At 61.6% G+C, this 112,194-nt stretch carries 108 protein-coding genes, 3 pseudogenes and 2 riboswitches (1 of these 113 only partly in view); of the genes and pseudogenes, 53 read left to right on the top strand and 58 right to left on the bottom strand.

All coding sequences use genetic code 11. From position 1 onward, the window contains the following. The 7 genes from AB4874_RS13755 to AB4874_RS13725 all read left to right on the top strand — a co-directional run. On the top strand, positions 1 to 593 hold the 3' portion of the coding sequence (locus AB4874_RS13755) for a CDP-alcohol phosphatidyltransferase family protein (protein WP_368392408.1). 142 nt of this gene lie to the left of the window's left edge; the window shows 593 of its 735 coding nt (coding positions 143-735); the start codon falls outside the window, past its left edge; the stop codon is at positions 591 to 593. Beyond that, entirely contained in the window at positions 590 to 2,209 is a 1,620-nt protein-coding gene (locus AB4874_RS13750) for a sulfatase-like hydrolase/transferase (protein WP_368392407.1), read from the top strand. The genes AB4874_RS13755 and AB4874_RS13750 overlap by 4 nt, the downstream gene beginning before the upstream one ends. Then, entirely contained in the window at positions 2,206 to 3,066 is an 861-nt protein-coding gene (locus tag AB4874_RS13745) for a lysylphosphatidylglycerol synthase transmembrane domain-containing protein (protein WP_368392406.1), read from the top strand. The genes AB4874_RS13750 and AB4874_RS13745 overlap by 4 nt, the downstream gene beginning before the upstream one ends. A gap of 61 nt (positions 3,067 to 3,127) precedes the next feature. Continuing rightward, entirely contained in the window at positions 3,128 to 4,120 is a 993-nt protein-coding gene (locus tag AB4874_RS13740; RefSeq protein ID WP_368392405.1) for an ABC transporter substrate-binding protein, read from the top strand. Further along, positions 4,110 to 4,904 carry an ABC transporter ATP-binding protein gene (locus tag AB4874_RS13735; RefSeq protein WP_368392404.1) on the top strand — a complete coding sequence of 265 codons (795 nt, stop codon included), beginning with the start codon at positions 4,110 to 4,112 and terminating at the stop codon, positions 4,902 to 4,904. The genes AB4874_RS13740 and AB4874_RS13735 overlap by 11 nt, the downstream gene beginning before the upstream one ends. After that, positions 4,901 to 6,484, top strand: coding sequence for an ABC transporter permease (locus AB4874_RS13730; protein ID WP_368392403.1), 1,584 nt, complete (start codon positions 4,901 to 4,903; stop codon positions 6,482 to 6,484). The genes AB4874_RS13735 and AB4874_RS13730 overlap by 4 nt, the downstream gene beginning before the upstream one ends. Then, positions 6,485 to 7,579, top strand: coding sequence for a glycosyltransferase family 4 protein (locus AB4874_RS13725; protein WP_368392402.1), 1,095 nt, complete (start codon positions 6,485 to 6,487; stop codon positions 7,577 to 7,579). On the opposite strand, the gene AB4874_RS13720 is transcribed toward AB4874_RS13725, so the two are convergent. Continuing rightward, positions 7,580 to 8,044, bottom strand: coding sequence for a 6,7-dimethyl-8-ribityllumazine synthase (locus AB4874_RS13720; protein ID WP_368392401.1), 465 nt, complete (start codon positions 8,042 to 8,044; stop codon positions 7,580 to 7,582). It lies immediately after the preceding gene. A 67-nt stretch (positions 8,045 to 8,111) separates the two neighbouring features. Then, positions 8,112 to 8,240: riboswitch (FMN riboswitch) on the bottom strand. Positions 8,241 to 8,317: 77 nt separating this feature from the next. Next, positions 8,318 to 8,761, bottom strand: coding sequence for a type II 3-dehydroquinate dehydratase (gene aroQ / locus AB4874_RS13715; RefSeq protein ID WP_368392400.1), 444 nt, complete (start codon positions 8,759 to 8,761; stop codon positions 8,318 to 8,320). A 207-nt stretch (positions 8,762 to 8,968) separates the two neighbouring features. Here aroQ and AB4874_RS13710 point away from each other — a divergent pair, with 207 nt between their 5' ends. Next, positions 8,969 to 9,805 (top strand): bifunctional allantoicase/(S)-ureidoglycine aminohydrolase, encoded by an 837-nt coding sequence (locus tag AB4874_RS13710; protein WP_368392399.1) that lies wholly within the window; start codon positions 8,969 to 8,971, stop codon positions 9,803 to 9,805. 6 nt (positions 9,806 to 9,811) lie between these two features. Here AB4874_RS13710 and AB4874_RS13705 read toward each other — a convergent pair whose 3' ends face one another. Beyond that, positions 9,812 to 10,306, bottom strand: a complete 495-nt coding sequence (locus AB4874_RS13705) for an ureidoglycolate lyase (RefSeq protein ID WP_368392398.1) — start codon at positions 10,304 to 10,306, stop codon at positions 9,812 to 9,814. Positions 10,307 to 10,490: 184 nt separating this feature from the next. Here AB4874_RS13705 and ctaA point away from each other — a divergent pair, with 184 nt between their 5' ends. The 3 genes from ctaA (at position 10,491) to trhA (ending at position 13,853) form a co-directional block, all read left to right on the top strand. Then, the gene (gene ctaA / locus AB4874_RS13700; protein ID WP_368392397.1) at positions 10,491 to 11,645 is read left to right on the top strand and encodes a heme A synthase; all 1,155 of its coding nucleotides are present in this window, start codon (positions 10,491 to 10,493) and stop codon (positions 11,643 to 11,645) included. After that, positions 11,642 to 13,111 (top strand): carboxypeptidase M32, encoded by a 1,470-nt coding sequence (locus AB4874_RS13695; protein ID WP_368392396.1) that lies wholly within the window; start codon positions 11,642 to 11,644, stop codon positions 13,109 to 13,111. The genes ctaA and AB4874_RS13695 overlap by 4 nt, the downstream gene beginning before the upstream one ends. Before the next feature lie 91 nt (positions 13,112 to 13,202). Continuing rightward, positions 13,203 to 13,853, top strand: a complete 651-nt coding sequence (gene trhA / locus AB4874_RS13690) for a PAQR family membrane homeostasis protein TrhA (RefSeq protein ID WP_295532386.1) — start codon at positions 13,203 to 13,205, stop codon at positions 13,851 to 13,853. Here trhA and tgt read toward each other — a convergent pair whose 3' ends face one another. The 4 genes from tgt to AB4874_RS13670 form a co-directional block, all read right to left on the bottom strand. Then, positions 13,854 to 14,981: a tRNA guanosine(34) transglycosylase Tgt gene (tgt, locus tag AB4874_RS13685; RefSeq protein ID WP_368392395.1), complete on the bottom strand. Its 1,128-nt coding sequence runs from the start codon at positions 14,979 to 14,981 to the stop codon at positions 13,854 to 13,856. A gap of 63 nt (positions 14,982 to 15,044) precedes the next feature. Further along, positions 15,045 to 15,791: a sulfite exporter TauE/SafE family protein gene (locus AB4874_RS13680; RefSeq protein ID WP_368392394.1), complete on the bottom strand. Its 747-nt coding sequence runs from the start codon at positions 15,789 to 15,791 to the stop codon at positions 15,045 to 15,047. Between the two features lie 33 nt (positions 15,792 to 15,824). Next, entirely contained in the window at positions 15,825 to 16,280 is a 456-nt protein-coding gene (locus AB4874_RS13675; RefSeq protein ID WP_368392393.1) for a DNA polymerase III subunit chi, read from the bottom strand. Between the two features lies 1 nt (position 16,281). Then, positions 16,282 to 17,745: a leucyl aminopeptidase gene (locus AB4874_RS13670; RefSeq protein ID WP_368392392.1), complete on the bottom strand. Its 1,464-nt coding sequence runs from the start codon at positions 17,743 to 17,745 to the stop codon at positions 16,282 to 16,284. A 186-nt stretch (positions 17,746 to 17,931) separates the two neighbouring features. Here AB4874_RS13670 and lptF point away from each other — a divergent pair, with 186 nt between their 5' ends. The 6 genes from lptF to rsmA all read left to right on the top strand — a co-directional run bounded on the left by lptF (position 17,932) and on the right by rsmA (position 25,633). Beyond that, positions 17,932 to 19,065 carry an LPS export ABC transporter permease LptF gene (gene lptF, locus AB4874_RS13665; RefSeq protein WP_368392391.1) on the top strand — a complete coding sequence of 378 codons (1,134 nt, stop codon included), beginning with the start codon at positions 17,932 to 17,934 and terminating at the stop codon, positions 19,063 to 19,065. Then, the gene (gene lptG / locus AB4874_RS13660; protein ID WP_368392390.1) at positions 19,062 to 20,180 is read left to right on the top strand and encodes an LPS export ABC transporter permease LptG; all 1,119 of its coding nucleotides are present in this window, start codon (positions 19,062 to 19,064) and stop codon (positions 20,178 to 20,180) included. The genes lptF and lptG overlap by 4 nt, the downstream gene beginning before the upstream one ends. After that, a complete protein-coding gene (locus AB4874_RS13655) occupies positions 20,180 to 22,399 on the top strand; it encodes an LPS-assembly protein LptD (RefSeq protein WP_368392389.1) in 2,220 nt (739 codons plus the stop codon). Before lptG ends, AB4874_RS13655 begins: the two co-directional genes overlap by 1 nt. A gap of 51 nt (positions 22,400 to 22,450) precedes the next feature. Then, positions 22,451 to 23,683, top strand: coding sequence for a peptidylprolyl isomerase (locus tag AB4874_RS13650; protein ID WP_368392388.1), 1,233 nt, complete (start codon positions 22,451 to 22,453; stop codon positions 23,681 to 23,683). Then, positions 23,680 to 24,678 carry a 4-hydroxythreonine-4-phosphate dehydrogenase PdxA gene (gene pdxA, locus AB4874_RS13645; RefSeq protein WP_368392387.1) on the top strand — a complete coding sequence of 333 codons (999 nt, stop codon included), beginning with the start codon at positions 23,680 to 23,682 and terminating at the stop codon, positions 24,676 to 24,678. Before AB4874_RS13650 ends, pdxA begins: the two co-directional genes overlap by 4 nt. A gap of 109 nt (positions 24,679 to 24,787) precedes the next feature. Beyond that, entirely contained in the window at positions 24,788 to 25,633 is an 846-nt protein-coding gene (rsmA, locus tag AB4874_RS13640) for a 16S rRNA (adenine(1518)-N(6)/adenine(1519)-N(6))-dimethyltransferase RsmA (protein WP_368392386.1), read from the top strand. Positions 25,634 to 25,707: 74 nt separating this feature from the next. On the opposite strand, the gene AB4874_RS13635 is transcribed toward rsmA, so the two are convergent. The 3 genes from AB4874_RS13635 to prfA form a co-directional block, all read right to left on the bottom strand. Further along, entirely contained in the window at positions 25,708 to 26,472 is a 765-nt protein-coding gene (locus AB4874_RS13635; RefSeq protein WP_295532348.1) for a DUF4167 domain-containing protein, read from the bottom strand. 300 nt (positions 26,473 to 26,772) lie between these two features. After that, a complete protein-coding gene (prmC, locus tag AB4874_RS13630) occupies positions 26,773 to 27,630 on the bottom strand; it encodes a peptide chain release factor N(5)-glutamine methyltransferase (RefSeq protein WP_368392385.1) in 858 nt (285 codons plus the stop codon). After that, entirely contained in the window at positions 27,627 to 28,682 is a 1,056-nt protein-coding gene (gene prfA / locus AB4874_RS13625) for a peptide chain release factor 1 (protein ID WP_368392384.1), read from the bottom strand. Before prfA ends, prmC begins: the two co-directional genes overlap by 4 nt. A gap of 309 nt (positions 28,683 to 28,991) precedes the next feature. On the opposite strand from prfA, the gene AB4874_RS13620 reads away from it, so the two are divergent. The 7 genes from AB4874_RS13620 to AB4874_RS13590 all read left to right on the top strand — a co-directional run bounded on the left by AB4874_RS13620 (position 28,992) and on the right by AB4874_RS13590 (position 34,951). Beyond that, positions 28,992 to 29,357, top strand: a complete 366-nt coding sequence (locus tag AB4874_RS13620; protein WP_295532342.1) for an SUF system Fe-S cluster assembly protein — start codon at positions 28,992 to 28,994, stop codon at positions 29,355 to 29,357. Positions 29,358 to 29,509: 152 nt separating this feature from the next. Then, entirely contained in the window at positions 29,510 to 30,580 is a 1,071-nt protein-coding gene (locus AB4874_RS13615) for an alkene reductase (protein WP_368392383.1), read from the top strand. A 114-nt stretch (positions 30,581 to 30,694) separates the two neighbouring features. Further along, the gene (locus AB4874_RS13610; protein WP_368392382.1) at positions 30,695 to 31,300 is read left to right on the top strand and encodes a MarR family transcriptional regulator; all 606 of its coding nucleotides are present in this window, start codon (positions 30,695 to 30,697) and stop codon (positions 31,298 to 31,300) included. Continuing rightward, on the top strand, positions 31,297 to 32,040 hold the full coding sequence (locus tag AB4874_RS13605) for a DUF3307 domain-containing protein (RefSeq protein WP_368392381.1): 744 nt from the start codon (positions 31,297 to 31,299) through the stop codon (positions 32,038 to 32,040). The genes AB4874_RS13610 and AB4874_RS13605 overlap by 4 nt, the downstream gene beginning before the upstream one ends. Before the next feature lie 24 nt (positions 32,041 to 32,064). Further along, entirely contained in the window at positions 32,065 to 32,436 is a 372-nt protein-coding gene (locus tag AB4874_RS13600; protein WP_368392380.1) for a HesB/IscA family protein, read from the top strand. A gap of 79 nt (positions 32,437 to 32,515) precedes the next feature. Then, a complete protein-coding gene (tpiA, locus tag AB4874_RS13595; protein WP_368392379.1) occupies positions 32,516 to 33,259 on the top strand; it encodes a triose-phosphate isomerase in 744 nt (247 codons plus the stop codon). A gap of 372 nt (positions 33,260 to 33,631) precedes the next feature. Beyond that, the gene (locus tag AB4874_RS13590; protein ID WP_295532330.1) at positions 33,632 to 34,951 is read left to right on the top strand and encodes a DEAD/DEAH box helicase; all 1,320 of its coding nucleotides are present in this window, start codon (positions 33,632 to 33,634) and stop codon (positions 34,949 to 34,951) included. Here AB4874_RS13590 and AB4874_RS13585 read toward each other — a convergent pair. From AB4874_RS13585 to AB4874_RS13555, 7 genes are all read right to left on the bottom strand, one after another. Further along, on the bottom strand, positions 34,948 to 35,553 hold the full coding sequence (locus AB4874_RS13585) for a DNA-3-methyladenine glycosylase I (RefSeq protein WP_368392378.1): 606 nt from the start codon (positions 35,551 to 35,553) through the stop codon (positions 34,948 to 34,950). The two genes, AB4874_RS13590 and AB4874_RS13585, sit on opposite strands and share 4 nt — an antisense overlap. A 214-nt stretch (positions 35,554 to 35,767) precedes the next feature. Further along, positions 35,768 to 37,156: a TRAP transporter large permease gene (locus tag AB4874_RS13580; RefSeq protein ID WP_368392377.1), complete on the bottom strand. Its 1,389-nt coding sequence runs from the start codon at positions 37,154 to 37,156 to the stop codon at positions 35,768 to 35,770. Positions 37,157 to 37,160: 4 nt separating this feature from the next. After that, positions 37,161 to 37,841: a TRAP transporter small permease gene (locus tag AB4874_RS13575; protein WP_368392376.1), complete on the bottom strand. Its 681-nt coding sequence runs from the start codon at positions 37,839 to 37,841 to the stop codon at positions 37,161 to 37,163. Positions 37,842 to 37,966: 125 nt separating this feature from the next. Next, entirely contained in the window at positions 37,967 to 38,977 is a 1,011-nt protein-coding gene (locus AB4874_RS13570) for a DctP family TRAP transporter solute-binding subunit (protein WP_295532322.1), read from the bottom strand. Positions 38,978 to 39,815: 838 nt separating this feature from the next. Continuing rightward, a complete protein-coding gene (locus tag AB4874_RS13565) occupies positions 39,816 to 41,045 on the bottom strand; it encodes a sigma-54-dependent transcriptional regulator (RefSeq protein WP_368392375.1) in 1,230 nt (409 codons plus the stop codon). Then, positions 41,042 to 42,700 (bottom strand): ATP-binding protein, encoded by a 1,659-nt coding sequence (locus tag AB4874_RS13560; RefSeq protein WP_368392374.1) that lies wholly within the window; start codon positions 42,698 to 42,700, stop codon positions 41,042 to 41,044. Before AB4874_RS13560 ends, AB4874_RS13565 begins: the two co-directional genes overlap by 4 nt. 78 nt (positions 42,701 to 42,778) lie before the next feature. Continuing rightward, complete coding sequence (locus AB4874_RS13555; RefSeq protein ID WP_368392373.1) at positions 42,779 to 43,219, bottom strand: GNAT family N-acetyltransferase; 441 nt, start codon at positions 43,217 to 43,219, stop codon at positions 42,779 to 42,781. A gap of 110 nt (positions 43,220 to 43,329) precedes the next feature. Between AB4874_RS13555 and AB4874_RS13550 the strand changes: the two genes are divergently transcribed. Together AB4874_RS13550 and AB4874_RS13545 are read left to right on the top strand one after the other, a co-directional pair. Further along, positions 43,330 to 44,508: a cytochrome P450 gene (locus AB4874_RS13550; RefSeq protein ID WP_368392372.1), complete on the top strand. Its 1,179-nt coding sequence runs from the start codon at positions 43,330 to 43,332 to the stop codon at positions 44,506 to 44,508. Positions 44,509 to 44,687: 179 nt separating this feature from the next. Next, on the top strand, positions 44,688 to 45,506 hold the full coding sequence (locus AB4874_RS13545) for a ferredoxin--NADP reductase (protein WP_295532310.1): 819 nt from the start codon (positions 44,688 to 44,690) through the stop codon (positions 45,504 to 45,506). Between the two features lie 33 nt (positions 45,507 to 45,539). Here the strand turns inward: AB4874_RS13545 and AB4874_RS13540 are convergent, their stop codons facing one another. Together AB4874_RS13540 and AB4874_RS13535 are read right to left on the bottom strand one after the other, a co-directional pair. Then, the gene (locus AB4874_RS13540; protein WP_368392371.1) at positions 45,540 to 46,220 is read right to left on the bottom strand and encodes an FAD-binding oxidoreductase; all 681 of its coding nucleotides are present in this window, start codon (positions 46,218 to 46,220) and stop codon (positions 45,540 to 45,542) included. 133 nt (positions 46,221 to 46,353) lie between these two features. Continuing rightward, complete coding sequence (locus AB4874_RS13535) at positions 46,354 to 47,217, bottom strand: hypothetical protein (protein WP_368392370.1); 864 nt, start codon at positions 47,215 to 47,217, stop codon at positions 46,354 to 46,356. Positions 47,218 to 47,436: 219 nt separating this feature from the next. Here AB4874_RS13535 and infC point away from each other — a divergent pair, with 219 nt between their 5' ends. From infC to AB4874_RS13515, 4 genes are all read left to right on the top strand, one after another. Then, on the top strand, positions 47,437 to 48,003 hold the full coding sequence (gene infC, locus AB4874_RS13530) for a translation initiation factor IF-3 (protein WP_438273481.1): 567 nt from the start codon (positions 47,437 to 47,439) through the stop codon (positions 48,001 to 48,003). Positions 48,004 to 49,066: 1,063 nt separating this feature from the next. Continuing rightward, on the top strand, positions 49,067 to 51,382 hold the full coding sequence (locus AB4874_RS13525; RefSeq protein WP_368392369.1) for a glycosyltransferase family 2 protein: 2,316 nt from the start codon (positions 49,067 to 49,069) through the stop codon (positions 51,380 to 51,382). Between the two features lie 184 nt (positions 51,383 to 51,566). After that, positions 51,567 to 52,640, top strand: a complete 1,074-nt coding sequence (locus tag AB4874_RS13520; protein ID WP_368392368.1) for a glycosyltransferase family 2 protein — start codon at positions 51,567 to 51,569, stop codon at positions 52,638 to 52,640. 126 nt (positions 52,641 to 52,766) lie between these two features. Further along, positions 52,767 to 53,729 (top strand): phosphoadenosine phosphosulfate reductase, encoded by a 963-nt coding sequence (locus AB4874_RS13515; protein ID WP_368392367.1) that lies wholly within the window; start codon positions 52,767 to 52,769, stop codon positions 53,727 to 53,729. 9 nt (positions 53,730 to 53,738) lie between these two features. Here AB4874_RS13515 and AB4874_RS13510 read toward each other — a convergent pair whose 3' ends face one another. Together AB4874_RS13510 and AB4874_RS13505 are read right to left on the bottom strand one after the other, a co-directional pair. Further along, complete coding sequence (locus AB4874_RS13510) at positions 53,739 to 54,077, bottom strand: urease accessory protein UreE C-terminal domain-containing protein (protein ID WP_368392366.1); 339 nt, start codon at positions 54,075 to 54,077, stop codon at positions 53,739 to 53,741. Between the two features lie 73 nt (positions 54,078 to 54,150). Then, the gene (locus tag AB4874_RS13505) at positions 54,151 to 54,366 is read right to left on the bottom strand and encodes a hypothetical protein (RefSeq protein WP_295532298.1); all 216 of its coding nucleotides are present in this window, start codon (positions 54,364 to 54,366) and stop codon (positions 54,151 to 54,153) included. A 202-nt stretch (positions 54,367 to 54,568) separates the two neighbouring features. Between AB4874_RS13505 and pyrC the strand changes: the two genes are divergently transcribed. From pyrC to AB4874_RS13490, 3 genes are all read left to right on the top strand, one after another. After that, a complete protein-coding gene (gene pyrC, locus AB4874_RS13500; RefSeq protein ID WP_438273480.1) occupies positions 54,569 to 55,609 on the top strand; it encodes a dihydroorotase in 1,041 nt (346 codons plus the stop codon). 107 nt (positions 55,610 to 55,716) lie between these two features. Next, positions 55,717 to 56,397: an orotate phosphoribosyltransferase gene (locus AB4874_RS13495; protein ID WP_295532295.1), complete on the top strand. Its 681-nt coding sequence runs from the start codon at positions 55,717 to 55,719 to the stop codon at positions 56,395 to 56,397. Between the two features lie 226 nt (positions 56,398 to 56,623). Further along, on the top strand, positions 56,624 to 58,120 hold the full coding sequence (locus tag AB4874_RS13490; RefSeq protein WP_295532293.1) for a replicative DNA helicase: 1,497 nt from the start codon (positions 56,624 to 56,626) through the stop codon (positions 58,118 to 58,120). 14 nt (positions 58,121 to 58,134) lie between these two features. Here the strand turns inward: AB4874_RS13490 and AB4874_RS13485 are convergent, their stop codons facing one another. From AB4874_RS13485 to AB4874_RS13475, 3 genes are read right to left on the bottom strand one after another with little or no spacing between them, the layout of a single operon-like run. Then, a complete protein-coding gene (locus AB4874_RS13485) occupies positions 58,135 to 59,526 on the bottom strand; it encodes a peptidoglycan -binding protein (protein WP_295532291.1) in 1,392 nt (463 codons plus the stop codon). 3 nt (positions 59,527 to 59,529) lie between these two features. Continuing rightward, complete coding sequence (locus tag AB4874_RS13480; protein WP_368392365.1) at positions 59,530 to 60,726, bottom strand: biopolymer transporter ExbB; 1,197 nt, start codon at positions 60,724 to 60,726, stop codon at positions 59,530 to 59,532. Between the two features lie 59 nt (positions 60,727 to 60,785). Continuing rightward, on the bottom strand, positions 60,786 to 61,334 hold the full coding sequence (locus AB4874_RS13475; RefSeq protein ID WP_368392364.1) for a gamma-glutamylcyclotransferase: 549 nt from the start codon (positions 61,332 to 61,334) through the stop codon (positions 60,786 to 60,788). Between the two features lie 51 nt (positions 61,335 to 61,385). Between AB4874_RS13475 and AB4874_RS13470 the strand changes: the two genes are divergently transcribed. Beyond that, positions 61,386 to 62,441, top strand: a complete 1,056-nt coding sequence (locus AB4874_RS13470) for a DUF2125 domain-containing protein (protein WP_368392363.1) — start codon at positions 61,386 to 61,388, stop codon at positions 62,439 to 62,441. 1 nt (position 62,442) lies between these two features. Here the strand turns inward: AB4874_RS13470 and AB4874_RS13465 are convergent, their stop codons facing one another. The 6 genes from AB4874_RS13465 to AB4874_RS13440 form a co-directional block, all read right to left on the bottom strand. Then, the gene (locus AB4874_RS13465) at positions 62,443 to 63,045 is read right to left on the bottom strand and encodes an extensin-like domain-containing protein (protein ID WP_368392362.1); all 603 of its coding nucleotides are present in this window, start codon (positions 63,043 to 63,045) and stop codon (positions 62,443 to 62,445) included. After that, positions 63,042 to 63,965: a prephenate/arogenate dehydrogenase family protein gene (locus AB4874_RS13460; RefSeq protein ID WP_295532281.1), complete on the bottom strand. Its 924-nt coding sequence runs from the start codon at positions 63,963 to 63,965 to the stop codon at positions 63,042 to 63,044. Before AB4874_RS13460 ends, AB4874_RS13465 begins: the two co-directional genes overlap by 4 nt. Next, on the bottom strand, positions 63,962 to 65,062 hold the full coding sequence (hisC, locus tag AB4874_RS13455) for a histidinol-phosphate transaminase (RefSeq protein ID WP_368392361.1): 1,101 nt from the start codon (positions 65,060 to 65,062) through the stop codon (positions 63,962 to 63,964). The genes AB4874_RS13460 and hisC overlap by 4 nt, the downstream gene beginning before the upstream one ends. A gap of 183 nt (positions 65,063 to 65,245) precedes the next feature. Beyond that, a complete protein-coding gene (gene rpsD / locus AB4874_RS13450; protein ID WP_295532277.1) occupies positions 65,246 to 65,866 on the bottom strand; it encodes a 30S ribosomal protein S4 in 621 nt (206 codons plus the stop codon). A gap of 161 nt (positions 65,867 to 66,027) precedes the next feature. Continuing rightward, entirely contained in the window at positions 66,028 to 66,888 is an 861-nt protein-coding gene (locus tag AB4874_RS13445; RefSeq protein WP_368392360.1) for a DMT family transporter, read from the bottom strand. 31 nt (positions 66,889 to 66,919) lie between these two features. Continuing rightward, a complete protein-coding gene (locus AB4874_RS13440) occupies positions 66,920 to 67,246 on the bottom strand; it encodes a hypothetical protein (protein ID WP_368392359.1) in 327 nt (108 codons plus the stop codon). Between the two features lie 504 nt (positions 67,247 to 67,750). On the opposite strand from AB4874_RS13440, the gene AB4874_RS13435 reads away from it, so the two are divergent. Beyond that, positions 67,751 to 67,936, top strand: coding sequence for a hypothetical protein (locus AB4874_RS13435; protein WP_295532271.1), 186 nt, complete (start codon positions 67,751 to 67,753; stop codon positions 67,934 to 67,936). Positions 67,937 to 68,201: 265 nt separating this feature from the next. Here the strand turns inward: AB4874_RS13435 and AB4874_RS13430 are convergent, their stop codons facing one another. Beyond that, on the bottom strand, positions 68,202 to 69,221 hold the full coding sequence (locus tag AB4874_RS13430) for a ribose-phosphate pyrophosphokinase (protein ID WP_295532269.1): 1,020 nt from the start codon (positions 69,219 to 69,221) through the stop codon (positions 68,202 to 68,204). 114 nt (positions 69,222 to 69,335) lie between these two features. Here AB4874_RS13430 and AB4874_RS13425 point away from each other — a divergent pair, with 114 nt between their 5' ends. The 5 genes from AB4874_RS13425 to purF all read left to right on the top strand — a co-directional run bounded on the left by AB4874_RS13425 (position 69,336) and on the right by purF (position 74,376). Further along, the gene (locus AB4874_RS13425) at positions 69,336 to 69,935 is read left to right on the top strand and encodes a 2-hydroxychromene-2-carboxylate isomerase (protein WP_295532267.1); all 600 of its coding nucleotides are present in this window, start codon (positions 69,336 to 69,338) and stop codon (positions 69,933 to 69,935) included. Further along, on the top strand, positions 69,935 to 70,750 hold the full coding sequence (locus AB4874_RS13420; RefSeq protein WP_368392358.1) for an alpha/beta fold hydrolase: 816 nt from the start codon (positions 69,935 to 69,937) through the stop codon (positions 70,748 to 70,750). The genes AB4874_RS13425 and AB4874_RS13420 overlap by 1 nt, the downstream gene beginning before the upstream one ends. A gap of 38 nt (positions 70,751 to 70,788) precedes the next feature. Further along, a complete protein-coding gene (gene radA / locus AB4874_RS13415; protein ID WP_295532263.1) occupies positions 70,789 to 72,153 on the top strand; it encodes a DNA repair protein RadA in 1,365 nt (454 codons plus the stop codon). Positions 72,154 to 72,175: 22 nt separating this feature from the next. After that, complete coding sequence (locus AB4874_RS13410) at positions 72,176 to 72,790, top strand: CvpA family protein (protein WP_295532261.1); 615 nt, start codon at positions 72,176 to 72,178, stop codon at positions 72,788 to 72,790. Positions 72,791 to 72,897: 107 nt separating this feature from the next. Further along, positions 72,898 to 74,376 carry an amidophosphoribosyltransferase gene (gene purF, locus AB4874_RS13405; RefSeq protein WP_295532259.1) on the top strand — a complete coding sequence of 493 codons (1,479 nt, stop codon included), beginning with the start codon at positions 72,898 to 72,900 and terminating at the stop codon, positions 74,374 to 74,376. Positions 74,377 to 74,525: 149 nt separating this feature from the next. Here the strand turns inward: purF and AB4874_RS13400 are convergent, their stop codons facing one another. From AB4874_RS13400 to AB4874_RS13390, 3 genes are read right to left on the bottom strand one after another with little or no spacing between them, the layout of a single operon-like run. After that, positions 74,526 to 74,924, bottom strand: coding sequence for an MliC family protein (locus AB4874_RS13400; protein ID WP_368392357.1), 399 nt, complete (start codon positions 74,922 to 74,924; stop codon positions 74,526 to 74,528). Then, positions 74,921 to 75,298, bottom strand: a complete 378-nt coding sequence (locus AB4874_RS13395; RefSeq protein WP_295532256.1) for a cell division protein ZapA — start codon at positions 75,296 to 75,298, stop codon at positions 74,921 to 74,923. The genes AB4874_RS13400 and AB4874_RS13395 overlap by 4 nt, the downstream gene beginning before the upstream one ends. Continuing rightward, positions 75,291 to 75,917, bottom strand: coding sequence for a hypothetical protein (locus tag AB4874_RS13390; RefSeq protein WP_368392356.1), 627 nt, complete (start codon positions 75,915 to 75,917; stop codon positions 75,291 to 75,293). Before AB4874_RS13390 ends, AB4874_RS13395 begins: the two co-directional genes overlap by 8 nt. A 196-nt stretch (positions 75,918 to 76,113) precedes the next feature. Between AB4874_RS13390 and tkt the strand changes: the two genes are divergently transcribed. The 3 genes from tkt to AB4874_RS13375 are packed head-to-tail and all read left to right on the top strand — an operon-like array spanning position 76,114 to position 79,933. Then, complete coding sequence (gene tkt / locus AB4874_RS13385) at positions 76,114 to 78,132, top strand: transketolase (protein ID WP_295532252.1); 2,019 nt, start codon at positions 76,114 to 76,116, stop codon at positions 78,130 to 78,132. Between the two features lie 41 nt (positions 78,133 to 78,173). Continuing rightward, a complete protein-coding gene (locus tag AB4874_RS13380; RefSeq protein WP_295532250.1) occupies positions 78,174 to 79,064 on the top strand; it encodes a DMT family transporter in 891 nt (296 codons plus the stop codon). Next, positions 79,061 to 79,933 (top strand): lysophospholipid acyltransferase family protein, encoded by an 873-nt coding sequence (locus tag AB4874_RS13375; RefSeq protein ID WP_368392355.1) that lies wholly within the window; start codon positions 79,061 to 79,063, stop codon positions 79,931 to 79,933. Before AB4874_RS13380 ends, AB4874_RS13375 begins: the two co-directional genes overlap by 4 nt. A 9-nt stretch (positions 79,934 to 79,942) precedes the next feature. Here the strand turns inward: AB4874_RS13375 and AB4874_RS13370 are convergent, their stop codons facing one another. Further along, complete coding sequence (locus AB4874_RS13370; protein ID WP_368392354.1) at positions 79,943 to 80,845, bottom strand: DUF1223 domain-containing protein; 903 nt, start codon at positions 80,843 to 80,845, stop codon at positions 79,943 to 79,945. A 275-nt stretch (positions 80,846 to 81,120) separates the two neighbouring features. On the opposite strand from AB4874_RS13370, the gene acnA reads away from it, so the two are divergent. Then, positions 81,121 to 83,868 (top strand): aconitate hydratase AcnA, encoded by a 2,748-nt coding sequence (acnA, locus tag AB4874_RS13365; RefSeq protein WP_368392353.1) that lies wholly within the window; start codon positions 81,121 to 81,123, stop codon positions 83,866 to 83,868. A 51-nt stretch (positions 83,869 to 83,919) separates the two neighbouring features. Here the strand turns inward: acnA and AB4874_RS13360 are convergent, their stop codons facing one another. Together AB4874_RS13360 and AB4874_RS13355 are read right to left on the bottom strand one after the other, a co-directional pair. Continuing rightward, entirely contained in the window at positions 83,920 to 84,699 is a 780-nt protein-coding gene (locus AB4874_RS13360; protein WP_368392352.1) for a hypothetical protein, read from the bottom strand. A gap of 72 nt (positions 84,700 to 84,771) precedes the next feature. Further along, positions 84,772 to 85,572, bottom strand: a complete 801-nt coding sequence (locus AB4874_RS13355) for a heme-dependent oxidative N-demethylase family protein (RefSeq protein WP_368392351.1) — start codon at positions 85,570 to 85,572, stop codon at positions 84,772 to 84,774. 114 nt (positions 85,573 to 85,686) lie between these two features. Here AB4874_RS13355 and AB4874_RS13350 point away from each other — a divergent pair, with 114 nt between their 5' ends. Continuing rightward, entirely contained in the window at positions 85,687 to 86,001 is a 315-nt protein-coding gene (locus AB4874_RS13350; RefSeq protein WP_368392350.1) for a TM2 domain-containing protein, read from the top strand. Here AB4874_RS13350 and AB4874_RS13345 read toward each other — a convergent pair. From AB4874_RS13345 to AB4874_RS13330, 4 genes are all read right to left on the bottom strand, one after another. Beyond that, positions 85,998 to 86,756 (bottom strand): DUF6969 family protein, encoded by a 759-nt coding sequence (locus AB4874_RS13345; protein WP_368392349.1) that lies wholly within the window; start codon positions 86,754 to 86,756, stop codon positions 85,998 to 86,000. The genes AB4874_RS13350 and AB4874_RS13345 overlap by 4 nt on opposite strands. Before the next feature lie 86 nt (positions 86,757 to 86,842). Next, complete coding sequence (locus AB4874_RS13340; protein ID WP_368392348.1) at positions 86,843 to 87,592, bottom strand: protein tyrosine phosphatase family protein; 750 nt, start codon at positions 87,590 to 87,592, stop codon at positions 86,843 to 86,845. A gap of 46 nt (positions 87,593 to 87,638) precedes the next feature. Then, entirely contained in the window at positions 87,639 to 88,283 is a 645-nt protein-coding gene (locus AB4874_RS13335; RefSeq protein WP_368392347.1) for a DUF6691 family protein, read from the bottom strand. After that, positions 88,280 to 88,795 (bottom strand): YeeE/YedE thiosulfate transporter family protein, encoded by a 516-nt coding sequence (locus AB4874_RS13330; RefSeq protein WP_368392346.1) that lies wholly within the window; start codon positions 88,793 to 88,795, stop codon positions 88,280 to 88,282. The genes AB4874_RS13335 and AB4874_RS13330 overlap by 4 nt, the downstream gene beginning before the upstream one ends. A gap of 221 nt (positions 88,796 to 89,016) precedes the next feature. Here AB4874_RS13330 and AB4874_RS13325 point away from each other — a divergent pair, with 221 nt between their 5' ends. Together AB4874_RS13325 and AB4874_RS13320 are read left to right on the top strand one after the other, a co-directional pair. Next, on the top strand, positions 89,017 to 90,396 hold the full coding sequence (locus AB4874_RS13325) for a DUF1800 domain-containing protein (protein ID WP_368392345.1): 1,380 nt from the start codon (positions 89,017 to 89,019) through the stop codon (positions 90,394 to 90,396). 13 nt (positions 90,397 to 90,409) lie between these two features. Continuing rightward, positions 90,410 to 91,627 carry a DUF1501 domain-containing protein gene (locus AB4874_RS13320; protein WP_368392344.1) on the top strand — a complete coding sequence of 406 codons (1,218 nt, stop codon included), beginning with the start codon at positions 90,410 to 90,412 and terminating at the stop codon, positions 91,625 to 91,627. 303 nt (positions 91,628 to 91,930) lie between these two features. On the opposite strand, the gene AB4874_RS13315 is transcribed toward AB4874_RS13320, so the two are convergent. The 13 genes and pseudogenes from AB4874_RS13315 to AB4874_RS13255 form a co-directional block, all read right to left on the bottom strand. Beyond that, complete coding sequence (locus tag AB4874_RS13315) at positions 91,931 to 92,224, bottom strand: hypothetical protein (protein WP_368392343.1); 294 nt, start codon at positions 92,222 to 92,224, stop codon at positions 91,931 to 91,933. Between the two features lie 163 nt (positions 92,225 to 92,387). Beyond that, positions 92,388 to 94,001 (bottom strand): FMN-binding glutamate synthase family protein, encoded by a 1,614-nt coding sequence (locus AB4874_RS13310; protein ID WP_368392342.1) that lies wholly within the window; start codon positions 93,999 to 94,001, stop codon positions 92,388 to 92,390. Between the two features lie 288 nt (positions 94,002 to 94,289). Then, complete coding sequence (locus AB4874_RS13305) at positions 94,290 to 95,036, bottom strand: ABC transporter ATP-binding protein (RefSeq protein ID WP_368392433.1); 747 nt, start codon at positions 95,034 to 95,036, stop codon at positions 94,290 to 94,292. Continuing rightward, entirely contained in the window at positions 95,036 to 96,019 is a 984-nt protein-coding gene (locus AB4874_RS13300) for a FecCD family ABC transporter permease (RefSeq protein WP_368392341.1), read from the bottom strand. The genes AB4874_RS13305 and AB4874_RS13300 overlap by 1 nt, the downstream gene beginning before the upstream one ends. Beyond that, the gene (locus AB4874_RS13295; RefSeq protein WP_368392340.1) at positions 96,016 to 96,837 is read right to left on the bottom strand and encodes an ABC transporter substrate-binding protein; all 822 of its coding nucleotides are present in this window, start codon (positions 96,835 to 96,837) and stop codon (positions 96,016 to 96,018) included. The genes AB4874_RS13300 and AB4874_RS13295 overlap by 4 nt, the downstream gene beginning before the upstream one ends. A gap of 28 nt (positions 96,838 to 96,865) precedes the next feature. After that, on the bottom strand, positions 96,866 to 98,680 hold the full coding sequence (locus AB4874_RS13290) for a TonB-dependent receptor plug domain-containing protein (protein ID WP_368392339.1): 1,815 nt from the start codon (positions 98,678 to 98,680) through the stop codon (positions 96,866 to 96,868). Between the two features lie 137 nt (positions 98,681 to 98,817). Further along, positions 98,818 to 99,017, bottom strand: a riboswitch (cobalamin riboswitch). Between the two features lie 32 nt (positions 99,018 to 99,049). Further along, positions 99,050 to 100,093: a DUF475 domain-containing protein gene (locus tag AB4874_RS13285; RefSeq protein ID WP_368392338.1), complete on the bottom strand. Its 1,044-nt coding sequence runs from the start codon at positions 100,091 to 100,093 to the stop codon at positions 99,050 to 99,052. Positions 100,094 to 100,196: 103 nt separating this feature from the next. After that, on the bottom strand, positions 100,197 to 100,640 hold the full coding sequence (locus AB4874_RS13280) for a DUF1499 domain-containing protein (protein WP_295532213.1): 444 nt from the start codon (positions 100,638 to 100,640) through the stop codon (positions 100,197 to 100,199). Beyond that, the gene (gene speB, locus AB4874_RS13275; RefSeq protein WP_368392337.1) at positions 100,637 to 101,608 is read right to left on the bottom strand and encodes an agmatinase; all 972 of its coding nucleotides are present in this window, start codon (positions 101,606 to 101,608) and stop codon (positions 100,637 to 100,639) included. The genes AB4874_RS13280 and speB overlap by 4 nt, the downstream gene beginning before the upstream one ends. A 363-nt stretch (positions 101,609 to 101,971) precedes the next feature. Continuing rightward, positions 101,972 to 102,985, bottom strand: coding sequence for an SLAC1 anion channel family protein (locus tag AB4874_RS13270; protein ID WP_368392336.1), 1,014 nt, complete (start codon positions 102,983 to 102,985; stop codon positions 101,972 to 101,974). Then, positions 102,982 to 103,131, bottom strand: a pseudogene (locus AB4874_RS13265) (DUF5368 family protein); the annotation flags it as partial. The pseudogene AB4874_RS13265 and the gene AB4874_RS13270, both read right to left, overlap by 4 nt. Positions 103,132 to 103,226: 95 nt before the next feature. Beyond that, complete coding sequence (locus AB4874_RS13260) at positions 103,227 to 103,373, bottom strand: hypothetical protein (RefSeq protein ID WP_368392335.1); 147 nt, start codon at positions 103,371 to 103,373, stop codon at positions 103,227 to 103,229. After that, positions 103,358 to 103,588 carry a hypothetical protein gene (locus AB4874_RS13255; RefSeq protein WP_368392334.1) on the bottom strand — a complete coding sequence of 77 codons (231 nt, stop codon included), beginning with the start codon at positions 103,586 to 103,588 and terminating at the stop codon, positions 103,358 to 103,360. The genes AB4874_RS13260 and AB4874_RS13255 overlap by 16 nt, the downstream gene beginning before the upstream one ends. A 98-nt stretch (positions 103,589 to 103,686) precedes the next feature. On the opposite strand from AB4874_RS13255, the gene AB4874_RS13250 reads away from it, so the two are divergent. From AB4874_RS13250 to AB4874_RS13240, 3 genes are all read left to right on the top strand, one after another. Further along, positions 103,687 to 104,175 carry an RrF2 family transcriptional regulator gene (locus AB4874_RS13250; RefSeq protein WP_295532203.1) on the top strand — a complete coding sequence of 163 codons (489 nt, stop codon included), beginning with the start codon at positions 103,687 to 103,689 and terminating at the stop codon, positions 104,173 to 104,175. Positions 104,176 to 104,401: 226 nt separating this feature from the next. Continuing rightward, entirely contained in the window at positions 104,402 to 104,536 is a 135-nt protein-coding gene (locus AB4874_RS13245; protein ID WP_368392333.1) for a hypothetical protein, read from the top strand. 150 nt (positions 104,537 to 104,686) lie between these two features. Then, positions 104,687 to 105,034, top strand: coding sequence for a TfoX/Sxy family DNA transformation protein (locus tag AB4874_RS13240; RefSeq protein ID WP_295532199.1), 348 nt, complete (start codon positions 104,687 to 104,689; stop codon positions 105,032 to 105,034). On the opposite strand, the gene ndk is transcribed toward AB4874_RS13240, so the two are convergent. Then, positions 105,035 to 105,457 carry a nucleoside-diphosphate kinase gene (gene ndk / locus AB4874_RS13235; protein WP_368392332.1) on the bottom strand — a complete coding sequence of 141 codons (423 nt, stop codon included), beginning with the start codon at positions 105,455 to 105,457 and terminating at the stop codon, positions 105,035 to 105,037. 232 nt (positions 105,458 to 105,689) lie between these two features. Here ndk and AB4874_RS13230 point away from each other — a divergent pair, with 232 nt between their 5' ends. Together AB4874_RS13230 and AB4874_RS13225 are read left to right on the top strand one after the other, a co-directional pair. After that, positions 105,690 to 107,579 (top strand): ABC-F family ATP-binding cassette domain-containing protein, encoded by a 1,890-nt coding sequence (locus tag AB4874_RS13230; protein WP_368392331.1) that lies wholly within the window; start codon positions 105,690 to 105,692, stop codon positions 107,577 to 107,579. 173 nt (positions 107,580 to 107,752) lie between these two features. After that, entirely contained in the window at positions 107,753 to 108,751 is a 999-nt protein-coding gene (locus AB4874_RS13225) for a Fe(3+) ABC transporter substrate-binding protein (protein WP_368392330.1), read from the top strand. Between the two features lie 6 nt (positions 108,752 to 108,757). On the opposite strand, the gene AB4874_RS13220 is transcribed toward AB4874_RS13225, so the two are convergent. Next, the gene (locus AB4874_RS13220) at positions 108,758 to 109,534 is read right to left on the bottom strand and encodes a hypothetical protein (RefSeq protein WP_368392329.1); all 777 of its coding nucleotides are present in this window, start codon (positions 109,532 to 109,534) and stop codon (positions 108,758 to 108,760) included. A gap of 137 nt (positions 109,535 to 109,671) precedes the next feature. On the opposite strand from AB4874_RS13220, the gene AB4874_RS13215 reads away from it, so the two are divergent. Beyond that, positions 109,672 to 110,607, top strand: a complete 936-nt coding sequence (locus tag AB4874_RS13215) for a nucleoside hydrolase (protein WP_368392328.1) — start codon at positions 109,672 to 109,674, stop codon at positions 110,605 to 110,607. 66 nt (positions 110,608 to 110,673) lie between these two features. Here AB4874_RS13215 and AB4874_RS13210 read toward each other — a convergent pair. Next, a pseudogene (locus tag AB4874_RS13210) lies at positions 110,674 to 110,895 on the bottom strand (IS481 family transposase); the annotation flags it as partial. A gap of 49 nt (positions 110,896 to 110,944) precedes the next feature. After that, positions 110,945 to 111,960, bottom strand: a pseudogene (locus tag AB4874_RS20080) (IS110 family transposase). Positions 111,961 to 112,194 lie beyond the last annotated feature (234 nt).

Below are 112,194 nucleotides of genomic sequence, written 5' to 3'. Positions count from 1 at the left end.
CGGTGACCGCCCTCGCCGCCGCCCTGATGCGTCGGCGCTATGCCCATCCGCGTCTTGGCCTGTGCAACACGGTGACGCTGACGCGCGCGGCGCTGGCCTGCGCGCTGGTGGCACCTCTGGCGGGGGGCGGTTTTGCGACCACACACAGTGCGATCGACGCGCGCTGGCTGAGTGTGATCATCGCGACAGTCGCGCTTGCGATGGATGGGCTGGATGGCTGGTTGGCGCGGCGCAGCGGGCTGTCTTCGGCGTTTGGCGCGCGCTTTGACATGGAGGTAGACGCCGCCCTTGGGCTGATCCTGTCGCTGCTGGTGGTGGCCTCTGGCACGGTTGGGATCTGGGTGCTTGCATTGGGCACCATGCGCTACGCCTATGTTTTGGCCGGGCTTTTCCTGCCCTGGCTAAACGCCCCCCTCCCCGAGCGGTTTCGCCGCAAGGCGCTCTGCGTGGTGCAGATCGGCGCGTTGATCGTGCTCTTGATCCCCGGCCTTGGCGCGCTGGGCGCAACCCTGATTGCAACAAGCGCCACGCTGGCCCTTGCGGGATCTTTTGGCGCTGACATCCTTTGGCTGGCGCGGAGACGGCGGACATGAGCATCGCGCGTCGCGCCGCCTGTCTGCTCGGGGCCGCCTTGATCCTTGATCTCATGCTGGTCTTGCCAAACCAATCGCGCGGCTTGGTTGTGGCAACGGCGTTGCGCCTGCCGCTGGAACTGCCGGTGATCTTGCTGGTTTTGGCTGCGCTGTCCCGGGACGCGCGGATCAGCCACGTCCTCCTCGTGGTTTTGGTGGCTGTATTGGCGGCGTTGGTCGCGCTGAAACTGGCTGATATCGGCACGTTCACAGCCTTCGCCCGCCCCTTCAACCCGGCGGTCGATCTGTTCATGATTGAGGCAGGCACCCGATTTGGCATCAGCACGATCGGTCTGCCTTTGGTGATTTTGACCGCTCTGGGCGGCGCGCTGGCGCTGGCGGGGCTGATCTGGACGCTGTGGTGGGCCAGCGGGCAATGGCTTGGCCTTGCGAGCGGGCCCGTTGCGCGCAGCCTGACGGGAGTGGCCGCAGCTTTGGGCGTGCTGATGATTGGCGCGCAGCAAAGCAATTCTCTGCCGCTACGCCTGCCGTGGTATGCGGGCACGACCCATCTTGCCAGCGCGCATCTGCGCAGCTTCACCCAGACCTTGGCCGATCTCAAACGCTTTCGCGCAGCCGCCGCAAGCGATCCCTTCGCCGGGTCGGCAGGGCTGTTTGACCGCCTGCAAGGACGCGATGTGCTAATCGTGTTTATCGAAAGCTACGGGCGCGCGAGCTTCGACAACCCGCTTTATGCGCCCACCCATGTCGCGACACTTGAAAACGCCGCGCCCAAGCTGGCGCAGGCGGGGCTGGCGATGCGCTCTGGCTGGCTGACCTCGCCCACCGAGGGCGGGCAAAGCTGGCTGGCCCATTCCACCTTGGAATCCGGCCTGACGATTTCGGACCAAACCCGCTATCGCGCGCTACTGGCCAGCCCCCGCCGCACGCTTTTTGATCTTGCCGCCGCCTCAGGGCTGCGCACCGCCGCCGTGATGCCGGGCATCACGCTAAGCTGGCCCGAAGGCCCGATTCAGGGCTTTCAAACCATCCTTGAAGCGGCGGATCTGGGCTATCAGGGCCAGCCGTTCAATTTCGTCACCATGCCCGATCAATATACGCTGTCGGCCTTTGATCGGCTGGTGGCGCGCGACCCGCACGCGGGGCCGCTATTTGCACAGATCGTGCTGCTGTCCTCGCACGCGCCTTGGGTGCCAGTGCCCGAAATGATCGCTTGGGATCAGGTCGGTGACGGGCGCGTCTTTGATCGCTGGGCCCTGTCGGGCGATCCGCCAAAAGTGGTCTGGCGAGACCGCGACCGGGTGCGCGATCAATACCGCCAAGCGATCGATTATTCGCTACAGGCGATCTTGTCTTACGCCGGACGGCACGCCAACAAGCCGCCATTAATGGTGGTTCTGGGCGATCATCAGCCCACCCCTTTCGTGGCCCAGATCGACAGCAAAGACGTGCCCGTGCATCTGATCGGCCCGCCCGATCTGATTGCGGATTTCGACGCTTGGGGTTGGACGCCGGGGCTGGTGCCCGATGCGCAAACCCCGGTCTGGCCGATGCGCGATTTCCGCGACCGGTTTATCAATGCGCTCACCAGTTTGCCGATCAAGGTGGCGCAATGATCGGGCGCGCCCTGCGCGTGGGGGCTGCGCTGGTGCTGCTGGCACTGGCCTGGCATTTCGCCAATGGGGACGCAGCGCTAGAGCGCTTGGCGCAGGCCGATTGGCGCTGGCTGGGCGCGGCGGTGTTGGCGGTGAACCTGCAAACGGTGCTCTCGGCGCTGCGCTGGCGTTTGACTGCCAAAGCGTTGGGACAGCGGATTGATCGGGTGCAGGCGGTGGGCGAATATTACCTCGCCCAATTGGTCAATCAAACCGTGCCGGGCGGTGTCTTGGGCGATGCAGGCCGCGCCGTGCGCGCGCGCCATTCGGCCGATCTGTTGCGATCTGGCCAAGCCGTGGTGATTGAACGGCTGGCGGGGCAATTCGCGCTGGCGGCGGTATTGCTGCCTGCGCTGGCGCTGTCGGGACATGGGCTGTGGGCGCTGGGGCTTTTGGCACTGGGCCTTGGGCTGGTGGCGGGGACGCGCGCGCTGCCAAGGTTGCGTGCCTTGCTCACGCCCCTGCGCCGCGCCCTTGCGGGGCGGGATGTGCGCGGTCGACAAATCGCGCTTGGCTTTGCCATCGTGGTCGCGAATTTAGCGAGCTTTGCCTTTTGCGCCTATGCCAGCGGCACCGCGCTGCCGCTGGCGGCGATCCTCACCTTGGTGCCGCTTATTTTATCGGCGATGTTGGTGCCCCTCAGCATCGCGGGCTGGGGCTGGCGCGAAGGGGCTGCGGCGGCACTGTTTCCCCTCGCCGGAGCCACCCCCGAGGCCGGTCTCGCCGCCAGCGCGGCGTTTGGCGCGGTCTTGCTGCTGTCCTCTGTGCCGGGCCTGTTCTGGCTGGCATGGCAACACCAAAGGATACGCACCGCTTAAGCCCGAGACGTTGTCGCACAGCACCGTCACCTTATATCGAAACGCAAAGACAGGAAACGACATGACACATCATAGCTTTTCACGGCGCGGATTTCTGGCAGCAGGCGCGGGCAGCGTTTTGGCCGCCACGATGGGCGCACGCCCGGCCCTTGCAGCGACCGACGTCGCCTTGCAACTGTCCTGGCTGCCCTCGGTGCAGTTTGGCGGCAGTTATATCGCGCAATCGCGCGGCTATTGGCGCGATCTGGGTCTGAATGTCGCGCTTAACCCCGGCGGACCAAACGCCCCGGTAGAGCCCCCCGTTGTGGCAGGCAGCGCCTTGATGGGCATTTCGGCCGCTGATTATACCGCCGCCGCTGTGGCCCAAGGCGCGCCCTTTCGCATCATTGCCGTCGCGATGCAGAAAAACCCCTTCGCCATCGCCTCGCTGCCCGCCAAGCCGGTTAATGTGCCCAAGGATCTTGAGGGCAAGAAGATCGGCATGGCGCTGGCCAATACGCCTGTTTTGAAGGCGCTGTGCAGCCTCAACGATGTCGATTTTGACGCGATCGAGATCGTTCCGACGCAATATGACGCTGCCCCCTTGCTGGCCGGTCAGGTCGATTGCCTGCTGTGCTGGGAGACCGATCTGCCTGTGGCGATGATCATACGCGGGCTCAAACCTATCACGATGCTGATGGCCGATTACGGTTATGCGGTGCAATCGCAAACCTATATCGCGACCGACGATAGCATTGCCAACCGACGCGCCGATCTGATTGCATTGCTGCGCGGCGAAATCCACGGCTGGAACGACTACCTTGCCGATCCCGCCGCCGCCGCCGCGCTGACGGTGAAAATGTTCCCCGATGCGGGCCTTGATCTGAAGACGCAAGAGCTGCAAGCCGCGCGCCAAGTGCCGCTGATGTTTTCACCGGTGACCGAGGCTCATGGCTTTGGCTGGTTCACCGATGACAGCATCGCCGCCAATATCAAGACCTTGGCGCTGCTGGGTCAGGATGTCAGCCCCGATCTTTGGGACCGCTCGCTGCTTGAAGAGATCCATGCCAGCTGAGCCCCCGCCCCCGATCCAGTGTCGCGATCTGTCGCGTAGCTTTGGTCACGGGCCGGCGCGCGTGGACGCGCTTGAGCCGTTCGATCTGAACTTTGCGGCCGGTCAGACCACCGCGATTGTCGGCCCCTCGGGCTGTGGCAAATCCACGTTGCTGCGCCTGATCGCGGGGCTAGATACGCCGAGCACCGGCTCGGTGCGGATCGGTGGCGAAACCCCGTTGCAGATGCGCCAACGGGCCGCCCTGTCGGTGGCGTTTCAGGATGCGGCCTTGTTGCCATGGCGCAGCGTGCGCGGCAATATCGCGCTGGCGCGCAAGCTGGCGCATTTACCCCCCGATCCGGGCGGCGTGGATCGGCTGATCGCGATGGTCGGTCTGGCCGGATTCGAAGAGCGCCGCCCCGCTGATCTCTCGGGCGGGATGCGCCAACGCGCCGCGATTGCGCGCTGTCTGGCGACCGATCCGCGCCTGTTGCTGCTGGATGAACCCTTTGGCGCGGTCGATGAGTTGACGCGCGCGCGCCTGAACCGCGAGTTGCCCGCGCTGTGGCAGGGACATGGCGTCACAACCTTGCTGGTGACCCATTCGGTCTCTGAGGCCGTGTTGCTGTCGGACCGCGTCATCGTGCTGTCGCCGCGCCCGGCGCGGGTCGTGGCCGATATCGCGATTGATCTTGCGCGCCCGCGAAATCCGGGCGCTGAGGCGGATGCGCTGATCGCCGCTGTGACCGAGGCGCTTGCCCAAAGCGCTCCGCCACGCCCCGAACCATGCGTGAGCGCGCGATGACAATCGCGCTGCATCCGTTGCGCCAACGCAGCAGCGATCGGCTTTGGTTGGTGCTGAGCGTGCTTGTCGCGCTGCTCATCTGGGAGCTGTTGGCGCGCGCCTTTGCCCATACCTACCTGATCGCGAGCCCGGTCGAGATTGCGCGCTATCTTTGGGCCAATGCCGGGCTGGTTGCGCGTGCGGCGGGTATCACGGGGCTTACGGCTGCGATTGGGTTTGTGTTGGGCAATGCGGTTGCGATTGCGCTGGCTGCACTGGCGGTGCTGGTGCCGGGTCTAGCACGGATGATCTCGGCGCTCGCCTTGGTGGTGTTTTGTCTGCCGCTGGTGGCGACCGGACCGATCTTGCGCGTCCTTTGGGGGCCCGGTCTGGGGCCGCAAATCACGCTCGCGGCGCTGGCGGTGTATTTCACCACCTTTTTGCCGCTGATGGTGGGGCTACGCGCGGCCCCGCCCAGCTGGTTTGATCTGGTGCGCAGCTATGGGCGCGGACGGCTGACCGCCCTGATTGAGGTGCGCGCCATGGCCTCGCTGCCCTATCTGTTTGCGGGGCTGCAAATCGCGGCCCCCGCCGCAATCCTTGGCGCGATGTTCGGCGAGTTCACCGGCGCCGAGCGCGGCATGGGCGTGCTGACATTGCGCGCGATGCGCAGCCTTGATGTTGCGGGCACCTGGGCACTGGCGAGCACGGCGGCGGCGATTTCGATGCTGGCTTATGCGGGGTTGGTGCGGTTGGGACAAGCGCTCAACACCGGGCCGCCACCGCTGATCCTTGCGCCGCTTCTTGAAGGTGGACGGCGCAAGGGATGGCGCGTGCTGGCGCATCCGATCCTTGTCGTTCTTGTCCTGATCGCGCTTTGGTGGCTGTCGATGGAGAGCGCCGGGCTCAGCCAATTTTTCGCCAAGCGCCCCGGCGATGTCTGGGCCTTTCTGATCACCGCCCCCGAGGCCACTGCCCATCGCGCCACGCTTGGCTCGGCGTTGCTGGAAACGCTTGTGTTGGCGCTGCCGGGCTATCTTTTGGGCTTGGCGCTGGGGGTCGGGCTGGCGATGGCGATGGTACTGGCACCGCGACTGGCGCGCGCCGTGATGCCCATCGCGATCGCCCTGCGCGCCATTCCGATCGTGATCACCGCGCCGCTGATTGTTATCGCCCTTGGGCGCGGCGCAACAGGCACCATTACAATCGTCGCCCTGATGATCTTTTTCCCCAGCCTGATCGCATGTTATCAAGGGCTTGCGCGCACGCCGCGCCAAGTGCTGGAGCTGTTTGACAGCTACGCCGCCAGCCCATTGCGGCGCATGGCCAGCGCGCAATTCCCCGCCATGCTCCCTGCCTTTTTCGCCGCTGCGCGCATGGCCGTGCCCGCCGCAATTCTGGCCGCGACAACGGCAGAATGGCTGGCGACAGGGCGCGGGATTGGCGGCTTGATGGCGCTTACCGCCTCGACCTCGGGCTACGGAATGCTGTGGAGCGCGGTGGTCGTGCTGGCGGGCGTTGCGGTGGCGGGCTATGTCGGCATTGCGCAGATCGAACGCGCGGTGCTGCGCATTTATGGTGCCGAGCAACTGACGCGCTAAATGACCAAACTGGAGCCTGACATGCCCCCTGCCGCCTTTGCCATTCCCGGTGACATCGCGCAACTGACGGGCGGTTTTTTGTATGAGCGCCACCTTCTGGAGGCGCTGCGCCGTTCCGGGCGCGCGGTGACCCATGTGCAACTGCCCGCCGGGTTTCCCGATGCCAGCGCGGAGGAAGCCGCCGAAGCGCGGGGAACTCTGACCGCCCTGCCCGCGCAGACACCGGTGATTTTGGACGGGTTGGTGTTTGGCTCGATCGAGCCCACGACGCTGAAAGCGATGCGCGCGCCGATCATAGCGATGCTGCATCATCCTTTGGGGCTGGAAACAGGTCTGTCTGCCGCACGCGCGCGTCATTTGCTGGCGCGCGAGGCCGAAAACCTCACTCTCGCCGCCCATGTCGTCGTGCCGAGCCCGCATACCGCGCAGATCCTGCAAACCGAGTTTGGTGTGGACCCCTCGCGCATCTCCATCGCCTTGCCGGGATTTGAACGCCCTGCTGCAATCGCGACACCGCGCCGCCGCCCGCCACTGATCTTGTCGGTCGGGCTGCTGGCCGCGCGCAAGGGTCATGACGTGCTGTTGCAAGCGCTGGCGCAGATCACCGATTTGGACTGGCAGGCCGAGATCGTGGGCAAGGCGCATGACCCCGCGATTGCATCAGCCCTATCTGCGCAACGCGACGCGCTGGGTCTGGACGAGCGCGTGCGGTTTAGCGGAGTTTTGGCGCGCCCCGATCTGGATCAGCGCTATCGCGCGGCACATATGTTCGCGCTCGCCACGCGATATGAGGGCTATGGCATGGTGTTTGGCGAGGCGATGCTGCATGGACTGCCCATCGTCACCTGTCACACCGGCGCGGTTCCCGACACGGTGCCCGAAGGTGCGGGATTGCTGGTGCCAACGGATACTCCCGAAGCCTTCGCACAAGCGCTGCGCAGCGTGCTGAGTGACCCGGCCCAACATCGCGCGATGTCACACGCATCCGCAGCCGCCGGGGCGCGCTTGCCCACATGGGACGACACCGCTGCGGTGATGGGGCGCGTGTTGGATACGGTGGGCGCCGAGCATGAAGATAGACGCCCAAGCCATTGATCAGGCAACCGAAACGGCAGGCTCGGCTACAGTCGTGATTTGACACAGCTGCAAACCCGCCTGCGCCGCTTCGCGCCCCTTTTCCACGAAATGCGCGTGAAAGAAGGCATGGTGTTGCCCCGTTGGTTGGTAGTGATGCGGCGTGAGCGAAACCGACAGCACCGGCACCTCGGTTTTCAACTGCACCTCCATCAAGCCAGTCACCACGGCTTGGGCGACAAATTCATGGCGATAGATGCCGCCATCCACCACCAGCGCCGCCGCAATAATCGCATCATATTTGCCCGAGCGCGCCAGTGTTTGCGCCAGCAGCGGCATCTCGAACGCGCCAGGCACATCAAAGACGTCCACCTCTGCCTTTGGTGCCGTCTCGGCCAGGGTTTCGGTGAATCCGACAAGCGTTTGATCCACGATATCACCATGCCAACGGGCCTTGATGAATGCGAATTTTGGGGATTTTGTCATAGCTCCAGATCCTTTCCAACATGACAAGATCCCAGAGCGTGAGAAACGCCCGGCCAAGGCCATTCGCTCTCGTTCTCTACCATCCGGACTATACCGTCGGCCCCGGAATTCCACCGGATCTGCTGACCCATCCACCGGATGGCGCTCGCGGGCTTTTACCGCCGGTCGGGAATTGCACCCCGCCCTGAGAACGCCTTTGCGATACCCAAGGCGCGCTGTGCTGTCAAATGTGATTGGGGGAAACGCGGGGACAGGCCAAGGCTGCCACCGGTGTCAGACGCCTTTGAGCAGCGAGATCACGCGCCGGGTCGCGAGCGCATAGCCCTCGATCCCAAAACCCACGAGCACCCCATCAGCGCGCAGGCTGACATAAGAGTGATGGCGAAACGCCTCGCGCTTGTGCACGTTGGAGATATGGCACTCAAACACCGGGCCCTCAAAGGTGTTGAGCGCATCCAAAATCGCCACCGAGGTATGCGTGTACGCGCCCGGATTGATCACGATGGCGCAGGCGTTTTCGCGCGCGGCGTGGATCTGATCGACGATCTCGCCCTCGTGGTTGGACTGAAACAGCGCAATCTCAAAGCCAGCAGGCGCGGCCACGTCGGTGCAGATACGCGTGACATCCGCAAGCGTGTCCGAGCCGTAAATCTCGGGCTCGCGCTTGCCCAGCAGGTTCAAATTCGGCCCGTTGAGCACATAGATGGTCTTTGACATAAGGCTTCTCCGCTTGCGCCGCGCCCCAAGGATCAGGCGCGCCTTGCCCACGTCTTTACCCTAACCCAAGGATAAACACAGCAAAAGATGGATCAGCGCGGCGATGGGCGTGAAACTCTGTCGTGGCGCGGGCGCGTGATTTATGATTGGAATTGGGCAATCAACAGGCGTGCCAAGGCCTGCGCAAACGCAACTCAAAGGCGGATCATGAGTAAAAATTCCTATTACGCGCCGACGGGCGGGCTGCCGCCGCAGACGCAAATTTCGACCGATCGCGCGATGTTCACGCAGGCCTATGCGGTCATTCCCAAAGGCACGTTCAGCGATATTGTCACCAGTTTTCTGCCGTTCTGGGAAGCGACGCGGTTCTGGGTTCTCTCGCGCCCTCTTTCGGGGTTTGCCGAGACCTTCTCGCAATACATTGCCGAAGTGCAGCCGAGTGGTGGCTCGGATCGGCCTGAAACCGATGCGTCTGCCGAGGCAGTGCTGTTTGTCGTCTCGGGCGAGATCACGCTGACCATCGCAGGCAAGCCGCATGTGATGGGTCCGGGGGGCTATGCCTACTTGCCGCCGGGGTGTGAATGGACCTTGCACAACCGCGCCAGCGAACCCGGGCGCTTCCACTGGATCCGCAAGGCCTATGAGGTCGTCGAGGGGTTGGATGTGCCCGAGGCTTTCGTGACCAATGAAAACGACGTGCCCCCGACCCCGATGCCGGGAACCGAGGGTGCATGGGCCACCTCGCGCTTTGTCGATATGGCCGATATGCGCCATGACATGCATGTCACCATCGTCACCTTGCAGCCGGGTGCCGTGATCCCGTTTGCGGAAACCCATGTGATGGAGCATGGGCTTTATGTGCTTGAGGGCAAAGGGGTTTATCGGCTTAATCAGGATTGGGTCGAGGTCGAAGCAGGCGATTACATGTGGCTGCGCGCGTTCTGCCCGCAGGCGTGTTATGCGGGCGGACCGGGACCGTTTCGCTATCTGCTTTATAAGGACGTGAACCGGCATATGCGCTTTTCGGGCGGGTTTGCGCGCTAGGGTCCCTTAGTCGGGAACGGTTTCAATCACATAAGGGGTGGCCAGCCAGTGTTCCTCAAGGTTGGCCCCCGCCCCGATCCGGTCGATCACGGCGTAAAGCCCCGGAGCCTCAAACGGCGCGAGCACGCCATGCCAAACGCCGCGATGCAGGTTCACGGCTTGCCCCGGCTGCGTCAGGAAGGCCCTGATATTGCTGGGCGCGCCGTCCTTGTCCTCGGCCACGATCACCAGAAACCGGGTTTGTGTCATCGGGATAAACGCCTGACTGCCCGCGGGGTGACGTTCAAGCATATCGACGACATAGGGCAGATGGCGGGCCTTGGCGTCAAACAGGCTGATCCCGGCGTGCCCGTCTGAGAAATCGAGGCTCGCACGGTCGTGATAGCGCCCGCACATCCCGGCATTGATGATCTTGTCGGGCGCGCCGCTGATCTCGATCACGTCACCAAACAGCGCGAAATCTTTGCTATTCAAAGGACTTACATCAAGAAGTTGAGGCATTTCGAGTATCCTTTTTGTCGCCCTTTGATGAAGTGTCAGTCTGATCGGAGCGTTCCGCCGTCTTGGTTTCACACGCATCCCATGATCGTGCAAGCGCGCCAAACTTGCCAGTAGCCCGCCTGCCCCTTGCCCCTGCGGCGGGTGCGGCCTAATTTGCGCCCAAACGACAAGCCCGGAGACCCCCATGAGCCAGAAACGCAGCATTTTCGAGGAGGTCGGCGCGCAAGATGCCTCGACACGCAGCGAACCCAAGGGCGGGATGATCGACGCCAAACCCAAGGGTGCGCGCCGCGCGATCCGCGTCTGGCTGTTCATCATGTTCGCGCTGGTGGTAGCGATGATCGGCGTGGGCGGGGCGACGCGGCTGACCGATAGCGGGCTGTCGATCACGCAATGGAAGCCGATCTCGGGGGCGATCCCGCCGATGCATCTGGCCGATTGGCAGGCGGAATTCACCAATTACAAGCAAAGCCCACAGTTCCAATACATGAACCCCGATATGACCCTGTCGCAGTTCAAGGGCATTTTCTGGTGGGAATGGGGGCATCGTCAGCTTGGGCGGATCATTGGCCTCGTCTGGTTTGCCGGCTTCATGTTCTTCTGGCTGACCAAGAAAATCCCGCAAGGCTGGTGGGGGCGGCTGTTCAGTCTTGGGATATTGGGCGGTATGCAGGGTGCGATTGGCTGGTGGATGGTGTCGTCGGGGCTGGTCGGACGGATGACCTCGGTGGCGTCCTATCGGCTGGCGACGCATCTGGGGCTCGCTTTTATTATCCTTGGCCTGATCGCGTGGTTCGCCTTCCAGCTAGGGCGACCCCAAGCGCAACTGCTTCAAGCGCGCCGCCTCGCCGAGCCGCGTTTGACGGGTCTGGGAACGGTGCTGATCGTATTTGTCTTCGTGCAGATCATCCTTGGCGCGCTGACCGCAGGGATCGACGCCGGGCTGGCCTTTCCGACATGGCCCTCGATGAATGGCGAGTTCCTGCCCTCAGAAAGCTTTGACTACACGCCGCTTTGGACGAATTTTTTCGAAAACCCCGCGCTGGTGCAATTCAACCACCGCATAATGGGCTATCTGGTGGTTCTGCTGGGCCTGTTCGCGGCATGGCGCGCGCGCAGCTCGGCCCACCGCACCACGCGTCAGGCATTTGCGCTGATGGCAGCGATGATCGTGTTCCAGATGGTGTTGGGGATATCCACAGCGCTGGAACTGGTGCACTATTGGTGGCTGGGGCTGATCCATCAATTGGGCGCCGTTGTTACTTGGGTGCTGGTGATCCGCGCACGTCATAACGCGCGCTTCCCCCTCATCCGATCCATTCGGGAGGGACGAGCATGAGCGCGTTTGACGAACTCGCCGCGCATCAGCGCGAAACCGAGGCGCTAGGCAATATTTCGGGGCTTTTGGGCTGGGACCAAGAGGTGATGATGCCGCGCGGTGCGAGCGATCAGCGCGCCGAGGAAATGGCCGCGATTGAGAGCGTGCTGCACGCCCGGCGCACCGATCCGCGTATCGAGGACTGGCTGGTGCGCGCTGAGGCGACGGATGCAGCCCAATCCCGCATGCTTGATCTGATCGCGCGCAGTTACAATCGTTCGACCCGTATTCCTGCGCGGCTGGCGACGGAACTGGCGCGCCTCACCTCGCTGAGCCAAGGGATCTGGGCGCAAGCGCGCGCGGATGAAGATGCCAGCGCCTTCCTGCCCACGCTCGACGAGGTCGTGCGGCTAAAACGCGAAGAAGCGGCCTGTGTATCAGACGGCGATCTGTATGACGCGCTACTGGATGATTACGAACCCGGTGCAAGCGCCAAAGAACTGGGCGCGATGTTTGACCGGATGCGCGCCCCGCTGGTGGCATTGCGCGATCGGGTGCTCGGCTCTGAGGTCTCACCACAGCCGCTGAACATGGTCTTCCCCGAAAACGCCCAGCTTCGCTTGGCGCGCATTTGCGCCAGCGCTTTTGGCTATGACTGGACGCGCGGGCGGCTTGATATGTCGGTGCATCCGTTCTCATCTGGCGGAGGCGATGACGCGCGCATCACCACACGAATTTCCGAAAGCGAGCCCTTCGGCAATATCTACTCCACGATCCACGAAACCGGCCACGCCACCTATGAACAGGCGATCGACCCTGCCTATCGCTTCACCCCGCTTGGGCATGGCGTGTCGATGGGCGTGCATGAAAGCCAGTCGCGCATTTGCGAAAACCAGTTGGGCCGCTCGAGCCCGTTCACCGGCTGGCTGTATACCCGCATGATTGAGGCGTTTGGCGATCTGGGTCTGGCGGGTCCCGAGGCGTTCCATGCGCTCGTGAACCGCGTGGAGATGGGTTTCATCCGCACCGAAAGCGATGAGCTGAACTACAACCTGCATATCATGCTGCGCTTCGATCTTGAGCGCGACCTGATCGCGGGCAAATTGGAAGTCGCCGATCTCGAAGAGGCGTGGAATACCCGCTTCAAGCACGATTTTGGCGTGAGCGTCGCCAAGCCTTCGCAAGGGTTTTTGCAAGATGTGCATTGGTCGCTGGGTCTGTTTGGCTATTTTCCGACCTATGCGTTGGGCAATGTCTATGCGGGCTGTCTCAATCAGGCAATGCGCGCCGCGGTGCCCGATCTCGACGCCGGGTTGGCCAAGGGCGATGCCAGCGCGGCCAAAGGGTGGCTGGATCAGAACCTGCGCCAATTCGGCGGGTTGCGCCCGCCGCGTGACACCATCGAGCACGCCTGCGGTTTTGCGCCCAATGAAAAACCCCTGCTCGACTATCTGAGCCAGAAATTCGCAGCCATCTATCGGCTTTGAATTTAACCGCGAAAGGGACGCGACCCAGCGTCACACTAGGGAAACGCGGTGATCGTTGTTAAATTGGTGGCTCAGGCGATAAGGAGCTAGCATGACCCGTCACCAACTCGATCACTCTGCACAAGAACATATCGCCGACGGGGTCGTGCATGTTCTGGGCGTCGCTTTTGCCGTGGCCGGGGTCAGCGCGTTGATCGTCTGGGCGTCGCTCAGCATTCCGACAGGGCGCATCTGGCCTTTGACGGTCTACAGCCTTGGTCTGATCGCTTCCTTCTCGCTCTCGGCTGCGTATAATCTGACGCTACACGCGCCGACCCGTCGGATCTTGCGCCGGCTGGATCACGCCGCGATTTATCTGTTGATTGCCGCGACTTACACGCCGATGGCCTTGATCGGAATGGGTGGAATTTCGGGCTGGATGCTGACCGGGGCAGTTTGGCTTTTGGCCACGATTGGCATGGTGATGAAGCTGGGCTTCTTTCACCGCTCCGAGCGCTCGGGTTTTATCCTGTATCTCGCGATGGGCTGGCTGGGTGTGCTGGCGGCTTGGCCCCTGTTCAGCGCGCTATCGGTGACCGCGCTGGTGCTGGTAGTGATCGGCGGGCTGACCTACACGCTGGGCACGATATTTTATCAAATCGACCGCATCCCGTTTTCGCGCGCGATCTGGCACAGCCATGTGCTGGCCGCCGCGGCCACCCATTACGCGGCAGTGATCGTAATCACCAGCGGCGCGGTCTGATTACAGCGGATCGATATCGCCAGCCGCGCGCTGAGCGTGGAAATCCGCCACAAACGCAGCCAGTGTCCCTGCCGCAATCGCGTCTCGCAAACCCTGCATAAGCTCTTGATAGTAATGCAGGTTATGCCAGGTCAGCAGCATGCCAGAGATCATCTCTTGCGAGCGAAACACATGGTGCAGATAGGCGCGTGAATAATTCGAACAGGCCGGACAGGTGCATGCCTCGTCCAAGGGGCGCGGGTCATCGGCGTGACGGGCATTCTTGATATTTACCTGCCCATGACGCGTCCAAGCCTGCCCGGTGCGCCCCGAGCGTGAGGGCAGCACACAATCCATCATGTCGATGCCGCGCTCCACCGCCCCCACGATGTCATCGGGCTTACCCACGCCCATCAGGTAGCGCGGTTTATCGGCGGGCAGCATGGCGGGCGCGTAATCGAGCACGCCAAACATCGCCTCTTGTCCCTCACCCACGGCCAGACCGCCGACCGCATAGCCCTCAAAGCCAATTTCCGTGAGTTTCTGGGCACTTTCAGCACGAAGTTCACGTGTCACGCCACCTTGCTGAATGCCAAAAAGCGCATATCCCGGCCGATCGCCAAACGCCTCACGGCTGCGCAGCGCCCATCGCATCGACAGCCGCATCGACTTGGCGACCTCGTCATCCGTGGCGGGCAGAGCGGGGCATTCATCAAACGCCATCACGATATCCGAGCCCAGCAATTTCTGGATTTCCATGCTGCGCTCGGGCGTCAGCATATGTTTCGAGCCATCGATATGCGAAGCGAACTGTACCCCCTCCTCGGTCAGCTTGCGCAAGGACGCGAGGCTCATCACCTGAAAGCCGCCCGAATCCGTCAGGATCGGCTTGTTCCAGTTCATAAATTTATGCAGCCCGCCGAGGCGCGCGATCCGTTCAGCGGTGGGGCGCAGCATCAGGTGATAGGTGTTGCCCAGCAGAATGTCGGCCCCCGTTGCGGCCACCGATTCCGGCATCATCGCCTTGACCGTCGCCGCCGTGCCCACGGGCATAAATGCGGGCGTGCGAATCTCGCCACGCGGCGTGGAAATCACGCCGGTGCGCGCAGCCCCGTCGGTGGCGTTAAGGGTGAAGCTGAATTTCGACATCTGGGCGCTCCTGCGGATCAGGGCGCGGGTGTAACGCGGATGGCGGCGGATGGGAAGACGGGCTCAGGCCAGCAAGCGCCAGAAGAAAACCGCGCTCATCGTGAATCCCACCAGCGCAATCAGCGCGCGCACGACCGAGCGGGGCAGCTTGCGCGCAATCGGCGCACCGGCATAGCCCCCCACCGTCGAGGCCAGCATCATCGCGACCGCATAATGCCATTGCACCAAACCGCCCGCCGCAAACACGGCCACCGAAATCGCTGACAGCGCAAAGGAGAGCCCGTTTTTTAGCCCATTCATCTCGTGCAGATCGACCATCCCCCACAGCGCGAACAGCGCCAGCAGAACGATCCCCAGCCCGCCATTGAAATAGCCGCCATAGATGCTGACCAGCAGCAGCCCGACCGAGCCAAACGGCGTCACCGCCCGACTTTTGCGCGCCGCCCAGCCCCGAATCTGATCGCCAAACAGAAAGGCCAGCGTGGCGGCCAGCAGCAGGAAGGGCACGACCAGCGAAAACGCTTTGTTGGACGAGACCAGCAACAAGAGCGAGCCGATCAACCCGCCCGCGAATGTCACCGCCAGCAGCTTGAGCATCCGCGTCTTGTCAAAGCGCGCCAGCTCGGCGCGAAAGCCAAGGGCACCGCCAAGATAGCCGGGAAACACCGCCACGGCGCTTGTGGCATTCGCCATCACCGGCGGCAGGCCGATAAAAACCAGCGCGGGGAAGGTCAGAAACGTGCCGCCCCCGGCAATCGTGTTAAGAACGCCTGCGCAAAAGGCCGCGATCACGATCAGAAAAATATCCATGTCTTCTCCCCCGCGCCCGGTTCGCGCGCCTGCTCAGCTTTCGGCCTTCTTCTCCCAGCGCCCCGACTCTTCGCTCCAATACGCGGCCTTTGCGCCCGCCCCGGTCAAGGCGCGCCATTGCCCGCGCGCCACATTCAGCGCCTGCGCGTCATTGCCGTCAAACAGGATCCAGACACGTTTATGGGTCTCGGTATCGGCGGCGCTGACCTCGGCCCCATCCAGCGCCATCAGCGCATCGCGCGCATCTCCCGCAGGAAAGGTGGTCAGCAAAAGCGGCTGTAACCCGTCATGCGGCCCGCCCGCCTTACCATGGGGCAAAAAGCTGGCTTCTCCCATCTGCCAAAGCCGCAGATCAAGCTGGTCGAGCCGCGCAAGATCACGCCCGCGCAGCTCGATCTTCCAGCCCTGTTCGATCGCGCGGGCGGCGAGATTGCTCACCACCTGCTCAGGCGCCGAATACGTCAGATGATAGAAATTGACCTGCCCCATCCTAGCCTTCGAATTTGTCGCGGATCAGCCGATCCAGCGTCATCACACCCCAACCGGTCGCGCCTTTGGGGGCCAGATCGGTCGCTGCCGGGGGCAGCGCCACGCCCGCGATGTCAATATGGCACCACGGCACCTCATCCTTGACAAACCGCTTGAGGAACGCCGCCGCCGTGATCGAGCCCGCAGGCCGCCCGCCAGTGTTTTTCACATCGGCCAGTCGAGATTTGATCAGCTTGTCATAGGCGGGTTGCAGCGGCAGGTGCCAAGCACCTTCGCCCTCGGCATTTGCTGCTTTAAGAATGTCGCCTACGAACTTGTCATCATTGGCAAAAAGACCTGCGTTCTCGTGGCCCAATGCGACAATCACAGCGCCGGTCAGCGTGGCGAGATTGACCATTGCGCAGGGCTTGAAACGCTCTTGCGCATACCACAGCACATCGGCCAGAACGAGACGGCCTTCGGCATCGGTATTGATCACTTCAATCGTGTCGCCCTTCATGGATTTCACGACGTCACCGGGGCGTTGGGCTTTGCCATCGGGCATGTTTTCGACCAGCCCGACGAGGCCCACGACATTGGCCTTGGCCTTGCGCAGCGCCAGCGTTCGCATCACGCCCGACACAACGCCCGCGCCGCCCATATCCATCGTCATCTCTTCCATGCCCGCGCCGGGTTTGAGGCTGATGCCGCCCGTATCAAATACCACGCCCTTGCCCACCAGCGCGAAAGGAGCCTCGTCACCGCCGCCATTCCATTGCATCACGACGACTTTCGAGGGGCTTTCCGAGCCTTGGCCGACACCCAGAAGCGCGCCCATGCCCAGCTCTTTCAGCTGCTCTTCCTCAAGGATCTCGACCTGCAGGCCCAGCTCGTGCATCGCGGCGAGGCGCGCGGCGAAGTCGTCTGTCGTCAGGATATTGGCGGGTTCATTGACCAGATCGCGGGTGAAAAACACGCCCTCGGCCAAGGCGGCATGGGGCGCGGCCTGTGCGGCGAGTTCCTCGGGGTTTGTCGACATGACGGTGACAGGTCCGAAAGCGCTATTTCCCGAGGTGTGATAGTTGAACTGATAGGCGCGCAGTGCCAGACCAAAGGCGACATCGGCGGCCCGGTTCACCCCTTCGGTCAGCACAATCGCGCCACGCTCGCCCAGCTTGGCCCCCACGGCCCCGCCCGCTTTGCGCGCCTGCGCCTGATCGGCGCGCCGCTCGAGACGCAGAATTTGCACCGCCTCGGCTGCCAGCCCCACCGGATAGCCCAAATCCATCGACTCGCCCGCCCCCAGCTTGGCGAAGCTGTCAGATTCCACCGCACGGCGCAGCGCGCCCTTCATTGCGCGATCCAGCTTGCGCCCGGTCGGGCCCAGCTTGCCTTCTTCGCCCACGCAAAGCGCGATCCGCCCCGCAAAGGCACTGAGCGTATCAAGGTCGATCTCTTTGAAAGCAATGGCAACGGGTTGGGTCATGAAGGTCTCCGAATTTCGCCCGCGCGCGGCGCCTAGGCGCACCATGCTACAGGCGGGGGGTGGCAATGTGATCTTGCGCGACCCTAGACCGACGCCCGGAAAATGAAAAGCGCCCCAACTGGCACCTTTCTTTGACCCGCGCGACAGGCTAGAGAGAGCAAAACCTCCCGGAGGATGGTAGGGCATTTGACGCAACTGGACCGATATCTGTTGTCCAAATTGATGGCGCTGTTCGGGTTCTTTGCACTCGTTCTGGTCTCTGTTTATTGGGTCAACCGGGCTGTGCTGATGTTTGACAGCCTGATTTCGGATGGGCAAACGGCGGTGGTGGTGCTGGAATTCACCGCGCTGACGCTGCCCTACGTGATCCGGATCGTGTTGCCGGTCGCAGCCTTTGCGGCCACGATCTATGCGGTCAATCGGCTGGATCAGGATAGCGAATTGGTGGTGATGCGCGCCACCGGGGCGTCCAATTGGCGCCTTGCACGCCCGGTTGTGGTGTTTGGGCTGATTGCCTCGATCATGATGGCGATCTTGATCAACGTGCTGGTGCCCGCCGCAAAGCAGCGCCTTACCGAGCGCCGTCAGGAAGTCGCGCAAAACGTCACCGCGCAATTTCTGCGCGAGGGCAGTTTTCAGCACCCCGTCAAAGGCGTGACAATCTACATTCGCAAGATTTCGGAACTGGGAGAGTTGGAAGACCTGTTTCTGTCAGATCGACGCGATCCAGCCCGCGCGACAATCTACAGCGCCGACAAGGCACTGATCGTGCGCTCTGACAGTGGGCCGAAACTTGTGATGCTGAACGGTATGGCACAAACGCTCCAGCAGCCCGGCGATCGTTTGGCAATCACCCGATTTGCGAATTTCACCTACGATATCGGGACTTTGTTCAACGTGAGCAGTAATAGCAAACGGTCGCTGGATGAGATCGGGACACTGACGCTGCTGCGAGGGGGCGCGCAACTCGCCGCGCAGAGTGACGCCAGCCCGCAGCAGATTCGTCTTGAGTTGAACCGCCGCATCAGCCAGCCGCTATTGGCCCCCATTGCCGCGCTGATCGGCTTTGCCGCGCTGATGATCGGGACGTTTTCGCGCTTTGGCATGTGGCGCCAGATCACGCTCGCGATCTTTGGCCTGATCGTGGTGCAAGCGCTGCAAAACGGCGTCGAAAGCGCGTCATCCTCTGATCCCGGGCTTTGGCCACTGTTATATCTGCCCGCATTGGGGGGCGGACTGATCGCGGTTGCCATGTTGTGGTGGTCCGGCAGGCCTTGGCGAATCCGCGCGACAGCTACTCTGCAAGAGGGTGGCTCATGACCCTGGCGCTGTATCTGGCAAGGCGGTTTTCGCGCGCGTTTCTCATTGTAGGGGCAAGTTTCTGGGGCATTTTGTTCCTGATCGATATTGTCGAACAGGTGCGTCGTTTTTCTGACGCGCAGATGGGACTTGGACGTTTGGCGCTGATTTCGGCGCTCCATACCCCGGCCACGATGTATAATATTCTGCCCCTGATCGTGATGCTTTCAGCGGTCGCATTGTTCATCGGCTTGGCGCGCTCATCGGAACTGGTGGTGATCCGGGCGTCAGGGCGTTCGGCGTTGCGGATGTTGGCCGCGCCGCTGATTGTCGCAATACTGCTTGGGGTGGCCGCCCTGTTCATCGGCAATCCTTTGGTCAGCGCGACAACGAAGCGCTATGAAACAATGGTGGAGCATTATCAGGCCAAAGAGGGCGAGGCCGTCTCGATCGGGCGTGAAGGCGTCTGGATGCGTCAAAGCGCAGGGCTCAGCAACGATGGCAAGGCGCTTGCGCAGGCGGTGATTCACGCCACGCGTGCCAATGCGAATGCAACGACGCTGTTCAATGTCACCTTTCTGATCTTTGAATCCCCGCGCGGCCCGGTCCGGCGGATCGACGCTGCCAAGGCCGTGCTGGAACCCGGACATTGGCTGCTGGAAGACGTCAAAGACTGGCCACTGGGCAGTTCGACCAACCCCGAACGCGATGCTACGCGCCAAGCCAGCCTGACCCTGCCCTCGGACCTGACGGTGGAACGCATTCGCGACAGTTTCGGCAAACCCTCGGCTGTGCCGATTTGGCAATTGCCCAGCTTTATCGCCGCCCTTGAAAACGCCGGTTTCTCGGCGCGCCGTCATCAGGTCTGGTTCCAGATGGAACTGGCGCTGCCGCTGATGTTGGTGGGAATGGTGCTGATTGCGGCCAGCTTTACGATGGACCATATTCGCTTTGGCGGGACGGGTGCCAAGGTGCTGATGGCGCTGGCGGCCGGGTTGGGGTTGTTTTTCTTGCGCAATATTGCGCAGGTTCTGGGAGATAACGGGCAGATTCCCGTCACCCTCGCGGCGTGGGCGCCCCCGGTGATCGGACTGATGTTGCCTTTGGCACTGGTGTTGCACCGGGAGGATGGATGATGGGGTCGCGCGATCTGAAAGCGGCGCTGGGGGCGGTGGTGCTGGGCGCGCTGACGCTTGCCAGCCCGGTAGCGGCCCAAACCGCCAGCCCAGAGGCCGCGCTCAGCCCAGCCGATGCAACAGCGATTCCCGCTTCCGATGAGTTAGCCACGCTGCTCGCCGATCGGGTGCAGATCGAGGGTAAAAATCGTCTCATCGCACAGGGCCATGTCGAGATGTATTACCGCTCGAACCGGCTAACGGCGTCGAGCGTGATCTATGATCAAGCGCAGGACAAGCTGGTCATCGAAGGCCCGATCCGACTGGAGCAACCGGGCCAGACGGGCAGCGTGATCCTCGCCTCTCAGGCCGAACTGTCGCCCGATTTGCGCAACGGCATCTTGCTGAGTGCGCGCATGGTGATGGCGCGCGAATTGCAGCTTGCCGCCGCCTCGATCGAACGCAAGAACGGGCGCTACACCGTGCTCAACCGGGTCGTGGCCTCGTCCTGCCGGGTGTGCGTCGCCGATCCCACCCCGATTTGGGAAATTCGCGCCCGCAAGGTTGTGCATGATTCCCAAACCCGTCAGATCGTGTTTTACGACGCGCAGTTTCGTGCAGGCGGCGTGCCTATCGCCTATCTGCCGCGCCTGCCCATGCCCGCCCCGGGCGTCAAACGGATGTCTGGCTTTTTGCGCCCGTCGTTTCGCACCACCTCGGGTCTGGGCGCGGGGATCAAAGTACCGTATTTCTTTGCGCTTGGTCCTTCGCGCGATCTGACGGTAACCCCTTATGTCTCGGCGGCGCGCACGGAAACGCTGGGGTTGCGCTATCGCGAAGCCTATAATTGGGGCACACTGGAACTGAACGGCGCAGTGTCTAAGGATGACATCATCCCGGGCGCGACGCGGGGCTATCTGTTTGGTGATCTAAGCGCACGTCTGCCAGGTGATTTCAAACTCGGCGCTCAGCTGCGCTTGGTGTCAGATGATAGTTATCTGCTCAATTATGGCGTCACCAGCGATGACCGGCTGTGGTCGGGCGTGACATTGGAACGGGTGCGCGCGGGTGAGATGATCACCGCGCGGTTTGGCAACACTCGTTCGATTCGCGATGGGGAAAGCAACTCGACCGAGCCGATGCTGTCAGGCACCGCGCAATGGGTGCGCAGCTTTAGCCCGCAGGCTTTGGGCGGGCTGGCAACGGTGCGCTTTTCCACATTGGCCGCGCGGCGCGCCTCAACGTCCAGCATTGATGGCACCGACGCCGATCTTGTGCCAGATGGCCGCGACATGCTGCGCGGCTCAGTCTCGGCCAATTGGCAACGCAACTGGCTGCTTGGCGGCGGCCTTTTGGGTAAGATTGAGGCACAATATAGCGGCGATCTTATCGAGACCCAGTCCGATCCCGCCTATCCCAAGATGATTTTGCGCGGCCAGCCAACTTTGGCCACCGAACTGCGCTGGCCTTGGGTGAAATCGAGCACCCGCGCGGCATATGTCATTGAACCGATTGCGCAAATCGCCTGGGCCCCGAACACGCTCAAAGCCTCGCCCAATGAAGACAGCCTGTTGCCGGAATTTGACGAGGGCAATCTTTTCTCGCTCACCCGCTACCCCGGAGAGGACGCCCGCGAAACCGGATTGCGCGCCAATCTTGGTGTCAGCTGGACGCGCTATGACGCCTCGGGCTGGTCGCTGGGCGTCACGGCCGGGCGCATTTTCCGCCAGCAGGATCTGGGCGCATTCGCTGGAATCTCGTCGCTGGCGGGGATCCGGTCCGATTGGCTGGTTTCCACCCAACTGAGCACGGCAAATGGGCTGATCTTTTCAAACCGGATGCTCTTTAATGATAATTTTTCGGTGTCGCGCGATGAGCTGCACGTGGCGTGGTCGCGAGAGCGCTATCACGTCACGGCGGGCTATCTTTGGCTGGATGCAAACTCTGACACCACGCTCACCACCGACCTGTCCGAGCTGACATTGGATACCGGCTATGACTGGGGCAACGGCTGGTCAGGCACCTTTGCGACCCGCTATGATCTGACCGCCAAGCAAGCGGCACGCGCGAATCTGGGGCTTCAGTATGTCAACGAATGTGTTTTGGTTGATCTTTCCCTCTCGCGCCGCTTCACTTCCTCTACTAGTGTAACCCCCGAGACGGATTTCGGCCTGTCGGTGCAACTTGTGGGCTTTGGCTCGACGCAAGGCAGCGCAGTGCGCCGCATGTGCGCGCGCTAGATCGCAGACCGAAGGCCGAATACGACGCGAATAAACGGATACAGGCACGCCATGACGATGATGACCCGACTGCTCCCCCTTCTGACCCTTGCGGTGACTCTGGTGTTTGGCGCTCTGCCCGGCTTGGCACAATCGAGCGGCAGTTTTTCCCCTGTTATCACCGTGAACGGCTCTGGCATTACCGCGTATGAAATCAATCAGCGCCTGCGCTTCATGCAGTTGCTGAACGCCGCAGGCACCACGCCCAAAGACGCCGAAGAGGCCTTGATCCAAGACCGGCTGCGGATTTCAGCGTCCCATCAGGTCGGGCTGAAGCTGGATGAGGCAGGGCTTGAAAAGGGCATGGCCGAATTCGCCGGGCGCGCCAATCTGACCAACGAAAAATTCCTTGAGGCCCTAAAGCAAAACGGCGTCGATCCCGCGACCTTCCGCGATTTCGTGCGCGCAGGCATGCTGTGGCGCGAACTGGTGCGAGCGCGCTTCGGCGCCAAGGTATTCATCAACGACGCCGCCATCGACCGCGCGATGATGCAGGAATCGCAAGTGGGAAAAGGCGTAAAAATCCTGATTTCCGAGGCGATCATTCCGGCACCGCCCGGCAATGAGCGCAACGCGATGGGACAAGCCCGGCAGTTGTCAGCAACGAAAGGCGAGGCCGCGTTTGCAGCCCTTGCCCGGAAATACTCAGCCACCGCCTCGCGCAATCGTGGCGGGCGGCTTGACTGGATGCCGATCGAAAACCTGCCCGTGCAGCTGCGCGCAGCTGTCCTTGCGCTCAAGCCGGGCACCGCGACAGCGCCGATCACGCTGAAGGGCGCTGTGGCCGTATTCATGCTGCGCGCCATCGGCGATGGCAGCGCGCCCAGCGGGCCACAATCGCTGAGCTATATGACCTTCAATCTTGGTGCGACGGGCAGCGAACAGGCGGCGAGACTCGCCGGTCGGGTCGCGACCGATGCGCGCCGCTGCAACGAGCTTTACACCATCGCCAAAGGCCTGCCTGCCAGCGCGCTGACCGCTCATGACGGGGTAACACAAGCACAGGTGCCCACCGATATCGGCCTGACACTGGCCCATCTGGATATTGGCGAAACCGAGGTGCTCTCGCGCGGCGGTTCGGACACATTGGTGATGCTGTGCAATCGCGAAAGCGTGCCCGGCAAGGACGAGGTCGCCCCGACGCGCGATCAGGTGCGCGCGCAGTTGGAAAACAACGCGCTCGCCTCCTATGCCGAGGGCTATCTGGCCGATCTTGAGGCCGATGCGGTGATCGTGCGCAAATGAGTGCGCCCGCCCTTGACCGCCCGGTGATCCTGATCTGCGGAGACCCCTCGGGCATCGGCCCCGAACTGGCCGCCCGCGCTTGGGAGCATTTCGGTGCCCGCCTGCCCTTCGTATGGATCGGCGACCCTGCGCATCTGCCGCGCGGCACCAAAATCCGCGAGATCAGCCAGCCAAGCGAGGCGATCACCCATGCCAGCGCTGGCCTGCCGGTGCTGCCTCATCCGTTTCCCGCCGCCGCCGAGCCCGGCAAACCCGACCCGGCCAATGCGCGCGCGGTGATCGATGTGATCGCACGCGGCGTCGATTTGGTGATGCGTGGGCAAGGCTCGGCGCTGACCACCGCCCCGATTCACAAAAAGGCGCTGCATGACGGCGCGGGATTCGCATTTCCCGGCCATACTGAATTCCTCGCCCATCTGGCCGGGGTCGACCGTGTGGTGATGATGCTGGCCTCCTCCAATGCCAACCCGCCGCTGCGTGTGGTGCCCGCGACCATCCACATTGCGCTGGCCGATGTGCCAACAGCCTTTACCCCGCACCTGCTGCGCGAAACGGTGCGCATCACCGCCGAAGGGCTGCGCCGCGATTTCGGGTTTGAATCACCACGCATCGCCGTGGCGGGGCTTAATCCGCATGCCGGTGAAGGCGGTGCGATGGGGCACGAAGAGCTCGACTGGATGATTGACGAAATCGCCAGCCTGCGCGCCGAGGGCTATGCGCTCTCGGGCCCGCTGCCCGCCGATACGCTGTTTCACGCCCGCGCGCGCCAAACCTATGACGCCGCGATCTGCGCCTATCACGATCAAGCCCTGATCCCGATCAAGACGCTCGATTTCGACGGCGGGGTGAATATCACGCTGGGCCTGCCCTTCGTGCGCACCTCGCCCGATCACGGCACCGCCTATGATATCGCAGGGCTCGGGCGCGCCAATCCCGCCTCGCTGATTGCCGCACTGGAAATGGCCGCGCGGATGGGCGCGGCGCGACGGGATTAGGTCGATGCTCTGTCATCTAGCAATACATACTCCCGCCGGAGGCACCTGCCGCCGGGGTCGCACGCTCCGCGGGGAGTATTTCGGGCTAGATGAAATGAGGAGCGTTTAAATGGCCGCGCTTGACGGATTGCCGACGCTGCGCGAGGTGTTGCGCACGCATGACCTGGTGGCCAAGAAAAGCCTGGGGCAGAATTTCCTTCTTGATCTCAATCTGACTGCGAAAATTGCGCGCGCGGCGGGTGATTTGAGCAGCGCGGATGTGCTGGAGATCGGCCCCGGCCCCGGTGGGTTGACGCGCGGGCTTTTGGCGGAAGGCGCGCGCCGGGTTCTGGCGATCGAGAAAGACTCGCGCTGCCTGCCCGCGCTGGCAGAGATCGCAGCCGCCTATCCCGGGCGACTGGAGGTGATCCACGGCGACGCGCTGGCGATCGACCCGCTGGCGCATCTGACGCCACCGATCAAGGTTGCCGCCAACCTGCCCTATAATGTGGGCACCGAATTGTTGGTACGTTGGCTGACCCCTCCCAGTTGGCCGCCGTTCTGGGAAAGCCTGACCTTGATGTTTCAGCGCGAGGTGGCCGAGCGGATCGTGGCCCAGCCCGGTGACAAGCATTACGGACGGCTCGCGATTTTGGCGCAATGGCGCTCGCAAGCACGCATCGTGATGGGCCTGCCGCCCGAGGCCTTCACCCCCGCCCCCAAAGTTCATTCCGCCGTGGTGCATCTGCGCGCCCTGCCCGAGCCGCTGTTTCCCGCCGATCCCGCGACCCTCAGCCGGGTCGTGGCTGCCGGGTTCAATCAGCGGCGCAAGATGCTGCGCGCCTCGCTGAAATCAGTGGCCCCCGATATCGAGGCCAAGCTGGAAGAGGCCGGGATCAAGCCGACCGAGCGCGCCGAGCAGGTCACGATCGAGCAATTTTGCCGCTTGGCCCGGATCGTGAAAGCCGCCAGCTGAACCATCAACGAGGTTGCGCAATGCAAAAGACCCGCGCCAAGGCACGGGTCTTTTTGGTAGGTTTGGCGCAGAGATTACTCTGAGGAGGTTTCGGGCGCGGCCTCGACCGGCGCGGATTTGGGCTGGCGCGGTTTGCGCGGAGCGCGCGGGCGCTTGGGCTTTTCCGCCTTTTCCGTCACCGGTGCGGTCTCACTATGCGCGCGGCTTTCGGGCGTGTCGACCAAAGCCGAAGACGCATCTTCGTCAGGGGCGGGCATGGGCGGCATCATCGCGCTGCCCTCATCGGCCACTGCGCGTTGGCGCCGCCGCGGAGCGTCAGAGCGAGCTGTGTCCGCACGCGGCTGCTCGGTGCGGCCCGATTCCGTCTGAGTAGGCTCTGCCCGGCCAGAATCAGAGCGCGCGGAGTCAGATGCGTTGGGCGTTTGATCGCCATTCGAACTCGCGTTTTGACCGCTATTCTGGTCGTTATTCTGGCCATTACTTTGGCCGTTATCCGATCCGCCAGACTGGCCAGTGTTCTGACCATTATTCTGGCCATCACCGCCTTGGCTTTGTTGACGCTGCTGGTTGCGGGCCTCTTGCTCGCGCGCTTGTTCGCGCTGCGCCTCGCCCAGCATGCGTGTGTAATGCTCGGCATGTTGCAGAAAGTTCTGCTCGGCCACACGGTCATTGGACAGTTGGGCATCGCGCGCCAGCGTCAGATATTTGTCGATGATCTGCTGGGGGGTGCCGCGCACCTTGCCTTCGGGGCCGGAGCTGTCGAAGACCCGGTTGACGACATTGCCCATCGAGCGTTGACGGTTCGACTTGTTGCGCGAACGGGATTTGGAAGATCTCATGGTTTTCTTTTGGCTTGTGGCACCTCAAGGGCGCATTTTCGGGGTCAGGCCCCGAAACGGGGCGCGTGCCGCGCGGGATGGCCGGATCAGGCACAGGCCAGAAAATGCCTGCTATTGATCCGCGACCCGCAGTGTGAAGCTGAGCCGTGCGAGGGGAGATACTCTCCAATCTGCACAAGGTTGCAGTAAACATGGGCCGCGCGCGGTTTCAAGCCTCTAATTGCGCAGATACGGCTATTTATCGGGAATTTGGTGCAATTTATCCATAGATCGGTGAAATTTGGCATGAAAATCTGGCGATCAGGCGCAGCCACAGCTGTCCGTATCGCCCGGTTGCAGCGCTGTAACCACGCGATCGCGCCCGTCAAAATCCTGACGTATCGCGATATCGTGAAAGCCTTGCGCGGCCAGAAGCGCGCCGACTGCGGCCCCTTGGGTTGGCCCGATTTCCAGCAAGATCCGCCCGCCCGCCATCAGCCGCGCCCCGGCCCCGCGCGCGATCGCACGATAAGCGTCCAACCCGTCACCGCCCGGCGTCAGCGCGCCCAGTGGCTCCCAGTCGCGCACATCGGCGCTTAGCCCCGCCATTTCGTCCTGCGCGATATAGGGCGGGTTCGACACGATCAGATCAAAGCGCCCCGGCACGGCAGAAAACCAGTCCGATTCAATCAACGTGGCGCGAGGTGCGACGCCCAGCGTCTGCGCGTTCTCGCGTGCGATCTCAAGCGCGGCTGGCGAGATATCCGTACCGGTTCCACGCGCGAAGGGCATGGATTTGAGCAGCGAAATCAGGATGCAACCGGTGCCCGTGCCCAGATCCAGCAGGCTGACAAAGGGCTGTTCAAGCGCTGTGGCCACCAGCGTTTCGGTTTCCGGGCGCGGGTCGAGCGTATCGCGGGTGACACGAAATTCTTGCCCCCAGAACATCCGTTTGCCAGTGATCTGGGCGACTGGCTGATGCGCGGCGCGCGCTGCAATCGCGGCGTCCAGACGCATCTGCGCGCCCTCGGATAGCGGGTCTTGCAACGCCAAGGTCAGCCGATCGGGGGCGATCCCCAAAGCATGGGCAAGCAAGCGGCGCGCATCGCCCGCAGCGCCCTCGATCCCGGCCTGCGTCAACTGGCGGGTGGCACCAACCAGCGCCTCTTGCGCCTTCACCCCTCCATCTCCGCCAGTTTGGCTGCCTGATCATCGGCGATCAGCGCCGAGATCACCTCGTCCAGCTCGCCCTCCATCACTTGCGCCAGCGCGTAGAGCGTGAGGTTGATGCGGTGATCGCTCAGCCGTCCTTGGGGGAAATTATAGGTGCGGATGCGTTCCGAGCGATCCCCCGAGCCGACCTGCGATTTGCGGCTTTCTGCGCGCTCAGAGGCAGCGCGCTCACGTTCGACCTCAAACAGACGCGCGCGCAGAACGGCCATCGCATTGGCGCGGTTCTGGTGCTGGGATTTCTCGGAAGACGTGACCACGATGCCGGTCGGGATATGGGTGATGCGCACCGCCGAATCCGTCGTGTTGACGTGCTGCCCACCTGCGCCCGAAGCGCGCATCGTGTCGATGCGAATATCGCTGGCGGGGATGTCGATATCGACCTCTTCGGCCTCGGGCAACACGGCCACAGTGGCCGCCGAGGTATGGATACGCCCGCCTGCCTCGGTTTCGGGCACCCGCTGCACCCGGTGCACGCCGGATTCGAACTTGAGCCGCGCGAACACGCCCGCGCCCTCGATGCGCGCGACCGCCTCTTTGACGCCGCCGAGTTCGGTCTGGGTCAGTTCCATCAGCTCAAAGCGCCAGCCATGTTTCTCGGCGTATTTCTGATACATCCGCAGCAGATCACCGGCGAACAACGCCGCCTCTTCGCCCCCTGTTCCGGGGCGAATTTCCAAAATAGCCGGGCGCGCGTCGGCGGCATCTTTGGGCAATAGCGCCAGACGCAAAGCCTGCTCCATCTCGGGGATGCGCGCCTTGAGTTGGGGCAGTTCTTCCTCGGCGAGACCCTTCATTTCGGGATCATCCAGCCAGCCCTCAGCCTCGGCCAGATCGGCGCGCGCGTGTTGCCACGCCTCGATCTGGGCGACGACGGGTTTCAGCTCGGAATATTCGCGGCTGATCTGGGCGATTTTCGCGGGATCAGCGCCACTGGAAAGCTGCGCCTCGAGATATTCGAAGCGTGCAAGGATCTGGACAAGTTTCTCTTCGGGCAACATGCAAGCGGTTTGGCGTGAAGCGCCCCGTTGGTCAAGTGGGCGCGAACGGGGCGCAAAAAACAGGGCCTAGCAAGGTGACGCACGCGCCCTGCCCTGCCAAAGCGGTTTCAGGGAGCGTTTTGCGAGAGAATACGACCATGCGCGCCAGTCTGACCGCCGCAAGCCTTGCGCTTGGGGCACCGTCGCTTGCCACACCCGCGCTGGCGCAAGACCTAGGCTCACGCTTGCGTCATGACGCGCTCCCTTTACCCGGGCCATGCAATCCCTATATAAACAGTCGAGATATCCGCGAACCGCGAGAGAGACCCCATGACCGCCACTCCCGAAAACCCGCTTGAGGGCACGCCGCTGATCAAGCCCTCCAGCACCGATCATCCGCTTTATGAGCAGGTGGTGGATGCCTGTCGCACCGTCTATGACCCGGAAATTCCGGTCAATATCTATGACCTCGGCCTGATCTACACGATTGAAATCAGCCCCGAAAACGACGCCAAGCTGATCATGACGCTGACCGCGCCGGGCTGTCCGGTGGCCGGTGAGATGCCGGGCTGGGTGCAGGATGCGGTGGCCTCGGTCGGGGGCTTGCGCGATGTCGATGTCGAGATGACCTTTGATCCGCAATGGGGCATGGACATGATGTCAGACGAGGCGCGCCTCGAACTGGGCTTTATGTAACCATTCGTGATGCGCTTTATTGAAGGGCGGTGCGGGGCGATCCCGTGCCGCCCTTTGCATTTTTGCACACCCCCCTTGCGCGCCCTTGTCGCCCTGCCCGCGCGCCCCATTTCAGGAACAGGAAACCCTCTCCAATCAAGGATAAAGGCGCAATGACCGATATGCTGTTTACCCCCACAACGCTTGGCCAGATCGAGATCGCCAATCGTTTCGTCATGGCCCCGTTGACGCGCAACCGTGCGCCCGATCTGGTGCCTGTCGATCTGACGGTCGAGTATTACCGCCAGCGCGCCACCGCCGGGCTGATCATCTCCGAGGGCACGCAGATTTCGCCGATGGGTCAGGGCTATGCCTGGACGCCTGGCATCTACAATGACGCGCAGGTCGCGGGCTGGCGCAAAGTCACGGATGCGGTACATGGCGCGGGGTCCAAGATCGTCGCGCAGATCTGGCATGTCGGGCGCATTTCCGTGCCCCAACTGCTGGATGGGCGCGATCCGGTGGCGCCCTCGGCAATCTCGGCCGAGTCGAAAACCTTTGACGGCACTGGCTTTGTCGCAACGACCGTTCCCCACGCGCTGACGCTGGACGAGATCGCGGCGACGGTCGCGGATTATCGCAACGCGGCCGAATGCGCCAAGGCAGCAGGCTTTGACGGCGTCGAGATTCACGCCGCCAACGGCTATCTCATCGACCAGTTTCTGCGCGACACCTCGAACACCCGCACCGACAGCTACGGCGGCTCGATCGAGAACCGCACGCGGTTCCTGCGCGAAGTGGTCGAGACGGTCATCAGCGTCTGGGGGCCGGGCCGTGTGGGCATCCGCTTGTCGCCCTATTCGAACGCGAATAACGTCGGCATTTCCAGCGACACCCCCGAGCTGTTCGCCGCCGTGGTCGATTTCCTCAACACGCAAGATCTGGCCTTTGTGCATCTGATCGAGGGGCAAACGGGCGGTGCGCGCGACTGGCCCGAGGGTGCGATCGAGGCGCTGCGCAATCGCATCACCGCCCCCTATATCGCCAATAACGGCTATAGCCACGAGATGGCCGAGGCCGCGCTGGCCGATGGTGCTGCAGCGGTGGCGTTCGGGCGGCTATTCATCGCCAATCCCGACCTGCCGCAGCGCTTTCAGACGGGCGCGGAGTTGAACCCGCTGGATGGCGATCACCTTTATGGTGGCGGGGCCGAGGGCTACACGGATTATCCCGCGTTGGGCTGATCTCGGGCAGACATGCCGTCACGACGACCAAAATGCAGGCTTTAGGGCCTGCATTTTACTATTCGCAGGCAAAATAGCTTGCATTCAATCAAGTGCAGGCATTATAACCTGCATATGGATCAGATCTGCGTTCTCACCGGCGATCTTGTCGCCTCATCACGCCTCTCAAGCCGCGCGCTGGACGCAGCACTTGAGGCTGTGGCGCAAGCCTGCAGCGATCTGGGCCCTCAAATCGGGGCGACGCGCTTTGCCCGCAACCGCGGCGATGGCTGGCAAATCGCGCTGGACACGCCGCGATTTCAGGCGCGCCTTGCGCTGCTGATCCGGGCGCGATTGCGCGCGGTTGGCCCGGAACTTTCGACCCGGATCGCGATTGCCCAAGGCGCAGGCACCCTCCCCCTCGACACCGATCTGAACGCCGCGCATGGGCCAGTTTTCACTGCCTCGGGGCAGCTATTGGATGCCCTAGAAGGCCCGCGCATCGCCCATGCCGGGGGCGGCGCGCTGGGGGCGGCGCTGCGGCTGTTCGATCACATCTCACAGGGTTGGACACAGGCACAGGCGCGCGCGATGGTACCGATGCTGCGCCTCGATCCGCCCACCCAAACCGCCGCGAGCGCCGAAATCGGCATTACCCGCCAATCGCTGTCACAAGCCTTGCACGGCGCGGGCTATGAAGCGATCCTTGATGCGGTAACCCTGATCGAGGACAGCGCATGATCGAGACCTTTACCGCCCTGATCTGCGCCCATGTGCTGGCCGATTTTGCGTTTCAAAGCAATGAAATGGTCGCAGGTAAAGCGCGTCGTCACATGCCCACACTGGCCGCCCATCTGGCGATTTTACTGGGCTTAAGTACCTTACTGCTGCTGCAACTCTCTGGCGCATTGCTGGCCGCTCTGATCCTTGTCGGGCTAAGCCACTTCCTGATCGACATCGCCAAAACCTTTGCCCCCAAAAGCCGCGCGCTGATGGCGTTTGTTACCGATCAAGGCGCGCATCTGCTGGCCACCGCCGCGATTGCCGCCACCTTCCCCGGCCTGTTTGCCGACGCGTTTTGGGCGGATCAAAGCTGGCTGCCCGGCCTGCTGGCGCTGATCGCAGGGGCGATCGTGACGATCCGTGCGGGCGGCTTTGCCGTGGGGTTACTCATGGCGCGCTTTGACGATAGCGCCCCACCCGAGGGGCTACCCCAAGGCGGCCGCCTGATCGGCCAGCTTGAACGCGGCGTAATCTTCTTGCTGGTGCTGGCCGGACAGCCTGCCGCTATCGGCTTTTTGATCGCGGCGAAATCGATCCTGCGCTTTGAGGCCGTGTCAAAAAACGGCGCGAACCCGAAAAGCGAATATGTCATTATTGGCACGCTGGCCTCGTTTGGCTGGGCCTTGGCGGGCTCTTACGCGACGCTCGCACTGATGAGCCACCTCGCCCCCCTTGGAATCCTACCCCCAGCGAACTAGATTTGAGTCACAAGGAGAGCCCCCATGTTTAACGTCCCCGGACAAGACCCTGTGACCATGACCGACGCCGCTGTGGCCCAAATCGCCAAGCTGATGGCGCGTGAAGACGCGGATGGCTTTCGCATCGGCGTCAAAAAGGGCGGCTGCGCGGGCATGGAATACACGATGGAGGTCGCCGCCGAAGCAGGCCCGATGGATATCGTCGTCGAAAATGGCCCCGCGCGTGTACTGATCGCCCCGATGGCACAGATGTTCATGCTAGGCACCGAGATTGACTATGAAACGGGTTTGCTCGAAAGCGGCTTCAAGTTCCGCAACCCGAATGTCGTCGAGGCCTGCGGCTGCGGTGAATCGATCAAATTCGCCGATATGGACGCAGCAGACGCCAAGGCCTAAGCCTGCGCGTTTTTGCCCTTTGCGCTGCCCTGCGCCCTGCCCTAATCTGCCGGTGTAATCATTCAGGGAGAGAGAGCGCATGCGCACCAAACTGGCCGCTGGCAATTGGAAAATGAACGGGCTTAAGGCGGATCTGGCCGAGGTCGAAACGCTGGTGGCAAACCACCCCGCACCGCTTTGTGATGTGCTGCTCTGCCCGCCCGCAACGCTGATTTCTGCGCTGGCGCAGATTGCGGGGGCAAGCCTCGATGTGGGTGCGCAGGATTGCCACATGAAAGGTTCCGGCGCGCATACTGGGGATATTTCCGCCGCGATGATCGCCGATGCCGGGGGAAGCCACGCGATTGTCGGCCATTCCGAGCGCCGCGCCGATCACCACGAAAGCGACGTGCTGGTGCGCGCCAAGACCGAAGCTGCGATCGAGGGCGGTCTGATCGCTGTTGTCTGCGTCGGCGAAACCGAGGCGCAGCGCGATGCCGGCGAGACGCTGACGATCATTGGCAACCAGCTCAAGGGCTCGCTGCCCGATCATGCCACCGCCACCAATTGCGTCGTGGCCTACGAACCGGTCTGGGCCATCGGCACCGGGCGCACGCCGACGCTGGAACAGATCGCCGAGGTTCATGATTTCATGCGTAACGCTTTGGTCAAACGCTTTGGCGCCGAGGGCGACGGGATACGGCTGCTTTATGGCGGTTCGGTCAAACCCTCGAATGCGACCGAGATTTTCGCCGTCTCCAATGTCGATGGCGCACTTGTCGGCGGCGCATCCCTGAAAGCCGCTGATTTCGGCGCGATCATCGCTGCGCTGGACGCCGCCTGATCCGGCCCCTGCGCGGTATCCGTTTTCACGCGATACCGCGCGGCATCCGTTTTGCGCGATACCGCGCGGGACCGAACTTTGCGCGATACCGCGCGGGACCCGAACTTTGCGCGAGACCGCGCAGGGGCTTGACTTTGCGTTCAAACTCCCCCATTTGACCCTCAATGGTTGCTGCGCTGCCGCGTGAGTAAGCCTGCGCCCCTCCCTTGAGGCGCATCAGCAACCGCCAAACTTCCGTTCCCCATCACGCAGGGTTCTCAAGGCAAACGGCGAAACGCGCCGCGCGCCACCAACCCTGTTGCCCGCCTCCCGCTAGATCGGGACGTGCAGCACATCGCGCGCGCCATTCCGGCACGCGCTAAAGGAATTATTTTGTCCGACTTTGCAACTCTTGGCCTTGCGCCGACCCTGATCGAAGCCCTCACCCGCGCGGGCCTCACCCATCCCACCCCGATCCAGCAGCGCGCGATCCCGCTCGCTCTGTCAGGGCGTGACGTGATGGGTCTGGCCCAGACCGGCACCGGCAAGACGCTGGCCTTTGGCCTGCCGCTGATCGATCAATTGCTGGCCGAACCCGGCAAGCCCGCTCCGAAAACCGTCAAGGCGCTGATCCTTGCCCCCACCCGCGAGCTGGTCAACCAGATCGCAGATCACCTCAAAAAGCTGACTGATGGCTCCAAGGTCAAGGTCGCAACCGTCGTCGGCGGCCAGTCGATCAACCGCCAAATCGGCCTGATGCATCGTGGCAATGACATTCTGGTGGCAACACCGGGCCGTCTGATCGACTTGATGGACCGCCGCGCGGTGGACCTGTCGACCGTGCGCTATCTGGTGCTTGATGAGGCCGACCAGATGCTCGACATGGGCTTTATCCATGCGCTGCGCCGGATCGCGCCGAAACTGGGCACGCCGCGCCAGACCATGCTGTTCTCGGCCACGATGCCCAAGCAGATGGATGAACTCTCGCGCGCCTATCTCACCAACCCCGAGCGCGTGCAGGTCACCCCGCCCGGCAAAGCCGCCGATAAAGTCACCCAATCGGTGCATTACCTCGATGGCAAGTCCGCGAAAGGCGACAAGCTGCGCGATATTCTGTCGGCTGATCTCAAAGCGTTGACGCTGGTGTTTTCGCGCACCAAACATGGCGCGGAAAAGCTGATGAAGGGGCTTGTGGCCGATGGCTATAACGCGGCCTCGATCCATGGCAACAAATCGCAAGGCCAGCGCGATCGCGCTATCAAGGCATTCCGCGACGGCACGATCAACGTGCTGGTGGCCACCGATGTCGCCGCGCGCGGGATCGACATTCCCGGCGTGTCTTACGTGATCAACTTCGATCTGCCCGAAGTGCCCGACGCCTATGTACACCGCATCGGGCGCACCGCGCGTGCGGGTCGTGAAGGTGAGGCAATGTCCTTCTGCACGCCCGAAGATGTGGACCTGCTGGTTCAGATCGAAAAGCTGATGAAGATCGAGATCCCGACCGCCTCTGGCGAGCGTCCCAACGCCGTCAATCGCCCCTCGGTGCGCAACCAGCGCGGCAAATCGGCGGGCAAATCCAGCGGCGGACGTCGTGGCAATGGGGGCAATGGGGGCGGCCAGAAATTCGGCGCACCCAAGGCCAATCACGGCGCTCCTGCCGGCGCACCCGGTCAGGCCAAACGCCGCCGCCCGCGCCGCACCGCCGCCTAAGGGCGAATGAATTCCGCGCGGGCAGCCTCTGCCCGCGCGTGATGACCACAGCCCGGCATATGATCATTGACCATCCCCATCGCCTGCATGAAGGCGTAAACGGTTGTCGGGCCAACGAATTTCCAACCATCCTTGCGCAACGCTTTTGACAGAGCCTCCGAGGCGGGTGTCTTGGCGGGCACGTCACCGGGCGCATGTTCGGGGTGACCGGGCGCGAAAGACCAGATCCATTTGGCAAGCGAACCTTCGCGCGTCACCACCGCTTGCGCGCGCGCCGCGTTGTTGATCACCGCTTCAATCTTGCCACGATGGCGCACGATGCCCGCATCCCCGAGCAGACGCAGAACATCCGCCTCGGTGTAGCGCGCCACTGTGTTGAAATCGAACCCGTCGAAAGCGGCGCGGAAATTCTCGCGCTTGGCGAGGATCGTGCGCCAACTCAGCCCCGCCTGAAACCCTTCCAGACACAGCTTTTCAAATAGGCGGATATCGTCGCTGACAGGATAGCCCCATTCATTGTCATGATAGGCGATATAGGGCTCCCAGCCTTCGCACCAAAAGCAGCGGTTCACCCCGTCAGGTCCGGTAAAAATGCGTGACATACAACCCCCTCTTCCCGCCTGAGCATCCTAACAAGACGCACCCTGCTTGGCCACTCACGCAAGGGGGCGCTGCCCCCGTTTGCCTTCGGCAATCTCCCCCGGGATATTTAGATCAAGAGGAAGAGCAAACCCGTCCGTTATTCCAAATTCTGCAAATATCCCGGGGGGAGTCCGAAGGACGGGGGGCAGCGCCCCCCCCTCCCCGGTTTGAGCGTTATTTCACCACTGTTTCCGGCCCCATCGCCATCGTTGGCAAGAAGGTCGAAATGATCGGCACATAGGTGATCAGGATCAGGAAGACGAACAGCACTGCAAGGAAGGGAGCCGAAGCCTTAACCACCCGCATAATCGGCATCCCCGCCACGCCAGATGTGACGAACAGGTTGAGTCCAACCGGGGGCGTAATCATCCCGATCTCCATATTGACCACCATGATGATGCCCAGATGGATTGGGTCGACTCCCAGTTGGATCGCAATCGGGAAGACCAGCGGAGCGACGATCAGGATCAGGCCCGAGGGTTCCATAAACTGCCCGCCGATCAGCAGGATCACATTCACGATCACGAGGAACATGATCTTGCCCAAGCCTGCGCCCAGCAACGCTTCGGTGATCTTTTGCGGGATCTGCTCGTCGGTGAGTACATGCTTGAGGATCAGCGCATTGGCGATGATGAACATCAGCGTGATCGTCAGCTTGCCCGCCTCAAATAGCGTGTCGCGCGTGCCCTTGTGCCAGATCACCTCGATCAGGGCCTGCGGGCGTTTGAGCAGGCTGATCTTGGTGTCGCCCTGATCGAGCGGCCCCATGTCGCGATAGATGAAATTCGCCACAATCCAGGCATAGACAGCGGCCACGGCGGCGGCCTCGGTCGGGGTAAAGATACCGCCGGTGATGCCTGGGATGCCGTACAGCCCGACCATAATAATCGCGATCAGCATCAGCCCCCAGAAGGCGTCGCGGAAGCTGGCCCAGACCTCGCCCCAGCCCTGCCACTCGCCTTTGGGCAATTTGCGCCGGATCGCGATGAACAGGATCGTGGCCATCAGCATCGTGCCTGCCAGAAGGCCCGGAATGACCCCGGCCAAGAACATCCGACCGACCGACACATCGGTGGCCGAGGCATAGACCACCATCACGATCGAGGGCGGGATCAGGATGCCCAGCGTGCCTGCGTTACAAATCACGCCAGCGGCGAAATCCTTGGAATAGCCGACCTGACGCATCGCGGCGATCACGATCGAGCCGATGGCGACAACCGTCGCGGGGGACGATCCCGAGAGCGCCGCAAACAGCATACAGGCAAACACCCCCGCAATCGCAAGTCCACCGGGCAGATGCCCGACCACTGCGATGGCAAAGCGGATGATGCGTTTGGCCACGCCCCCCGTCGACATAAAGGACGAGGCGAGAATGAAAAACGGGATCGCCAGCAGCGTCGCGTGATTGTCCATCGCATCATATAGCGACTGCGCCACCGAGGCGAGCGATGCATCCGAAAAGATTAGCAAAAACAGCGTCGAGGCCAGACCCAGCGACACCGCAATCGGCACGCCCACCAGCATGAAGCCGATCACCATCAAGAACAGGAATAGGATATCCATGCGCTCAGTCTTCCTTGTTCATATGGGCGACATCGGCGATCTGATCCTCGGCCTCATGGCTGACAATCAAGGCCGTGCGGGAGCCGCGCATAATGCCAATACCCGCTTGGATAAAGCGAAACAGCAGCAGCGCGACACCGAAGGGCAAAATGAAATAGGGCAGGAAACGGGGCAGTTTGTCATAGGTTTCGCCGTCATTGACCCAGCCCTCAAGGAAGGACAAAAACTGCGGGAACGGCACCTGATCGGTCATGTAAAACGCGCGATCACGGGTCTGGATAAAGCCGGTCGGGAACCAGCGCCCACCGGTCTGATTGAGCCCGGCAAACGGGGCCCAGTAATCCCACGCCCCTTTGAGCAACAGGACCGCATATAAAACACACAAAGCCGCCGCCAAAAGCGCCATCGCCTTGCGGGGGCGCAGCGGCAGCATATTGATCACCGCATCTACACCCAGATGCGCCGTGACCTTGACCGCATAAGACATACCCAGCAACACCAGCCAGGCAAACAAGATCAGCGTCACCTCCAACCCCCAGATCAGCGAGGAGTTGAACACATAGCGCAGCACCACGTTGACGAAGGTGATCAGCGTCATCATCCCAAGGATCAGCGCAATCGCGCCCTCTTCGATATGGTGGATCACATAGGACAAACGAGAGCGCGGCTCATAGCGCTGGGTCATGGGGTCACTCCGGTTCTGGTGGGCCCAAAGGCGACAGGCGCGCGCGTGTGTGGGGTCGCGCGCGCCTGAATATCCGGGCAAATCTGTTGGGGTTTGCCCGGAATACTTGGATCAATAAACTTGGATCAATGCTTGGCGTTGATCGCTTGAGCGGCGTCGATGTTTTCCTGACCGACATCGTCGGTGAACTCGGCCCAGACCGGTTTCATCACATCAACCCATTCTTGACGCTGCTCGGGGGTCAATTCGCGAATAACCCCACCTGCATCGAGGATCGCCTGCTTGGATTGCGCTTCGACATCGTTGATCGCGGCGTTGCGTTCTTTGGTGACCCCATGCAAAATCGTTGCAAGCTGGTCGCGCATCGCCGGGTCAAGGCTGTCCCACCAATCGACCGAGGTCACGACCATGTAATCCAGCAGACCGTGGTTGGTTTCAGTGGTGCCGTCCTGCACTTCGTAGAACTTCTGGCCATAGATGTTGGACCAGGTGTTTTCCTGACCATCCACAACGCCGGTTTGCAGCGCGCCATAGACTTCCGAGAACGCCATCGGCTGCGGGCTGGCCCCGAGCGCCTTCATCTGCGCAATCAGCACATCAGAGGGCTGCACGCGGAACTTCAGACCCTTGGCATCGCCGGGCACCAGAAGCGGCTTGTTGGCCGAGAACTGCTTGAGGCCGGAATGCCAGAAATCAAGCCCTTGCAAGCCGCGCTTGACCATCGCGTTCTTCATCTCCTGCCCGGTTTCCGAGTTCTGGAACTCGTCTACGGCAGCCATGTTTTTGAACATGAAGGGCAGATCGAAGATGCGGTATTTCTTGGTGAAGGTCTCGAATTTCGACAGGCTCGGCGCGGCCATCTGCACATCGCCCTGCAACATCGCTTCAAGCACCTGATCGTCGTTATACAGCGTCGAGTTCGGATAGACCTCAACGCAGGCCTTACCGTCCATTTCCGCATTCACCCGCTTGGCAAACAGCGCCGCCGCGATGCCTTTGGGGTGCTTGTCGGTGTTGGTGACATGGCTGAACTTGATGACCATTTCGCCCGGATCGCATTTCGTGGGATCGGCCGAAGCGATCGAAGCCGAAGCCAGCAAAGCGAGCGCCGAAACGGCGGCGGTGAATGTCTTCATGATGTCCTCCCAGACGTGTTTTTTGTCGCGCACCGGTCCTCTCCGGCACTTATGCGCAGCAAAGAGCCACTGGCGCGCGCGATCAACAGTTTCGTGAAGGTGATGTGACGCAGGGATAATTTGATGAAAAATCAGCCTCTTAGATGCAACTCCTCCGAACTCCGCACCAAGCCTTGTGCGAAATTCCGCACAGATCAATGTCTTGGGACGCGAATCTTCGCACACTGCCCTCCGGTGGACGCGCGGAGATGAGATGAAGATCACAGGTCGCAGTGTCGATGTCGTTTAGAGGTATCTGCCTTTGTTTTAATACACTTCGCAAACATCATTATTGCAGATATTGAAAACGGAATTTCTTGCTATGCAATCTTCAATGCAGTTGGCGTCAGAGCGTACAAGGCACATTTTAATTGTGACGTTTGCACTTTGCATGCTCAACTCTGTCATCCACATCTTCCCAGTGTCGCTGAGCGCGATCTTCGGCCTGTATCCAAGCAATTTTAATTCTAGACTTTCTGGCGTGGCTGGAATGGGGTGGATGTCTGCTTTTGCAGATTGCCCTTAATCTTCTTCTCCTCGTCTTTATCTACGGGCGTGAACTATCTCGCTTGATACGAAAGGGACGAAGTGGCCTTTTGCTAAAGCGTTTTGAATACATTGGGTATTTCTGGAGGCGGTATTTTTTCTGCCAGCGCTGAGCATCGCACTCGAGCCAAAAGTTTCTCTGAACAACATTCGCCAAGACAGATCTTCTTGGCGCCGACGCTAAGCGCGTCTCACCCCTTAATCACCCTCTGTCCGCTCCGTTCAAATCATCAAGCTGAACATAAAGCGCCCCCTACCCCCGGTAATCCTCGGGTCGCAGCCCATGCCGGGCGAGCTTGTCGTAAAAGGTCTTGCGCGGGAGTTTGAGGGCGGCGGCGGCCTCGGTGGCGTTGCCACCGGCATGCGCCAAGGCCTCGGCGAGAAGGGATTTCTCGACACTCGCCATCCGTTCGTTTAGGCCCAGCGGTTGCGCCTGTGCGGTCTGCGCGCCCAAACCCATCGCAAAGCGCATCGCCTCGGACATCAGCGCGCGCGAATTGCCCGGCCAGTCGCGCGCCATCAGGGCCGCGCTCAGATCGGGGGGGATTTCGGGGATCGCCAGATTGGCCTGCTCGCAGGCGGTCGCGACATAGTGGCGAAACAAGTCGGGAATGTCTTCGGGGCGCTGCGAGAGCGAGGGCACGCGCAGACGCAACGCCTCAAGGCGCCAATAGAGATCGGGGTGAAAGCGGCCCGCGCGCGCCTGCGCCCCCAGATCGCGATAGGTGCCTGCAATCAGGCGCGTGGCGGGGCGGGTTTCCAGCAGCTCGATCAGCGCGAATTGCGCGGGCTGGGGAAGATCGGCCACCTCATCGAGATACAGCGTGCCGCCCTCGGCCTGCGCGAACCCGGCCTCAAGCGCGCTGGCATCCAGCCCGGCGGCGGCGCGTTTCACAAAGGGGCGGCGCGCGTGAGTGGACAACAGATGGATCACCTCGGCGATCTTGGAATTGCCCGCGCCGGGAGCGCCGGTGATCAGCACCTCCGCCCCCGAGCGTGCGGCGCGGCGCGCACTTTCACGCAGCTCTTCGGCGACGGGCGAATGACCCACCAAGATGCGCGCCGCCGCATCGCCGCGCTTGCCCTCACGCTTGAACAACCGGGTCTCCATGACCCGCGCGCGCAGCTCCAGCGCCTTCTCAACAACGGCCAGCAAGTCTTTGCCTGAACAGGGTTTTTCCAGAAAATCAAAGGCCCCGCCCGCCATCGCACGCACCGCCATTGGCACATCACCCTCGCCCGTCAGCAAGATCACCGGCAGATCGGGATCGGCCTTTTGCACCAGATCGAGCAGCGCAAACCCGTCCTTGCCGGGCATGCGAATATCGGTCACCACCACGCCCTCGAAGGCAGGCCCGATATGGTCCTTGGCCTCGATATAGCTGCTGGCAAGCGTGGGCCGCAGACCGGCCAGTTCCAGCGTCTGGCCCAGCGCCTCGCGCACCGCGCGATCATCATCGACAAACAACACCCGGCGGATCATAGGCTGCCTTCTCTTTGGGGGGCCTCGCGCAGATCGACGCTGAACACCGCCCCACCCGTGGCCGCGTTTTCGCCGCGCAAACTGCCGCCAAACCCTTGCACCAGACCGTAGGAAATCGACAAGCCAAGGCCAAGCCCTTCGGCACTGCCGACTTCTTTGGTGGAATAAAACGGGTCGAAAATGCGCGTCGGATCGGCGATGCCGGGGCCGGTATCGGCGACGGTTAAGCGAATGCGATCCTCAGCGCGCGAGATCGCGATGCTGAGGCGGCGCAGGGGCGCGCCCTCCATCGCATCCAACGCATTCGAAATCAGATTGAGAACCACTTGGCTGAGCCGCACCTCGCCCCCCATCACGATGGCGGGAAAATCGGGGCGCTGCCATTGCACGCTCACCTCGCCCTGTTTGATGCGGGCATCCAGCATTTCCAACGCGCTTTCCACCACCGCCGCAAGACCGACACGGCGCGCAGGTTCGCTTTCTTGACGGGCGAAGGCGCGCAGGTTGCGGATGATGCGCCCCATCCGATGCGCCATGGCGGCGATGCGCCCCAAGGTTTCGCCCGCCTCTTGCGTGCGCCCTCGCTCGAGCAGCAACTCGGCGTTCTCGGCATAAGAACTGATCGCCATCAAGGGCTGGTTCAACTCGTGGCTGATGCCCGCCGACATCTGGCCCAGCGCCGACAGCTTGCCCGCCTGCACCAATTCGGCCTGCGTGCGCCGCAATTCCTCGTTTGCGGCGCTCAATTCGGCGGTGCGCGCGGCGACGCGCATCTCAAGCGCGGCATTGGCCAGCGCGAGGGCGCGCCTGCGCTCCCACAGCGCAAGCAGCACCGCCCCAAGCGCCAAAATCCCTGCCGCCGTCGATAGCGCCGCCAGCCGCGCCGAGCGCAGAACCGGATCCGCCAGCGCCAAGGCATGCCCCGTCATGTCAATCACCGGCAGCGCGCGCGTGACTTCCAGCCCCGGCCCTATAAGCGAGCCATGCCCCGAGATCACCAAGCGCCCCGCCAACTGGCGCGTTACCCAAGGCGCGCGCGGCGCAATCGCACCTGCGGGATAGGATTGCGGATCGGGATGCGTGGCCCGCTCCGAGGTCAGCACCAGATCGGTGCGGTTGGTAAGAAAGCTGACCCCATCACGATCGGTGAACCAGACCGGCACCGGGTTGCCGCGCCCCTCGGCCTCGACATCGCCCGCGCGCAAGCGCAGCCGCACAATCGCAATCACCCCGCCTTCGGGCGCAAAAACCGGCGCGGCAAAGGTAAACAGGCGCTGGCCCGTGGCGGGGTCGACGAAATGATCCGAGCCGGTAGCGCCTTGTACCGCACGCGTCAGCGCCCGCGAGATATCGACATGCGCGGGTGCGTCAGGCGGCCCGGCCAGCACCGCCCCATCGGGCGCGATCAGCCAGATGTCGCGCGCCCCCGCGTGATCGGCCAAGCGCTGCAAGGTCAGGCTGACGGCCTCATCGCGCCACGCGCCCCCCGCGCGCCCCTCTTGGGCAAAGCTTTGCGCCAACGCCACCACATCGGGATGATCGGCGGCCAGCACCGCAACCTCGCGAAATTGCAACAGCGCCGCTACAAGCCGATCCGAGGCGAGACGCAGATCGGATGCGCCTTGCACCTCGATCCGCGCCAGCCCTTCACGCATCGAAATACGCCAGACTGAAAAAGACGCCGTCAAAGTCAGCGCCAGCCAAAGCAGTAGCAGGGTGACGCGCAGCCGCATCTAGAGCGGGAAGGTATAGAGGATGAAATCGGATGCCGGCGCGAAACGGTCATATAGCTTGCGCGCGGTGGCGTTGCCCTCTTGCGTGGCAAGGCGCACCGCTTCAATACCGCCCTTGCGCGCCGCGTCTTGTACATGCTCGATAAACGCGCGCCCGACGCCTTGACCGCGCGCCTCTGGGCTGGCGAACAAATCATGGATGTAGCACAAGCGCTGTCCCTTGAGCGGGCGCAAGATCACCTCCCAATGCACCAGGCCAAGTGCGGTGCCATCAGGCGCACGCGCCAACGCGCCCCGCAGCGCGCTGTGTTCATCGCAAAGCCAGTCCCAGACCGTGTCGAGCGCGGGTTCGGGGGCGCTTTTGTAAAACGTGCAATAGCCGCGAAACAACGGCTCCCAGTCGGCGCGATCGTTGGGCGTGATTTGGGTGATCTGAACCATGATATCCTCCGCTGCGCTTATTGGTGGCGCGGCAGACGCCAAAGTGCAAGCGCGAGGCTTGCAACAGGCGGGCGTCTCGGGCCAATTGGGGCCATGCAACTGGAGCCGATATGCAGACCCTGACCCAATCGCCGCTGGATGCGGAATTCGTGCAAAACCCCTATCCGTTTTATGACCGTGTGCGCGCGGCCGGCCCGTTCGTGCATTGGTCCCATTACAAGATGCCCGTCACGGCGCGCGCGGTTGTTGTGGGCGCGGCGCTGCGCGATCGCCGTTTGGGGCGCGAAATCCCGGCAGAACATGCTCGCCCCACACCGCCCCATCTTGAAGCGTTTTACGCGCTTGAGCGCCATTCGATGCTGGAACTTGAGGCCCCGCACCATACGCGCTTGCGCCGTTTGGTGGTGCGCGCCTTTACCTCAGGGCGGATCGCGGCACTTGCGCCCGATATCACCGCGCTGTGTCATCGCCTGATTGACGACATGCCCGATGGTGGCGGTGATCTGCTGGAGTATTTTGCCAAGCCCCTGCCCGTGATCGTGATCGCGCGGCTGCTTGGCGTGCCCGAAACCGATGCGCCCGATCTGCTGGCGTGGTCCAATGCGATGGTGCAGATGTATCAGGCGCGCCGCAATGACGTGCTAGAGGCCGAGGCCACGCAAGCCGCGCAGGCTTTCACCGACTATCTGAGCGCGCTGATCGAGACACGGCGCAAAGCGCCCGGCGATGATCTGCTATCGGGTCTGATCGCGGTGCAGGAAGACGGCACCCATCTGAGCCGCGATGAGTTGATCGCAACAGTGGTCTTGCTGCTTAATGCCGGGCATGAGGCGACTGTGCATACCATTGGAAATGGCGTGAAAACCCTGCTGGAGCAGCGCGATGCGCCGCTGCTGAGCGAGGATCGCGTCGATGGCACACTGGAAGAAATCCTGCGGTTTGATCCGCCGCTCCATCTGTTCACCCGCTGGGCCTATGAAGATGTCAGCTTTCAGGGTGAGGTGATCAAGGCGGGCACTCAGATCGGGCTGCTGCTGGCCGGGGCCAATCGCGACCCCGACACCTGGGACCGTCCCAACGCGTTCAATCCCACGCGCCCCGTCAAGACCAATTTCTCGTTCGGGGCGGGGACGCATTTCTGTATTGGCGCACCGCTCGCGCGTCTTGAGATGCGCATCGCCCTGCCGATCCTGTTCGCACGCCTGCCCGCGATGCGCTTGGCCCAGCCGCCGCTTTATGGCGATCTGTATCATTTTCACGGGCTGGAGGCGCTGAACCTGCGCTACTGAACGGATTTCCATCCGCAACGCGCGCTTGCGAATACTGTTTCGCGCCAAACGCTTTTCCCTGCGGCATTTCCCCGCTATCACCGGGGTTCTGGCGAGGTTTGCGCCAGATCAAGGAAGACCGAGCGGGAAACCCCGTATCCGGACCCGATAAGTTGTATTGCGATTTTAAATCCTGAGCCATGAACGAGAGTGCCGTGAACGAGATTCCCAAGGTCAAAACCCTGCCCGATGCCCAGACCGTGACCGAGGTCACCCATTGGACCGACCGGCTGTTTTCCTTTCGCGTGAGCCGCCCGCAAAGCCTGCGCTTTCGCTCGGGTGAGTTCGTGATGATCGGGCTGATGGGCGATAATGGCAAACCCTTGCTGCGCGCCTATTCCATCGCCTCGCCCAACTGGGACGAGGAGCTGGAGTTTTATTCGATCAAGGTGCCCGATGGGCCGCTGACCTCAAAGCTGCAACATATCCAGCCGGGGGACGAGGTCATCCTGCGCCCCAAGCCCGTGGGCACGCTGGTGCATGACGCGCTACTGCCGGGCAAGCGGGTGTGGTTTCTGGCCACTGGCACCGGGATTGCGCCCTTTGCCTCGCTGATGCGCGACCCTGAGACTTATGAGAAATTCGACGAGGTGGTGATGATGCATACCTGCCGCACCATCGAAGAGCTGGAATATGGTCGCCAACTGGTTGAGAACCTCGTCAATGACGAGCTGATCGGCGAGATGGTCGAAGGCAAGTTGAAATACTACCCCACCACCACGCGCGAAGAATTCCCCCATATGGGCCGCATCACCACGAACTTGGAGAACGGCAAGGTGTTCAAGGATCTCGGCATCGCGCCGATGGACCCGGCCACCGACCGCGCAATGGTCTGTGGCAGCCTTGCGTTCAACAAGGACGTAATGGCCGTGCTTGAAGGGTTCGGACTGCGCGAAGGCGCCAATTCCGAGCCGCGCGAATATGTGGTCGAAAAGGCATTCGTCGGCGAGGGCATCTAGGTCGGACTCAGGCGGTCGGCCCTTTTCGCGCCCTTAGCTGAAATCCTCGCGAATGATATCTGACTTGGCGATGCCGAAAGAAATCAACATTTCCTCGATATCATCGACCATCGCATCCGGACCGCAGATATAGAACGGCGCGTTGGCGGCGGTTGCGTGATTGCGCAGGAAATGGCGGTCAATCTTTTCGTTTTGCACACCCGGCCCCGGATTGGCCTCATCCGTGACAAGCCAGATCGTTTCCAGCCCCTCCATCGCCTCGAACTCTTTACGCAAGATGATGTCGGCCTCGGTTTTGTTGGAGAAAATCAGGGTCGACCCGCCCAATGTCCCCTCACGCAACAGGCGCGCGCGCAGGATTGCGATGAAGGGCGTGATTCCTGCGCCGCCCGCGATGAACGTGCCGGGGCCAGCATCATGAATAGCGCCCCACGGGTCCGAGATTTGCACCTTTTCGCCCGGCTGCAGCGTCGCGATTTGCGCCGTGACGCTCTCATGGTCAGGATAGCTTTTGATAATGAAATCCAGCGTGTTGCCCTCGCTGCCATTGACGGGCGTGAACGGGCGGGCCTCATCGCGCCAACCCTCGCGCATCAAGCTCAGATCGACCGCCTGACCGGGAGTGCACGACAGGTCTTTCGGGCGCTTGAAACGTAGGTGATGGGTGTCGTGGGTGACGGATGCGCGCGATTGCAAGGTTAGGTCATGTGTCATGGGGCTCTCCTTTGCTGTCATAGGACAACGCGCGCCAAGCCTGACACGTTCCTGCGCGCACCCTCGCTAAAACGGAAAACCCCGCGCAACCTGAATTGCGCGGGGCTTGGTTTCGCAATAGACAGCGGGGGCGTTACATGCCCAAAGCCGAGCGCACCTGATCCAGCACGCCCTTCACCAAAGCGGGATTGTTGCGCGCACTTTCAACGGCGGTTTTGAGCGGCATCTTGGTCGCAGCAGGCAGCGCCGAGTCGTCAATCATCTTCTCGACCATATCGGCGTCAAACCCGTCAACCGTGAGCGCCTTGGCGGCATCCATCACACCGGGCACCGCGCCCTCGCCGGTCGCTGCGGCATTGCTTTGCGCATTGGCGGCGGTGTCATTAGCGGTTTGCGATGCGGTTTCCGCCGCATTGGTCGCAGCCGAGGCCGCATCTGCAGCCGCATTGGCGGCGTTGGTGGCGGCTTCGGCGGCAGATGTGGCAGCACTTGCGGCTCCCTCGGTCACCGAATCATCGGCATTCACCGTCGCTTGCGAGGCCGCGTTGGCGGCGGCATTGGCGGCATCAGTAGCGGCTTGCGCAGCTTGCGTTGCGGCATCGGCTGCCTCACTGGCGGCATCCGTGGCGCTTTGCGTTGCGGCATCAACCGTGGCCTTGGCGGCATCGCTGGCCGCTTGCGAGGCATCGCCCGCAGCCGCAGCCGCCTTATCCGCAGCCGTCTTGGCCGCATCCACTGCCGTTTTTGCCCCGTCAGCCGCCGATTGCGCCGCCTCACTGGTGGCATCAACCGCTGCATTCACGCCATCTTTGGTGGATTGCGCGGCATCGCCAACGGCCTGTTTGGCGCCGTCGATCACTGAGCCGGGCGTTGTTTGCCCGTTCGTCTGCGCCTCTGGCGCGGCGGGGGGCATCGGATTTTGCGAAGTGGTGACAAAAACGGCAACGGCCGCAACGATCACAATGGCCGCAATAGCATAGCCTACATTCTTATTCATGGTGAAATCCCTCTTACTCAACTGACACTAATATTATGCACCTACTTATGTCAGCGCGCTAAGATTGCCAAACGCAACCTCCCAAAACGGGCCGGTTTCCCACCGCTCTGCGCGCGCAAACCCGCCAATCTTGACAACGCGCATCCCTGCAGCCCGGTTCCCAACGCTTTGCGGTTGAAAGCCAAGGCGCGTAGGACTATGTTTTGCGCCTGAAATCATATTGGCTACAGAAGGATTCCCACCATAGCCCGCAGACCGCATAACGCCCCGCCGACCCGCGACACCGGACCCCGTGTCAATGGCCGTATCCGTTCGAACGAAATTCGCCTGATTGGGGCAGAGGGCGAGAATGTCGGCGTTGTGACGCCGCGCGAAGCGATGAGCATGGCCGAAGAGGCCGGTCTCGACTTGGTGGAAATCTCTCCCAATGCCGACCCGCCGGTCTGCAAAATCATGGATTTTGGCAAGTTCAAATATGAACAGCAAAAGCGCGAAGCCGAAGCCCGCAAAAAGCAAAAGATCATCGAGATCAAAGAGGTCAAGTTCCGGCCCGGCACCGATGTGCATGATTACGAAGTGAAAATGCGCAACGTGATCAAGTTCCTCGAAAATGGCGACAAGGTGAAAGTCACCCTGCGCTTCCGGGGCCGCGAGATGGCACACCAGAACCTTGGCCTCGAGCTGCTCAACCGCGTACGCGACGATGTAGGCGAGTTGGGCAAGGTTGAATCGATGCCCCGTCTTGAGGGCCGCCAGATGGTGATGATGATCGGCTCGACGCGCTAAGACCGATCCAGTCTGAAATCGACAAAGCCCTCCCCATTTCGGGAGGGCTTTTTCATGGGCGCAGGCACCTGAGAGTCAGCCGTAAAGAGCCGCGCGATTGATCAAGACGCGATTGTTTTTGGCGAGACGCTCAATTTGCCCAAATCCCTGCGCGAGACATTGAATAGCTTGGAAATCTCATTCAGCGCAGGCTTCGGGATCGCGTCCAGCGCCTGATCTCCCGGACACAGGCTTTCGCTTGGCACGCCGTTGGAAAAGACTACTCCATGGCGCTCTAGCTATGAAGTTGTCAAAGGTGCCGTCAGTTTGCGGCAAATCCAGCGAGACTCTCGTTGATAACACTCCCGTTGAGCAACGAGTCTGCCACCCTCCCCCTGAAACTGCGCGTGTCTCGATCACTGTTTCCACTGATGCGTCAATGACAGAGGGCGGGGCGCACTTGAGACGGTTTTCAAACAATCCGTTAGGACTTCCCCTCGTGCGCCACGCATCACGCATCACCCGGATCAACAGCCTTGAGAAAAATTAAAGCGCCGCGGGAGGGAGACCCGCGGCGCATTTAGGGGAAAGACAAGGGAGAACGTCTATCCTCTGATCGGGTCCAATTGGCCGAAGCCGCGATTGGGAGATCTAGGACCCGATGCACTGATTGATATGGGAGTATCTCTGTGCTGAGATTGATTTATGTCAAAAACCACGCGGATGAAACTGCGACAAACTGTTCCGCGGGTCACGTTTCTGACAGAGTGGAGTGAGCCCTGCGTGAGATTTCCCCAGTTTTCTTGCAAATCCATGGAAACGCGGCGCAATTCTCGCCCAGAGCGCGGCGCAATGTCGCAGCTTCAGCCTCGCGCCACGCGCCTTTGACGCCCGCAAACTTGCGCCGGGCTGGAGTGCCTGTCGCACCCGTCCCGCAAGCTGCGCAGAAATACCTTTATTCTGCCGCCGTCTTGACCGCGGCGCTGCCAAATTCACATAAAACACATGCCCCACACCCAAAGCGCGGGCTTCGCGACAGCACATGCGCATGTTAGGACAGCATAAAGTCGAGCAAGAGGTTTTTATGGGCGAGCACCGCGTGATCCGGCGAAAGATGCACTCACAGGCTGGCATCGGGACTGGCCCTGCGCTGCTGGATACGGTGGGCTGGATGCAAGATGGCACCCCGCAGATGCGCGCCTTTTTCGCCCGCCCCTCAGCCCCCGAGCAGTTCATCGACACGCCAATCGCCGGTGCCGCCCGTCTGATCGAGGCGCGCGGCGTCGCAGGGGCCACGATGACCGTGCTGGCCCCCGACGCCCCCGGCCCCGCCCAGATCGCGCTGCGCGGCGATGATAGCGAACAGGTGCTGATGCCGCTCACCCCCGCCGCGCCCGATTGGGATATTTTTGAGGGGCGCAACTGCCTGTTTGGCCAGCGCCTTGAGGAAAGCGTCGAAACTGTGCTGGATTGGCTAAGCTGGCATCACGATCACCATGGGGCAACGGGGGCGGTGATCTTGAACCGCGCCCCGCCCGATAGCCCTGCTGGCAGCCCCGCTGATTTTGCCAAGACGCTGCAAAAGGGGATGCATCTGCGCGAGTTGGATCTGCCGGTCGTGCTGCTGGAAAGTGACCTGCCGTTGGGCAAGCCCGATCAAGGCCCCGAATCGCACGTCTTTTTGGCTCCCGACGCGCCGGGCAAAGACCGGATGGAGCCGCCCGCCCCCGATCCCTGGCGCGCCCCCTTGGGCGAGGCGCTGGTGTTTGAGATCGTCAAATGGCGCTTTTTTGCCAAGGCGGCGGCGGTGTTGATCCTCGATGTCACCGACCTGCTGCGCCCGCATGATCACACCAGCCCCACCGCGTTTGAGGCCGCGCAGGCCGCCGATAACGGGGTGATCCTGCTGGCGGGTCACCGGATTTATCCTTGGCGCGTGCGTGAGGGCGCGCCCGAGCGTTTCCCCGATCACATCTGCCGCCCCTTCGATGCGCGCCGCGGCATTGCGCGCTGGGGATGCGCGCCAGCCAAAGCGGGTCTCGAAAGCACTTGGCGGCTGCTGCGCGTCAGCTATGCCAAACCCGATCCGGGGCTGATCTACGGCTTCTGGCGCGCGATGGCGATTCGTGTGCCGGGCGTGTCGGCGGCGGAACTGGTGCCCAAGACCTCATTGGTCGAAGATGCCCAGCTGTTGGAGTTATCCAAGCAGGTCTGGGGCCATAAGCCGATCCGCCCGCCCGTGTCCAAAATCAAGGCGGCCCCGAAAAAGGCGCTCCATGCCGGGCGCACCGCAATCATCACCACGATGAAAAACGAAGGGCCGTTCATTCTGGAATGGCTAGCCTATCACCGCGCGATCGGGGTCGATGATTTCCTGATCTACACCAATGATTGCACCGATGGCACCGACACGATGCTGGACCTGCTGGAACGCAAGGGGATCGTGGCGCATCGTGAAAACCCGTTTCGCACGATGGTGGATATGAAGCCCCAGCACGCGGCCCTCGCCGCAGCGGAAAACGAGCCGATGATCCAGAATGCCGGCTGGTCGATCTGCATGGATGTGGATGAGTTCATCGATATCAAGATCGGCGATGGCACCCTGCCCGCGCTGTATAAGGCGATGGGCGAGGCGAATATGATTTCGCTGACATGGCGGCTCTTTGGCAATGATGACGTGCATCATTTCGAGGATCGCTTTATCACCGAACAATTCACCCGCTGCGCCCCCGAAGTCGTGCGCAAGCCCCATCAGGCGTGGGGGTTCAAAACGCTGTTTCGCAATGTCGATCTGTATAAAAAGCTGGGCGTGCATCGCCCCAAGGGGTTGGTCCCCGACCTGTGGGATCAAGTGAAATGGCTCAACGGATCGGGCAAGCCGATGCCGCGCGAGATGTTTCGCAATGGCTGGCGCTCGACGCTGGACACTTACGGCTATGACTGGGTGCAGCTCAATCATTACGCGGTGCGCTCGGCGGAAAGTTTTCTGGTGAAGCGCGACCGCGGCCGGGTGAACCATGTCGATCGGGACCAAGGGCTGAATTACTGGTTTCGCATGAACCACAATGCGCAGCTCGAAACCTCGATCCAGCGCATGCTGCCCGCCGCCAAGGCCGCATTCGACCGGATGATGGCTGACCCCGAAATCGCCGCCGCACATGCCCATAGCGTTGCCTGCCACCGCGCCAAAATAACGGAACTGATGGCGCGCCCCGATCAGGCAGAGTTCTACGCCACGCTCACCTCGCAACGCTTTGAAAAACTCTCAACGCTGCTGACGCATTTCGGCTCTGCGGTGTTCAATGTCGGGCCCCATGTGATCCCGGAGGATCTGCATCTGCGCGACCTCCCGCGCGATTTCTTTTTCACCGTGGATCCGCCCGATGAGGCGGCACACTAAGGACGGCTCTCTGGATCATGCGTGGAACGCTCCGCGGGGAGTATTTAGGGGCTAGATGAAATGTGGATCTTAGGTTTCATCTAGCGCGAAATACTCCCGCCGGAGGCACTCCGAACCAGGCCAAGAACGCGACGGCGCGCCTTTCGCGCTTGCGCGCGCAGATGGGGGCGGGCATCTTGAGCGCATGCGCGCCCTTGCCATCACCTCCGTCAAAAACGAAGCGGCTTTCCTGTTGGAATGGCTGGCCCATCACCGCACTGTCGGGTTTACAGATTTCCTTGTCTTCTCAAATGATTGCTCGGATGGCACGGCCGAGATGCTGGATCGTCTCGCGCAGTTAGGCTGGCTCACGCATCAACCCAATCCCGGCCCTTGGAACGCGGGGCCGCAATGGGATGCGCTCAAAGCCGCTGACCGCCATCCGCTGAAGGCCAGTGCCGATTGGATCGCGGTACTGGATGTTGATGAGTTCGTTACGATCAAGACTGGCGATGGCACGTTGGGCGCACTGATTTCAGCCTGCGCACCGGCCACGGCGATTGCGATGACATGGCGGCTTTTTGGCAATTGCGGCAAGGTCGCGTTTGAGGATGCGCCTATCACCGAGCAATTCACCCGCGCCGCACCTGTTGGTATGCTTTGGCCGTGGCGCGCGTCGATGTTCAAGACCTTGTTTGCCAATGATGGCACCTATGGCAAGTTGGGGGTGCATCGGCCGCGTTCGCCCAATAGCGCGCGGCTGAAATCCGCGCTTTGGGTGGATGGGTCGGGACGCAAATTGCCCCCGCTCTATCAGCGCCAGAAGCTCTTTACGCCGCTGGGGAGCGATCCTTACGCGTTGGTGCAGCTCAATCACTACGCCTTGGGCGCAATGGAAAGCTATATCGTGAAATGTGATCGCGGCCGGGCCAATCGTGAGGCCGGGGCTTTTGATCTGTCCTATTGGGTGGAGCGCAATTTCTGCGACGATCAAGACACCTCTGCGGCGCGCTATGCGGGGGCTGCGGGGGCGTTGCGCGCGGAATTGATGGCCGACCCGGAACTCGCGGCCCTTCATGCGCGTGCGGTCGCCTGGCGCATGGAGAGATTCGCGCAATTGATGCTGGAGGAACCCTATCGCGCAGTTTTCGGGCGGCTGCTCTTAACGCCACCGAGCCGCCCGCTGGCGCCCGACGCGATGCAGCGCATGGTGACATTGGGTCTGCGCGCGAATGATGCCAAGAACGAAACAAAGCTGGCGAAGCAAGAGGATAGCTAGAGGGCACGACAACAATCCGCGACAATTCCCCCTAACTCCCTCATTTGTGCCCGGTTGAGGTAATGTTACATTAACCTAAATACGGTTCTGATCGGAGGACAGGCAAACTTCGATCGGATGCGGCGAATGAACAAGGACGAGCAGTTAACAATGGCGAATCTCAGCGAAAGCGAATGGAGCGCACGGCTCGAAGAAATGGCCGAGGAGACGGGCTATTTTGAACCGCTGGGGGGGGCGCATAGCGTCTTTTTTCATGACGATAGCCCGGTCTTGCTGGTGACGTTTGAAACACGCGCAGGGATTCGCGCCGATGGCGGCGATCAGTTGCCGCGCGGATACCGAATTGCGCGCGGGGCGGGGTTTTCGTCGCTGACGCTGATCTGCGATCATGACAGTTGGTTTCGCGACCCCGCTGTTTATGCCTATTTCGACCGCCTCGTCGATGAGGCGTTCTTCGAAGATTTCGACCGCGTGGTGTTTTACGGCGCGGGCCCGTGCGGCTATGCAGCCGCCGCCTTTTCGGTTGTCGCCCCCGGTGCCACGGTGGTTGCGCTGCAACCCCAAGCCACGCTTGATCCTGCGGTTGCGGGATGGGATGATCGGTTTCGCGAAATGCGGCGCACCTCGTTTACCGATCGTTACGGATTTGCGCCGGAAATGCTGGAAGGGGTCGGGCAGGCATTTATCGTTTATGACCCGCTCCAAAGCCTTGATGCGATGCATGCCGCCCTGTTTGCCCGCCCTTGCGTGTCTTTGATGGCTTGTCGCAACATCGGTGCAAACGTCGAATGGATGCTGCGCGGGATGACCATTCTCGACGACATTCTGATTGCCGCCTGCCACGGAGAGTTGGACCACCAGAAATTCTGGAAACTCTATCGCGCACGGCGCAATCTGGCGCGTTTCTTGCGCCAGATTACCGCGCGGCTCAGCGATCAAAAACGCCCCTATCTTGAGGCATTGGTCTGTCGCAACGTCGCGCGCCGATTGAACGGGCCACGCTTTCGCGCGCGCCTCAGCGTGCTTGAGACCGAACTGGCGGAACAGGGCATCACCCTGCCCGATCCCGCAAAGATCGGCGCGATTTAAGCAAATATCTCAGGCGTTTGAGGCCGGTGGCTCTGATGCCTCTTCGGGATCGTCCGCGACATCAATCTCTGAAATATGGGTGCGCACGCGACGCCGAGCATCTTTCGCGACCTGCGCCAGAACAACCTCATGCGGCACGAAAACCGGCGCTGGCGTGAAAGGTTCGACCACGGCGGCCATGTGGATGCCCAAAGCATCAAGCGCCGCAATCAGGGCCTTGTCCGCGCGCACCAGCAAGCGGTCATTATCAAGCTGGCAGGGCGCGTGGAACTGGCCCACGCAGAGCGCTGCGAGCACAAGATCGCCGCGCAATTCTGTAAGGGTTTCGGGCGTAGGACTTGCGGGCATCGGAGCCTCCGATCACTGAGTGTTCAAACCCAGACTATCGCGCGCCTCTGCCCAATCAAGCAAGCCCAGTTGTTCAGCAGTAAAAACGGTCGCGGAACACATGGCGCACGATCCCCTCGCGGGTGATCCCCATGGCGGCAAGTTCGGCATCTGTTTTCGCTTCGAGACGGGCGACTTCTTCTTGGCGCGACTGACGCTCCATGAAATGCATGAACCCTTCGGCAAAGCCGTGAACCAGCTTGCTGAGAATCGATTGTTCGCCACGTGCATTGGTGGTGATGAAAGCCATTGGAAACCTCCTGAAGTGTTGCTGTGTCAGGTCGTTTCCTCCCTGCGTCCAGAGATAGGTCAGCTTCGCTGTCCAGACCACCGCCAATCCCGCATTGCCGCCATGCACGTGCTGCAGTGCAGCGTAAACACATCCCTAAGAGCGGCGCCTATTGGCGCAGAATCTCTGGATTTGCCAGCGCGCGCGCGATATGGGCTTGATCATGAACACACTCACGATCCCCCGCCCCGACGATTGGCACCTGCATCTGCGCGATGGTGCGATGCTGCATAGCATCGTCGGCGAAAGCGCGCGCGATTTCGCCCGCGCGATCATCATGCCCAATCTTGTGCCCCCGGTGGTCACGAGCGCACAAGCTGCAGCCTATCGCGACCGCATTCTGGCCGCCCTACCAGAGGGGGCCGCGTTTGAGCCGCTGATGACGCTCTATCTGACTGAAGATACCGATCCCGCCGATGTGGCCGCTGCCGCCGCTTCGGGGCTGATCAAGGCGGTGAAACTCTATCCCGCAGGCGCCACGACCAATTCGGATTCGGGCGTGCGCAATTTCGACAAGGTGCGCCCGGTTTTTGAGAAGATGGCCGAGATCGGCTTGCCGCTCTGCACACATGGCGAAGTTACCACGCCAGATGTCGATATTTTTGACCGCGAGTCGGTGTTCATCGACAGCGTTCTGGACCCGATCCGGCGCGCGACGCCCGGTCTGCGTGTCGTGATGGAACATGTGACCACCAAAGACGGCATCGACTATGTCGCCGCACAAGGCGCGGATATGGGCGCCACGATCACCACCCACCACCTGATCATCAACCGCAACCATATCCTCGTGGGTGGGATCAAGCCGCATTACTATTGCCTGCCAGTCGCCAAGCGCGAGCATCACCGCCGCGCCTTGGTCGAGGCCGCGACCTCGGGCAACCCGCATTTCTTTCTGGGCACCGACAGCGCGCCCCATTCCGACCCGGCCAAGGAAAGCGCCTGTGGCTGTGCGGGCTGCTTCACCGCCACCAATACGATGCCGCTTCTGGCGCATATCTTCGAGGCCGAGGGGCGGCTCGACGCGCTGGCCGCCTTTGCCAGCGAAAACGGCCCGCGCTTTTATGGTCTGCCGGTGAACGGGGCCACTCTGAGCCTGCACAAAAGCGAGCACCCCGCAACATGGCCCGCCAAGATCAACACCGGCGCGGGCCCCGTCACCCTGTTCGATCCGGGCTTCCCGGTCTATTGGCATGTAAAGAACTGAGTTTCATCTAGCCTGAAATACTCCCGCCGGAGGCTCCTGTCCGATCTGTGGGACGCTCCGCGGGGAGTATTTGGCGCTAGATGAAACCCACGCAAAAGGACAAAGCGATGATCCCCAGCACCTATCCCGCCCGCGAAGAAATTGCGCGCCTCACGGCCCGGATGCTTCTGGAAATCGAGGCGGTGCATTTCAACGCCGATGAGCCCTTTACGCTCGCCTCCGGCCTGCCCTCGCCGACCTATATCGATTGCCGTAAACTGATTTCGTTTCCGCGCATTCGCTCGACCTTGATGGATTTTCTAACCGTGACGGTGATGCGCGATGCCGGGTTCGAGGCGTTTGACAATATCGCGGGTGGCGAGACCGCGGGCATTCCCTTTGCCGCGATGGTGGCCGAGCGCATGGCGCTGCCGATGACCTATGTACGTAAGAAACCAAAAGGCTACGGGCGCAATGCCCGCATCGAGGGCGCAATGAGCGAAGGCCAGCGCGTGCTGCTGGTCGAGGATTTGACCACTGATGGCGGCTCAAAACTGAGCTTTGTCGATGCGATCCGCGAGACCGGCGCGACGTGCGGGCATACTGCGGTGATCTTCTACTACGGAATCTTCCCCGAAACCGTGCCGAACCTGCGCGAGCATGGCGTCGAGCTGCATCATCTGTGCACCTGGTGGGACGTTCTTGCAGAGGCGCGCGATCAGGGCAGTTTCAGCAAGGACACGCTGGACGAGGTCGAGGCGTTTTTGACCGCGCCGCGTGCTTGGCAGGATGCGCGCAAGGGCGCATAGCGCGCGCGAATTTCTTGTGGATAAAACTGTGGACCGCTTGGGGGTAATTCTCCTGCGAATCTGTGATGGGCGCAGGCTGCCACCAAATGTGGTAGGGCCGAGGACACATGCCGCTTGATCTCGGCCGCAAGACAGACTTCACCCGCAGTTTTCCACATATTTATCCAGATACCCAAAGCGTCCCGCTCTCGTTAGAAGGGCGCAAGAACAACCGGGAGCAGGGCCTATGAACGATCAAACAAACCGACCCGATGAAAGCGCACCCGGCATCGAAGCTGCCCCCGCCCCGCCCCATAATATTGAGGCGGAACAACAGCTTCTGGGCGCGATCCTGACCAATAACGACATTTATGACCGCATCGCCTCGGTGATCAAACCCGAGCACTTCTACGAGCCGGTGCATCAACGCATCTACGAGGTCGCCACCGCCAAGATTCAGAAAAACGCGCTGGCCTCGCCGGTCACGCTGAAAGCCTATCTTGAGGATGACGAGGGTCTCAAAGAGCTGGGCGGACCGGCCTATCTCGCGCGCATCGCGGGGGCGGCGATCTCGGCGCATGCGGCGCGCGATTACGCGGTGATGATCTATGAGATGGCGGTGCGGCGCGGGCTGATCGAGCTGGGCGGTGATATCGCCTCGCGTGCGGCACGCCCCACGATCGACGATGACGACCCGAAAATCCAGATCTCCGAAGCCGAGCAACGTCTTTACACCTTGGCCGAGGAAGGTCAGGCGCAAAAGGGCTGGACCTCGTTCCTGTCAGCCGTAACCGAGGCCGTGCAGTCGGCCAATGCCGCCTATCAGCGCGATGGCGGGTTGGCGGGCGTGTCCACCGGGTTGATTGATCTGGACAAGAAGCTGGGCGGTTTGCACCCCTCGGATTTGTTGATCCTTGCGGGGCGTCCCTCGATGGGTAAGACCTCGCTGGCCACCAATATCGCGTTCAACATCGCCAAAGCCTATAAGCGCGGGCGGAGGTATGACGGGCAGGAAGGTGCGGTCGAAGGCGGCGTCGTGGGCTTCTTCAGTCTCGAAATGAGCGCCGAACAATTGGCGGCGCGGATCTTGTCGGAAGCCTCGGAAGTGCCCTCGGAACGCATCCGGCGCGGCGACATGTCCGAGGGCGAATTCCGCCGCTTCGTCGAGGCCGCCAAGTCGCTCGAAACCTGCCCGCTTTACGTTGATGACACGCCTGCCCTGCCTATCGGTCAGGTGGCCGCGCGCTGTCGTCGCCTCAAGCGCACCTCGGGGCTGGATGTGGTGATCGTGGACTATCTGCAGCTGCTGCGCGGCACCGGACGGGGCGACAACCGTGTGCAGGAAATTGGTGAGATTTCGATGGGTCTCAAAGCCATCGCAAAAGAGCTGCATATCCCGGTGATCGCGCTGTCACAGCTTAGCCGGACGGTCGAAAGCCGCGAGGATAAACGCCCGCAACTCAGTGACTTGCGCGAATCCGGATCGATCGAGCAAGACGCCGATGTGGTGATGTTCGTCTATCGCGACGAGTATTATCACGAACGTCTCAAGCCACAGGAAGACGACCCGAAATTCGCCGAATGGCTGCAAAAAGCCGAACGCGTGCATGGCAAGGCCGAGGTGATCTTGGGCAAGCAGCGCCACGGGCCAATCGGCACGGTGGATCTGTCGTTTGAAAGCCAGTTCACCCGCTTTGGCAACCTCGCGCGGCAATATCAAGGCGATGGCGGCGACGCCTTCTGATTGGCTCGCCTGCCTTAGCGCTCCGTCAGCTTCAATTCGATCCGGCGATTTTGCGCGCGCGCCTCGGGGGTGTCGGCTGTATTGACCGGGTCGAATTGCGCAAATCCGGCGGCGGCGAGGCGCTGGGGCGGAAAGCCAAGACTGTCCACCATATATTTCACCACCGACAGCGCGCGGGCCTGGCTGAGTTCCCAGTTATCCTTGAACTGGCCCGTGCCCGAAAGCGGCGTGTCATCGGTGTGCCCATCAACGCGGATGATCCACGGAATATCGCCGGGAATTTCCGAGCGCAGTTGATCGAGCAGCCCCGTCACCTGCTTGATCTGCGCCTTGCCCGCATCTGACAGCGTGGCTGACCCTGCCGGGAACAGCACTTCGGAAGAGAACACGAACCGATCGCCCTCGACCTTTACGCCCGAGCGGCCCTTGAGCAGCTGCGACAGCTTACCGAAAAACTCCGAACGATAGTTTTGCAGATCCTTCGCCTCGGCCTCGGCCTTTTTGCGCGCGGCCTCTTCCAGATCGGCACGTTTCTTTTGTTCTGACGCGGCGCGAGCAAGAGCTGCGTTCAACTGCTGGCCCAGATTATCCAGTTGCACCTTTGAGGCGGCATCCTTTTGCTGCGCCTCATCGAGCACCGATTGCAGCTGCGCCAATTGCGTGCTCAGTGCCGCAACCTGCTGATTGAGCAGCGCCACTTTTTTGGCGGCATCATCCGAGATCTGCGTCTGTTCCTGCAGCGCCTTTTGCGCGGTCGCCTTTAGCGCGGCCTGTTTCTCGGCCTCGCTAAGCTGCTGATTAAGCTGAGATTCGATGTCTTTCTTTGCGGTTTGTGCGGCGGCCAGAAGGGTCAACGTGTCTTCCGCCTTTTTGCGCGCCTCTTCCAGTTGCAGGGTCATCGCCGCCACCGCATCGCCCGATTGCGTCAGCTTGGTGCGCAGATCGGCGATGGTTTCCTTGCTGAGGCGAATCTCGTCGGCCTTGGCGGTCGCATCGCTTTGCGCAGCGTCGCGTTGCCCGATCAACTGCGCGACGCGGGCCTCGAATTCGGTGATCTTCTGACCCGCAGCGTCAAGGGCGGCCTTGCGATCAGCCAGTTGCGAGGTCAGCGTCGCGATCAGCGAATTTTGCTGATCGGCGGCGTCGCGGGCATCTTCCAACTCGCCCGTCAGGCGCTGCGTGCGCGTCTGTTGCAGCGACAGCGCGCGTGCCAGATTGCTGACCTGTTCATTCAGAGCCACCAGTTCACCCTCTTTGGTGCTCAGGGTGTCGCGCAGAACCGATTGCACGATCATGAAGATCGACAGCACAAACATCAGCACCAACAACAGTGCCGTCATCGCATCGACAAAGCCGGGCCAGATATTACCCGAGAACCGGTTGTTATTGCGCCGCGCCAAGGCCATGGATCAGTCCTCGCGCGGGGGTTTATAGCCCAGAATGGCGCGGGTAAGCCCGGCGAAATCATGGCGCAGCTCGGCCATGCTTTCTTGCCGCCCGGCCGAGATTTCCTCGAGCATGCGCATCATTTGCTGATCAATCGAGCGCAGGCGCATCCGGGTTTCCACCAGCGCTTCGGCCTCGGGCGCGCCTTCGGCAGTGCGCGCAGACAGGTTATCGAGCGCATAGATCAGCCGATCTTGCCCATCCGCCATATGCTGAAGCGAGCGTGCCTGAACCGCGCGGGCGTCAATCTCTCCGCCCATGCGTTCAGACAGGTCGTGCAGGGCGTTGGACAGATGCGCGATACGCGCCTCGGTTTGCACCCGCCCGGCGTCTGATCGCACGAACAGAGTCTGGATTTGCTCCATCTGCTCGGACATGTGATCAAGGATGCCCGCCACCATCGAGCCCTCGCCGTCACCCCCTTCAAGCGCGGTGAAGGACAGCCGCGTGATCGAGGAAATCCATTCCTCCAACTCGCGGTAAAACCGGTTCTGGCCGTGATTGGCGAATAGCTCCAGCAGCCCCACCACCAGCGAGCCCGCAAGGCCCAACAGCGACGAAGAAAACGCCGTGCCCATGCCGCCAAGCTGCGCCTCAAGCCCCTTCATGAGGTTGTCAAACACGCCCATCGCGCTTTCGCCCTCTTTGGGGGCCAATGCGCGAATGGTTTCCACAACGGCAGGCACGGTCGTGGCCAGACCGTAAAACGTGCCCAACAGTCCGAGGAAAATCAGCAATGAGGTGATATAGCGCGTGATGTCGCGCGCCTCGTCGATCCGCGTCGCCACCGATTCCAAGATCGAGCGCCCCGAACTGGATGACACGGCGCGCCGCGCCTCACGCGAACCGAGCAGCGAGGCCAAGGGGGCCAACATCGACGGCGCTGTCACCTCGGGGCGTCCGGGGCGATCCGCGGCAAAACTTTCGATCCAGTTCACCGCCTTGACCAGCTGTACCACCTGCCAGAAACAGGCAAGAATACCAAAGCCAAAGACCGTAACGATCACCCCGTTCAGCCAGGGATTTGCCAAGAAAATCGGGAAAATCCGGGAATAGGCGAAATAGCCCCCCGTCCCGACCAGTATCAACACCAACAGCATCAGCAGAACCTGACGCACGGGTTGTGAAAATTGTGGGTCTATCCGCACTGGCTCGTGCATGCCCTGCCCCTTTGCCTGTTTGGACAAAGACTAGCGATGCGCGCAGTCTTCGCCAAGCGTTAACACGTCAATTCACGCACGCGTGCCGCAAGTGCATCCAGCATCGTGTCGGGAATGCCCAATTCGTGCAAATGTGCCGCAGTATTGAACAAATAGTCGCGATTGGGGCCACGCCCGCCGGTCGATTGCGCAATGATCTGGGCCTGCTCTTCAAGGCTGAGCCCACCGCAATATTGATCGTGGTGCCGGTCGATTACATAGGTCACGGCCCGCACACGCCGCCCATCGGCCAGATCCAGCGCGATGGCTTGCTCGAAATAAGCCGAGGTGACCAATTCGCGCGCACGCAGATAGGCCAGCACGCTATCTTCTTCGCCCGCGCGAACGGCAAACGCGACACCATCACACGCGCCCTCCCCCGCATCGAGCGCCAGCACCAGTCCCGGCGCTTCGGGCGTGCCGCGATGCACAAGCGAGCGCAGACAGAAAGAACGCGCAAAACCCGGAGCGCGGGCCAGCGCGCGTTCGGCAGGTTCAAAGCCAGGGTTCCAGATCAGCGAACCATAGCCAAAGATCCAGGTCGTGTTTGAGTCGGACTGGTTGTTCATCCTCAAGCGCATTACATGGGGAAGAGGATGATTGCAAAGAGGCACTGAGCGATGCGCAAGCTGATCTGGCTGGTAGTGATTTTGACGCTTGGCTATGCTGGCTATTGGTTTGTCGGGGCGCACAAGATCAAGGCGGGCGCGCAAGATATGCTGGCACAGGCCCAGCAAGAGGGTTGGGGAGATGCCAAAGGCGTGTCCTTGGCAGGCTTTCCATCGCGCTTTGATCTGACCTTCCAGCAGCCCCAATTGTTCGGCTCGGATGGCGCTTGGACTTGGTCGGCCCCCTATGCGCAGGTTTTCGCGCTGGGATATGCCCCCAATAAAATCATCGCCTATCTGCCTTCGGATCAGAAAATCGCCCTTGGATCTGAGGCTTACACGCTCAGCCTTGCTGATATGCGCAGCTCTGTGACGGTCGGCTATTCCTCGGCTTTGCCGCTTGAAAACGCGGTCACGGTGATCACAAGCCCGGTGCTGACGCCCCAAATGGGCAGCGCGCCAAGCCTGAGCGCCGATCAGCTACGCTTGGCAGTCTCGCGCGAAGACAAGGCACAGGGCGCGCTGCCCGACCCTAATGACAAGGGCCAGTTGGTGATGCCGGGTGCAACCTATCGGCTGGGGGCCGAGGCGGTAAACCTGATGCTGCCCACCGCTCTGGTCGACAAACTGGCACCAAAATCGGGGCTTGGGGATACGATTGCGCGTCTCCATTTCGACGCGCTGGCGGGGCTGCGCGACCCGATCACAAGGGCTGCCGCCGATCAGGGCTTGCCGGGGCTGATGACATTGGCGCTAAGTGATCTGTCGCTAAGCTGGGGCGGCAATGATCTGTCGGCCTCGGGTAATCTGCGCATTGATGCCAGCGGCTATCCCGAAGGCACGCTGCAAATCCGCTCTGCCACGTGGCGCAAATGGATTTCCATCGCGCAAGGGGTTGGGTTGATTGGGAAAGACGAGGTCAACGTGATCACCGGTGTGGCAACAATGCTGGCGGCGAAAGACCCCCAAGATGCGCTGGAAGTGCCGCTCATTTTCCAGAATGGACAGATGAGCCTCGGGCCGATCCCGCTGGGTGCTGCGCCGCAATTTCCGCAGCAGCAGGGCTGATCTAGCGGCAATAAGCTCCGCTGCGATAGCTGGCCACATCGACATGCAGATGATCCTGATGGAAGCTGTCCGATTTCGGCCCCAGCACGGTGCCAAATGTCCCGCAGGCCGATTTGTGCATCTTGCGAATGATGCGCCGCTTGCCGTGCCAATCATCTTGCACAGTCAGCCGCGTGCCATCCCGCAGCACCACGCCAGACACGTCAATCGCGTTGCCCTTGGAATGCTCGCTCAGCTTGGCCCCTTTGCGCGAATTGCGCGTCCGGCAGGAATACGAGGCCGCGATATTGAGCGTCGCAATGCCCCCGCCGCGCTTGCCCACGGCCGGTTTGATCCCGCGATCCACCCAACGCTTGAAGGCCGCCGCCGCAGTGCAATTGACCCGCGCGGGGGAGGATAGCGCAATGCCGGACACCGCCGTGATCTGCACCGGATCGACGATACCGCAGGCTCCGGGCCCGTCGATCGGGGCAATGCGCGCGCCCTCCAGCCCGGCAATGCCGCATAACGCACCCGAAGACGAATAACCCGCCGGTTCGCGCTCGGCCCTACCGCAAGACACCAGTGCAAGCGCCGCAACTGCGATGATCGCCCCGCGCGTCATCCGTCTTTCTTCGGAGCACGCCCGAAATCAGGTGCATCGGTATCCTGCCCCGCCTCGATGATGCCGCGCCGGATCGCGCGGGTGCGGGTGAAATAGTCATGCAGCATGTCGCCATCCCCCATCCGGATCGCGCGCTGCAGCATGAAAAGTTCCTCGGTAAAGCGGCCCAGCACATCCAGCGTGGCCTCTTTGTTGGTCAGGAACACATCGCGCCACATCACCGGATCCGAGGCCGCGATACGGGTGAAATCGCGAAAGCCAGAGGCGGAGTATTTGATGACTTCTTCGTGGGTTACGCGGCGAAGGTGATCTGCCACACCGACCATCGTATAGGCAATCAGGTGGGGCGTGTGCGACACCACGGACAACACCAGATCATGATGATCGGGGGCCATTTCATCGGTATTGGCGCCCATCGCCTCAACCAGCGATTTGAGCCGGGCAAGTGCCTCGGGGTCCGTGCCTTCAAGCGGCGTGAACAGCCACCAGCGATTGGTGAACAACGTCGCAAAGCCTGCGCGCGGCCCCGATTGCTCGGTGCCCGCCAGCGGGTGACCAGGAATGAAATGCACGCCCTGCGGGACATGCGGGCCGACCGCATCGATCACCGCGCGCTTGACCGAGCCGACATCCGTGAGCGTCGCGCCCGGGGCCAGATGGGGGGCGATTTCCTCGGCAATCGCGCCCATCACGCCAACAGGCACGCACAAAACCACCAGATCGGCCCCATCCACGGCCGCGGCTGCGGTGTCATGCACGCTATCGACAAGGCCGATGTCCAGCGCGGTCTCGCGCGTTTCAGCCGAGCGCGCATGCCCCGAGATGCTGCCCGCAAGCCCGCCCTCGCGCAGCGCACGCGCCATCGACGAAGCGATCAACCCCAGCCCGATCAGCGCGACTTTCTGATAGATCACGCTCATGCGGTTTGGCTCGCGCCGCCAGCCTTGAACACGCCGATCAGATGCGCGACACGGCGGCAGGAGGGCTCATCGCCCACAGTGATGCGCAGGCAATTGGGCAGATTGTAGCCCGCCACGCGGCGCACGATCACGCCTTCGGATTTCAGCCAGTCATCGCAGGCTTCAGCCTCTTGCGTAGAGGCAAAGCGCGCGAGGATGAAGTTCGCCGTGGAAGTGTCTGATGGCACGCCCTTTTCCGCGAGCGCCTCGGCAAGCCAAGCGCGCAGACGGGTGTTGTCATCGCGGCATTTATTGACCCAATCCTGATCGCGAACGGCGGCCTCGGCGGTCTCGAGCTGCGCGGTGGCAAGGTTGAACGGACCGCGAATGCGGTTGAGAATATCGATGATCTCACGCGGGCCATAGCCCCAGCCCACGCGCAACCCGCCCAGACCATAGATCTTGGAAAACGTGCGCGTCATGAAGACGTTGGGCAGGCGCGTGGCCAGCTCTGCCCCGCCGTCATAGCCCTCGACATATTCGGCGTAAGCCCCGTCGATCACCAGCAGCGCCCCTTTGGGCAGACCATTGGCAAGACGTTCCAACTCGGCCAGACCAATCATCGTGCCCGTCGGGTTGTTGGGATTGGCGAGGAACACCAGCTTGGTCTTCTTGGTGCAAGCCGACAGGATCACATCGACATCGGTGGTGCGCTCGCGCTCGGCCACCTGCACGGGGGTGCCGCCCGCCGCTTGCGTGGCGATGCGATACATCAAGAACCCGTGCTCGGTGAAAATCACCTCATCGCGCGGCCCCACGAAGGACTGGCACAGCATGTGGATGATCTCATCGCTGCCCACACCGCAAATAATGCGGTCGGGATCCAGCCGATGGACATCGCCAATGGCGCTGCGCAGCCGCACGTGATCGGTCGAAGGGTAGCGGTGCAGCGTGTGGGCGCATTTGGCAAACGCGTCCTTGGCCTTGTCAGAGGGGCCAAAGGGGTTCTCGTTCGAGCTGAGCTTGATGGCATCGGTGCGCCCTGCGACATGGGCCGCCCCGCCCTGATACAGCTCGATTTCCATGATGCCGGGTTGCGGGCGGATGTGACTCGTCATGACCTGTTCCTCGAAATTCTCCTGATATCTAACGGCGCGCGGCGCGCGCGGCTAGTCACAAGATCACTGAAACGGCACCAAGCGCGAATTGCGCGGCCCCAGCGCAACGCTGTGGCCCGATAAACGAAAAAGGCCGCACCCGAGGGCGCGACCTTTCGCAAAAAACCGGCGAAGACTGGAAAATCAGTTCTTCGCGTAGAATTCGACAACGAGGTTGGGTTCCATCTGAACCGCGTAGGGCACGTCACCCAGCTTGGGCGTGCGCACGAAGGTCGCAACCATCTTGTTGTGATCAACGTCGAGGTAATCGGGCACGTCGCGCTCGGGCGATTGCACGGCTTCGAGAACCAGCGCCATTTGCTTGGATTTCTCGCGCACTTCGATCACGTCGCCCTCTTTCACACGGTAGGAGGGGATGTTCACTTTCTTGCCGTTCACCATGACGTGGCCGTGGTTCACGAACTGACGTGCCGCAAAGACGGTCGGCACGAATTTCGCACGGTAAACCAGCGCGTCGAGGCGACGCTCGAGCAGACCTACCAGGTTCTCACCGGTGTCGCCGCGCACACGCTCGGCTTCGGCATAGATGCGGCGGAATTGTTTCTCGGTCAGATCGCCGTAATAGCCCTTGAGCTTTTGCTTGGCGCGCAGCTGGGTGCCGAAATCGGACAGTTTGCCCTTGCGGCGCTGGCCGTGCTGGCCCGGGCCGTATTCGCGGCGGTTGACCGGCGACTTAGCACGGCCCCAGATGTTTTCGCCCATACGGCGGTCGATTTTATACTTGGCAGACGTGCGTTTGGTCACGGCTGGACTCCTTCTTAGCGTTTCGAAGGGCGTTGTCCTCCTCCGGGGCCTCTCGGCGACCGGCGACAGGTTTCCTCTTGCGAGGTCCACCAACACCAATGAATGACCCGGCAGCGTTGGCTACCGGGATGGCGGGCTTATAGGAGCCCCCCCGAGAGGTGTCAACGCGGTTTTGACCTATTTCCTTGGCGCAGCGACAGCGCGATCCCGCCCAACACCAGCGCCGCCGCGATCCAGAAGCGCAGCGAGGGGGTCTCGGCCAGCAAGACCGCCCCGCCAAGGGCTGCGAGGATGGGCACGGAAAGCTGTGCGATCGCAGCAAGGCTGGAGGGTATTTGCGGCAGCACGCGATACCACAGCGCATAGCCCAGCCCCGAGGTGATCGCCCCCGTGGTCAGCGCGGGTGCCCAGCCCCAGCTTGCGCCCTGCCCCCAATCGCGCGCCAGCCCCAGCCAGATCAGCGCCAGCGGCACCGCCAGCGCAAAGTTCAACGCACTCGCCACCAGCGGATCGCCCGCGCGCCGCCCGTTCAGCGAATACAGCCCCCAACCGACCCCCGCCAGCGCCATCAGTCCGAAGCCCAGCGGATCAAGATGCTGCCCGCCCGCGCTGGGAACCAGCAGCACCGCCAACCCGCCAAAGGCCAGCCCCGCGCCAATCCAACGCCAAAGCGAGATCGGCTCGCGCTGCACCAAGGCCCCCGCAAACATCGTGATCTGCACCATGCCAAACAGCGTTAGCGCCCCGACACCGGCATCAATCAGCCCGCTCGCGATGGAGAATCCGTAGATATAGAGAAACAGCGTGGCCACACCCGCGCCCAAGGCTGCTGGGCGGATACGCATCCCGCGCCAGCCCTTCGCGCCCAACGCCATCACCAGCAACACCAACGCCCCCGATCCCAACCGCACGACAGCGGTGAACGCAGGCCCCCACTCTGCCCCATGCACCGCCATCCGGTTGAGCACCGAATTGGCCGCAAAAGCGATCATCACAAGGGCGGTGAGGGCGAAAAGGCGCATAAGGCTCCTTGTATCGCGACTAGGTGAGGCCCTATTTGCGCCGCGCAATGTAGGGCTGGGCGGTGCAATGCCCCGATCCCCTGAAGCTGTTGTCGTAGCCGAGCGGCATCTGTTGGACCTGCACGTCAATCGTATCCTTGAGCAGCGTAACCGACTCGCTTACGCCGGGGATCGTATTTGCCACGCCGCGCGAACGCCCTTTTACGTTCTTTACCTCCCAACGGAAGGTGATGCGCGCGGGATTGTCAACCACGAGCTTGACGGGGATGCCTTTGCCATAGGTCTGCCAGATCAGCCCGTCGACCGCCTTCGCCTCGCCCGTCTGGGCATTATAGGCGATCTCCAAAGTCTTCGACATGAAGCTCCGGCTATAGCGGTTGGTCAACTTGCATTTGTAAAGGGTCGCGTCAGCTTGTGCGGCCGTAGCGCCCATCATCAAAGTCGCAGCGATCAGTAATCTTCCCAAATACATGATTTATATCTCACAAATTGTTTGATCCGGCGCCAACTCGGCCATGGTGTGAACCGGCGAAATCCGCCTATTCGGGTTAGCGCGCCGGAAAAATCCTGTAAAGAAACGTCAGCGCCAAGGCCGCTCTCGCACCAACACCTTCGCGCGAGCGCGATGCGACTTTGCTGTCCTTCCCCCTCGTCACTGCGGGTCAACTAAGTCCAGGCGCACCGAATTTGCCGCAAGGGCAATCGTGACAAGAAAGGTAAGGGACACAAGACGAGCAAGGTCAAACACAGCTAAGCCTGCAACGGCTGCGCGTTCGCGCGCGGCACAAAATGTAGATGCAACGTATATACATTGCATAACAATTTCTGTTAGCTTGCTCCTATTCAAGAAGGGAACGGCCCGGTGGACAAAAAGGACAAAGCAAAGAAATCGCGCAAGGATGGGCAATTGGTCATCCGGATCGCGACGCACGAACGCGATGCCTTTGTGGCGTTATGTGACACGCTCGACACAAGCGCTGCGCGCGAGTTACGCCGCTACATCCGCCGTTTTCTGAATGAACATGAGACAGACACATCTGATAGCTGAAAGGAGCCTGATCATGGCGAAGAAAGCAAAGATCAAAGACCTCAAGAAAGAAGTGAAACTGCGCAAAACGAAAGTTGAGCGTCAGGAGAAAAAGCTGAAATCGGCCAAGAAAGCGCTGAAGAAAGCTGCCTGAGCCTTTCGCGCTCTGGCTGCGGCCCCGGTCGCGCCATAGCAATAAACAAAGCCCGGATCACCAAGATCCGGGCTTTCGTCATTTCAGAACGGCGTGCCCCCCAGAGGGGTGCGCACATTACCCTGCGAACACTCAGTCGCGGGTATACATGCCCTCATAAATGGGCGTCAGGGTTTCGGTCTCAAACAGTGACGAGACGGACGTGCCCGACCAAGTGTTCAAGATCGCTTGGGCAAACATCGGCGCGGTGGGCACGATGCGGATATTGGGGCAGGCTTTGACGGCCTCGCTCGGCTCAATGGAATCCGTGATCACCAGCGACTTCATCACCGATTTGCTGACCCGTTCAACCGCCGGGCCCGACAGCACGCCATGGGTGATATAGGCGTGGACCTCGGTGGCGCCCGCCTCCATCAGCACTTCGGCGGCCTTGCACAAAGTGCCTGCAGTGTCACAAATATCGTCCACGATGATACATTTCTTACCCGAGACATCACCGATCACCGTCATCCCCGCGATCTCGCCCGCCTTCTCGCGCCGCTTATCCACGATCGACAGCGGTGCCTCGATCCGCTTGGCCAGCTCGCGGGCCCGCGCCACGCCGCCCACGTCGGGCGAGACGACCATCACGTCATCCATCTTGCCCTTGAAGTGATGCAGGATATCCAGCGCGAAGACCGGGCTGGCATACAGGTTGTCCACCGGAATATCGAAGAAGCCCTGAATTTGCGCCGCGTGCAGATCCAGCGTCAGGATGCGGTCGATGCCGGATTCGGTCAGCAGGTTCGCCACCAGCTTGGCCGAGATCGGCGTGCGCGCCTTGGTGCGGCGATCCTGACGGGCATAGCCGAAATAAGGGATTACGGCGGTGATGCGATCGGCCGAGGACCGACGCAGCGCATCCGACATGATCAGCAATTCCATCAGGTTGTCATTGGCCGGGTTCGAGGTCGACTGGATGATGAACATATCCTCGCCGCGCACGTTCTCATACACTTCGACGAAAATCTCGCCATCGTTGAAGCGCTCAACCCGGGTATCGACCAACCCCACCGACATGCCCCGATGCATCGACATCCGCCGCGCTATGGATTGCGCCAGCGGGCGGTTCGAATTTCCGGAAATCAGTTTGGGTTCTGTGACAACAGACATCAGGGCAGGTCCTCAGGGCAGCGCCGGGTCGCCCCGACAGGATTCGGTTGATTGCGCCTGCCTTAGCACCGAGGTAGCGTGGCGGCAATTTCCACCGTCAAGAAAGTGTTATCAATGGCGCGGATCGATTATTTTTTCGGCGTATTCAGCCCCTGGACCTATCTCGCAGGCCAGCGACTCGAGGAAATCGCCACCCGGCACGGGGCGCAGATCGTCTATAAACCGCTGGATCTGATTGCGCTGTTTGCACGCACAGGCGGCACGGCGCCGGCGCAGCGTCCGCAATGCCGGATGGATTATCGCATGCAGGAGCTCAAGCGCTGGTCGGCCAAGCTTGGCATGGCGATGGATTTCACCCCGCCGTTTTTCCCGACCAATCCGGCGCCTGCCTCTTATGCGATCATCGCCGCACAACAGGCCGGCGGGGGCGATCTGGGCGGGCTGTCGCATGCGATTACGCGCGCCTGCTGGGCCGAGGGCAAGGATATCGCGCAGGACGAGGTGATCCGCGAGGCACTTGAGGCCAATGGGTTTTCCGGCGATCTGGTCACTTCGGGGCTGTTTGAGGGCGCGCTGACTTATGAGCGCAACCTGCAAGAGGCCGTGGATCGCGGCGCGTTCGGTGCGCCCTTTTATATCGTGGCCGAAAGCGATGAGCGTTTCTGGGGTCAGGACCGCCTCGAGTTTTTGGACGACCATCTGGGAACGCTGTAATGGTGCGCGACATCCGGCAAGGCGCTGAAATCGCGTGGCAAACCCTTGGTGTTGGCGCGCGGCCCGCGCTGGCGATCCACTGCACCTTGGGCAATTCCAAGCTGTGGGAAGGCGCGCTGACGCCGCTTGCCGCCCAGATCAGTGCCATAACCTTCGATCAGCCCGGCCACGGCCAATCCGCGCCCTGGCGCGGTGATCCGTCCGAACCGGGTGCTTTCCAGACGCTGGTGACGCGCATCGCGGCCAGCTTCATCGAACGCCCCGTCGATCTGATCGGGCACAGCTTCGGCGCCTCGGTGGCCTTGCGCATCGCGGTGGGCGCGCCCGAGGCGGTGCGCTCGCTCACCCTGATTGAACCCGTGCTGTTCGCAGTTCTGCCCGAAAGCGACCCGGAATGGCAGGCGCTGCGCACCAAGCAGAACCATTTCGAGGCGATGATGGCGGCAGGCGATCACGAGGCCGCCGCGCGCGGCTTTATGCGCGACTGGGGCACCGGTCAGCCTTGGGATAGCTATAGCGAGGCACAGCGCGCTCGCTTCATCGCCACGATGCCGATGGTGGAGAATATCAGCCGCGCGAATTTCGAAGATCCGGCGGGCATTGCGCGCGAGGGCGGGATTGAGGCGATCGACGCGCCCGTGATGATCATTCACGGCGATCAATCGCCCCCGACCATGCCGCGTGTGGCCGAGGCAATCGCGGCGCGCCTGTCCGATGTCGGCGTGGCCTGCATTCGCGACGCAGGCCATATGTTGCCCGTCACCCACGCGGCACAATGCGCCGATCTGCTTGCGGCCAATCTGGAACGCTCGTAGCTCTGGACGCGCCTGCCCCCCTCTGACAGAAAGACCCGATGGCCAAATCTGCCCCCTCTTTTCGTTGTGCTGAATGCGGTGCCACCCATGCCAAATGGTCGGGGCGCTGTGAGGCATGCGGCGCGTGGAATTCCATCGTCGAGGAAAGCCCGCTGTCCAAGGTGCCCGGCTCGGGGCTGGGCGGCGCCAAGGGCAAGCTGATCCAGCTTTCCGCGCTCGACACCAAAGAGGCCCCGCCCAAACGCGCCTTGGCTGGCATGCCTGAGCTGGATCGCGTGCTGGGCGGTGGACTGGTTCAGGCCAGCGCCATTCTGGTCGGCGGCGATCCCGGCATCGGGAAATCCACCCTACTGCTGCAAGCCGCCGCAGCTTTTGCCCGCAAGGGACTGAAAACGCTTTATATCTCTGGCGAAGAAGCCGCGAGCCAAGTGCGCATGCGCGCCGCGCGCCTTGGTCTGGCAGATGCGCCGGTGGGCCTGGGGGCCGAAACCTCACTGCGCGATATTCTGACAACGCTTGAAGCCGAGCGCCCCGATCTGGTGGTGATCGACTCAATCCAGACGATGTGGTCAGACCGCGTCGAAAGCGCGCCGGGCTCGGTCAGCCAATTGCGCGCCGCCGCCCATGAATTGGTGAGTTTCGCCAAACGGCGCGGCACCGCCGTGATCCTTGTGGGCCATGTCACCAAGGACGGTCAGATCGCAGGCCCGCGCGTAATCGAGCATATGGTCGACACGGTGTTGTATTTCGAGGGCGAGCGCGGCCACCAGTTTCGCATCCTGCGCGCGGTGAAGAACCGCTTTGGCCCGGCCTCGGAGATCGGCGTATTCGAGATGACCGGCGCGGGTCTGGCCGAGGTCGCCAACCCCTCGGCGCTGTTTCTGTCCGAACGCGGTCAGGCCGCCCCCGGATCGGCCGTGTTCGCAGGCATCGAGGGCACCCGCCCCGTGTTGACCGAAATTCAGGCGCTTGTCGCGCCCTCCTCGCTCGCCTCGCCCCGGCGCACGGTGGTGGGGCTCGATTCGGGGCGAATCTCGACGATTCTGGCGGTGCTGGAATCGCGCTGCGGCATCCCGTTTACCGGGCTTGATGTGTTTCTTAACGTCGCAGGCGGCATGAAAGTCATCGAACCCGCCGCCGATCTGGCCGCCGCCGCCGCGCTTTTGAGTGCCCGAGAAGACACAGCCCTGCCCGCAGATATGGTTATTTTCGGGGAAATCAGCCTCTCTGGTGCGCTTAGACCTGTCGGTCAGGCGGAAAACAGGTTGAAAGAAGCGGCAAAACTTGGTTTTTCACAAGCCATCGCGCCGACGGGGACAAAAGCCGAAGGCACAACCGGGATGTCCATGCGCAAGCTTGGGGATCTCGTGACTTTCACGGGCGAGATGTTCGGCGCGGGTTAGCGCGAGCAGCACAGGAGCGCAAATGGACGGGTTCACCATCGTTGATGCCATCGTGGCGATTGTCATCATTCTCTCGGCGATCCTCGCCTATTCCCGCGGTTTCGTGCGCGAAGGGCTGGCGATTGTCGGCTGGATCGCAGCAGCGGTCATCGCCTATGCCTTTGCCAATCAGGCCCGCCCGCTGGTGCAACAGATCCCGGGGCTCGACAAATTCATCGGCAATAGCTGCGAATTGGGCATGATTGGCGGCTTTGCGGTGGTGTTTGCCGTGGCTTTGGTGGTGTTTTCGATCCTCACGCCGCTGTTTGCCTCGGCGGTGCAACGCTCGGCCCTTGGCGGTCTCGATCAGGGGCTGGGGTTCCTGTTTGGCGTGCTGCGCGGCGTGATCTTGGTCGCCGTCGCCTTTGTCGTTTATGACCGCGTAATGGGCAATGACCCCGTGGCGATGGTCGATAATTCCCGCTCGGCCAAGGTGTTTGCGCGGATGTCAGGGCAGATGGATGAAACCATGCCCAGCGATGCGCCGGGCTGGATCGTGGCGCGCTATGAGGCGCTGGTGGCTACCTGCCCCGCCCCCCAAGGTGACGGCGCTGATCCTGCGCGTATTGATGAATTACCCAGCACTCCGGCGAATTGATGACGCCTGAATGACGGTTTTGATAGCGCGAGGGGTTAACACCTCTCGCGTTTCGCTTTAAACGGGCGACAACGCCCCTTCTTCCTGCGTTCATCGGAGCTGCCCCCATGTCCTGCCCCGCACCCGCTAAAACCCATTTCGCCGATCCCTTTGATGACGACAAGCTGCGTGAAGAATGCGGTGTGTTCGGCGTCGTTGGTGTCTCGGACGCGGCCAATTTCGTCGCCCTCGGCCTGCACGCGCTGCAACATCGCGGCCAAGAGGCAGGCGGCATCGTCGCCCATGACGCGGCCACCGGGTTCAACTCGGCCCATCGTTTCGGCTATGTACGCGACAATTTCACCAAATCGAGCTTGATGGAAACGCTGCCCGGCAATATCGCCATCGGCCATGTGCGCTATTCCACGGCTGGCTCCAAAGGGGCCGTGATCCGCGATATCCAGCCCTTCTTCGGCGAGTTCTCGATGGGCGGCTGTGCGGTGGCCCATAACGGCAATCTCACCAATGCCGACGCGCTACGCCGCGAGTTGATCGAGCGCGGCGCGATCTTTCAGTCCTCCTCGGATAGCGAATGCATCATTCACCTGATGGCGCGCTCGATCCAGCGCAAACATGCCGACCGGATCGCAGATGCGCTGCGCCGGGTTGAGGGCGCGTTCTCTATCGTGGCGATGACGCGCACCAAGCTGATCGGCGTGCGCGACCCGTTGGGCGTGCGCCCGTTGGTGCTGGGGAAGCTGGGCGAGAAGGGATATGTCCTGTCATCCGAAACCTGCGCGCTCGACATCATCGGCGCCGAGTTCGTGCGCGAGATCGAGCCGGGCGAAATGGTCGTCATTCAGGACGGCAAGATCGACAGCTCGCGCCCCTTCGGTCCCTCCACGGGTCGCTTCTGCATCTTCGAGCATGTCTATTTCTCGCGCCCCGATTCCATCATCGGCGGGCGTTCGATCTATGAAACGCGCCACGATATCGGCATTGAACTGGCCCGCGAAGCCCCTGTCGATGCCGATCTGGTTTGCCCGGTCCCCGATAGCGGCACCCCGGCGGCGATCGGTTTCAGCCAAGAAAGCGGCATCCCCTTTGCCCTCGGGATCACGCGCAACCAATATATGGGCCGCACCTTCATCGAGCCGACCGAGCAGATCCGCAACATGGGCGTGCGCCTCAAGCTCAACGTCAACAAGGCTCTGATCAAGGGCAAGCGGGTGATCCTGGTTGATGACTCTGTCGTGCGCGGCACCACCTCGCGCAAAATCAAGGACATGATCCTCGATGCGGGCGCGAAAGAGGTGCATTTCCGTATCGCCTCCCCGCCCACCGCTTGGCCCTGTTTCTACGGCGTCGATACGCCCAATCGCGACAAGCTTCTGGCGGCCCAGATGACCGAAGAAGAAATGCGCGAATGGGTGGGCGTGGATTCGCTAAAATTCATCTCGCTCGACGGGCTTTACCGCGCCGTGGGCGAAGCTGGCGGGCGCAACAACGCTTGCCCGCAATATTGCGACGCCTGCTTCTCGGGCGAGTATCCGGTCACACCTTCGGATCAGATCGAGAAGGGTTTCGAGATGAAGGCCGCCGAGTAAGCCTTTCATCTAGCTGAAAATACTCCCGCCGGAGGCTCTGACGTTTGAGCCTTGCGGCGGGGTCATTTGATCGCGATAGGTTTTGGGCGTTCGCACCTTGCATGACTCCACTGGAGCCCTGCATCCAGGGCGTTGCCCCGGATCGGTGCTCACTCCTCCTGACACCCGCTGAGAAGGCTTTGCGACTCGCCATCCTCGGAAATCCAATCCAGCGTCGCGCTTGAGCCTTTGGTCCACCAGACATAGCCCGCCTCGCCCTCGCCATCCTCGGCGTATTTCGCGCCGTCGGCCGAGCGGATATGGCTCATCACGACCATCCGCCCTTCCAGCATCAACACCACGCGCTGCGGATCGCTATCGTTGAGATAGGCGGCGGGGACACGTGCGCCGCGCTCACAGCTATAGATGCGCGTGATTACGCCATCTGTAGCCGAGGAATTGGTCAATGGGGCCAGCTGCTCGGGTGCAGGCGCGGGCGCGTCGCTGGTGTCTTGCGCAAAAGCCGGTGCGGCCAGCAGCAAGCACAACGCGCAGGCAAACGCCCTCATGCTTGTTCCTCAACGCGATCGGCAAGGGCCTCGGCACGCGCGGCGATCTCGGCCAGTGTCTCGGTCACCTCCGAGGGCACCACGGCCACTTCGACGCGCGCAGGATTGGCCTGCAACTCGTCAATCTTGGCCTGCAATTCGCCCACCTTGTTTTGCGCCTCGCGCAGTTGATCATCAATCCCGGCTGCTTTGTCAGCCAGCATCAACCCGGCCATCAACAGCATCCGCGTCTCGGGCAGCCGCCCGATCTGGCCCAGCAAAACCTGCGCCTCATTGTCCAGCATCGCGGCCGCGGTGCGCAGGAAATGCTCTTCGCCCTGCTGGCAGGCCACCTGAAAATCACGGCCACCGATGGAAACGGTCAAGTCAGGCATCTTGCGACTCCTCTTCAGCCTGCGCGAGGATCGGGGCGAGCCCGTCAAGAATATCGCCCAACTCGTTGAATTCGCTGGCGCGCGCGGCGCGCAGGGCCGTCAACTCGGCCATCAAGGCTTCTTCTGAAAACGCCACGCCCTCATCCATCAGCTTGCGATTGGACGCGATCAGCGCGGTGTTCGCAGCCTTTAACGCAGCCACCTCTTTGAACGCAGCTTCCTGGGCGCGCACGGCGGCTCCGTATTTGCGCTCCATCGCGTTCAGCGTGGTATCCTGTTTTTCCCGGATCGCGCGCACGCGTTCAGAGAGCTGCGCATTGGCCTCGCGCTCAGCATCCAGCGCGGCCTGCATCTGTGCGAGGTCTGAACTGGGCGCCGCATCGGGCACTTGCGGCGCGGCAAGCACCTCTGACTCAGGAGGCGCGGCCTCAGGGAGCGCGGCCTCGGGCGCTGCCGTTTCGGGCGCAGCCATCTGTTCAAACGCCGCTTCTTGCAGGTGCTCTGGCTCGGCCTCTGGCTCGGCCGGCGCAACCCGCTTTTGTGCCAGCACCTCAACCCCGCGCCCGATCCTCTCAAGCGCAAAAGAGATGCGGCGTTCGTATTCGGCAATCTCGCTCATACGCGCCTCCTCATCGGTCTGCTGTCCCGCATTTGTCCCGAATCGCATTCGAGGGCAGGATTTTGCTCAGTTTAACCCTGTTGCATGAGCCAAGCCCACCCTTTTGCCTCAAGCACTTGTGGGCCAAGCTTGATCTTGCCCCGATCCCTGCTATCAGAGGGCCTAAATACCCATCTGTTGCCTGAAAGGAACCGCCATGGAAATCGAAGAGCTGCGCAAGGCCCATCCCGAACATTGGAAACTGGCCTCGGCGATCCGCGCCCTCGCGATGGATGCGGTGCAAGCCGCCAATTCCGGGCATCCCGGCGCGCCGATGGGTCTGGCCGACGTCGCCACCGTGCTGTTCTCCAAGCACCTGAAATTTGACGCATCAGCCCCGAAATGGGCAGATCGTGACCGTTTCGTGCTGTCAGCGGGCCATGCCTCGATGCTGGTCTATGCGCTGTTGCATCTCTCGGGGGATCAGCAAGTCACGCTCGAGCAGATCAAGAATTTCCGCCAGATGGGCGCGCTGACGGCGGGCCACCCGGAAAACTTCCTGCTCGACGCTGTGGAAACCACGACCGGCCCGCTGGGTCAGGGCATTGCGACCGCCGTGGGCATGGCAATCGCCGAGGAATCGCTGCGCGCCCATTGGGGCAAAAAGCTTGTCGATCACCGCACCTGGGTGATCGTGGGCGATGGCTGCTTGATGGAAGGCATTTCCCAAGAAGCGATCGGTCTGGCGGGCATGCAAGAGCTGAACAATCTGATTGTGCTGTGGGACAACAACGACATCACCATCGACGGTCGCGTCTCGATGTCTGACAAGACCGATCAGCGCGCGCGCTTTGCCGCCTCGGGTTGGAGCGTGCTGCATTGCGACGGTCACGATCCGGTCGATATCGACCGTGCGCTGACTGCGGCCAAGAAAGCCAAGGGCCCGGTTCTGGTGGATTGCAAAACCATTATCGGCTTTGGCGCGCCCAATAAATCTGACAGCTACGCGGCGCATGGCTCGCCCCTCGGTGATGAGGAAATCGCGCGCACCAAGGCGATTTACGGTTGGAATCACGGCCCCTTCGAGATCCCCGCCGACATCAAATCGGCTTGGGAAGCGATTGGCAGCCGGGGCGCGACTGAGCGCGCCGAATGGGAAGAGCGTTTTGCGGCACTTTCCGACAACAAACGCGGGGAATTCACCCGCATCATGACCGGCACTGTCTCGAAAAAGCTGGTTGGCGCGATCCGCAATTTCAAGAAAGAGCAAGCCGAGGCCGCCCCCAAGGTCGCCACCCGCAAAGCCAGCGAGATGGTGCTGGGCGTGATCAACCCCGCCTGCCCCGAAACGCTGGGCGGCTCGGCTGATCTGACCGGCTCGAACCTGACGAAATCCAAGGAAATGTCGGTCTTCAACCCGGAGAACCGCAAGGGTCGCTACATCCATTACGGCATTCGTGAGCATGGCATGGCGGCGGCGATGAACGGCATGTTCCTGCATGGCGGCGTGCGCCCCTATGGCGGGACATTCTTCTGCTTTACCGATTACGCGCGCGGAGCGATGCGCCTGTCTGCACTGATGAAAGTGCCCACCGTTTACGTCATGACCCATGACAGCATCGGTCTGGGCGAAGATGGCCCGACCCACCAACCGGTCGAGCATCTCGCGATCTGCCGCGCCACGCCCAACACGCTGACCTTCCGCCCCGCCGATGTGGTGGAAACCGCCGAGGCGTGGGAAATCGCGATGAGCCAAGAGGGCACGCCCTCGATTCTGGCGCTGAGCCGGCAGAACCTGCCCACGCTGCGCACCGAATACAAACCGCAAAACCTGACGGCGAAAGGCGCTTATGTCATCGCCGAGGCCGAGGGCAAGCGTCAGGCGATCCTGATGGCCACCGGCTCCGAGGTGGAAATCGCGATGAAAGCGCGCGAGATCCTGCAAGCTCAGGCGATTGGCACGCGGGTCGTCTCAATGCCCTGCATGGAGCTGTTCGCTGCCCAAGACGAAAGCTATCGCAAGCGCATCTTGCCGCCCAATTCGGTGCGTGTCGCCGTTGAGGCCGCCGTGCGCCAACCTTGGGATCGCTGGCTGCTGGGTGAGCGGGGCCGCGAGGCCAAGGCCGGGTTTGTCGGCATGGATCGCTTTGGCGCCTCTGCCCCGGCGGGTGAGCTGTATGAAAAATTCGGCATCACCCCCGAGGCTGTGGCCGACAAGGTCAAAGCCCTCCTCTGATGGCTCTGCCCACCATCAAGACCGTTTCGAGGGGGCCCGCCGTGGCCCCCTCTTTTCATCCCGACCGACCCGGTCTGGCGGTGGTCTTCATGCTGGGCGCGTTTTCGATGCTCACCCTGATGGATGCTTTCGCCAAGCTGCTGGGCCAGGGCTATCATCCGCTGCTGATCGTCTGGGCGCGTTTTGGGGTGAATGCGCTGGTACTGGGGGCGATTTTCGGGCGCTCGGTGCCGCGCCGGTTGCGCACCCGCCAGCCCGTATTGCAGGCCGGGCGCGCGCTGTTCCAGATGGGCGCGATCGTGTCGTTTTTCTTCGCGCTGCGCTATATCGGCTTGGCGCAGGCCACGGCCCTTGGTGATCTGAACCCGGTGATCGTGACGCTGGGGGCGGCGCTGTTTCTGGGCGAGCGGCTAGGCGTGCATCGCATCTTCGGGATCGCGGCTGCGTTCATTGGCGCGATGATCATCCTGCGTCCCGGCACCGGCATGTTTCACCCGGCAGCCCTACTGGCACTGTTAGCCGCATTCAGCTTTGCAGGCGCCGTTTTGCTCACACGGCAGGTGCGCGGCGATAGTGCGGCGACCTCGCAGCTTTGGTCCTCGTTGGTCGGGCTGGCGCTGTCCTCACTGGCCCTGCCCTTCATCTGGCAACCCATCGCTTGGGGAGATCTGTGGGTTTTCGCAGGCCTCGGGCTGGCGGGCAGCCTTAGCCAATTCCTGCTGATCCGGGCATTTTCGCTAGGCGAGGCGGGCACATTGGCCCCGTTTGGGTATTCGGGGCTGATCTTTGCCTCGTTCTGGGGCTGGCTGATGTTTGACCAACTGCCCGATAGCGCCACGATTCTGGGGGCGCTTGTGATCATCGGCGCGGGGCTTTATGTCTGGTCACGCGAGCGCCGCGCGGCGCGCCTTCCAACAGACAGCCCGCGATGAAAAACGACACGATTTCCCTTTCCGATCGCCTGTCCAACGCCGTTTTCGTGACGGTGATGAAGCTGGTGCAAATGCTGCCCTATGAGCGGCGCATCCCGCTGGCCGGGCGTTTGGTGGCGCGCGCCGCTCCCATGATCGGGTTTACCCGCCGGGTGCGCGAGAATTTGGCGCTGACCTGCCCCGATCTGCCCGAGGCCGAGGTCAAACGCCTTGAACGCGCGGTGCCTGACAATCTGGGCCGGATGCTGGCAGAGATCTATTCGGGCGAGGAATTTCTGGCCCGCGTGCGCGATCTGCCCATCGAAGGCCCCGGCGCCGAGGTCCTTGCGCGCGCCCATGCCGAAGACCGCCCCGTGGTGCTGGCGGTGGGGCATTTTGGCAATTACGACGCTTGGCGCGGCGCGCTTGTGGCGCGTGGCTATCGGGTGGGTGCAATCTACCGCCCGATGAACAATGCCGCCTTTAACGCGCAATATGTCGCTGCGATCTCCGCCATTGCCGAGCCGCTTTTCGCGCGCTCGCGGCGTGGGCTGGCCGAGATGATGAAATATCTGCGCGATGGCGGGATGGTGGCCTTCGGCTTTGATCAGTATTTCAAGCGCGGTGCGGATCTGACCTTTTTCGGCCAGCCCGCGCGCACGCCGCTGTCAGCGGCGGAAATGGCGCTCAAGATGAAAGCCGAGCTGATTCAAGTCTACGCGGTTCGTCAGCCTGACGGGCTGACCTTTCGTATCCTCGTTGACGCGCCTGTGCCCCATAGCGATGCCGAGACGATGACGCAGGCGCTCAACGACGCCCTTGAGGCGCGGGTGCGCGATCATATGGATCAGTGGTTCTGGATACATCGCCGCTGGAAGCAGCGCGGTTAACGGTCTGGCTTACTCAAGGCGACCCGCGGCCAGAATTTTGCCCGGCAGCGGCACGCCCTGCCCCGGCTGGGCCGCTTGCACGATCACCACGCCCGGATCAGTGCCATCCAGATCAACCTTGATCCGGGTCGGCGTCTTGCCGTCCCATTCCGCCACCGCATGCCATTCGGTCACGATGTTGCGGTAATCAATCGTCTGGCCGGCGTTTTCACCGCGCAAGATCGCGATGCGCGCCTCGGGCATGTAGCGCACGATCTGCACCACAGCGGGCGCGCTGAGCGGCGGGTCCGCCGAAAGCAACACCTCATAGTCGCCGTCTGCGCCGCTGATTTTCAAATGAACCGGCTGGCGCACGGCGCTTTGCTGGGCAATCGCAACTTTCAATTCGTCTTTTTGCACGCCAACCAGCGCCGTCGTGCCGCCGACAATCATTTGCGGCGTGTAGACGGTGCGCTCTCGGGCGGCGCGAGCATAGGCTTTTTGGCGCGCAGTGAATTCGGCTTTGCCAAAGGGATCTTTCCAGCCCAGATAATCCCAGTAATCGACATGCAGCGCGAGCGCGATCACGTCGTCACGATCGGCATATGTCTGAAACAGCGCATCTGCGGGCGGGCAAGATGAACAGCCCTGCGAGGTGAACAATTCAACCACGATCGGGTCATGCGCGGGCGTATCGTCGCTAGGCGACACTTGTCCCGCCATTGAGCGCACCAACGCATCCGCAGCGTTGCGCCGCATTCCCGGTGGGGCATCGGGCTTGATGAGCGGCGTCTCGGCAGGCTTGGCTGTGGGCGCGGATTGGGGTGCGCTTGGCGCGCTGTCTTGCGCAAAAACGGTTTCTGGCAGCCAAAAGCTACCCAATGCCAAACCAAGGCAGACCGTCACCGAAGCGCTGATACCTGCGCGTGCCATTGAAACCCTTCCAAACTCTCGTCCTTATATCTAGCGTTGACGACCACACCAGAGCCAATCAAGGTTTTGCGAGAATTCGTTGCGTAACTGTTGCGCAGGGTGGCCCCCCCGCGCGCGGACGAACTTGCAGACCTTGGCACCCTTTGCGGACCAAATTCGCCCTCTTTGTGTGCAACGGTATACAAAAAGTAGCACGCGCCTCTTGAACGCGCGCCCCGCTTGGGGCAAACACTGTCTCAGCGACACCCTTAGGACCCATGAAGGGAGGCCATCTCATGCCCATCGTCACCGGTAAAGACTCTGCCAAGACCCGCCGCGAGCTAAGCGTCGGCTCCAAGACATTCACCTATTATTCGATCCCCGCCGCCACCGAGGCCGGTCTGGGCGAATTCACCAAACTCCCCGCCTCTCTCAAAGTGGTGCTGGAAAACCTGCTGCGCTTTGAGGATGACGGGTTCACCGTCTCGCTTGAAGACATCAAGGCGTTTGGCGAATGGGCCAAGCAAGGCGGCAAGAACCCGCGCGAGATCGCCTATCGCCCGGCGCGTGTTCTGATGCAGGATTTCACCGGCGTTCCCGCCGTTGTGGACCTCGCGGCAATGCGCGACGGCATCAAGGGCCTTGGCGGCGATGCGCAAAAGATCAACCCGCTGGTGCCTGTCGATCTGGTGATCGACCACTCGGTGATGATCGACGAATTCGGCAACCCGCGCGCCTTCCAGATGAACGTGGATCGCGAATACGAGCGCAATATCGAGCGCTACCAGTTCCTCAAATGGGGCCAGACCGCGTTTGAAAACTTCCGCGTGGTACCGCCGGGCACCGGCATCTGCCACCAGGTGAACCTGGAATATCTGGCCCAGACCGTTTGGACTGACAAGGATCAGACCGGCGCTCAGATCGCCTATCCCGATACGCTGGTGGGCACCGATTCCCACACCACCATGGTCAACGGCGCGGCCGTTCTGGGCTGGGGCGTTGGCGGGATCGAGGCCGAGGCCGGGATGCTGGGTCAACCGATCTCGATGCTGATCCCCGAGGTCGTCGGCTTCAAGCTGACGGGCGCGATGGTCGAAGGCACCACCGGCACCGACCTTGTGCTCAAAGTCGTCGAAATGCTGCGCGCCCATGGCGTGGTTGGCAAATTCGTCGAATTCTACGGCGAAGGTCTGGATCATCTGCCGCTGGCACAGCGTGCCACGATCGCCAACATGGCACCGGAATATGGCGCAACTTGCGGCTTCTTCCCGGTTGATGACGAAACCTTGCGCTATCTGGAACAAACCGGTCGCGACAAGGACCGCATCGCGCTGGTCGAAGCCTATGCCAAGGCCAACGGCATGTGGCGTGGGGCCGATTACGCGCCGATCTATTCGTCCACGCTGGAACTCGACATGGGCACGATTGTGCCTGCGATCTCGGGCCCCAAACGCCCGCAAGATTACCTGCCGCTGACCACCGCTTCTGCGGCGTTCGCGAACGTGATCAACGAGTTCCGCGGCAAGGACGACTCGGAGGCGGCACATGACATGGCCGCTGAGGGTCCGATTCCAACCAAAACGATCAAAGCCAAGTCCGCCAAGGTCGCGGGCGAAGATTACGAACTGCACGACGGCTCGGTCGTGATCGCCTCGATCACGTCCTGCACCAACACCTCCAACCCCTATGTGATGATCGCTGCCGGTCTGGTGGCGCGCAAAGCCCGCGCGCTGGGTCTAAACCGCAAGCCTTGGGTGAAAACTTCGCTCGCACCCGGGTCGCAGGTCGTGTCGGAGTATCTTGAGGCCGCAAACCTGCAAGAAGATCTCGACGCGGTGGGCTTTGACCTTGTGGGTTATGGCTGCACCACCTGTATCGGCAACTCCGGCCCGCTTCAGCCCGAGATCTCCACGGCGATCAACGACAATGACCTGATCGCAACCTCGGTTCTGTCGGGCAACCGCAACTTTGAAGGGCGTATCAGCCCCGATGTGCGCGCCAACTACCTCGCTTCGCCCCCCCTTGTGGTGGCCTATGCGCTGGCCGGTGACATGAATATCGACATCACCTCGCAGCCGCTGGCGCAAACCCCCGATGGCAAGGATGTCTATCTCAAGGACATCTGGCCGACCGACAAGGAAATTGCCGATCTGGTCCAAAAGGTCGTCACCCGCGACAAGTTCATCGACAAATACGCCGATGTCTTCAAAGGCGACGAGAAATGGCAGGCCGTGGACGTGTCAGGGGGCGAGACCTATGACTGGCCGCCGACCTCGACCTACATCCAGAACCCGCCCTATTTCCGGGGTATGTCGCCCGAGGCTGGCGTGATCTCGGATGTCAAAGGTGCGGGCATTCTCGCCGTGCTGGGCGATTTCGTGACCACCGACCACATCTCGCCGGCAGGCTCGTTCAAACCCGATACGCCTGCGGGCAAATATCTGGTCGAGCGTCAGGTCGCACCGAAAGACTTCAACTCCTACGGCTCGCGTCGTGGCAACCACGAAGTCATGATGCGCGGCACCTTCGCCAATATCCGCATCAAGAACGAGATGCTCGATGGTGTCGAGGGCGGCTATACCAAGGGCCCCGATGGTAAGCAGACCTCAATCTACGACGCCGCGATGGCCTATGCCGAGCAAGGCAAGCCGCTGGTGATCTTTGGTGGCGAACAGTATGGCGCGGGCTCGTCGCGTGACTGGGCGGCCAAGGGCACCAACCTGCTGGGCGTCAAGGCCGTGATCGCGGAAAGCTTTGAGCGTATCCACCGCTCGAACCTTGTTGGCATGGGCGTGATCCCGTTCGAGTTCACCGACGGCCAGACCCGCAAGGATCTGAACCTGACGGGCGCGGAAGAGGTCACGATCACCGGGCTGGAAGGCGATATCAAACCGCAGTCGATCGTGCCCTGCACCATCACCTACGCGGACGGCTCGACCAAAGAGATCAAGCTGAAAAGCCGGATCGATACCGCAGTCGAGATCGAATACCTGCGCAATGGCGGCGTGCTGCAATATGTGCTGCGCAATCTGGCCAAAGCCTGATTTCAGCGTTGAGAGAATTGGAAAGGCCCCGCATTCGCGGGGCCTTTTTGATTACTCGGCGCGATCACAGATAATGTCTGCCCAATGCCGATTCACCGAGAGTGCGATCGAAACCAACACATACCCCCAGCCGACAAACGGAATCATCCGCAAGGACAGTGCCGCAAGCAGCTTGGAAAAGGCTTTTTTGCCGGCCTTTTCGATGAACATTTCGAGGAAGGTCTTTTCGCCAAACAATGTCAGGAGTTTTTTGCAGCCGTCGAAAAATCGTTCGATATCCTTTTTCTTGACTGCATCGGCCATGTCATCCATCGTCTGCTCGCCGCCGATCGCCTTCAGCACTTCTTCGATTATCTCCGACTCATCAAGAAGCCCAAGAGCGTCCAGGAAAATCTCCCAAGCGGTTCTTGCTGCCGCGGGACAGGTTGTCTTTGATGGGACCTGTTCGATGGGGATCGCCACCACCTGATCTGGACTAGGGATCGGTGCGACACCAGCCAGAAGCATAGCATCATAGAGCGTCTCTTGGCCTTCTATGACGAACGGGCGCAACTCCTCGGCAGGAATCTCGACTGCGGCATCAGCAAGCTGGCGTCGCCCTTGGAAATCGGTGTCCTGCCAAGCCTTTGCGGTTTGCGCGTTGATCGGGAACGAAGCCTCTGCCACATTTGCAGCAAGCGTATCTGCAATGGAGCGCGAGGCGTCGAGGGCGGCTTTGAAACGCTCGAAATCTTGGGCGAATGCAACGCCGGGAAATATCCCTGTGGCCAGTGGGGCGAGCAGGGCCGTGCCCAAGACTTTACGGCGACAAAATACGGAAGATGCAATCATCGGTCAAACTCCGAACAGCCATAAATGAAGTTCTTCGGGTAAGGATGACACAGGATGACCTTACGTCAACAATTAATCCGCCAAGCGGATCGGGAACTCCGCCAGCAATGCAGCCTGCTCCGCGCTCAGCGCTTCGGTGCGCACGATTTGGGTGTGGATCGAAAACACCACCGCGCGGGTTTCGGGCAAGCGCACAAGGCCCTGTCGTTCCACCCGGATGAATTTCGAGGCTGCGCTTCCATGGTCATATTCGTATTCCGAGCGCGGATCGGCGAGAAACGCATCGGAATGAGACGCCGTGCCGCGCATCAGCCCGCGCCCCGGTTGCACCCCATCCATCAGGCGTTGCACCCGCGCACCCAGATCGTCGGTGTAAATCTCGATCGGTTTGTGGATGCGCATCATCGCGCGGCCAAATTTCTCGGTCAGCCGCCAGCCAGAGGGGAAACACAGCACGCCGCCAGTCAGCACATGTTCGCCCTGCCCCGTGCCCTCAGGATCGGCTTGCAGAAGGCACAGATCCTCTTGCACCAGCCGCCCCAGCGTCATCAGCGGCTGCGTTGGATCAAGCGCCACGACGCGCCCATCGGGGCAAATCGCGCGGCCCCCTTGCAGATCAAATCCAAGACTGGGCAGGATGCCCAAGATCATCTGATAGAGCTCGGCGGCGGCGGGTTCGGCATTTGGGGCCAGCGCATGCACTTGATCGGGCGTCTCGGCCAAAAGTCGTTCGCGCAGCGCCATTTGCGCGCCATAGGCGCTGTCGACCTCTAGCCAATTCTCCGGGTCTAACGGCACCACGCCGGGCAGCCGCCGGGTGCGCGCCTCCATCCAGGGCGCAAAGCTGAGCGATGTTTGCAAGATCGGTTCCATCGCGCCAACCTGCCGTGCAATGCGCGCCCTCGCAAGTCGCGTTTTTGCAATTGCGGGCTTGCACCGCGCGTAACACCCCCCATATCGGGATCAGATGATGTAACGAGGCTTAACATGACCCGAGACGACACCCGCGCACTTTATATCGAACAGCGCGTCGCCAATGAAAAGAAATCGGCGCTGGCCGCCTATGCGATCTGGTTCTTCCTGCCGATGCTGGGCGTGCACCGGATGTATCTGGGGCGCGTCGGCTCGGGCGTGATCATGCTGCTGATGACCGGGATTGGCACATTGCTGGCGCCGATCCTGATTGGCTATGTCCCGCTGGCGCTGGTCGGGCTGTGGTGGCTGATCGATGCGCTGCTGATCCCCGGCATGATCAGCCAAAGCATGGCCGAGACCCGCTGGCGCTTGATGCAGGAAAGCTAAAGATCGAGTTCGGCCTCGATCGCCGCGATTTGGGCATGGGTGTCGATGGCCAGCTCAGAGATATTCTGCAAGCCGCGATCTTCAAGCACGGCACTGTCGGGATGGCTGTCGAGCCATGCCTGAATGCGACTGTCGCGCGCCTCTAAAAGCGCCTCGAATTGCGGGCGATAGAGGCTGACCATTGCGCTAAGCCACAGGTTTACAGCCCAGTTCGGATGCGCCAGTTCAATCGCGAAATGGTCCAAGAGACGGATCATGTCAGAGGCACGATAAAACGTCTCGTCGGTCACCCAGCGATTGGTGGTGAAAATCCGCAACGGCGTGCCCTTGGCGTTTACGCTGATCGCACCGATATGGGCAAATCGCGCGCCCGTATCATCTGGCGCATCGGCGGGAATTCTCGCGCCGGGCAAATCCCAAGGCGTAAGGTTCAGGCCCAACGCGTCAGGGCGCACGAACAGATGAAAATGCCCATTTTCGCTGCTGAGCATCTCATCGGCGGCATGGGCGTGATAGAAATACTGACAATGGGTTTCGGGGTCAAAAATGTCGCCCTTGGGATAGCGCTCCCATGTGGTGAAGGTGCCCTGATCGCGCAGCACTTCGGACAGCACGCTCATGCCCGATTTGCGCAGCACGGTTTCGCATTCGATCACTGTCTCGGCGGCGTCATGCATTTCTTCAAGGCGCCCGCGCGGCAGCTTTCTCAGCACGGGCGGTGCGATTTCAGCGCCAGAGCGCACAATTTGACCCATACTAACCCCTCACTCGACTGCAGCCGGTCTTATAAAAGCGGGACCGGCCAACCGACCGGTCCCGTTCATTTCACTACACCACCAGATCAGAGCGGCGGCAAGCCCAGGTCGACACGCACCTGCGCCTCGCGCGAGGTCTTGAGACCGACCTGACGGCCCTCTTCGATTGCGATTTCAGCGGGCACGCCCTTGGAGGCGCGATACAGCGCCCACATCGCGCCGACGCGGTTGGCGCTCTCGCAATGCAACAAGATCGGGTAGTTCGCCGGATCATCCGCAATCTTGGCGAATTCCGCGACCTGATCGGCAGTCGGTGCTTTGGTCGGAACGGCGATATGGATGTAATTCATCCCCGCCGTCTTGACCAAATCGCCTTCGTTGGGCGTGCCCTCATCGGGCTTGAGCAGGCTCACAACGGTTTTGAATCCCATCATCTTGAGCATCGGGATCCCGGTCGGGTCAATAAAACCACCCGTGCCGATATAGGGCGAGGCACGCAGGTAATTCACCACTATATTGGGCATCTCGTTGCCATAGGGGGCCTGCGCGGCCTTGACCGTCGTGTCAAAGGGGCCTTTGGCCATCGGTGCCGCATCGGCGGCTGTTGCGGCTGCCGCACCCGGCGCACAGGGGTTGGCCGCTGCTGCGCCCGGTGCGCAAGGGTTGGCAGGCACTGCCGCCGGGGCGCAAGGATTGACCACTGCGGCGGGCGCACAGGGGTTGGTGGCCTGCGCCGAAGCTGCCATCGGCAGTGCAGCGCTCATCGCCAGCGCCGTCATCGGCACCATTGCTGCGCGCATCAGGCTTTTACGAGTCTTGGTCTTTCTCAGTTTCATCAGTCTTTCCTCCCTCAAAAAATCGTCAAATCACGTTGGCCACAGGTCACGCTTGGCGCGTGGCTGCGGTCATGGTCAGGTCATCGGCCTCGTCATCGGGTGCACAGACCTCCTCAGACGTCAGCGGGCCGCCACGTGCGCGCTCCATCATCGTGCCAAGCCGGAAACCGATCGCGGCCAAAACCACCAGCACCAGCAGAACCACCCATTCGGGCAGGCCGAACAACTGCGGCAAGGTTTGCGCCGCCGGGCCCTGACCGGCCATATAAAAGCCCATCAGCGGCTCATACACCCAAGCGAAAGCCGAAGTGCCAATCACCATGCCCACGGCGAAAACCACCGCGTCGATGCGCCCCGAGGCCACGCCAACCACCGAGGTGCCCGGGCAATAGCCCCCAAGCGCGAACCCGGCCCCGATCAGCAGACCACCCGCAAGGATCGCCCAGAAGAACAGCGTCGGAATAAACACCGCATTGCCCGCCATCAGCCCCATCGAGCGCAGGATATACAGCCCGATTGCCGACACCAGAACGGCAGTGAACATCACCTTGAACACCGAGAAATCCCGCAGCGAAAACTGCGCCGTCAGCTTGCGCGCGCTGCCAAAGCCGGCGGCCTCAAGCGCGTAGCCAAACAGCACACCCGACAGCAAACCTGAGGCCACGCCGCCATCATAAAACGGAATACTCATTGCCAGACCCTCCGCATCAAAAAGGACACGGCAAAGCCTGCCGCGAAAAATCCGATCAGGAACACGAAACCTGCCACGGCAAGCGTGGCACCCCCCGACAGCCCCACACCCGAAGTGCAGCCGCGTGCCAGACGCGCGCCAAAGCCCACCAGCGCGCCCCCGATCAGCGCATACATCAACCTGTTGCCGCTGGACGTCGAAGGCCCGCGCTCCACTTTAACCGAAATGCGCCCGGCCCCTTTGGCGCCCAGAAACGCGCCGATCAGCACGCCCACGACTTCCCAGGTGATCCAGGACATCAGCGGATTGCCCGCCTTCATGAACGGCCCGAAATAGGCGTTCTCTGCGGTCGCGGTCGGGGCGACCCATTCATTGGCTTGCGCTGCGAATCGCGTCACGAAACCAGAAGCTCCCAGCCCGTGGCCGGTAATGATAAAGGTCAGCAAAAGCGCTAAACCCAGCACAATTCCCGCTGAAAGCGGTGACCAAAATGGCTTTGGAGTGTCTCTCATGGCAGTCTCCCTTTCTCCCATGTCGATATATTCAAACATGATGATACAAGAAGATGTGATGCAAGCAACGGATTTACTCGCCGCAGCGCAGCATCTCACCCGACTGGCACATTACTGCGAGACCGCATCGCGCCCGCTAGGCAAGCCCTCGCGGGGGGCGTATCTTGATCCCTCTGGTCCCGGGACAGCGCCCGCGACATCCTCGCGAAAAGGTGACCAAGATGGCCGGGGCGGAAAACATCTCGACAATCGCGGCGATCCACTTTGGCTATGGGCTGTCGCCCGACCAGCCTGCGCCACGCGATGCGCAGGCGCTGCGAAGCCAGCTTGATGAACCTGATAGCGCAGCGGTGCGCTGGCCGCTGCGTGGAACGGAATTTATGCGCCAACAAATGCGCGATATGTATGCGGCGCAGAAGGCCCAGCGTGAGGGCGATCAGACCGCCCAGACCCGGATCAGAGCCACGAGAGATATTCTCAACACACAGGTGCTGAACGGCTTGCGCGCCCAGCTTGCCCGCGCCAGCCTGTCGCCTCAGGGGTTTCGCGAACGGCTGCACTATTTCTGGTGCGATCACTTCACTGTGACCGCAAAGAACACCGTCACTGCCACTGCGCCCGATGCCTTTGCCAAAGAAGCGATTCGCCCCCATCTGACGGGCACATTCGCGCAAATGCTGCGCGCTGCCGTGACCCATCCGGCGATGTTGATGTATCTCGATCAGACCCGCTCGATCGGGCCACAAAGCGCCTTTGCCCAAAAGCGTAAAAAAGTCGGGCTGAATGAAAATCTGGGGCGGGAGGTGTTAGAGTTGCACACTCTGGGCGTCTCGGCCACCTATACGCAAACGGATGTGCGCGAGTTTTCCAAGCTCTTGACCGGACTGGGGTTCAACGCGCAACAGGGCTTTGCCTTTCATCCAAATTGGGCGCAACCGGGGGCCGAACTGGTGCTGGGGCGGCATTATGGCGGTGAAACCCCTGCCAAGCTTAGCGACATTTACGCAGCCCTTGACGATATCGCACTCAGCCCGGCTACGGCACATCATCTGGCCCATAAGCTGGCAGTGCATTTCGTGGCCGATCAGCCCGATCCAGATCTCGTTGCCCATATCGCCTCAGCCTATAGCGCCCATAATAGCGACCTGCGCGCCACCTACGCGGCGATGCTCGAGCACCCCGCTGCGTGGGTGCCGCTTGGGGGCAAAGCACGCCAGCCGTGGGATTTCATCGCCGCCAGCCTGCGCGCCATCAATCCCCCCGCCGCCTTGATTGACAGCCTCGACGACAAAAAGACTCGCTCGCGGTTTTACGCCCCGCTCAGAGCGATGGGGCAACCCAATCACAAGCCCCTTGGTCCGAATGGCTGGGCCGAAGACGCCACCGCGTGGATCACCCCGCAAGCGCTGGCCACACGGATCAACTGGTCGATGCGCATGGCGGCCCTTCACGAACGCCACCTGCCCGATCCGCGCCAGTTCGTCCAGACCGCCTTGGGCGATGCGGCAAGCCCGACCTTGGTGCAAGCCGCCGCGCGCGCCGAAAGCAAACGCAAGGGGATCGGACTGGTCCTTGCCTCGGCCAATTTCAACCGCCGCTAGAGGGGTCCTCGCGATGACACATAAACCAGCCCGCCCGATCTCTCGCCGCCTGTTTTTGCGCTCCGCCTCGCTGATCGGCTGCTCGGCCGCCGCATGGCCCCTGCTCAGCCCCGTGACCTTTGCCTCTGCCCCCGGAGATGAGCGCCTTGTGGTCATCATTTTGCGCGGCGCGATGGACGGGCTGGATGTGGTGCGCCCGATCGGCGACCCCGATTACGCCACCTACCGCAAACCCAGCCTGACCGACGGCAAGACCGGCCCCGCGCTGAATGATTTTTATGCGCTCCACCCGGCGATGTCCGATTTGATGCCGCTGTGGACCGCGGGCGAGCTAGGCTTTGCCCATGCCGTCGCCACGCCCTATCGCGACAAGCGCAGCCATTTTGACGGGCAGGACATTCTTGAGGCGGGCACGGGGCTGGATGTGCTTGAACCGCAGGTGCGCGATGGCTGGCTCAACCGGATGCTGCAAGCGGTGCCTGATCTGAAATCTGACACCGCCTATGCGGTCGGGCGCGATGAGATGAAGGTGATCGAGGGGCCCGCCCCGTCGATGAGCTGGGCCCCCAAAACACGGCTTCGCATCAGCGATCAAAGCCAGCGCCTGCTCGAGCGCGTTTATGAAGAGGACCCGCTGTTTCACGCAGCCGCCCAAGAGGCGCTGGAGATTTCCGCGCGTCTGGAGGCCGAAAAAACGGCTGAAAAGAACGGCATGGCACGCCTTCCCAAGATCAAGGGACAGGGCGCTGAATTGGCAGCCTTTGCCGCGGCCCGGCTGCGCGAAGACACACGGATCGCCACCTTCTCGATTGGCGGCTGGGACACCCATCGCAACCAGCGCAATGTGCTGGCCGGGCGGCTGAGCGATCTGTCGGGCGCGATCCTTGCGCTGAAATCCGGGCTGGGCCGCGATTGGAGCAAGACGACGGTTCTGGCCATGACCGAGTTCGGCCGTACCGCTCGCGAAAACGGCACCGCTGGCTCCGATCACGGCACCGGGGGCGCGCTGATTATGGCGGGCGGCGCCATTCGCGGCGGGCAGGTTTATGGCAAATGGCCCGGTCTGGCCGATCACGCCCTGTTCGAACAGCGCGACCTGATGCCCACCGCCGACGTGCGCGCCTATGCCGCTTGGGCGATGCGCGGCATGTTCGGCTTTGAGAAAAGCTTGCTGGAAACCACCGTCTTCCCGCGTCTGGATATGGGGGACGATCCTAGGATCATCGCGTGAGGGGGGCAAAGCTGCGGGATTGGCGCGAGATCTTCTGGGGTTGGTTTGCGGACAAAACAAACCTAAATCCTAAACGACCCATCAGCCTTCAAATGACATGTGTGCTCTACTTAGTGTTTGAATGAGCCCCTCGAAGAAACCTGTTGAGGTGACGTGTATTAGACCTTCAGGTTCAGCGATGTCGCCTTCATCAAAGAAGAAGTCACCCGGTTGCTTTATTGTAAATGGCAAATTGGGTGTCTTGAGCAGTTCCTCGTAACTTGAACCCTGCCCGTGTTTCAGCACGTTCACCGCCAAGTAATATTACCAGACATCGTTCGCGAGTTCAGTCTGACCGACTTTGGTTAGGTGTGCCTTCAACTGCTTGAAGAACGGACCCCTTGGGAACTGGGGCTGCAGCCGCGCCTCAAAGAGAGAAAAGACACCGACGGCAGCAACTTCAATCTGAACAGTCGCCATTCGTAGGCCATTCACAAAAACTGTTTGCCCGCCTTGTTCGTCCATTAGCTTGTGTAATTTTGAAACGTCCTCGTAGAATTTTCGTGCTGTTACTTCAGCCGCTGAGAGTAGTAACGGCACACCATCTATTGCTCCCATCGAGTATCTCCTAGACCGTACGGTTTCATGAGAATGAGCCAGCACTAAGAGTGTCAGTAAGAGTGTAGAACCTCAAACAGGGCTCCAAGCCGACTATCGCCACGACCGGGACGCGCCCGCTCGCGCGTCCCGGTTTTGTGCCCCAGCGGGTCGCCCCCAAAAATCACACCCCGCTGTCGATCGGTTCAAACGCCTCGGCGCGGGCGCGTTGCCAGCGGTTGAGATAGCCAAAGCGGTCATCGTCCTCGCGCAGCAAGAAGCCCTCGGGCATGTAGGGATAGACCTCGTCGCCAACCTTGAAATCGCGGTCGGTGACGCGCACCAGCAGGTGGTGGGGCAGGAATTGCCCCGGATGGGTCAGTCCCGCCGCCCCGGTCATCTCGCTGAGCGCCTTCATCGTGTTGCGGTGGAAATTGGCCACGCGGGTCGCCTTGTCGGGCACCACCAAGGCACGCTGGCGGATCTTGTCTTGCGTGGTCACGCCGGTCGGGCAGCGGTTGGTGTGACACGATTGCGCCTGAATACAGCCCACCGCGAACATGAAACCGCGCGCCGAATTGGCCCAATCCGCCCCAATCGCCAGCGTCTTGGCGATGTGAAAGGCGGTGACCAGCTTGCCGCTTGCGCCGATCTTGATCTTGTCGCGCAGCCCCGCCCCGCGCAGGGTGTTGTGCACAAACACCAAACCCTCAACCAGCGGGAAGCCCATATGGTTGGCAAATTCCAAAGGCGCGGCCCCGGTGCCACCCTCTTTACCATCCACAACAATGAAATCGGGCGTGATGCCGGTTTCCAGCATCGCCTTGACGATACACATGAATTCGCGCCGATGGCCAACGCACAGCTTGAAGCCAATCGGCTTGCCGCCCGACAATTCACGCAGTTTGGCGATGAAATGCATCATCTCGATGGGCGTATCAAAGGCGGAATGCGATGCGGGTGACACACAATCCACCCCCATCGGAATATCGCGGGCTTCGGCTATTTCGGGCGTGATCTTGGCGGCGGGCAGCATGCCGCCATGGCCGGGTTTGGCACCTTGTGACAGCTTGATCTCGATCATCTTGACCTGCGGATCCCCCGCGCGCATCGCAAATTTCTCGGGGTTGAAACTGCCATCATGGTTGCGACAGCCGAAATAGCCCGAGCCCAGCTCGTAGATCAGATCGCCGCCACCCTCGCGGTGATAGCGCGAAATGCCGCCCTCGCCCGTGTCATGGGCAAAACCGCCCGCCTTGGCACCCCGGTTGAGCGCCATGATCGCATTGGCCGACAGCGCCCCGAAACTCATCGCCGAGATGTTGTAAATCGAGGCGTTATAGGGCTGCTTGCAATCGGGACCGCCAATTTCGACGCGGAAATCGCTATTCTCGATATGGCGCGGTTTGACCGAATGGGTGATCCACTGATAGCCCGATTCCGAGACCCGCATCCTTGTGCCAAAGGGCTTGGCGTCTTCGATATCCTTGGCGCGCTGATACACGATCGTGCGGGTGGCGCGCGAAAACGGCACCTCATCATCATCGCTCTCGATCAGATATTGCCGGATCTCGGGGCGAATTTCTTCGAACAAAAAGCGCAGATGGCCCAAAATCGGGTAGTTGCGCGTAATCGCATGGCGTGTCTGGATGATGTCATTCACCCCCACCAACGACAAAAAGCCAAAGATCACTGCGGCAATCAAAAACCAATCTGTCAGAATAAGTCCCGAAAGTGCGCCCAATGTCAGCAAGATACAAATGGCGAGCGGCGAAAAGCGAATAAAGCGGGTATACATGCCCCCTCCTCGGGGTTGATGACGTTTCGTCTTGGCAGCCACTTTAGCGCGCAAGGCCCCAGAGTCGAGGCGCAACGCCCCGCCCCATGACGCCGCGAAAAGACCCACATTTGGGCCTCCAACAAGGGGGCAAAGCCGCCAAAACCACCAAATGCGCAATTGCACACATGCCCAGCGTTCTCTCTTGGCAAGATCGTTGCGTATGATCCGCGAATTGCACCCCAATAGCGCGCCGCGAAGCGGGATCACTTATACGCGAGAGCGCGCCTGTCTTAGCGCTGGCCTATCTTAGCGCTTCAATGTCGAAAGCGCTTGGAAGACAGCACCTTGCGCGGTGTCTTCAAAATGGGCGCGGATGTGAAACACATCGGCCAAAAGCGCGCGACTGAGCACTGTGGCAGGGGGGCCATCGGCCACCAGACGCCCGCGATCCATCACCCAAACGCGGGTGCAATGGCGCGCGGCCAGTCCCAGATCATGCAGTGAACACAGTACCGCCCCGCCCGCGTCGGCATGCGCACGAAACACCTCCATCGTCTCGATCTGGGCGGCCGGATCAAGACCCGCGATGGGCTCATCGGCGAGGATCAGCGGGCTTTGCTGGGCCAGAGCGCGCGCAATCAGCACCCGCGCCTGCTCTCCGCCCGAAAGCTGCGTGGCGATGCGCACGCGATAATTCTCAAGACCCATCCGAGCCAGCGCCGCTGCGACCGCCTCTGCCCCCTGCGCCCCGTGATCGCGCCCGTGCGGCAAACGCCCCAGCGCCACCAGTTCGGCCACCGACAGCCCCCAAGCGATCTCGCGCGCTTGGGGCAACCACGCGGCTGCGCGCGCCCGAGCCATCGGATCAAGTCGCGCCAGAGAGCTGTCGCCTTGATGCGCAATCAGCCCAAGTGCTGCGCGCATCAGCGTCGTCTTGCCCGCCCCGTTTGGCCCGATCAAACCGATCAGCTCTCCGGGACCAATGCTGGCGCTCACGGCATCAACCACCGGGCATTGCCCGCGCAACGCCGTGAGGTTTTCAAGCTGTAGCATCATGTTTCCCGCCCCATCTTGCGGATCATCGCAAGGAAGAACGGCGCCCCCACGATCGCGGTCAGCACGCCCAGTTTCAGGTCACGCTCGGGTGCGATCACGCGCGTCGCGATATCGGCGGCCAGCAGCATCGCCGCCCCCCCAAGCGCCGAGGCAGGTAGCAGCCGCGAGGGTCGCGCGCCCAGCGAATGACGCAGCAGATGGGGCACGACCAGCCCAACAAAACCGACCGCCCCTGCAACAGCTGTCGCCGCCCCCACCATCAGCGCGCTGCCAAACACAATCTGCAAACGCAGCCGTTTCAGCGACACGCCCATCGAGGCCGCCGCATCCTCGCCAAGGCTCAACGCATCCAGCCCCGGCCCCGTCGCGAGCAAAATCACCGCCCCCAAAATCAGGAACGGGGTCGCCAAGACCACATGGGTCATCGCGCGATCCGCCAGCGAACCCATCAGCCAAAACACGATCTCGGCTGCGGCATAGGGCGATGGCGCAAGGTTCAACACGAGCGCCGTCGCTGCCCCCGCCAAGGCCGACACTGCAATCCCCGCAAGGATCAGCACCAAGGCGCGCCCCTCACGCCCGGCCAGTGCCAGTATCAACGCAACCGCCACGCCCGCGCCCGCAAGGGCCGCAAAGGGCAGCGCCAGCGCGAAAGCAGCATAAAGCCCGGTTTGAATGGCAATCACCGCACCAAGCGCCGCCCCCGCCGAGGTGCCAATCAGCCCCGGCTCGGCCAGCGGGTTGCGCAAGAACCCCTGCATCGCGGCCCCCGACAGCCCCAGCGCCGCCCCCACACCCACGCCCAACAGCGCGCGCGGCAGGCGCAATTCGCGCATCACCAGACCCGGCGCGCCCTCGCCTGTAAACAGCGCGCGCAGCCCCTCCAGCGGACCGATCCCGGACGGACCGATCAGCAACGAGGCCAAAAACAGCCCCGCAACCGCCAGCGATAACCAGATGAGGATCGCGCGATAACTCATTGCGAAACCTTGCTTTGTTCGATTTTACGCCCCAGCGCCGCCAGATCGGCCACCGCCCCCAACATCGCAGGCGCTCCACAGGTCCAGCGGGCATCACGCAACCCGCGCTGCGTAGGTAAATCGCGCAACACCGGATGATCAAGCACCGATTGCGCCCGGCTGGTGCCCATGCTGCCTTGCGAGCCGCCGACAATCACCAGATCGGGATGATCCATCACCAGATCCTCCAGCGGCAACCGTCCACCGAAATCAAGCCCCGGCCCGCTGACCACATTGTCAAACCCCGCCAGTGCCAGAATTTGCCCCTCCAACGTGCGCGGCCCATAGCCATAGCCCGAAGGCCCGATCACCGCCGCGCGCAACCCCTTAGCCGGGCGCTTGATCGCGGCCAAACGCGCATCGAAATCCGCCAACATCTTGGCCGCACGTTTGGGGTGGCCCAGCAACGCGCCCATCTTGGTGATGCGGTCGCGAATTTCGGGCAATGAGGTCGAGGGCGGCAATTGCTCCACGCGAATGCCCAGCGTCTTGAGCATCCGGATCGTGTCAGGGTTCGACCATGTGTCAGCCAGCACCAAATCGGGGCGCAGGATCGAGATTTCTTCGGCACGGCCATAGTTTAGAGGGTAATCCTCAGCCTGTTTCCAATGCACCGACATGCCCGGATCGGTCGCGAAATGGCTGAGCGAAACGATCTGCCCCGGATCAGCCAGCGCCAACGCCAGCTGATCGGTGCACAGGTTCATTGAGACCACACGCATGGGCAGATCAGCAGGTTGCGCCCAAGCGGGAACCGCCACCCAAAGGGCGGCGGTCACCAGGGCACGCCAAGCGGCCCTGCGAGGATCAAAACGTCGCACGCACCCCAACATAGGCAGCGCGATCCGACGTGCCAAAACCCGGCCACAACTCGTATTGCGCGTTGAACAGGTTCTCGATGCGCAGATAGGCCTGTTTGCCATCCCCGAAATCGTAGCTGATCTGCGCATTGGCCACCGCGTAATCCGGCAGGCTCTGGCGATCTGTGACAAAACGCAGATCCGCACCTGCCGTGAAGGTGTCACTCAGCTTCGCGCTTAGCCCCGCAGTCAGCGTGTTGCGCCCAAAGGATGTGTTCCATGTCGAGCCCGCCGATAGGCCCGCCGGGTTTTTCCAGTCCAGATAGGTATAGCCGATCTGGTAGTCGATCTTGGCATTGATCGCCCCTTTCAGACCCAGCTCCAGACCTTGGCGCGTGGCTTTGCCTGAAGTCTGGTAATAGCTGCCCGCCGCGTAGTCGATCAGGTTGTCGACTTCGATCCGAAACAGCGTGGCGGTCAGGGTTTGCTTGCCGAATTTGCGCTCCAGCCCCAGATCATAGCTCATCGATTTTTCCGGCTTGAGGCTGGTGGAGCCGCCATAGCCAAACATCTCATAGCCAGAGGGCGCGCGGAAACCGTTCCCGACAGAGCCACGCACCAGCGTGTCCGCACTGGCCTGCCAGGTCACACCCAACCGCCCGGTGTTGAACCCGCCAAATTGCGAATGCGTATCATGGCGCGCAGAGGCAACGACGCTGACATTCTTGATCGGGTCAACCGCATATTCTGCAAACACCCCGGTATCCGAGGTCAGCACCTGCCCCGTGACATAGGTGCCGGTGTAGGATTCAAGCTTGCGATCGGCCCCGATTGTCAATCGGCCCGCCCCCAGATCGGTCGCGGCTTTCCAGTCAATCTTGCGACGCTTGCCGCTATAGCCGTAGTCATAGATCGGATAATAGCGCGAGGTGGTGTAATAGGTCAGCCCGATCTCGTGATCGAACCGCCCCATAGTGAATTGCGCGAACATGCGCGCGCCGCGTTCCTTGTGCAGCGTGAATTCATTGTCATCGACGGGCGGCGTGGAAAAGCCGTCATCGAACTCGCCCCGGTCGTTTTGCGCAAACCCGGTGATCCCGACGAGCAAGTTCTCACTGAGGCGCTTTTGCGCACGCAGGCTAAGCCGGTTGGCACGGTAACCGTCTTTTTCAGTGTTGCCGTTTGCCGCATCCGCCGCCGAATATCCGGCCGTGTAGATCTTGGACACCTGCACCGCCAATTCATCATCGCCCTGTTTCCAGCCAAAACTATAGGCGGCATTGGCCGTTTGATAAGACCCCAGCTCCAAAGCGACGCGCTGGCTGATCCCGTCCTTGGTCGGGCGCGGCGTTTCAAGATTGATCACGCCTGCCACTGCCTGCCCGCCATAGACCGCCGATTGCGAGCCGCGCAGGATCTCGACCCGGTCATAGTTCAAGCTGTTGAAGCGACCGAGATCGGGCAGGACTTGCGGTGCCGAGGGGTCGGACACATCGATCCCATCCACCAGCACCTTGACGTAGTTTTGCGACACACCGCGGATCGAAAACCCGGTCTGTGCACCCATCGGGCCGCGCGCCAGAATGCCCACGCCCGGCGTCTGTGCAATCAGATCAGCCAGTCGGGTTTCGCCGGCGCGCTCCATTTCAGCCTTGGAAATCACGGTGACCGATTGCCCGGTCTTATCGCTCGAGCGCGGCTCAAGCGCGCCGTAATAGATCACGATCTCATCAAGGGCGAAGGGTTGATTGTCTTGCGCCCATGCCGGGCTGACAAGGGCGGTTCCAAGCAGAAGAGTTGCGGTGAAACGGGTGTAAGTCATATCCAAATCCTTCGGAACGCAGCGCGTGGCTTACGTGAAGTTTACAGTGCAAGTCTTTGGAAATATGAGATCTCCGCCGACGGTGAAACTGTCACCACAAGCGGAATACCGCCTCTCCCGCGCGCCCCGCACGGGTCGAAAGGATGAGCGCCTCGGCAGGTCTCCTGGCTTGCGGGTCGTCGCTCGGGCTGGCCTTCCCGGATCATAGACCCAGTGGCTCAGTCAGCCGTCACTCACCGCTCACAGTTGCGGGGGCAGCCCCGGAATGAACGCAAGCTGCGCCGCACCGGGTTCCCTTTTCATCCGCTTGCGCGGAACCGAAGTGCTGTCGAAATGCCGCGCCCAGCGCCACGTGTCAAGAAAAATTCATCACTTGTGAGGCGTACCAAGGCGGCGGTTGAACCGGATCGAGGACATCAGCGCCAGCCCGATCAACCCCGCCCCCACCAGCCCGGTGATTACCTCGGGGACATGCATCAAGGTCTGAAAAAACATTACCAGCGACAAGATCAGGATCGACCAGAACGCACCATGTTCGAGATAGCGGAACTCTGAGAGGGTGTTGCGCTCGACCAGCATCAGCGTCATCGAGCGCACATACATCGCCCCCACACCCAGCCCGATCGCGATCAGGAACAGGTTTTGGGTCAATGCAAAGGCCCCGATCACGCCGTCAAAACTGAACGAGGCATCCAGCACTTCGAGATAAAGAAACCCACCAAGCCCAGCGCGCGCCGTTTCCGCGGCAAGGCTCGCACGATCCAGCACCTGCCCCAGCACCTCCACGGCCAGAAAGGTGGCCAGACCTGCCACTGAAGCGAACAGGAAATCCCCCTCGCGCCCATCGGGCAGCCAAAGGGTGAAGCCCAAGATCACCAGCAGCACAAAGCCAATCTCAAGCCCACGCACCGAGGCACAGGCGCGCATCCGACATTCGAGCGTGTGAATCCAATGCACATCTTTGCCCTCATCGATGAAATAGTTCAGCGCGACCATCATCAGGAACGATCCGCCAAACCCGGCAATCGACAGATGCGCGCCGTCAATGATGCGCGCATATTCGGCGGGCTGTTGCGCCGCCAGTTGGATCGCCTGCCAGGGCCCGATACCTGCCGCGATCACAACCACTAATAGCGGGAACAGAACGCGCATTCCAAAGACCGCAATCACGATCCCCCAAGTGAGAAAGCGCTTTTGCCAGATCGGGCTCATCGTCTTGAGTTTGTTGGCGTTCACGATGGCATTGTCAAAGCTGAGCGAGATTTCCAGCACCGCAAGCACCGCCGCGATCAGCAAGAACGAGAACGCACCGCCCCAAGTGCCCTCGTGATGATAGCCCAGCGCAAAAGCGCCGATCAGCGCCACGATTGTGACCACGAAGGCCCATGTGAAATATCGCAACGCGGTCGTCATGCTGGCTCCTGCTGGCGTGACCGCGAGATAAGAAGCCCCCGGCATCCGCGCAAGGTGTCACGTCGCGGGAGTTCGCTGCTGTGGCACGATTGTCCTTACGCCGCTACAGCCCCGCCTCGTCCAGCCAGCCTTTGATGCGCGCGGCATTCACGCCCAGATCAAAGGCGCCAAAAACCAGATGCCCACTGATCGTCAGCGTACCACTACCGGCCTGCGTATCTTTGCCGACATAAAGATTGGTGATGTCAGGAAAGCCCCACAGCGCCGAGCGGGTCACATAGCTGATATGGCCCGTGGCGACCGACCCGTTGAGCACCCGCGTGCGCGCACTGGCCCGGATGATCTTGTCAAGCGCGACCATTTGCGCCTTGGGGTCAGACACATCGCGCACCGCCACGATCCCGCCCTTGGACGGATAATCGCCCGCCGCTTGCGGGGCCGTTTGACGGTGAAAACGATCACTGGGCAAAGGTGCAAGGCGCACATAGGCATCCCCCAGCACCACAAGCACCGCGATCAGCGCCAGGATGATCTGCAACACTCTCATCGGCCCTCTTTGCGCAACCCCCAGCCCGCCAGTGCCATCAACTCGGTCGCGACATGCGCCCCCGCGATGGCCGTCGCTCCGGTCGGATCATAGGGGGGCGAGACCTCGACGACATCGCCGCCGATCATGTTGATCCCCTTGAGGCCGCGCAGCAGCGCCGCCGCCTGCCAACTTGCCAGACCGCCCCAAACCGGCGTGCCGGTGCCGGGAGCAAAGGCCGGATCAAGGCAGTCGATATCAAAGGTTACATAGGTCGGGCGATCCCCCACCACTTTGCGAATGTGCGCCAAACTGGCCTCGATCCCGTCTTGATGCACCGAGGGCGCATCGAGGATACTCACGCCCAGCGTATCGGGATTATCGGTGCGGATGCCCACCGAAACGGTCGTTTCCGGCGCCACCAAACCCAGTTTCAGCGCCTTGTACAAAAAGGTGCCGTGGTCGATCCGGCTCATATCATCATCCGCCCAAGTGTCGGAATGGGCATCGAACTGGATCAGGGCCACCGGGCCGTGCTGCGCCGCAATCGCGCGCAAGATCGGCAGGGTGATGAAGTGATCCCCCCCCAGCGTGATCGGCACAACCCCGGCGTTGATGATGCCCGCGAGATGCGCCTCGATCCGTGTCGGCACCTCGGGGACATTGGCATAATCAAACGCCATATCGCCGTAATCGACGATCGAAAGTTCACTCAGCGGGTCATAGCCCCAGCCATAAGGTGCATCGAAGGCTTGCAAGGTGCTTGCCTCGCGGATCGCGCGCGGGCCAAACCGTGTGCCGGGGCGATTGGTGACCGCCTGATCAAAGGGAATGCCCGTGACTGCAATCTGCGCCCCGCTCAGATCTTTGCTGTAGCGGCGACGCAGGAAACTCGTCGCCCCGCCAAAGGCATTCTCGAAACTCAGGCCGCGCAGTTCAGCACGCGTAAAAGCCTGATCGATCTGTGTCTTCGCATCTTCCAGTGCCATGCTATCCCCCGGTTGTTGCTCTCAGATGTGGCGCGGCGCGTGCGCAACGTCAAGCGCACCGCGTTTTATACAGCGCCTCCCTGCCAAACCCCGCGATTGATCACATCCCACCCGATCATGATCTGAATCAAGCAGCTCGCGCTTTCGTAAGTTTAGTTAGAATGCCTGCGCACCAAAACCACAGCCAAGCCCTTCACGATGCTCACCGAGCAGAAATAAGGCTGGCGACAAGATCAAGCGGCGCGCGGGGGCAACCTGGCGCGCCGCCTTCTTTTGAGAAACACCACCACACCCATGCCGCTGGCAGCACGAAAAAGGGCGGGCCAAGACCCACCCTTTCACGAAGCAATCCAGTGAACCGGTTTATTCGGGTTCGCAAATCTCAGCGCGCAGAATGCCCAGAATGGTGCGCCAGACCAGCCCCACGATCAGCACCGTCAGCGCCACCAAAAACACCATCCCCAACCGCTCATGCGCAATGGAATGGGCGTATTCGCCATGCAGGAAGGTCGCGATGGTCAACGCGGCCAGCGGAAAGCTGAGCGCCCAGAAGCTCATGGCGAAAGGCAGGCGCAGGATGCGCGGGATCTGCACCGCCACAAGGGCAGCAAACACATAGGCCAGCGATAGCAGGATATGGGCGAACGGGTCGACCCCATGACCGATCACCGCGCCCGGCGTAACGGCCTCCCCCGTCAAACGCAGCCACGCGATAAAGGCTACGGCGGGCGGCGCGACCATAATCACCAGCGTCGGTTGCAACTTACCCGGCATCGGGTCGTGGAACACCAGCCGGTTGAACACCAGCGTCAGCAGGATCAGCCAAAAGATCATGCCTGCCGAAAAGAACAGCCAACTGATCTCGGTGAACCCCAGTTGCGCCCCCGCCACCGGAACAATTACATTGCCCACGGCAGGGATGAACCAAGCCGGATTTAACTGACCATGCAGGAAAGAGCGCGTACCAATCCAGTTGGTCACAACCGAGAGCGTCAATGTCCCTTGCAGCAGCGTGCCCACGATCCATAGCGTCAGCGCAAGCGCGTGCGACACGCTCATCGCGATGATCGCCAACAGCAGCAGCGACACCGCGATGGTCGGAAAGAATGCCAGCCGGATCGGGTGATGCCACTCGTCCTTGACGGCTTGGGGGTATTTCACCGCCTTGGCGAGGTAAAACGCAGCGATCAGCACAAAAACGACCGCTGTGAAGGCAAACATCCCCTGATAAGGCAGCGGCCCCAGCCCCATCGGCTTGGCCGCCGCGCGCAGAGCCAGCGTGAAACCGCCCAGCCCCATCGTGGTGGCAAAAAACGTGATCGGGAAATGTTCCAGCCGGTTATGGGCGCCGCTTGGCGCCATCTCAGTCGTGCTCATTTTGCGCCCTCCATATGGTCTGCGCTTTGGCGACCCTTGATCAAAGATTGAACAGTATAAACAAGGATCGCGCTTCCGATAGCCCCAGCGCCTGCGACACCAAGAAGCACGATCCAGTCAATCGCCCCCCCGATATCGACAAAGCCCGAATGGGTGGCCCATTACATCTGCGCCACCGCCGCGACCGCGCCAAAGGGCATGAACATCTACGCCAGCAGGAATTTGCGTGCAGCATCGCGTTTTAGGGTGACTTCAGGGTGACTTCCTGCATCAGCCACGACATCCACAGCTCTTCGAGCGGTGAGATCACACCGAGGAAGGGCAGAGTCAGACGGTTCTGATAGTCGAACTCGACCGCGTCGCAATCCAGTTTCAGCCCGGTGGCCACGACCCGAAAATCAGAGGCGACCGCGTCGCCGCCCTTGGTAGTGACACGCTGTGCCCCGGGGTCGATGGCGGCGGCGTAATCTTGCCCCCCATGTCACGCCCAAGGGCTGCCACCACCAGACGGTTAACCAGCCCCGTCCCCGCAGCCCCCGAGCCCACAATCACGATCTTTGCCTTGGTCTGCACCAAGACCTCGGGGCTGACATAATGGCGCATCTGTGATGTGTTATTTAGCGAGCGAGAACTGACACAAATCAAACAGGCCGGGCAAATTATCACGTATGAGTGAAGCGACCCAAGCCCCGGAGGCATAAATGCGGCTGACCACTCGAAGCAACCTCGCGATGCGTGTGCTGATGTTTTGCGCGGTAAATTCGGACCGGATCGTGCGCAAACACGAGATCGCCGTGGTCTGCAATGCCTCGGAAAATCATCTTGCACAGGTGGTGAACACGTTGGCCCAGACCGGGTTTATCCAGACCCATCGCGGACGCTCTGGCGGTTTGGAACTTGCGCGCGCACCTGAAAAAATCGGGGTGGGCGATGTGCTGCGCACCTTTGAGGGAATGCTGCCCTTCGCCGAATGTTTTGACGCCAAAACCAACACCTGCCCCCTCAGCGAGGCCTGTTTGCTGCGCGAAGCGCTGATCGAGGCGCTTGAGGCGTTCTACGGCGCTCTTGATCGCAAGACGCTGGCCGATCTGGTCACCGACAACGCCGCACTTGAGGCGATCTTGCATCTTGATCGCGGCGAAAGCATGCGAATCTGCAGCACACGCAACACGCTGGCCGCGACCCGTTAGGCGGGTTTTCTCCTGCGAGGCGCCGCGTCATAGTTTTGCCAATATTCTCAGCCCAGCCTGCCATTCGTGTCGGTTCTGTCACAGTTTCATGACGGCCGATCACGGGATTGCGCAGATAATTCAGTTTTTCTTGACCCCCCCTTTAACCTGACCAAGCCTGAGCCTAATTGTCGCACCACAAGCGGGACTCACCCCGCACAACGCGACTCATGATGAGGCAAGTGTCATGCAACAGCAATCGGGCGGCCAATCCGGTCAACAACAACAGGGCGCAACGCCCCGTCCCGGCCAGCAACAAGGCCAGACAGGCGGCGCGCAGCAGCAAGGCGGAACAGTCTTTAACGACTGGGCGTCGATCTAAGATCGCCTCGGCGACGCGCCCTCACTTGGGCGCTAGTCACCCCTCCTGACCGGCGCTATTTTTCGCAATCTTGCGCCGGTTTCTGGCTCGACTTGCGCACCCTCGCGCCCCACGCCACTCTGCCCCATCGCGATTGCGTGTAGGTGTTAGATGAGTGACGAAATCACCTCAATTTCCGGTCTCGGCCCTGCCAGCGCGCAGGGCTTTGCCCGCGCCGGGATCACCAGCGCGCAGCAGTTGCGCGCGCTTGGCGCCCATGAGGCCTATCGTGCTTGGCTGGCAGCGGGCAATGGCGCGCATTTCATCGGCTATTACGCGCTGCACATGGCGCTGCAAGGTCGGCCCTGGAATGATTGCCGGGGGGCGGAAAAAGCAAATCTGCGCAAATCCTTTGACGCGCTCTGCACCGAGGCCAAAGCCGCACCACCCCCAAAAGACAAGGGCCACACCCGATTGGATGCGGCCCTTGATGATATCGGTTTGCGCAAAAAGCGCTGATTAGCCGACGAGTTCGAGACCCGAGAAGAAGAACGAGATTTCCTGCGCCGCGGTGTCGGGAGCATCCGAGCCATGCACCGAGTTTTCGCCCACGGAGAGCGCGAATTCCTTGCGGATCGTGCCGTCAGCCGCGTCTGCGGGGTTGGTTGCGCCCATCACTTCGCGGTTTTTCAAGATCGCGCTTTCGCCCTCAAGCACCTGAACGACCACCGGCTCGGACGCCATGAATTCGCACAGCTCGCCATAGAAGGGGCGCTCTTTGTGGACTTCGTAGAACTGACCCGCCTGATCCATGGTCAGTTTGATGCGCTTTTGGGCGACGATACGCAGACCGGCTTCCTCGAACTTGGCGTTGATCTTGCCGGTGAGGTTGCGACGGGTTGCGTCGGGTTTGATGATGCTGAGCGTGCGTTCGATGGCCATTTGTGACCCTTTCATTGGTGGTTCGTGGCCAGTCTGTCCGGCCCTGAATATCTCGCGCCTGCTAGCATGCAGGGCGGGGCTTGAAAAGCCCTCACGCGCGTGTCGCGCCCCGATATGGCACAGCTTCGTTGCAACTTCATGAAGGCGCGCACGCCTTTTATGGGCAACATTTTCGCCACCATCGACGCAGCGCCGATTGACGCGCCCGCCTGCCTGCTGCAAGGGAGGGCGCATGTTGCGCATCACAGATATATCCTATTCGATCGAAGGCCGCCCGCTCTTTGCAGGTGCCTCTGCCACCATCCCCGAGGGCCATAAGGTCGGCCTTGTCGGGCCCAATGGCGCGGGGAAAACCACGCTGTTTCGCCTGATCCGGGGCGAGCTGACGCTGGATGGCGGGGAAATCACCCTGCCCTCGCGCGCCAAGGTTGGCGGTGTGGCACAGGAAGTGCCCTCGTCCTCGACCTCACTTTTGGACACGGTTCTTGCGGCGGATGAGGAACGCGCCAGCCTGCTGGCGGAATCCGAAACCGCCACCGACCCCCATCGCATCGCCGATATTCAGTCCCGCCTTGTCGATATCGACGCATGGTCGGGCGAGGCGCGCGCCAGCTCGATCCTGCGCGGTCTTGGCTTTGACAATGAGGCCCAAGCCCGCCCCTGTTCGGATTTCTCGGGCGGTTGGCGGATGCGCGTGGCGCTGGCGGGCGTGCTGTTTGCCCAGCCCGACTTGCTGCTGCTGGACGAACCGACCAACTATCTCGATCTTGAGGGCGCGCTGTGGCTGGAGCAATATCTGGCCCGCTACCCCCACACCGTGATCGTGATTTCCCACGACCGTGAGCTGCTTAACCGCGCGGTCGGCGCGATCCTGCATCTCGAAGAGCGCCAGTTGACGCTCTATCAAGGCGGCTATGACACCTTCGCGCGCACCCGTGCGCTGCGCCGCGAGGCCCAAGCCGCGCAGGCCAAGAAACAAGATACCCGGCGCGCCCATCTGCAAAGCTTTGTGGATCGCTTTCGCGCCAAGGCCAGCAAGGCCAAACAGGCTCAGGCCCGCGTGAAGATGCTCGAAAAGATGGTGCCGATCACCGCGCCCGAAGAGGCCGCGCAACAGGTGTTCAGCTTCCCCGAACCCGAACAGTTGAGCCCGCCGATTATCACGATGGAGGGCGCGGCTGTCGGCTATGGTGGCCCCGCGATCCTCAAGCGGCTGGATCTGCGCATCGACCAAGACGACCGCATCGCGCTGCTCGGGCGCAATGGCGAGGGGAAATCGACCCTGTCGAAGTTTCTCGCCGGTAAGCTTGAGGCGATGGAGGGCAAGATCACCCGCTCGTCTAAGCTGCGCATCGGTTATTTCGCCCAGCATCAGGTGGACGAATTGCACCTTGATGAAACACCGCTGCAGCATTTGCGCAGCCAGCGCCCCGACGAGGCGCAGGCCAAACTGCGCGCCCGGCTCGCTGGCTTTGGCCTGCGCGCCGATCAGGCGGAAACCGCTGTGGGCAAGCTCTCGGGCGGGCAGAAGGCGCGACTGTCGCTACTGCTGGCGACGCTCGATGCACCCCATCTGCTGATCCTCGACGAGCCGACCAACCACCTCGATATCGAAAGCCGCGAGGCGCTCGTTTCGGCGCTGACGGAATATTCCGGCGCGGTGATTTTGGTCAGCCACGACATGCACTTGCTTAGCTTGGTGGCCGATCGGCTGTGGCTGGTCAAAGATGGTGGCGTCGCACCTTATAACGGTGATCTCGACAGCTATCGCGCCGAATTGCTGGCCCCGGCTGCCCCGGCGGGCAAACAGAAACCGGCCAAGCAATCGCAAAAAACCGCGCCCGCTGCACCCGCTACGCAAAGCGCCCCAAAGCCTGCGCGCGATGAACGTCAAAACCTGAAAAAGGCGCTGCGCGAAAGCGAGGCGCGCGTGGCCAAGCTGACCGAGATGCTCGAAAAGCTTGATGCAATCATGGCCGATCCCAAGCTCTATTCCGCCGCCCGCGCCGCCGAGGCCGAACGTTGGTCGAAGAAACACGCCGAGCTGCGCACCGCCATGACCCGCGCCGAGGCGCTTTGGCTTGAAGCGCTGGAAAAATTCGAGACGGCTGAAAAGAGCTGATCGCGCGCAAGGGCGCTGGCCCCTATCGTTGCCCCGAAACGACGCCCGGCTCGCTCATGCGCCGGGCGTTTCCTTTTCTGCGTCAAATTTATTTCCGATAATTTCACTCAACTATTGACGAAAGCGTGATCGCCTTCTACCTCTGGCCGCGAACCGCGTGACAGGAGAGAGACATGAAAACGCCCCTATCCCTAACTTTGGCTGCCCTGATCGCCAGCCCTGCGCTGGCCGATGTGAACGTCTATTCGCATCGCCAACCCGAGCTGATCGCCCCCCTGTTTGACGCCTTCACCGCGCAGACCGGCATCAAAGTGAACACCGCATTCGTCGATAAAGGCATGCTCGAACGCCTGCGCGCCGAGGGTAAACGCAGCCCCGCCGATCTGGTGCTGACGGTCGATATCGCGCGCATAGAAGAGGTCGTGGCTGCGGGCGTGACCCAGCCCGTCGATGACCCCGGCTTGATCGCCGCGATCCCGGCCAATCTGCGCGATCCGGGCAACCAGTGGTTCGCGCTCAGCACGCGGGCGCGCATCGTCTATGCCTCGAAAGATCGCGTCGCGCCGGGCGAGGTGACCACCTATGAAGATCTCGCCGATCCGAAATGGAAGGGCCGCATCTGCACCCGTTCTTTCACCAGCGATTACAACGTGGCGCTCACCGCCGCCTATCTTGCCCATCACGGCGAGGCCGCGACCAAAACGTGGCTAGAGGGCCTCAAGGCCAATCTCGCCAAGCGCCCCGAGGGCAATGACCGCAGTCAGGTCAAATCGATCTGGGCGGGGCAATGCGATATCTCGCTGGGCAACACCTATTACATGGGCCAGATGCTGGCTGATCCCGAACAGCAGGAATGGGCCAATGCGGTGCGCCTTGAGTTCCCGGTCTTTGAGGGCGGGGGCACGCATGTCAACATTTCCGGTGTAGCGATGACCAAAGCCGCGCCAAACAAGGCTGAAGCGTTGAAGTTGATGGAATTTCTGGTCTCGGACGCGGCGCAGGAAATCTATGCCGAGACCAATCACGAGTTTCCGGTGAAACCGGGGGTGGCCCCTTCGAAACTGGTGGCAAGCTGGGGCGTGCTGAAGCCAGATACGCTATCTCTGGATAAGATCGCCGCGCTTCGCCCTGCCGCCCTCAAGCTGATCGATCAGGTCGATATCGACGGCTAAAGCGCGCTATTGCGCAGCGATTGCAAAATCCAGATCGGCGCCGATGCGCGTGCGCGCCATCGCGGCGATCTGGTCCATATCCTGCGCGTAACGTTTGCGCAGCTTGACGCTGTCGATCGCGTTGAACGCGGCCAACGGGGCGCCTTGAGGCTGGCGCGCGTGAAACGCCGCGAGACGTTGGATTTGATGGGGGTCCAGCGTGACATTGGCCCGGTGCAGGCGCTGCAACATCGCAATCGCGCTATCGGGACGATCCAACTGGGGCGGCGTGCGCGGGTCCAACCGCGCGCCCGGCACCAAAGCGGCCAAGGCTTCCTCGACCAAGACCGGAGCGGGCAGCACCACGATCTCTTGCGGCGCAAGCGCTGCGTGCAGATCAGCAATGACCTGCGCCCAGCCCCGCGGACGCTCCATCAGCCGCGCCACCGCGCCCTCAAAGGGTTTCAGCGCGCGCCCTGTCGCCATATGACGCCACATCATCGGGTAATACTGATCATAGGGCAGCGTCTGGATCACCACCCGGCCAATGGGCGCATCAAGACGCCGCGCGAAGCGCATCGCATTCTTGCCCGCCTGCTCGAAAAAGCTGAACAGCCCGCAGCTCACATCGCCAATCAACTTCGCATCCAGATGAATCTGGCCGTTGCGATGGGGCCCCAGCACGGCCTCGCCATAGCCTGCCTTGGCAAGCTGCGCCTGCCCGCTGGCCAAACTGCGCGCAACTTGCGCCCCAAGCGCCCCCGAGGCGGGCGACGCGATAAACAGGTGATGGTGCCGGCTCATGCTCTGCCTCCGGTTATTGCTGGCCTCAGAAATAGCGGCGCAATATGGCGAAAAGGCGCCCGATTGAGGAAGGTTTCGCGGCGGATGGACAACGCCCGCGCCCTGTCCCATCTTGGCACGACAGCGAGAGGGCAAACATGACGCGCAAGATCATCATCGACACCGATCCCGGCCAAGACGACGCGGTGGCGATTTTGCTGGCCTTGGCCAGCCCCGAGCTTGAAGTGCTCGGCATCACCTGCGTGGCGGGCAACGTGCCGCTGGCGCTGACGGCGCTGAATGCGCGCAAAGTGTGCGAACTGGCCGGGCGGCCCGATATGCGCGTCTTTGCAGGCTGTGATCGCCCGATGGCGCGCGCGCTGGTGACGGCGGAATATTTGCATGGCAAAAGCGGGCTGGACGGCATCGTTCTGCCCGAGCCCGAGATGGCATTGCAGGAGCAGCATGCCGTCGATTTCCTGATCGAGTCCTTACGCGAGTCCCCTGCGGGTACGATCACCCTCTGCCTGCTCGGCCCCCTGACCAACATCGCCACCGCGTTCGAACGCGCCCCCGATATTAAGGATCGCGTGGCCGAGATCGTGCTGATGGGGGGCGCCTATTTCGAGGTTGGCAACACCACGCCTGCGGCAGAATTCAACATTCATGTCGACCCACAAGCCGCTGAAATTGTGTTCAAATCAGGCGCTCAGATTGTGATTATGCCGCTGGATGTGACCCATAAGGCACTGACCTCGCGCGCGCGCATCGAGGCGTTTCGCGCGATGGGCACGCAGGTGGGTCACGCCGTTGCCAGCTGGACCGATTTCTTCGAGCGCTTCGATATGGCGAAATACGGCTCGCAGGGCGCGCCGCTGCATGACCCCTGCGTGATCGCCTATCTGCTGGCGCCCGATCTGTTCACCGGGCGCCATATCAATGTCGAGATCGAAACCCAGTCCGAGCTGACAATGGGCATGACCGTCGCCGATTGGTGGGGCGTCACCAATCGCGCGCCAAATGCGCTGTTCATGGGCGATATTGACGCGACCGGATTTTATACGCTCCTGAGTGAGCGCATTGCGCGGCTTTAAGGGCTGCGGGGGCCTAGTTTGACCGTTATTTACTTGGCTCATCGCGCAAGTTTGTATTGAAATCTCCTAGCTGTTCAGTCCCGGCATCTGGTGGATCGGGTTTAGGCTGAATCTGTTTGGCTCCGATGTCCAGATTTTGCAGATGTATTCGTATGGTGTGAGGCCGCTGAGGGTCTTGAGCCTGCGGGCGAAATTGTAAGCCGCCATGAAGTCGGCGAGGTGTGTTCGCAACTGATCGTGGTTGTCGTAATCGCATCGCTTGACTGTCGCTTCTTTGATCGCGCGGTTCCACTGCCCGGCAGTGGTTTGCCCTGGAAACCATGAGTATCCGTATTGATCAAGGATGGATTTTGGCCCATTTCCTGCGATCTCGCAGGAGTGAATTTGCCATGACCAAGAGCTTTCGCATGATTGCGGTTATCGCCAGTTTTTTGCACTTTCCTGTGATGCAACCAACTGATCATACTTGGCCTTCATGTCGGGGTTGAAGCGCGTTGCAGCCACCGGCGGCAAATATGAAGAGCGTCGCATTTCTGCGCGACCACCGCGAATGTGCTCTCTCCCCTACCACTTCCCCGATTGTCGTGACATTCATTGTCCGGCAGGGCATTGCGCAGCAATGGCCCGAGGGGGGGGCGAGGCCCGCCAGAGACACCGCCTGTTCGCCTGAGATATTCCCCAGCTCGGGCATTTCTGTGAGCATCGCGCAGGCAGATACCGTCGCAATTCCGGGAATGCTCGCAAGGATTTCGGCGCTCTTTAAAAGAGCAGAATCCTGCGCAATTACGCTTAGGATGGCCGCCTCGAGCTGCATGAGATCTCGTTCAATCTGTTTCAGGCGCATGTTGAATTGTGCTTTGAGCAAAAGGACGGCGGCTGTTTGCGCGCGTGCTTTTGCGGCTGTCCTATCTTTGATTAGAGCCTGCCGAGCTGTGGCCAAGTCTTTAAGATCATTTGCACTCTGCGATCGAGGCTTCTCTGCTTCAAGATCAAGAAGGGATCCCATTCGTGCCAAAAGGGCAGAAGCCGCTGCCTGACAGGTTATGCGAAGCATGCCCGAGAAGGAACCTTGTCCGTCTTTGCCAGCTGCCCGATACCCTCGGCAAAACGCCGGGCTTGTTTAGGATTAATGCGCGCAAAGGGCAAGCTGTGCGCCGCCAGTTACGCCTGAAGCTGCCGATCATAGACACCCGTCGCCTCAAAAACCGTCAACGCGGCCTTGGCTTTGCAGATCCAGCGAAGAAGTTGCTTTAGCCCAGCCTGATCGTTGCTAAAAACCTGGTGTTGCCTGCCAGACCGCCAATATGCATCCAGAGTTGCCTTCGAAACATCTATCCCAACGGTATCCTGCATTCCTTTCCCTATTACCTATTCTTGTCATACGGGCCTCGCGCCCAAGTACCCGTTGAGGCTGAAAGAAATGGCGGGGTGATCTTACTCACGGGCGGCCCAAAGCATGCGTAATTGGGGCTCTGTTGCACAAATCCGGTAGGGATTCATGTCGTGAATCCAGTGTGGTAGCTGATGGGCATGAGCAAACCGACAGCACCGACCTACAAGACAACGAATTGGACTGCCTATAATGAG

This window comes from Thioclava arctica, assembly GCF_040892615.1.
GTDB lineage: Bacteria > Pseudomonadota > Alphaproteobacteria > Rhodobacterales > Rhodobacteraceae > Thioclava > Thioclava arctica.
Note: the sequence above shows the minus strand (reverse complement) of the source record. Positions and strands in the feature narration are given on the sequence as shown.

Excerpts from the sequence above, each read along its gene's own strand:
- AB4874_RS13750 (WP_368392407.1), top strand. The coding sequence starts at position 590 with ATGAGCATCGCGCGTCGCGCCGCCTGTCTGCTCGGGGCCGCCTTGATC.
- AB4874_RS13745 (WP_368392406.1), top strand. The coding sequence starts at position 2,206 with ATGATCGGGCGCGCCCTGCGCGTGGGGGCTGCGCTGGTGCTGCTGGCA.
- AB4874_RS13740 (WP_368392405.1), top strand. The coding sequence starts at position 3,128 with ATGACACATCATAGCTTTTCACGGCGCGGATTTCTGGCAGCAGGCGCG.
- AB4874_RS13735 (WP_368392404.1), top strand. The coding sequence starts at position 4,110 with ATGCCAGCTGAGCCCCCGCCCCCGATCCAGTGTCGCGATCTGTCGCGT.
- AB4874_RS13730 (WP_368392403.1), top strand. The coding sequence starts at position 4,901 with ATGACAATCGCGCTGCATCCGTTGCGCCAACGCAGCAGCGATCGGCTT.
- AB4874_RS13725 (WP_368392402.1), top strand. The coding sequence starts at position 6,485 with ATGACCAAACTGGAGCCTGACATGCCCCCTGCCGCCTTTGCCATTCCC.
- AB4874_RS13720 (WP_368392401.1), bottom strand. The coding sequence starts at position 8,044 with ATGACAAAATCCCCAAAATTCGCATTCATCAAGGCCCGTTGGCATGGT.
- aroQ (WP_368392400.1), bottom strand. The coding sequence starts at position 8,761 with ATGTCAAAGACCATCTATGTGCTCAACGGGCCGAATTTGAACCTGCTG.
- AB4874_RS13710 (WP_368392399.1), top strand. The coding sequence starts at position 8,969 with ATGAGTAAAAATTCCTATTACGCGCCGACGGGCGGGCTGCCGCCGCAG.
- AB4874_RS13705 (WP_368392398.1), bottom strand. The coding sequence starts at position 10,306 with ATGCCTCAACTTCTTGATGTAAGTCCTTTGAATAGCAAAGATTTCGCG.
- ctaA (WP_368392397.1), top strand. The coding sequence starts at position 10,491 with ATGAGCCAGAAACGCAGCATTTTCGAGGAGGTCGGCGCGCAAGATGCC.
- AB4874_RS13695 (WP_368392396.1), top strand. The coding sequence starts at position 11,642 with ATGAGCGCGTTTGACGAACTCGCCGCGCATCAGCGCGAAACCGAGGCG.
- trhA (WP_295532386.1), top strand. The coding sequence starts at position 13,203 with ATGACCCGTCACCAACTCGATCACTCTGCACAAGAACATATCGCCGAC.
- tgt (WP_368392395.1), bottom strand. The coding sequence starts at position 14,981 with ATGTCGAAATTCAGCTTCACCCTTAACGCCACCGACGGGGCTGCGCGC.
- AB4874_RS13680 (WP_368392394.1), bottom strand. The coding sequence starts at position 15,791 with ATGGATATTTTTCTGATCGTGATCGCGGCCTTTTGCGCAGGCGTTCTT.
- AB4874_RS13675 (WP_368392393.1), bottom strand. The coding sequence starts at position 16,280 with ATGGGGCAGGTCAATTTCTATCATCTGACGTATTCGGCGCCTGAGCAG.
- AB4874_RS13670 (WP_368392392.1), bottom strand. The coding sequence starts at position 17,745 with ATGACCCAACCCGTTGCCATTGCTTTCAAAGAGATCGACCTTGATACG.
- lptG (WP_368392390.1), top strand. The coding sequence starts at position 19,062 with ATGACCCTGGCGCTGTATCTGGCAAGGCGGTTTTCGCGCGCGTTTCTC.
- AB4874_RS13655 (WP_368392389.1), top strand. The coding sequence starts at position 20,180 with ATGGGGTCGCGCGATCTGAAAGCGGCGCTGGGGGCGGTGGTGCTGGGC.
- AB4874_RS13650 (WP_368392388.1), top strand. The coding sequence starts at position 22,451 with ATGACGATGATGACCCGACTGCTCCCCCTTCTGACCCTTGCGGTGACT.
- pdxA (WP_368392387.1), top strand. The coding sequence starts at position 23,680 with ATGAGTGCGCCCGCCCTTGACCGCCCGGTGATCCTGATCTGCGGAGAC.
- rsmA (WP_368392386.1), top strand. The coding sequence starts at position 24,788 with ATGGCCGCGCTTGACGGATTGCCGACGCTGCGCGAGGTGTTGCGCACG.
- AB4874_RS13635 (WP_295532348.1), bottom strand. The coding sequence starts at position 26,472 with ATGAGATCTTCCAAATCCCGTTCGCGCAACAAGTCGAACCGTCAACGC.
- prfA (WP_368392384.1), bottom strand. The coding sequence starts at position 28,682 with ATGTTGCCCGAAGAGAAACTTGTCCAGATCCTTGCACGCTTCGAATAT.
- AB4874_RS13620 (WP_295532342.1), top strand. The coding sequence starts at position 28,992 with ATGACCGCCACTCCCGAAAACCCGCTTGAGGGCACGCCGCTGATCAAG.
- AB4874_RS13615 (WP_368392383.1), top strand. The coding sequence starts at position 29,510 with ATGACCGATATGCTGTTTACCCCCACAACGCTTGGCCAGATCGAGATC.
- AB4874_RS13610 (WP_368392382.1), top strand. The coding sequence starts at position 30,695 with ATGGATCAGATCTGCGTTCTCACCGGCGATCTTGTCGCCTCATCACGC.
- AB4874_RS13605 (WP_368392381.1), top strand. The coding sequence starts at position 31,297 with ATGATCGAGACCTTTACCGCCCTGATCTGCGCCCATGTGCTGGCCGAT.
- AB4874_RS13600 (WP_368392380.1), top strand. The coding sequence starts at position 32,065 with ATGTTTAACGTCCCCGGACAAGACCCTGTGACCATGACCGACGCCGCT.
- tpiA (WP_368392379.1), top strand. The coding sequence starts at position 32,516 with ATGCGCACCAAACTGGCCGCTGGCAATTGGAAAATGAACGGGCTTAAG.
- AB4874_RS13585 (WP_368392378.1), bottom strand. The coding sequence starts at position 35,553 with ATGTCACGCATTTTTACCGGACCTGACGGGGTGAACCGCTGCTTTTGG.
- AB4874_RS13580 (WP_368392377.1), bottom strand. The coding sequence starts at position 37,156 with ATGGATATCCTATTCCTGTTCTTGATGGTGATCGGCTTCATGCTGGTG.
- AB4874_RS13575 (WP_368392376.1), bottom strand. The coding sequence starts at position 37,841 with ATGACCCAGCGCTATGAGCCGCGCTCTCGTTTGTCCTATGTGATCCAC.
- AB4874_RS13570 (WP_295532322.1), bottom strand. The coding sequence starts at position 38,977 with ATGAAGACATTCACCGCCGCCGTTTCGGCGCTCGCTTTGCTGGCTTCG.
- AB4874_RS13565 (WP_368392375.1), bottom strand. The coding sequence starts at position 41,045 with ATGATCCGCCGGGTGTTGTTTGTCGATGATGATCGCGCGGTGCGCGAG.
- AB4874_RS13560 (WP_368392374.1), bottom strand. The coding sequence starts at position 42,700 with ATGCGTGAAGGGCTGGCGCGGATCGAGGTGCAAGGCGCATCCGATCTG.
- AB4874_RS13555 (WP_368392373.1), bottom strand. The coding sequence starts at position 43,219 with ATGGTTCAGATCACCCAAATCACGCCCAACGATCGCGCCGACTGGGAG.
- AB4874_RS13550 (WP_368392372.1), top strand. The coding sequence starts at position 43,330 with ATGCAGACCCTGACCCAATCGCCGCTGGATGCGGAATTCGTGCAAAAC.
- AB4874_RS13545 (WP_295532310.1), top strand. The coding sequence starts at position 44,688 with ATGAACGAGAGTGCCGTGAACGAGATTCCCAAGGTCAAAACCCTGCCC.
- AB4874_RS13540 (WP_368392371.1), bottom strand. The coding sequence starts at position 46,220 with ATGACACATGACCTAACCTTGCAATCGCGCGCATCCGTCACCCACGAC.
- AB4874_RS13535 (WP_368392370.1), bottom strand. The coding sequence starts at position 47,217 with ATGAATAAGAATGTAGGCTATGCTATTGCGGCCATTGTGATCGTTGCG.
- AB4874_RS13525 (WP_368392369.1), top strand. The coding sequence starts at position 49,067 with ATGGGCGAGCACCGCGTGATCCGGCGAAAGATGCACTCACAGGCTGGC.
- AB4874_RS13520 (WP_368392368.1), top strand. The coding sequence starts at position 51,567 with ATGCGCGCCCTTGCCATCACCTCCGTCAAAAACGAAGCGGCTTTCCTG.
- AB4874_RS13515 (WP_368392367.1), top strand. The coding sequence starts at position 52,767 with ATGAACAAGGACGAGCAGTTAACAATGGCGAATCTCAGCGAAAGCGAA.
- AB4874_RS13510 (WP_368392366.1), bottom strand. The coding sequence starts at position 54,077 with ATGCCCGCAAGTCCTACGCCCGAAACCCTTACAGAATTGCGCGGCGAT.
- AB4874_RS13505 (WP_295532298.1), bottom strand. The coding sequence starts at position 54,366 with ATGGCTTTCATCACCACCAATGCACGTGGCGAACAATCGATTCTCAGC.
- pyrC (WP_438273480.1), top strand. The coding sequence starts at position 54,569 with ATGAACACACTCACGATCCCCCGCCCCGACGATTGGCACCTGCATCTG.
- AB4874_RS13495 (WP_295532295.1), top strand. The coding sequence starts at position 55,717 with ATGATCCCCAGCACCTATCCCGCCCGCGAAGAAATTGCGCGCCTCACG.
- AB4874_RS13490 (WP_295532293.1), top strand. The coding sequence starts at position 56,624 with ATGAACGATCAAACAAACCGACCCGATGAAAGCGCACCCGGCATCGAA.
- AB4874_RS13485 (WP_295532291.1), bottom strand. The coding sequence starts at position 59,526 with ATGGCCTTGGCGCGGCGCAATAACAACCGGTTCTCGGGTAATATCTGG.
- AB4874_RS13480 (WP_368392365.1), bottom strand. The coding sequence starts at position 60,726 with ATGCACGAGCCAGTGCGGATAGACCCACAATTTTCACAACCCGTGCGT.
- AB4874_RS13475 (WP_368392364.1), bottom strand. The coding sequence starts at position 61,334 with ATGAACAACCAGTCCGACTCAAACACGACCTGGATCTTTGGCTATGGT.
- AB4874_RS13470 (WP_368392363.1), top strand. The coding sequence starts at position 61,386 with ATGCGCAAGCTGATCTGGCTGGTAGTGATTTTGACGCTTGGCTATGCT.
- AB4874_RS13465 (WP_368392362.1), bottom strand. The coding sequence starts at position 63,045 with ATGACGCGCGGGGCGATCATCGCAGTTGCGGCGCTTGCACTGGTGTCT.
- AB4874_RS13460 (WP_295532281.1), bottom strand. The coding sequence starts at position 63,965 with ATGAGCGTGATCTATCAGAAAGTCGCGCTGATCGGGCTGGGGTTGATC.
- hisC (WP_368392361.1), bottom strand. The coding sequence starts at position 65,062 with ATGACGAGTCACATCCGCCCGCAACCCGGCATCATGGAAATCGAGCTG.
- AB4874_RS13445 (WP_368392360.1), bottom strand. The coding sequence starts at position 66,888 with ATGCGCCTTTTCGCCCTCACCGCCCTTGTGATGATCGCTTTTGCGGCC.
- AB4874_RS13440 (WP_368392359.1), bottom strand. The coding sequence starts at position 67,246 with ATGTCGAAGACTTTGGAGATCGCCTATAATGCCCAGACGGGCGAGGCG.
- AB4874_RS13430 (WP_295532269.1), bottom strand. The coding sequence starts at position 69,221 with ATGTCTGTTGTCACAGAACCCAAACTGATTTCCGGAAATTCGAACCGC.
- AB4874_RS13425 (WP_295532267.1), top strand. The coding sequence starts at position 69,336 with ATGGCGCGGATCGATTATTTTTTCGGCGTATTCAGCCCCTGGACCTAT.
- AB4874_RS13420 (WP_368392358.1), top strand. The coding sequence starts at position 69,935 with ATGGTGCGCGACATCCGGCAAGGCGCTGAAATCGCGTGGCAAACCCTT.
- radA (WP_295532263.1), top strand. The coding sequence starts at position 70,789 with ATGGCCAAATCTGCCCCCTCTTTTCGTTGTGCTGAATGCGGTGCCACC.
- AB4874_RS13410 (WP_295532261.1), top strand. The coding sequence starts at position 72,176 with ATGGACGGGTTCACCATCGTTGATGCCATCGTGGCGATTGTCATCATT.
- purF (WP_295532259.1), top strand. The coding sequence starts at position 72,898 with ATGTCCTGCCCCGCACCCGCTAAAACCCATTTCGCCGATCCCTTTGAT.
- AB4874_RS13400 (WP_368392357.1), bottom strand. The coding sequence starts at position 74,924 with ATGAGGGCGTTTGCCTGCGCGTTGTGCTTGCTGCTGGCCGCACCGGCT.
- AB4874_RS13395 (WP_295532256.1), bottom strand. The coding sequence starts at position 75,298 with ATGCCTGACTTGACCGTTTCCATCGGTGGCCGTGATTTTCAGGTGGCC.
- AB4874_RS13390 (WP_368392356.1), bottom strand. The coding sequence starts at position 75,917 with ATGAGCGAGATTGCCGAATACGAACGCCGCATCTCTTTTGCGCTTGAG.
- tkt (WP_295532252.1), top strand. The coding sequence starts at position 76,114 with ATGGAAATCGAAGAGCTGCGCAAGGCCCATCCCGAACATTGGAAACTG.
- AB4874_RS13375 (WP_368392355.1), top strand. The coding sequence starts at position 79,061 with ATGAAAAACGACACGATTTCCCTTTCCGATCGCCTGTCCAACGCCGTT.
- AB4874_RS13370 (WP_368392354.1), bottom strand. The coding sequence starts at position 80,845 with ATGGCACGCGCAGGTATCAGCGCTTCGGTGACGGTCTGCCTTGGTTTG.
- acnA (WP_368392353.1), top strand. The coding sequence starts at position 81,121 with ATGCCCATCGTCACCGGTAAAGACTCTGCCAAGACCCGCCGCGAGCTA.
- AB4874_RS13360 (WP_368392352.1), bottom strand. The coding sequence starts at position 84,699 with ATGATTGCATCTTCCGTATTTTGTCGCCGTAAAGTCTTGGGCACGGCC.
- AB4874_RS13355 (WP_368392351.1), bottom strand. The coding sequence starts at position 85,572 with ATGGAACCGATCTTGCAAACATCGCTCAGCTTTGCGCCCTGGATGGAG.
- AB4874_RS13350 (WP_368392350.1), top strand. The coding sequence starts at position 85,687 with ATGACCCGAGACGACACCCGCGCACTTTATATCGAACAGCGCGTCGCC.
- AB4874_RS13345 (WP_368392349.1), bottom strand. The coding sequence starts at position 86,756 with ATGGGTCAAATTGTGCGCTCTGGCGCTGAAATCGCACCGCCCGTGCTG.
- AB4874_RS13340 (WP_368392348.1), bottom strand. The coding sequence starts at position 87,592 with ATGAAACTGAGAAAGACCAAGACTCGTAAAAGCCTGATGCGCGCAGCA.
- AB4874_RS13335 (WP_368392347.1), bottom strand. The coding sequence starts at position 88,283 with ATGAGTATTCCGTTTTATGATGGCGGCGTGGCCTCAGGTTTGCTGTCG.
- AB4874_RS13330 (WP_368392346.1), bottom strand. The coding sequence starts at position 88,795 with ATGAGAGACACTCCAAAGCCATTTTGGTCACCGCTTTCAGCGGGAATT.
- AB4874_RS13325 (WP_368392345.1), top strand. The coding sequence starts at position 89,017 with ATGGCCGGGGCGGAAAACATCTCGACAATCGCGGCGATCCACTTTGGC.
- AB4874_RS13320 (WP_368392344.1), top strand. The coding sequence starts at position 90,410 with ATGACACATAAACCAGCCCGCCCGATCTCTCGCCGCCTGTTTTTGCGC.
- AB4874_RS13315 (WP_368392343.1), bottom strand. The coding sequence starts at position 92,224 with ATGGGAGCAATAGATGGTGTGCCGTTACTACTCTCAGCGGCTGAAGTA.
- AB4874_RS13310 (WP_368392342.1), bottom strand. The coding sequence starts at position 94,001 with ATGTATACCCGCTTTATTCGCTTTTCGCCGCTCGCCATTTGTATCTTG.
- AB4874_RS13305 (WP_368392433.1), bottom strand. The coding sequence starts at position 95,036 with ATGCTACAGCTTGAAAACCTCACGGCGTTGCGCGGGCAATGCCCGGTG.
- AB4874_RS13300 (WP_368392341.1), bottom strand. The coding sequence starts at position 96,019 with ATGAGTTATCGCGCGATCCTCATCTGGTTATCGCTGGCGGTTGCGGGG.
- AB4874_RS13290 (WP_368392339.1), bottom strand. The coding sequence starts at position 98,680 with ATGACTTACACCCGTTTCACCGCAACTCTTCTGCTTGGAACCGCCCTT.
- AB4874_RS13285 (WP_368392338.1), bottom strand. The coding sequence starts at position 100,093 with ATGACGACCGCGTTGCGATATTTCACATGGGCCTTCGTGGTCACAATC.
- AB4874_RS13280 (WP_295532213.1), bottom strand. The coding sequence starts at position 100,640 with ATGAGAGTGTTGCAGATCATCCTGGCGCTGATCGCGGTGCTTGTGGTG.
- speB (WP_368392337.1), bottom strand. The coding sequence starts at position 101,608 with ATGGCACTGGAAGATGCGAAGACACAGATCGATCAGGCTTTTACGCGT.
- AB4874_RS13270 (WP_368392336.1), bottom strand. The coding sequence starts at position 102,985 with ATGAGCACGACTGAGATGGCGCCAAGCGGCGCCCATAACCGGCTGGAA.
- AB4874_RS13255 (WP_368392334.1), bottom strand. The coding sequence starts at position 103,588 with ATGCGCCATTATGTCAGCCCCGAGGTCTTGGTGCAGACCAAGGCAAAG.
- AB4874_RS13250 (WP_295532203.1), top strand. The coding sequence starts at position 103,687 with ATGCGGCTGACCACTCGAAGCAACCTCGCGATGCGTGTGCTGATGTTT.
- AB4874_RS13245 (WP_368392333.1), top strand. The coding sequence starts at position 104,402 with ATGCAACAGCAATCGGGCGGCCAATCCGGTCAACAACAACAGGGCGCA.
- AB4874_RS13240 (WP_295532199.1), top strand. The coding sequence starts at position 104,687 with ATGAGTGACGAAATCACCTCAATTTCCGGTCTCGGCCCTGCCAGCGCG.
- ndk (WP_368392332.1), bottom strand. The coding sequence starts at position 105,457 with ATGGCCATCGAACGCACGCTCAGCATCATCAAACCCGACGCAACCCGT.
- AB4874_RS13230 (WP_368392331.1), top strand. The coding sequence starts at position 105,690 with ATGTTGCGCATCACAGATATATCCTATTCGATCGAAGGCCGCCCGCTC.
- AB4874_RS13225 (WP_368392330.1), top strand. The coding sequence starts at position 107,753 with ATGAAAACGCCCCTATCCCTAACTTTGGCTGCCCTGATCGCCAGCCCT.
- AB4874_RS13220 (WP_368392329.1), bottom strand. The coding sequence starts at position 109,534 with ATGAGCCGGCACCATCACCTGTTTATCGCGTCGCCCGCCTCGGGGGCG.
- AB4874_RS13215 (WP_368392328.1), top strand. The coding sequence starts at position 109,672 with ATGACGCGCAAGATCATCATCGACACCGATCCCGGCCAAGACGACGCG.